This is a genomic window from Mesorhizobium sp. M0862, assembly GCF_040319795.1.
In the GTDB taxonomy this organism is placed as follows: domain Bacteria; phylum Pseudomonadota; class Alphaproteobacteria; order Rhizobiales; family Rhizobiaceae; genus Mesorhizobium.
This window is the reverse complement of sequence record NZ_JAMYOJ010000003.1, coordinates 56,781-172,123: the sequence shown is the minus strand read 5'-3', so window position 1 is coordinate 172,123 and position 115,343 is coordinate 56,781. Positions and strand designations below refer to the sequence as shown.

The 115,343-nt window shown below is 62.3% G+C and carries 97 protein-coding genes, 3 tRNA genes and 2 pseudogenes (1 of these 102 only partly in view); 52 read left to right on the top strand and 50 right to left on the bottom strand.

Going from position 1 to position 115,343, the window contains the following annotated elements; translation table 11 throughout:
• Nucleotides 1-1,311, bottom strand: the 5' portion of a protein-coding gene (locus NKI15_RS05830; RefSeq protein WP_023703426.1) for a PAS domain-containing hybrid sensor histidine kinase/response regulator. 2,199 nt of this gene lie to the left of the window's left edge; the window shows 1,311 of its 3,510 coding nt (coding positions 1-1,311); its start codon is at nt 1,309-1,311; its stop codon lies beyond the left edge, outside the window.
• A gap of 251 nt (nt 1,312-1,562) precedes the next feature.
• Between NKI15_RS05830 and mscL the strand changes: the two genes are divergently transcribed.
• Nucleotides 1,563-1,982, top strand: coding sequence for a large conductance mechanosensitive channel protein MscL (gene mscL / locus NKI15_RS05825; RefSeq protein ID WP_023681933.1), 420 nt, complete (start codon nt 1,563-1,565; stop codon nt 1,980-1,982).
• 158 nt (nt 1,983-2,140) lie between these two features.
• Complete coding sequence (locus NKI15_RS05820; RefSeq protein ID WP_023746701.1) at nt 2,141-3,307, top strand: pyridoxal phosphate-dependent aminotransferase; 1,167 nt, start codon at nt 2,141-2,143, stop codon at nt 3,305-3,307.
• 18 nt (nt 3,308-3,325) lie between these two features.
• On the opposite strand, the gene hemA is transcribed toward NKI15_RS05820, so the two are convergent.
• Nucleotides 3,326-4,603 carry a 5-aminolevulinate synthase gene (hemA, locus tag NKI15_RS05815; RefSeq protein WP_023746702.1) on the bottom strand — a complete coding sequence of 426 codons (1,278 nt, stop codon included), beginning with the start codon at nt 4,601-4,603 and terminating at the stop codon, nt 3,326-3,328.
• Between the two features lie 279 nt (nt 4,604-4,882).
• Here hemA and galE point away from each other — a divergent pair, with 279 nt between their 5' ends.
• The 3 genes from galE to NKI15_RS05800 all read left to right on the top strand — a co-directional run bounded on the left by galE (nt 4,883) and on the right by NKI15_RS05800 (nt 9,056).
• The gene (gene galE / locus NKI15_RS05810; protein ID WP_023669652.1) at nt 4,883-5,878 is read left to right on the top strand and encodes a UDP-glucose 4-epimerase GalE; all 996 of its coding nucleotides are present in this window, start codon (nt 4,883-4,885) and stop codon (nt 5,876-5,878) included.
• A gap of 97 nt (nt 5,879-5,975) precedes the next feature.
• Entirely contained in the window at nt 5,976-7,226 is a 1,251-nt protein-coding gene (locus NKI15_RS05805; protein WP_023746703.1) for a D-amino acid dehydrogenase, read from the top strand.
• A gap of 3 nt (nt 7,227-7,229) precedes the next feature.
• A complete protein-coding gene (locus NKI15_RS05800) occupies nt 7,230-9,056 on the top strand; it encodes an alanine racemase (RefSeq protein ID WP_023732400.1) in 1,827 nt (608 codons plus the stop codon).
• On the opposite strand, the gene NKI15_RS05795 is transcribed toward NKI15_RS05800, so the two are convergent.
• The 7 genes from NKI15_RS05795 to NKI15_RS05765 form a co-directional block, all read right to left on the bottom strand.
• The gene (locus NKI15_RS05795) at nt 9,057-10,433 is read right to left on the bottom strand and encodes an FGGY-family carbohydrate kinase (protein WP_023732399.1); all 1,377 of its coding nucleotides are present in this window, start codon (nt 10,431-10,433) and stop codon (nt 9,057-9,059) included.
• Nucleotides 10,430-10,747 carry an L-rhamnose mutarotase gene (gene rhaM, locus NKI15_RS05790; protein WP_023681927.1) on the bottom strand — a complete coding sequence of 106 codons (318 nt, stop codon included), beginning with the start codon at nt 10,745-10,747 and terminating at the stop codon, nt 10,430-10,432. The genes NKI15_RS05795 and rhaM overlap by 4 nt, the downstream gene beginning before the upstream one ends.
• The gene (locus NKI15_RS05785) at nt 10,747-11,742 is read right to left on the bottom strand and encodes an ABC transporter permease (RefSeq protein WP_023750005.1); all 996 of its coding nucleotides are present in this window, start codon (nt 11,740-11,742) and stop codon (nt 10,747-10,749) included. Before NKI15_RS05785 ends, rhaM begins: the two co-directional genes overlap by 1 nt.
• The gene (locus NKI15_RS05780) at nt 11,739-12,716 is read right to left on the bottom strand and encodes an ABC transporter permease (protein WP_023681925.1); all 978 of its coding nucleotides are present in this window, start codon (nt 12,714-12,716) and stop codon (nt 11,739-11,741) included. Before NKI15_RS05780 ends, NKI15_RS05785 begins: the two co-directional genes overlap by 4 nt.
• Nucleotides 12,713-14,254, bottom strand: coding sequence for a sugar ABC transporter ATP-binding protein (locus NKI15_RS05775; RefSeq protein ID WP_352885817.1), 1,542 nt, complete (start codon nt 14,252-14,254; stop codon nt 12,713-12,715). The genes NKI15_RS05780 and NKI15_RS05775 overlap by 4 nt, the downstream gene beginning before the upstream one ends.
• A gap of 85 nt (nt 14,255-14,339) precedes the next feature.
• Entirely contained in the window at nt 14,340-15,335 is a 996-nt protein-coding gene (gene rhaS, locus NKI15_RS05770) for a rhamnose ABC transporter substrate-binding protein (RefSeq protein WP_352514537.1), read from the bottom strand.
• Nucleotides 15,336-15,383: 48 nt separating this feature from the next.
• Entirely contained in the window at nt 15,384-16,187 is an 804-nt protein-coding gene (locus tag NKI15_RS05765; protein WP_023750008.1) for a DeoR/GlpR family DNA-binding transcription regulator, read from the bottom strand.
• 183 nt (nt 16,188-16,370) lie between these two features.
• Here NKI15_RS05765 and NKI15_RS05760 point away from each other — a divergent pair, with 183 nt between their 5' ends.
• The 3 genes from NKI15_RS05760 (at nt 16,371) to ggt (ending at nt 21,753) form a co-directional block, all read left to right on the top strand.
• Nucleotides 16,371-18,473 (top strand): bifunctional rhamnulose-1-phosphate aldolase/short-chain dehydrogenase, encoded by a 2,103-nt coding sequence (locus NKI15_RS05760; protein WP_352514538.1) that lies wholly within the window; start codon nt 16,371-16,373, stop codon nt 18,471-18,473.
• 107 nt (nt 18,474-18,580) lie between these two features.
• Nucleotides 18,581-19,873 carry an L-rhamnose catabolism isomerase gene (gene rhaI, locus NKI15_RS05755; protein WP_352514539.1) on the top strand — a complete coding sequence of 431 codons (1,293 nt, stop codon included), beginning with the start codon at nt 18,581-18,583 and terminating at the stop codon, nt 19,871-19,873.
• Nucleotides 19,874-20,013: 140 nt separating this feature from the next.
• The gene (ggt, locus tag NKI15_RS05750) at nt 20,014-21,753 is read left to right on the top strand and encodes a gamma-glutamyltransferase (RefSeq protein ID WP_352514540.1); all 1,740 of its coding nucleotides are present in this window, start codon (nt 20,014-20,016) and stop codon (nt 21,751-21,753) included.
• A gap of 17 nt (nt 21,754-21,770) precedes the next feature.
• Here ggt and NKI15_RS05745 read toward each other — a convergent pair whose 3' ends face one another.
• From NKI15_RS05745 to NKI15_RS05735, 3 genes are all read right to left on the bottom strand, one after another.
• Nucleotides 21,771-22,118 carry a hypothetical protein gene (locus NKI15_RS05745; RefSeq protein WP_032885862.1) on the bottom strand — a complete coding sequence of 116 codons (348 nt, stop codon included), beginning with the start codon at nt 22,116-22,118 and terminating at the stop codon, nt 21,771-21,773.
• A 184-nt stretch (nt 22,119-22,302) separates the two neighbouring features.
• A complete protein-coding gene (locus NKI15_RS05740; protein ID WP_352514541.1) occupies nt 22,303-23,652 on the bottom strand; it encodes a sigma-54-dependent transcriptional regulator in 1,350 nt (449 codons plus the stop codon).
• Nucleotides 23,649-25,508 (bottom strand): sensor histidine kinase, encoded by a 1,860-nt coding sequence (locus NKI15_RS05735; protein WP_023669668.1) that lies wholly within the window; start codon nt 25,506-25,508, stop codon nt 23,649-23,651. Before NKI15_RS05735 ends, NKI15_RS05740 begins: the two co-directional genes overlap by 4 nt.
• Before the next feature lie 232 nt (nt 25,509-25,740).
• Here NKI15_RS05735 and NKI15_RS05730 point away from each other — a divergent pair, with 232 nt between their 5' ends.
• Both NKI15_RS05730 and NKI15_RS05725 read left to right on the top strand, forming a co-directional pair.
• On the top strand, nt 25,741-27,075 hold the full coding sequence (locus NKI15_RS05730) for a dicarboxylate/amino acid:cation symporter (RefSeq protein WP_023669669.1): 1,335 nt from the start codon (nt 25,741-25,743) through the stop codon (nt 27,073-27,075).
• Nucleotides 27,076-27,210: 135 nt separating this feature from the next.
• Nucleotides 27,211-27,792, top strand: coding sequence for a histidine phosphatase family protein (locus NKI15_RS05725; RefSeq protein ID WP_023669670.1), 582 nt, complete (start codon nt 27,211-27,213; stop codon nt 27,790-27,792).
• A 22-nt stretch (nt 27,793-27,814) separates the two neighbouring features.
• On the opposite strand, the gene NKI15_RS05720 is transcribed toward NKI15_RS05725, so the two are convergent.
• Nucleotides 27,815-28,567 carry a pseudouridine synthase gene (locus NKI15_RS05720; RefSeq protein WP_023816204.1) on the bottom strand — a complete coding sequence of 251 codons (753 nt, stop codon included), beginning with the start codon at nt 28,565-28,567 and terminating at the stop codon, nt 27,815-27,817.
• Nucleotides 28,568-28,715: 148 nt separating this feature from the next.
• Here NKI15_RS05720 and NKI15_RS05715 point away from each other — a divergent pair, with 148 nt between their 5' ends.
• Nucleotides 28,716-28,877 carry a hypothetical protein gene (locus NKI15_RS05715; RefSeq protein WP_023669672.1) on the top strand — a complete coding sequence of 54 codons (162 nt, stop codon included), beginning with the start codon at nt 28,716-28,718 and terminating at the stop codon, nt 28,875-28,877.
• Nucleotides 28,878-28,905: 28 nt separating this feature from the next.
• Nucleotides 28,906-29,115, top strand: coding sequence for a DUF768 domain-containing protein (locus tag NKI15_RS05710; protein ID WP_023669673.1), 210 nt, complete (start codon nt 28,906-28,908; stop codon nt 29,113-29,115).
• A gap of 89 nt (nt 29,116-29,204) precedes the next feature.
• On the opposite strand, the gene NKI15_RS05705 is transcribed toward NKI15_RS05710, so the two are convergent.
• Complete coding sequence (locus NKI15_RS05705) at nt 29,205-29,663, bottom strand: hypothetical protein (protein ID WP_352885813.1); 459 nt, start codon at nt 29,661-29,663, stop codon at nt 29,205-29,207.
• A 188-nt stretch (nt 29,664-29,851) separates the two neighbouring features.
• On the opposite strand from NKI15_RS05705, the gene NKI15_RS05700 reads away from it, so the two are divergent.
• Both NKI15_RS05700 and NKI15_RS05695 read left to right on the top strand, forming a co-directional pair.
• A complete protein-coding gene (locus NKI15_RS05700; protein ID WP_023745324.1) occupies nt 29,852-30,115 on the top strand; it encodes a DUF982 domain-containing protein in 264 nt (87 codons plus the stop codon).
• Between the two features lie 60 nt (nt 30,116-30,175).
• Complete coding sequence (locus tag NKI15_RS05695; RefSeq protein WP_352885812.1) at nt 30,176-30,775, top strand: SOS response-associated peptidase family protein; 600 nt, start codon at nt 30,176-30,178, stop codon at nt 30,773-30,775.
• Between the two features lie 69 nt (nt 30,776-30,844).
• Here NKI15_RS05695 and NKI15_RS05690 read toward each other — a convergent pair.
• From NKI15_RS05690 to NKI15_RS05645, 10 genes are all read right to left on the bottom strand, one after another.
• A tRNA-Phe gene (locus NKI15_RS05690) sits at nt 30,845-30,920 on the bottom strand.
• Nucleotides 30,921-31,134: 214 nt separating this feature from the next.
• Complete coding sequence (yacG, locus tag NKI15_RS05685) at nt 31,135-31,326, bottom strand: DNA gyrase inhibitor YacG (RefSeq protein ID WP_023669280.1); 192 nt, start codon at nt 31,324-31,326, stop codon at nt 31,135-31,137.
• Nucleotides 31,323-31,949: a Maf-like protein gene (locus NKI15_RS05680; protein WP_023681911.1), complete on the bottom strand. Its 627-nt coding sequence runs from the start codon at nt 31,947-31,949 to the stop codon at nt 31,323-31,325. Before NKI15_RS05680 ends, yacG begins: the two co-directional genes overlap by 4 nt.
• A 19-nt stretch (nt 31,950-31,968) precedes the next feature.
• Nucleotides 31,969-32,187: a translation initiation factor IF-1 gene (gene infA / locus NKI15_RS05675; RefSeq protein ID WP_006200926.1), complete on the bottom strand. Its 219-nt coding sequence runs from the start codon at nt 32,185-32,187 to the stop codon at nt 31,969-31,971.
• 185 nt (nt 32,188-32,372) lie between these two features.
• The gene (locus NKI15_RS05670; protein ID WP_081725519.1) at nt 32,373-32,837 is read right to left on the bottom strand and encodes an arsenate-mycothiol transferase ArsC; all 465 of its coding nucleotides are present in this window, start codon (nt 32,835-32,837) and stop codon (nt 32,373-32,375) included.
• Entirely contained in the window at nt 32,825-33,310 is a 486-nt protein-coding gene (locus NKI15_RS05665; RefSeq protein ID WP_023669283.1) for a UPF0262 family protein, read from the bottom strand. Before NKI15_RS05665 ends, NKI15_RS05670 begins: the two co-directional genes overlap by 13 nt.
• 6 nt (nt 33,311-33,316) lie before the next feature.
• The gene (hisD, locus tag NKI15_RS05660; protein ID WP_023732390.1) at nt 33,317-34,609 is read right to left on the bottom strand and encodes a histidinol dehydrogenase; all 1,293 of its coding nucleotides are present in this window, start codon (nt 34,607-34,609) and stop codon (nt 33,317-33,319) included.
• Between the two features lie 134 nt (nt 34,610-34,743).
• Complete coding sequence (locus NKI15_RS05655; RefSeq protein ID WP_023818690.1) at nt 34,744-35,178, bottom strand: DUF2948 family protein; 435 nt, start codon at nt 35,176-35,178, stop codon at nt 34,744-34,746.
• 167 nt (nt 35,179-35,345) lie between these two features.
• Complete coding sequence (gene murA / locus NKI15_RS05650; protein ID WP_023732388.1) at nt 35,346-36,638, bottom strand: UDP-N-acetylglucosamine 1-carboxyvinyltransferase; 1,293 nt, start codon at nt 36,636-36,638, stop codon at nt 35,346-35,348.
• A gap of 143 nt (nt 36,639-36,781) precedes the next feature.
• On the bottom strand, nt 36,782-36,976 hold the full coding sequence (locus NKI15_RS05645; protein ID WP_023669287.1) for a hypothetical protein: 195 nt from the start codon (nt 36,974-36,976) through the stop codon (nt 36,782-36,784).
• A 150-nt stretch (nt 36,977-37,126) separates the two neighbouring features.
• Between NKI15_RS05645 and NKI15_RS05640 the strand changes: the two genes are divergently transcribed.
• Both NKI15_RS05640 and NKI15_RS05635 read left to right on the top strand, forming a co-directional pair.
• Nucleotides 37,127-37,201, top strand: a tRNA-Thr gene (locus NKI15_RS05640).
• Nucleotides 37,202-37,281: 80 nt separating this feature from the next.
• Nucleotides 37,282-38,865 (top strand): DUF6538 domain-containing protein, encoded by a 1,584-nt coding sequence (locus NKI15_RS05635; RefSeq protein ID WP_352514694.1) that lies wholly within the window; start codon nt 37,282-37,284, stop codon nt 38,863-38,865.
• 54 nt (nt 38,866-38,919) lie between these two features.
• Here the strand turns inward: NKI15_RS05635 and rnhA are convergent, their stop codons facing one another.
• The 4 genes from rnhA to NKI15_RS05615 form a co-directional block, all read right to left on the bottom strand.
• Nucleotides 38,920-39,402 (bottom strand): ribonuclease HI, encoded by a 483-nt coding sequence (gene rnhA, locus NKI15_RS05630; RefSeq protein WP_352514693.1) that lies wholly within the window; start codon nt 39,400-39,402, stop codon nt 38,920-38,922.
• Between the two features lie 271 nt (nt 39,403-39,673).
• Entirely contained in the window at nt 39,674-40,474 is an 801-nt protein-coding gene (locus tag NKI15_RS05625; protein ID WP_352514692.1) for a ParB/RepB/Spo0J family partition protein, read from the bottom strand.
• Nucleotides 40,475-40,569: 95 nt separating this feature from the next.
• Nucleotides 40,570-40,932: a hypothetical protein gene (locus NKI15_RS05620; RefSeq protein ID WP_352514691.1), complete on the bottom strand. Its 363-nt coding sequence runs from the start codon at nt 40,930-40,932 to the stop codon at nt 40,570-40,572.
• Nucleotides 40,933-41,222: 290 nt separating this feature from the next.
• The gene (locus NKI15_RS05615) at nt 41,223-41,522 is read right to left on the bottom strand and encodes a hypothetical protein (protein ID WP_352514690.1); all 300 of its coding nucleotides are present in this window, start codon (nt 41,520-41,522) and stop codon (nt 41,223-41,225) included.
• Nucleotides 41,523-42,218: 696 nt separating this feature from the next.
• Here NKI15_RS05615 and NKI15_RS05610 point away from each other — a divergent pair.
• Nucleotides 42,219-43,037 carry a DUF429 domain-containing protein gene (locus NKI15_RS05610; protein WP_352514689.1) on the top strand — a complete coding sequence of 273 codons (819 nt, stop codon included), beginning with the start codon at nt 42,219-42,221 and terminating at the stop codon, nt 43,035-43,037.
• A gap of 111 nt (nt 43,038-43,148) precedes the next feature.
• Here the strand turns inward: NKI15_RS05610 and NKI15_RS05605 are convergent, their stop codons facing one another.
• Entirely contained in the window at nt 43,149-43,784 is a 636-nt protein-coding gene (locus NKI15_RS05605) for a recombinase family protein (protein ID WP_352514688.1), read from the bottom strand.
• 704 nt (nt 43,785-44,488) lie between these two features.
• Here NKI15_RS05605 and NKI15_RS05600 point away from each other — a divergent pair.
• The 3 genes from NKI15_RS05600 (at nt 44,489) to NKI15_RS05590 (ending at nt 46,713) form a co-directional block, all read left to right on the top strand.
• Nucleotides 44,489-44,854: a hypothetical protein gene (locus NKI15_RS05600; RefSeq protein ID WP_352514687.1), complete on the top strand. Its 366-nt coding sequence runs from the start codon at nt 44,489-44,491 to the stop codon at nt 44,852-44,854.
• A gap of 135 nt (nt 44,855-44,989) precedes the next feature.
• Nucleotides 44,990-45,490, top strand: a complete 501-nt coding sequence (locus tag NKI15_RS05595) for a hypothetical protein (RefSeq protein ID WP_352514686.1) — start codon at nt 44,990-44,992, stop codon at nt 45,488-45,490.
• Nucleotides 45,491-45,627: 137 nt separating this feature from the next.
• Entirely contained in the window at nt 45,628-46,713 is a 1,086-nt protein-coding gene (locus NKI15_RS05590; RefSeq protein ID WP_352514685.1) for a PIN domain-containing protein, read from the top strand.
• Between the two features lie 213 nt (nt 46,714-46,926).
• Here the strand turns inward: NKI15_RS05590 and NKI15_RS05585 are convergent, their stop codons facing one another.
• Together NKI15_RS05585 and NKI15_RS05580 are read right to left on the bottom strand one after the other, a co-directional pair.
• A complete protein-coding gene (locus NKI15_RS05585) occupies nt 46,927-47,631 on the bottom strand; it encodes a hypothetical protein (RefSeq protein ID WP_352514684.1) in 705 nt (234 codons plus the stop codon).
• Between the two features lie 67 nt (nt 47,632-47,698).
• Complete coding sequence (locus NKI15_RS05580; RefSeq protein ID WP_352514683.1) at nt 47,699-48,556, bottom strand: hypothetical protein; 858 nt, start codon at nt 48,554-48,556, stop codon at nt 47,699-47,701.
• A 94-nt stretch (nt 48,557-48,650) separates the two neighbouring features.
• Between NKI15_RS05580 and NKI15_RS05575 the strand changes: the two genes are divergently transcribed.
• From NKI15_RS05575 to NKI15_RS05525, 11 genes are all read left to right on the top strand, one after another.
• On the top strand, nt 48,651-50,165 hold the full coding sequence (locus tag NKI15_RS05575; RefSeq protein WP_352514682.1) for a type I restriction-modification system subunit M: 1,515 nt from the start codon (nt 48,651-48,653) through the stop codon (nt 50,163-50,165).
• Nucleotides 50,155-51,351 carry a restriction endonuclease subunit S gene (locus NKI15_RS05570; RefSeq protein WP_352514681.1) on the top strand — a complete coding sequence of 399 codons (1,197 nt, stop codon included), beginning with the start codon at nt 50,155-50,157 and terminating at the stop codon, nt 51,349-51,351. The genes NKI15_RS05575 and NKI15_RS05570 overlap by 11 nt, the downstream gene beginning before the upstream one ends.
• Nucleotides 51,348-54,650, top strand: coding sequence for a type I restriction endonuclease subunit R (locus NKI15_RS05565; protein ID WP_352514680.1), 3,303 nt, complete (start codon nt 51,348-51,350; stop codon nt 54,648-54,650). The genes NKI15_RS05570 and NKI15_RS05565 overlap by 4 nt, the downstream gene beginning before the upstream one ends.
• On the top strand, nt 54,637-55,380 hold the full coding sequence (locus tag NKI15_RS05560) for a M48 family metallopeptidase (protein ID WP_352514679.1): 744 nt from the start codon (nt 54,637-54,639) through the stop codon (nt 55,378-55,380). Before NKI15_RS05565 ends, NKI15_RS05560 begins: the two co-directional genes overlap by 14 nt.
• A gap of 211 nt (nt 55,381-55,591) precedes the next feature.
• Nucleotides 55,592-56,662 carry a hypothetical protein gene (locus NKI15_RS05555; RefSeq protein WP_352514678.1) on the top strand — a complete coding sequence of 357 codons (1,071 nt, stop codon included), beginning with the start codon at nt 55,592-55,594 and terminating at the stop codon, nt 56,660-56,662.
• Between the two features lie 506 nt (nt 56,663-57,168).
• Nucleotides 57,169-61,038 carry a caspase family protein gene (locus tag NKI15_RS05550; RefSeq protein WP_352885810.1) on the top strand — a complete coding sequence of 1,290 codons (3,870 nt, stop codon included), beginning with the start codon at nt 57,169-57,171 and terminating at the stop codon, nt 61,036-61,038.
• A gap of 182 nt (nt 61,039-61,220) precedes the next feature.
• Nucleotides 61,221-62,615: a multicopper oxidase family protein gene (locus tag NKI15_RS05545; protein ID WP_352514676.1), complete on the top strand. Its 1,395-nt coding sequence runs from the start codon at nt 61,221-61,223 to the stop codon at nt 62,613-62,615.
• Nucleotides 62,616-62,767: 152 nt separating this feature from the next.
• Nucleotides 62,768-64,090 carry an NAD(P)H-dependent oxidoreductase gene (locus NKI15_RS05540; RefSeq protein WP_352514675.1) on the top strand — a complete coding sequence of 441 codons (1,323 nt, stop codon included), beginning with the start codon at nt 62,768-62,770 and terminating at the stop codon, nt 64,088-64,090.
• A gap of 71 nt (nt 64,091-64,161) precedes the next feature.
• Nucleotides 64,162-64,404, top strand: a complete 243-nt coding sequence (locus NKI15_RS05535) for a type II toxin-antitoxin system VapB family antitoxin (protein WP_023689347.1) — start codon at nt 64,162-64,164, stop codon at nt 64,402-64,404.
• Nucleotides 64,404-64,796 carry a type II toxin-antitoxin system VapC family toxin gene (locus tag NKI15_RS05530; protein ID WP_352514674.1) on the top strand — a complete coding sequence of 131 codons (393 nt, stop codon included), beginning with the start codon at nt 64,404-64,406 and terminating at the stop codon, nt 64,794-64,796. The genes NKI15_RS05535 and NKI15_RS05530 overlap by 1 nt, the downstream gene beginning before the upstream one ends.
• Before the next feature lie 275 nt (nt 64,797-65,071).
• Nucleotides 65,072-65,971 (top strand): MBL fold metallo-hydrolase, encoded by a 900-nt coding sequence (locus NKI15_RS05525; RefSeq protein ID WP_352514737.1) that lies wholly within the window; start codon nt 65,072-65,074, stop codon nt 65,969-65,971.
• A 22-nt stretch (nt 65,972-65,993) separates the two neighbouring features.
• Here NKI15_RS05525 and proC read toward each other — a convergent pair whose 3' ends face one another.
• From proC to NKI15_RS05510, 3 genes are all read right to left on the bottom strand, one after another.
• A complete protein-coding gene (proC, locus tag NKI15_RS05520; RefSeq protein ID WP_023701824.1) occupies nt 65,994-66,809 on the bottom strand; it encodes a pyrroline-5-carboxylate reductase in 816 nt (271 codons plus the stop codon).
• A gap of 87 nt (nt 66,810-66,896) precedes the next feature.
• Nucleotides 66,897-68,216 (bottom strand): O-antigen ligase family protein, encoded by a 1,320-nt coding sequence (locus tag NKI15_RS05515; RefSeq protein WP_352514673.1) that lies wholly within the window; start codon nt 68,214-68,216, stop codon nt 66,897-66,899.
• The gene (locus NKI15_RS05510; RefSeq protein WP_023735748.1) at nt 68,185-69,183 is read right to left on the bottom strand and encodes a glycosyltransferase family 2 protein; all 999 of its coding nucleotides are present in this window, start codon (nt 69,181-69,183) and stop codon (nt 68,185-68,187) included. The genes NKI15_RS05515 and NKI15_RS05510 overlap by 32 nt, the downstream gene beginning before the upstream one ends.
• Nucleotides 69,184-69,356: 173 nt before the next feature.
• Here NKI15_RS05510 and NKI15_RS05505 point away from each other — a divergent pair, with 173 nt between their 5' ends.
• From NKI15_RS05505 to NKI15_RS05495, 3 genes are read left to right on the top strand one after another with little or no spacing between them, the layout of a single operon-like run.
• Nucleotides 69,357-70,529, top strand: coding sequence for a glycosyltransferase family 4 protein (locus tag NKI15_RS05505; RefSeq protein WP_352514672.1), 1,173 nt, complete (start codon nt 69,357-69,359; stop codon nt 70,527-70,529).
• The gene (locus NKI15_RS05500; protein ID WP_023715617.1) at nt 70,526-71,320 is read left to right on the top strand and encodes a WecB/TagA/CpsF family glycosyltransferase; all 795 of its coding nucleotides are present in this window, start codon (nt 70,526-70,528) and stop codon (nt 71,318-71,320) included. Before NKI15_RS05505 ends, NKI15_RS05500 begins: the two co-directional genes overlap by 4 nt.
• On the top strand, nt 71,317-72,240 hold the full coding sequence (locus tag NKI15_RS05495; protein WP_352885809.1) for a DUF6492 family protein: 924 nt from the start codon (nt 71,317-71,319) through the stop codon (nt 72,238-72,240). Before NKI15_RS05500 ends, NKI15_RS05495 begins: the two co-directional genes overlap by 4 nt.
• Here NKI15_RS05495 and NKI15_RS05490 read toward each other — a convergent pair.
• Nucleotides 72,237-73,532 carry a lipopolysaccharide biosynthesis protein gene (locus NKI15_RS05490; protein WP_352514670.1) on the bottom strand — a complete coding sequence of 432 codons (1,296 nt, stop codon included), beginning with the start codon at nt 73,530-73,532 and terminating at the stop codon, nt 72,237-72,239. The two genes, NKI15_RS05495 and NKI15_RS05490, sit on opposite strands and share 4 nt — an antisense overlap.
• Nucleotides 73,533-73,730: 198 nt before the next feature.
• Here NKI15_RS05490 and NKI15_RS05485 point away from each other — a divergent pair, with 198 nt between their 5' ends.
• The 4 genes from NKI15_RS05485 (at nt 73,731) to NKI15_RS05470 (ending at nt 80,169) form a co-directional block, all read left to right on the top strand.
• Nucleotides 73,731-76,019, top strand: a complete 2,289-nt coding sequence (locus NKI15_RS05485; protein ID WP_352514669.1) for a GumC family protein — start codon at nt 73,731-73,733, stop codon at nt 76,017-76,019.
• Nucleotides 76,020-76,359: 340 nt separating this feature from the next.
• Entirely contained in the window at nt 76,360-77,259 is a 900-nt protein-coding gene (folD, locus tag NKI15_RS05480) for a bifunctional methylenetetrahydrofolate dehydrogenase/methenyltetrahydrofolate cyclohydrolase FolD (protein ID WP_352514668.1), read from the top strand.
• Between the two features lie 17 nt (nt 77,260-77,276).
• On the top strand, nt 77,277-78,275 hold the full coding sequence (locus NKI15_RS05475) for a GlxA family transcriptional regulator (protein ID WP_032891834.1): 999 nt from the start codon (nt 77,277-77,279) through the stop codon (nt 78,273-78,275).
• Between the two features lie 235 nt (nt 78,276-78,510).
• Nucleotides 78,511-80,169 carry a vWA domain-containing protein gene (locus NKI15_RS05470; protein WP_352514667.1) on the top strand — a complete coding sequence of 553 codons (1,659 nt, stop codon included), beginning with the start codon at nt 78,511-78,513 and terminating at the stop codon, nt 80,167-80,169.
• Between the two features lie 77 nt (nt 80,170-80,246).
• On the opposite strand, the gene edd is transcribed toward NKI15_RS05470, so the two are convergent.
• The 3 genes from edd to zwf all read right to left on the bottom strand — a co-directional run bounded on the left by edd (nt 80,247) and on the right by zwf (nt 84,302).
• A complete protein-coding gene (gene edd / locus NKI15_RS05465) occupies nt 80,247-82,070 on the bottom strand; it encodes a phosphogluconate dehydratase (protein WP_023704509.1) in 1,824 nt (607 codons plus the stop codon).
• 64 nt (nt 82,071-82,134) lie between these two features.
• Nucleotides 82,135-82,851, bottom strand: a complete 717-nt coding sequence (pgl, locus tag NKI15_RS05460) for a 6-phosphogluconolactonase (RefSeq protein ID WP_023707965.1) — start codon at nt 82,849-82,851, stop codon at nt 82,135-82,137.
• Nucleotides 82,833-84,302: a glucose-6-phosphate dehydrogenase gene (gene zwf, locus NKI15_RS05455; protein ID WP_023669307.1), complete on the bottom strand. Its 1,470-nt coding sequence runs from the start codon at nt 84,300-84,302 to the stop codon at nt 82,833-82,835. The genes pgl and zwf overlap by 19 nt, the downstream gene beginning before the upstream one ends.
• A gap of 322 nt (nt 84,303-84,624) precedes the next feature.
• Here zwf and NKI15_RS05450 point away from each other — a divergent pair, with 322 nt between their 5' ends.
• From NKI15_RS05450 to NKI15_RS05440, 3 genes are all read left to right on the top strand, one after another.
• Nucleotides 84,625-85,371 carry an SDR family oxidoreductase gene (locus NKI15_RS05450; protein WP_027049416.1) on the top strand — a complete coding sequence of 249 codons (747 nt, stop codon included), beginning with the start codon at nt 84,625-84,627 and terminating at the stop codon, nt 85,369-85,371.
• A gap of 179 nt (nt 85,372-85,550) precedes the next feature.
• Nucleotides 85,551-86,846 (top strand): Mur ligase family protein, encoded by a 1,296-nt coding sequence (locus NKI15_RS05445; protein ID WP_023704507.1) that lies wholly within the window; start codon nt 85,551-85,553, stop codon nt 86,844-86,846.
• Nucleotides 86,847-86,931: 85 nt separating this feature from the next.
• Nucleotides 86,932-88,227, top strand: a complete 1,296-nt coding sequence (locus tag NKI15_RS05440) for a Mur ligase family protein (RefSeq protein WP_023707964.1) — start codon at nt 86,932-86,934, stop codon at nt 88,225-88,227.
• 21 nt (nt 88,228-88,248) lie between these two features.
• Here NKI15_RS05440 and NKI15_RS05435 read toward each other — a convergent pair whose 3' ends face one another.
• The 3 genes from NKI15_RS05435 to NKI15_RS05425 all read right to left on the bottom strand — a co-directional run bounded on the left by NKI15_RS05435 (nt 88,249) and on the right by NKI15_RS05425 (nt 92,220).
• Nucleotides 88,249-89,094, bottom strand: coding sequence for an SH3 domain-containing protein (locus tag NKI15_RS05435; protein ID WP_023704505.1), 846 nt, complete (start codon nt 89,092-89,094; stop codon nt 88,249-88,251).
• Nucleotides 89,095-89,369: 275 nt separating this feature from the next.
• Entirely contained in the window at nt 89,370-90,656 is a 1,287-nt protein-coding gene (locus NKI15_RS05430; protein WP_352514666.1) for an NAD(P)/FAD-dependent oxidoreductase, read from the bottom strand.
• 127 nt (nt 90,657-90,783) lie between these two features.
• Entirely contained in the window at nt 90,784-92,220 is a 1,437-nt protein-coding gene (locus tag NKI15_RS05425) for a glutamine synthetase family protein (RefSeq protein WP_023669313.1), read from the bottom strand.
• 147 nt (nt 92,221-92,367) lie between these two features.
• On the opposite strand from NKI15_RS05425, the gene NKI15_RS05420 reads away from it, so the two are divergent.
• Nucleotides 92,368-93,075, top strand: coding sequence for an HAD family hydrolase (locus tag NKI15_RS05420; RefSeq protein WP_352514665.1), 708 nt, complete (start codon nt 92,368-92,370; stop codon nt 93,073-93,075).
• A 30-nt stretch (nt 93,076-93,105) separates the two neighbouring features.
• On the opposite strand, the gene NKI15_RS05415 is transcribed toward NKI15_RS05420, so the two are convergent.
• The 3 genes from NKI15_RS05415 to aceA form a co-directional block, all read right to left on the bottom strand.
• Nucleotides 93,106-93,567, bottom strand: a complete 462-nt coding sequence (locus tag NKI15_RS05415) for a response regulator (protein WP_023669317.1) — start codon at nt 93,565-93,567, stop codon at nt 93,106-93,108.
• A 276-nt stretch (nt 93,568-93,843) separates the two neighbouring features.
• Nucleotides 93,844-94,086, bottom strand: a complete 243-nt coding sequence (locus NKI15_RS05410; protein ID WP_023669318.1) for an SMc00767 family acetate metabolism repressor — start codon at nt 94,084-94,086, stop codon at nt 93,844-93,846.
• 52 nt (nt 94,087-94,138) lie between these two features.
• A complete protein-coding gene (aceA, locus tag NKI15_RS05405; RefSeq protein ID WP_023704503.1) occupies nt 94,139-95,428 on the bottom strand; it encodes an isocitrate lyase in 1,290 nt (429 codons plus the stop codon).
• A gap of 249 nt (nt 95,429-95,677) precedes the next feature.
• Between aceA and NKI15_RS05400 the strand changes: the two genes are divergently transcribed.
• The 7 genes from NKI15_RS05400 (at nt 95,678) to NKI15_RS05370 (ending at nt 103,803) form a co-directional block, all read left to right on the top strand.
• Complete coding sequence (locus NKI15_RS05400) at nt 95,678-97,105, top strand: helix-turn-helix domain-containing protein (RefSeq protein ID WP_023692381.1); 1,428 nt, start codon at nt 95,678-95,680, stop codon at nt 97,103-97,105.
• Nucleotides 97,106-97,252: 147 nt separating this feature from the next.
• Entirely contained in the window at nt 97,253-98,152 is a 900-nt protein-coding gene (locus NKI15_RS05395) for a DUF2167 domain-containing protein (protein ID WP_031196137.1), read from the top strand.
• Between the two features lie 161 nt (nt 98,153-98,313).
• Nucleotides 98,314-99,267 carry a DMT family transporter gene (locus NKI15_RS05390; protein ID WP_023704502.1) on the top strand — a complete coding sequence of 318 codons (954 nt, stop codon included), beginning with the start codon at nt 98,314-98,316 and terminating at the stop codon, nt 99,265-99,267.
• 426 nt (nt 99,268-99,693) lie between these two features.
• On the top strand, nt 99,694-100,791 hold the full coding sequence (locus NKI15_RS05385; protein ID WP_023681872.1) for a polyamine ABC transporter substrate-binding protein: 1,098 nt from the start codon (nt 99,694-99,696) through the stop codon (nt 100,789-100,791).
• An 82-nt stretch (nt 100,792-100,873) separates the two neighbouring features.
• Nucleotides 100,874-102,013 carry an ABC transporter ATP-binding protein gene (locus tag NKI15_RS05380; RefSeq protein ID WP_023707962.1) on the top strand — a complete coding sequence of 380 codons (1,140 nt, stop codon included), beginning with the start codon at nt 100,874-100,876 and terminating at the stop codon, nt 102,011-102,013.
• A 9-nt stretch (nt 102,014-102,022) separates the two neighbouring features.
• Nucleotides 102,023-102,988 carry an ABC transporter permease subunit gene (locus NKI15_RS05375; protein ID WP_031196135.1) on the top strand — a complete coding sequence of 322 codons (966 nt, stop codon included), beginning with the start codon at nt 102,023-102,025 and terminating at the stop codon, nt 102,986-102,988.
• Complete coding sequence (locus tag NKI15_RS05370) at nt 102,985-103,803, top strand: ABC transporter permease (protein ID WP_023669326.1); 819 nt, start codon at nt 102,985-102,987, stop codon at nt 103,801-103,803. Before NKI15_RS05375 ends, NKI15_RS05370 begins: the two co-directional genes overlap by 4 nt.
• 42 nt (nt 103,804-103,845) lie before the next feature.
• Here the strand turns inward: NKI15_RS05370 and NKI15_RS05365 are convergent, their stop codons facing one another.
• Nucleotides 103,846-105,699: an AsmA family protein gene (locus NKI15_RS05365; RefSeq protein WP_023707961.1), complete on the bottom strand. Its 1,854-nt coding sequence runs from the start codon at nt 105,697-105,699 to the stop codon at nt 103,846-103,848.
• 366 nt (nt 105,700-106,065) lie between these two features.
• On the opposite strand from NKI15_RS05365, the gene NKI15_RS05360 reads away from it, so the two are divergent.
• Nucleotides 106,066-108,036: an acetoacetate--CoA ligase gene (locus tag NKI15_RS05360; protein ID WP_023704498.1), complete on the top strand. Its 1,971-nt coding sequence runs from the start codon at nt 106,066-106,068 to the stop codon at nt 108,034-108,036.
• 265 nt (nt 108,037-108,301) lie between these two features.
• Here the strand turns inward: NKI15_RS05360 and NKI15_RS05355 are convergent, their stop codons facing one another.
• Nucleotides 108,302-112,306, bottom strand: coding sequence for a PAS domain S-box protein (locus NKI15_RS05355; protein WP_023697295.1), 4,005 nt, complete (start codon nt 112,304-112,306; stop codon nt 108,302-108,304).
• Nucleotides 112,307-112,630: 324 nt separating this feature from the next.
• Between NKI15_RS05355 and NKI15_RS05350 the strand changes: the two genes are divergently transcribed.
• Nucleotides 112,631-113,089, top strand: coding sequence for a phasin (locus tag NKI15_RS05350; RefSeq protein WP_023669330.1), 459 nt, complete (start codon nt 112,631-112,633; stop codon nt 113,087-113,089).
• Between the two features lie 346 nt (nt 113,090-113,435).
• Nucleotides 113,436-113,512: transfer RNA gene (locus NKI15_RS05345), tRNA-His, on the top strand.
• 146 nt (nt 113,513-113,658) lie between these two features.
• Here the strand turns inward: NKI15_RS05345 and NKI15_RS05340 are convergent.
• From NKI15_RS05340 to NKI15_RS05325, 4 genes and pseudogenes are all read right to left on the bottom strand, one after another.
• Complete coding sequence (locus tag NKI15_RS05340) at nt 113,659-113,913, bottom strand: hypothetical protein (protein WP_023704496.1); 255 nt, start codon at nt 113,911-113,913, stop codon at nt 113,659-113,661.
• A 67-nt stretch (nt 113,914-113,980) separates the two neighbouring features.
• Nucleotides 113,981-114,100: pseudogene (locus NKI15_RS05335) on the bottom strand (zinc-binding dehydrogenase); the annotation flags it as partial.
• Between the two features lie 192 nt (nt 114,101-114,292).
• A pseudogene (locus NKI15_RS05330) lies at nt 114,293-114,394 on the bottom strand (SDR family NAD(P)-dependent oxidoreductase); the annotation flags it as partial.
• Nucleotides 114,395-114,462: 68 nt separating this feature from the next.
• Nucleotides 114,463-114,780, bottom strand: coding sequence for a hypothetical protein (locus tag NKI15_RS05325; RefSeq protein ID WP_023704493.1), 318 nt, complete (start codon nt 114,778-114,780; stop codon nt 114,463-114,465).
• Between the last annotated feature and the right edge of the window lie 563 nt (nt 114,781-115,343).

Here is a 115,343-nt window from a genome sequence, read left to right as displayed (position 1 = left end):
CCAGATCAGCCCGCCGATCAGCGCCGGCGCGAATTGGGCGATTGCCGCGAACGACATCAGGCCGATCGACGACAGCCGCGCCGAGTTGGTGCTTTCGCGGTAGTAGAGGAAGGCGATGAACAATAGGATGAAGATGGCGCCGCGCCGCACGTTGAGGATCAGCGTCGACCAATCCTCATTCTCAGAGGTCGTGGTCTTGAGCAGGCGGCGCACGAACAGCGGGATGACGAGGTCGTTGGAGATCATGATCGACAGCGCCACGCTTTCGACGATCACCATGGCGGTCGCCGCCGACAGCCCACCGATGAAGGCGGCCATGGCGAGGAAGTCATGGCCGCCGAACAAGGGCAGCGCCAGCACATAGAGGTCACTGGTGGTTTTGGCGCCGACCAGCGCCAGGCCGGCGAAGGCGATCGGCAGCACGAACAGGTTTATCGCCACGAGATAGAGCGGAAACACCCAGGTCGCGGTGCGCAGTTCGGCCTCGCCGCGGTTCTCGACGATGGTGACGTAGAACTGGCGCGGCAGCATGATGATGGCAAAGCCGCTCAGGCAAGTCAGCACCAGCCAGGTGGCGAGCGAGGTGTTGTAGCCCATGGCTTGCCGCACCTGGCTGTTTTCGGCCAGCTTGTCGATCATGTCGCCCGGGCCACCGAAGATCAGGAAGGTGACCATCAGGCCGATCGCCAGGAAGGCGGCGAGCTTGACCACGGTTTCGACCGCCACCGCCAGCACCAGCCCGTCCTGGTGCTCGGTGGCGTCGGCATGGCGGGTGCCGAACAGCACCGCAAACAGCGCCAAGAGCATGGCCACCACCAGCGAGATGTCGCTGACGAAGGGATCGAAGGAGGGCGGCGATCCCGTATAATGCTCGACCATCAGGCCGACCGAACCGGAGATCGCCTTCAATTGCAGTGCGATATAGGGCACCGCGCCGATGGTGGCGATCAGCGTGGCGATCGCCGAGACGGCAAAGCTCTTGCCGTAGCGCGCGCCGAGGAAGTCGGCGATCGAGGTGATCTTCTCGCTCTTGGCCAGCCGCACGATGCGATTGAGCAGCGGAAAGCCGAACACGAACACCAGCACCGGCCCGGTGTAGATGCCCAAAAATTCGAGGCCGCGCTCGGACGACAGGCCGACCGAGCCGAAGAAGGTCCAGGAGGTGCAGTAGATGGCGAGGCTGAGCGCATAGATGAAGGGCCGGGCGCGGCCGGGTCCCAACGCCGTTGAACGCCGGTCGCCGAGGCTGGCGATGACGAACAGCAGCGTTACATAGGCGACCGCAATGATGACGATGAACCAGCCCTGCACGGCCCGAAAATCCTCCTCGGCCAGCTTTCACCCCGGCCTGCCCAGAGGCAATCACAGCTCTAAGGTCAAGTCCATCGCGGCTTTCGGCGCATGGCCGCGACGCCGCCCTGTCGAACCGTGACCTAAGGTAAGGAGAAAGCGGTGTTTTCCAGCTTTTGCTTCTGTTGCAACCGCAGGTTTTTGTTATGGTGCGCACGGGCCGACGCCGGAGGGACGGCGGCAGCGCGGTCCGTCATGACAAGGAGGGTCGAATGCTGAAAGAATTCCAGGAATTCATTTCCAAAGGAAATGTGATGGACCTTGCGGTCGGCGTCATCATCGGCGCGGCCTTCAGCAAGATCGTCGATTCTCTTGTCAATGACATCATCATGCCTTTCATCGGCGCACTTGGTGGCGTCGACTTTTCCAACTACTTCATAGGCCTCTCATCAACAGTGCATTCGACCAATCTTGCCGACGCGCGTAAGGAAGGCGCGGTGTTCGCCTACGGCAATTTTATCACCGTGGCGCTGAATTTCGTCATCCTGGCTTTCATCATCTTCCTGATGGTCAAGGCCGTGAACAACATGCGCAAGCGGCTCGAGCGGGAGAAGCCGGCCGCACCTGCGGCTCCGCCACCGGCCGACGTCGCTTTGCTCACCGAAATTCGCGATCTCCTCGCCAGGAAATAGACAAGGCCAGATTTCTGGACCAAAACCCCGGTCGTTCGCGGCCGGGGTTTTCTGTTGCCGCATCTGCTAAGAGCATCCGCCAATGCATGTCGCCCATAAGTGCGCAGCGGTTCTGGATAATGACATGCATCAAAGCAGACATCAAAACGGACCTGTTCATGACCCTGATCGATAGCTTGCGCGCCGAAGCGGTGGCCGCCCCCGAAAGCGGCATTGTCGCCGTCGTCAATTACGGCCGTACGCGCGAGGGCATGATCCCGCTCTGGGCCGGTGAAGGCGATTTGCCGACGCCTGCCTTCATTTCGGAAGCCGCCGCCAAGGGGCTCGCCAATGGCGAGACCTTCTACACCTGGCAGAAAGGCATTCCGGAGCTGAGGCAAGCGCTTTCCCGCTACTATGCCAGGCATTTCGGCAAGAGCTTCGCCGAAGAGGAATTCATCGCCACCGGTTCCGGCATGCATGCCATTCAGTTGGCATTAGCCGCGGTCGCCGGCAGCGGCGACGAGGTGGTCTATCTCTCCCCGGCCTGGCCGAATTTCGCCGCCGCCGCCGGTATTTCCGGCGCTACCCCGGTTGCGGTCACGCTCGACCAGTCGGGCAATGGCTGGTCCTGCGATGTCGACAAGATTGCGGCTGCGGTGACGCCGCGCACCAAGGCGCTGTTCGTCAACACGCCATCGAACCCCACCGGCTGGACGGCCGATAAGGAAACGCTGCAGGCGATCCTGAATCTCGCCCGCCAAAAGGGCCTGTGGATCATCGCCGACGAGATCTATTCGCTGTTCCACTACGGCCACGGCCGTGCGCCGTCCTTCCTCGACATTTCGACCGCGGAAGACCGCATCCTGTTCGTCAACTCCTTTTCCAAGAACTGGGCGATGACCGGCTGGCGCGTCGGCTGGATCAAGACCCATCCCGAGCTGCAGCAGGTGTTCGAGAACCTGATCCAGTATTCGACCTCAGGCGTCGCCCAGTTCATGCAGCGCGGCGCCGTCGCGGCGCTGGACCACGGTGATGCCTTCATCGTCGAGCAGGTGGAGCGCGCCAGGAAAGCGCGCGACCTGGTCTGCGATATTCTCGGCGCAACCGGCAAAGCGCGCTTCACCGTGCCGCAAGGCGCGTTCTATTTGTTTTTCACGGTCGACGGCATCACCGATCCGCACCGGGCTGCTTTCGACATCGTCGACAAGGCCAATGTCGGCCTGGCGCCGGGCACCGCCTTCGGCCCTGGCGGAGAGGCGTTTTTGCGCCTGTGCTTCCACCGCCGCCTCGACCAGCTCGAGGAAGCGGCACATCGCTTGGCGGGATGGATGAGGACGGTTTGAGATAAATGGCCGGCGGCTTCAGCCGCCCGACTTCGGCACCAGCAGCGGCACAATCCGGTCGCTCTTGGCGACAGTGGGCCGTCCGGCGGAGCCGTAGGGAATGCCGAGCGCATCCCATGTCTCGATCAGCGCGTCCTGAAGTCCCGCAATCAGCGCATCGGTATGGAACGGCGTCGGGGTGATGCGCAGCCGCTCGGTGCCGCGCGGCACGGTCGGATAGTTGATCGGCTGGATGTAGATGCCGTGTACGCCGAGCAGACGGTCGCTGGCCATCTTGCAGAGTTCGGGGTCACCGACCAGCACCGGCACGATGTGTGTCGGCGATTCCATCACCGGCAGGCCGGCTGCAGACAGAACCTCCTTGGTCCGCGACGCCTGGCGCTGTTGCGCATCGCGCTCGGCTTGCGACCGCTTGAGGTGGCGGATGGACGTGGTGGCGGCGGCGGCGATCGCCGGCGGCAGCGCCGTGGTGAAGATGAAGCCCGGCGCATAGGAGCGCACCGCGTCGATGATGGCGCTGTTGCCGGCGATATAGCCGCCCAGCGTGCCGAACGCCTTGGCCAACGTGCCTTCGATGATATCGATGCGGTCGGCAAGCCCCTCGCGCTCGGTGATGCCGCCGCCGCGCGGTCCGTACATGCCGACGGCATGGACCTCGTCAATATAGGTCATGGCGTTGTAGCGTTCGGCCAGTTCGACGATCTGCTTGATTGGCGCAATGTCGCCGTCCATCGAATAGACGCTCTCGAACACGATCAGCTTGGCGCGTTCGCGGCCCGCCGCCTGTAGCAGGCTTTCGAGATGCGCGACGTCATTGTGACGGAAGATCTTCTTTTCGGCGCCCGAGCGCCGCACGCCTTCGATCATCGAGGCATGGTTGAGCTCGTCCGAAATGATCAGGCAGTTGGGCAAAAGCCGCGCAATGGTCGAGATCGACGCTTCGTTGGAGACGAAGCCGGAGGTGAAGACCAGCGCCGCTTCCTTGTCGTGCAGGTCGGCCAGTTCCAGCTCGAGCTCGACCAACGCGTTCGAGGTGCCGGAAATGTTGCGGGTGCCGCCGGCGCCCGAACCCATCTTGCCGGCCGCGTTCTGGAAAGCGGCGATGACATCGGGGTTCTGGCCCATGCCGAGATAGTCGTTGGAGCACCAGACGGTGATTTCCTCGGCGCGGCCGTTGGAACGCCAGATAGCGCGCGGAAACTTGCCGACAATGCGCTCGAGATCGGCGAAAACCCGGTAGCGCCGCTCGGCGTGGAGCTGGTCGATCGCTTCCTCAAAGAACCGCTGATAGTTCATGTCGCCTTCCCAGTTTTGCGCGGGATCATAATCGTTGGCCCATTCGTCGTCCACCGGGCCGTTTTGGTCAAAATGCCACGCCCCAAGCCTGTTCCTAACGACCCCGGATCGTGGCCTATTCCCTTGATGTGGATCAATTTTGTTTCCGTACGATGCCACAGGCCGGTGAGACTGTTACGGATTTAACATTCAGGCGTTTCTAATGGCCTTGCCGCAGGCTTTCCAGTAAGGCGGTGATTGAGACAGTTTCCGATAAATCATGAGTAAAAGAGGACACGGATGACGGTTTTGGTAACGGGCGGCGCCGGTTATATCGGCAGCCACATGGTCTGGGAACTGCTGGATGCCGGCGAGAGCGTCGTCGTTCTCGACCGCCTTTCCACGGGCTTCGAATGGGCGGTGGCGCCGGAGGCCAAGCTGGTCGTCGGCGATGTCGCCGATAGGGAATTGGTCGGCCAGATCATCCGGGATAACAAGGTCGACGCGATCATCCACTTCGCCGGTTCCATCGTGGTGCCGGAATCGGTTGCCGATCCGCTCGCCTATTACGAGAACAACACCTCCAAGACCCGCACGCTGATCGAAACCGCCGTGCGCGAGGGCGTGCCGCATTTCATCTTCTCCTCGACCGCCGCCGTCTATGGCGGCGCCGGCCTGGAGCCGGTGCGTGAGGATGCCCGCCTGGCGCCGGAATCGCCCTACGGCCTGTCCAAGCTGATGAGCGAATGGATGCTGCGCGATGCAGCGCTTGCGCATCCTTTGCGCTACACGGCGCTGCGCTACTTCAACGTCGCCGGCGCCGATCCCAGGGGCCGGACGGGGCAGTCGACGCCTGGCGCCACGCATCTGATCAAGGTCGCCTGCGAGACCGCGCTCGGCAAACGCCCCTTCATGCAGGTGTTCGGCACCGATTATCCGACGCCGGACGGCACCTGCATGCGCGATTATATCCATGTCAGCGACCTGGCTGCGGCGCACCGGCTGGCGCTGCAGCGCCTGCGCGCCGGCGGCGGCAGCCTCGTCGCCAATTGCGGCTACAGCCACGGCTATTCGGTGCTCGAGGTCATCGACAGCGTGCGGCGCGCCTTCGGCCGGGATTTCGAGGTCAAGATGGGCGACCGGCGCCCCGGCGACGCCGCCGCCGTGGTTGCCAATTCGGACCTTGCACGCGCCGAACTCGGCTGGACCCCGCAACGCGACGACCTCGACCAGATCGTCGCCGATGCACTCGCCTGGGAGCGTATCCTCACCGGCAAGAACTCCGCGCGGGGCTGAGCCGGGCACTTCCGAGGGCTCGCAAGGCGCGCGGCGAAGCGCTATTGAAGCAATGGCGGTGCGGCGTGGAGGCGCTGTGCCGCGAAGAGGGGGTGGCATGAAGATAACGGTGCTTGGAGCCGGCGTTGTCGGTACCGCGGCCGCCTATTATCTGGCCGCCGACGGCCATGAGGTCACCGTGATCGAGCGCCATCCGGCGCCGGCGCGCGGCACCAGCCAGTCCAATGCCGGTCTGGTGTCGCCGGGCGACGCCACCGCCTGGGCCTCGCCGGCGGCGCTGAAGACCTTCCTGCGCGCTCTCTGGAACCATGATCTCGGCATCAAGGTCAGGCTGCGCTTCGACCCCTATTTCCTCGCCTGGAGCCTGCGCTTCCTGCGCCAGTGCACGGTGGAGCGCCTGCGCGCCAACAGCCAGGTCAAACTGCGCCTGGCGCTCTATTCGCGCGACTGCATCAACGCGCTCTCCGACGCCACCGGCATCCACTATGACGAGCGCAAGAAGGGCATTCTTTATTTCTTCCGCTCGCAGCACAGCCTCGACACCGGCACCGACAACTACCAGTTTCTGGCGAAGCATGGCCTGCCGATCGAGATAGTGGGCCGCGACCGGCTGGTCGAACTTGAGCCCGGGCTCGCGGGCGTGAAGGAAAAGATCGCCGGCGGCGTTTATTCGCCGATCGACCAGACCGGGGATTCCAGGATATTCGTCGACGGGCTCGCCGCCTATGCGGCCGAAAAGCTTGGCGTCAGATTCCTGTTCGACACCACGATCGAGGGGCTCGACATAGAGGGCGACTGGGTGCGTGCGGTCATGACATCGGCCGGCCCGGTGACGGGCGACGCCGTCGTCATCGCCATGGGCCCCGAGAGCGGCCTGATCGGTCGCCGCTACGGTATCGACCTGCCCGTCTATCCGGTTAAAGGCTATAGCGCGACCATCCCGCTGGAGGACGAGAGCAAGGGACCGACCATGGGCGGCGCCGACGAGGACCGGCTGGTTGGCTACTCCAGGCTCGGAAACCGCCTGCGCATGTCCTCGACAGCCGAGTTCACCGGCTTCGACCGCAGCTTCAAGCCCAGCGACTTCAAGTCCATGCTGAGCACCGGCAAAGACCTTTTCCCCGGCGCTTTCGACGAGAAGAAGGCGCTGTTGTGGGCAGGTCTGCGGCCGATGATGCCCAACTCGGTGCCGGTCATCGGCAAGGCGAAATACAAGAACCTTTACCTCGACACCGGCCACGGCCATGTCGGCTGGACCATGGCCTGCGGCTCGGGCAAGTTCCTGGCCGACCTCGTCGCCGGCCGCAAGCCGGAGATCGACCCCCAAGGGCTGGTCTACGGGAGCTGAGCGATGTCGGGACCGCAAGTCGCTATCGACCTTGGCCGCATCGAGCGCAACGCCCGCACCATCGTCGAACGCTGCGCATTGTCTGATATCAAGGTATTCGGTGTCACCAAGGGCACATGCGGCATGCCGCAGGTGGCGCGGGCCATGCTGCGCGGCGGTGTTGCCGGCATCGCGGAATCGCGTTTTGAGAACATTCGGCGGCTGCGCGACAGCGGCATCAATGCGCCGGTCATGCTGCTGCGCAGCCCGCCCATGGCGCGCGTCGAGGAGGTCGTGCGCACCGTCGACATCAGCCTGCAGTCGGAACTGACCACCATCCGCGAGATATCGCGCATTGCCGAGCGCATGGGCCGCGTCCACGATATCATGCTGATGATCGATCTCGGCGATCTCCGCGAAGGCATCTGGCCAAGCGACCTGATCCCCACCGTCGAGCAGATCCTGGAATTCAAGGGCGTGCGCATCGCCGGCATCGGCACCAATCTCGGCTGCTTCGGCGCCATAATGCCGACGCCGGAGAACCTTGGCCAACTCGTCGCCCATGCCTACAAGACCGAGCGCCTGTCCGGCAAAAGCCTCGACTTCATTTCCGGCGGCGCCTCGTCGTCGCTGACGCTGCTGCTCGAAGGCAAGCTGCCGCCCGGCATCAACAATCTGCGCGTGGGCGAGGCGATCCTGCAAGGCGGTGTCGAAACCTTTCGCGACGTGCCGTGGCCCGAACTCGAACCCGATGCCTGCCGGCTGACCAGCGACATCATCGAGGTCAAACTCAAGCCTTCGCGGCCGATCGGCACATCCGGCTACGACGCCTTCGGCAACCAGCCGGTCTTCGCCGACGAGGGCGACCGGCTGCGCGCCATCGCCAATATAGGCCGCGAGGACGTGCTGGTCGAAGGGCTGACGCCGATCGCCAAGGGAGTGAGGGTGCTCGGCGCTTCCAGCGACCATCTGCTGCTCGATGTGCAGGATGCCGATCCGCGACCTACCGTCGGCGACCGTGTCGCCTTCCGCATGAAGTATGGCGCCATGCTTCTGGCGATGACCTCGGAATATGTCGAGAAGGCGCCGATGCACGACGTCGCGGATTTCTCCGGCCGCAAGATGGTGTCGATCTCGGCCGAACCGGAAGCCGGCGGGATTATCGCCCGCGAGGGAACCGGCGCGCGTCTGGAGGCGATGAATTTCGACGTGGTCGAACTCGCCGACGTCGAGCGGCCGCCCTCGGGCTTGATCCGGCTCGCTGCCGGCGCCGATCGCCGTATCGCCCACAAGGCGCTGACCGCAACGGCGCGCGCGACGCATTCCTTCGGCCTGATCTGGATCGATTCCATCGCCGCCCTGATGCCCGAGGACGAGGAGGCCAAAGACATGCCTGAAGTCTCGGTGCTGGCCCGCGCGCTCGGCCTCGATCACAAGCCCTGCGCACTGCAGCCGCAGCTGTCGCCGGAAAATGTCGTCATCGTCGGCCTGCGCCATGCCGATCCGGCGGAGGCAAGGGTGCTCAAGGATTCGCGTGTCTCGGCCTTCACCATGACCGACATCGACGCCATGGGCATGCGCGACCTCATGCACGAGGCGATCCGCATCGCCACCTCGGGCACGCAAGGCTTCCATCTCAGCTATTCGCCGACGGCGACCGAATTTACCGGCTGGGCTGCGGGCTCGGGCGGGCTGACGGTGCGCGAGACGCATCAGGCAATGGAGGCGATCTCGCTGTCCGGCGGTCTGCTGTCGATGGATGTTTCCGGGCTGACCGCCGGTCTGGAGCCGCGGATCGGCGCCGACGCCGTCAACTTCGTCATGTCGGCCTTTGGCAAGCGGATTTTGTGATCAGCCTTGCGCGTCGACTGCCGCGCGCCACGCGGTGACATAGGCCGCCCAGACCGGGTCGGTCTGCGGCTCAATTCTTTCGCCCTTGCCGTGCGTCACTGACTGATGGGATGCGAGCAGTGCCGCGCCGATGCTGGTGCCGGTGGCCGCCTCGGAGGCGATGACGATGCGCGCGGTCGCTGCCGCCAGCATGCCGACAAAGAGCCGGTTGCGGGCAAACGGTCCTTCCACGGTGGTCGGGCCGTCGGCGCCGATCAGCTCAAGGCAGGTCGCCGTCATCAGCGCCAGATAGAAGGAGATGGCGGCGAACCGCTCGCCTTTGCTGATGCCCTCGGCACCAAGCCATGCCGCGGCATGGTGCGGGAACGGTCCCGATCCCTGCTGGGTAGAAGGCAAAAGCAGCATCTTTTTTGTCAGAACGGCCAGCACCTCGCTGCCGCTGCAGTCCTGCGGCTTGTCCTTGGTCAGCTGGGAAAACTCACGGCCACCCATGAAACGCGCCGAGGGCACGGGGTCGCCCAGCGCGCTGACATTGACCAGCGTGTCGCGCGCAGCATCGAGCGCAATCTCTCTGCCGCCGACCGCCATCGATACCACCCAGGTGCCGGTCGAGACGACCGAGAAGGGCGGCTCGTCGGACAGAAGATGCGGCAATAGGGAGGCGTTGGAATCGTGCAGTCCGCAGAAAACCGGGGTCTGCGGATCGAGCCCGGTGCGCGCGGCAAGCGCCGGCAGGATCGGGCCGAGCTGGTCCCTGGCCGGCCGCACGGGCGCCATCAGCCTGCGCCAATCCAGTCTGTCGACCATCGAGGAAAAGTCCGCCTCCCAAGGGCTCCACAGATCGGTGTGGCAGCCGAGCGAGGTCACCTCGTTGGCGGCAACGCCGGTCAGGCGCAAGGCCCAGTATTGCGGATACATCAGCATCGCGGCGACCCTGGCGAACTCGACCGTAAAACGCTTCTGCTGCCAGAATAACTGCGCGCCGAGATTGAGACCGACCGGCAGGCGCGGTGTACCGGTTTCGGCGAAGGGCGGACGAACAGCATCATACTCAGCCGCCAACCTGTCGGGGCCATCGAACTCATAGTCTAGGACAGGCAGCACCAGCTCGCCCGAGGCGTCGACCAGCACGCCGGTCGCACCATGCGTGGTGATCGAAATCGCGTCGATACGCTGTTCGCGGTCGAGGCTGGCAAGGCTGTTGAGGATAAACGTCCACAGCGCCTCGACATCGTGATGCGGATAGGGCGCTTGTCGCAGCGGCGCGTTCGCCATGCGGCGCAACCCCACCTCGCTCAGCGTGACGAGATCGACCAGCGCCACCTTGGCGTTGGTCTTGCCGATGTCGATGACGGCGATGTGGCGCAGCGCACTCATGCCATATGGAACATTGTTTCCAGGGGGATGGCCACCGGTTGGTTGTCCGGCCTGGTCTCCATGATGTCGGCCATGTGCGCCCACCAGCGCTGCATCACCGGGTGCTTCGGCAGGTCGGCCATGCCATGGTCGTCGCGCCGCCACAGCACGCCGAACAGGATGTTGGTGTCTTCATCGAGATGGATCGAATAATCGGCGACGCCGGCCTCTCTCAGCAGCGCCACCAGCGACGGCCAGATCTCATCGTGGCGCTTTTTGTACTCGGCTTTCATGCCGGGTTTGAGCTGCATCTTGAAGGCGTATTTCTCAGGCATCAGCCGTTACCACGCAGCCGCCGCCAGACGATCGGCAGCGCGATGACGACGATCAAGAGCAGGCCGATGAAGATCGACATGACGATGCCGGGCACGTTGAGCAGGCCGAGGCCGAAGGTCACCAGCCCCATGATGAAGGCGGCGAGCACGACGCCTAAAATGCTGCCGGAGCCGCCCAGAATGCTGACGCCGCCGAGCACCACCATGGTGATGACTTCGAGCTCGTAACCCTGCGCGATGGACGGTCGCGTCGAGCCGAGCCGCGAGGTGATCAGCACCGAGGCGATGCCGGCCATCAGCCCTGTCAGGCAAAACAGGATGAATTTGATGCGGCCGACACGAACGCCGGAAAACTGTGCCGCGACCGGATTGTTGCCGATGGCAAAGACACGGCGGCCGAAGCTGGTGCGATGCAGCAGGAACCAGTAGGCGACGGCCGCGATGAGGAAGAGCACCAGTTCGAACGACACCACCCACCAGACATAGCCCTGGCCGAAGAAAGCAAAACTCTCGGGATAGCCCTTGTAGGCCTGGTCACCGAGGATGATGAAGGCAATGCCGCGAAACAGGCTCATCGTGCCGATGGTAACGACGATGGACGGCAGGCCGAGCCTCGTCACCAACAGGCCGTTGAAGGCGCCGCAACCGAGCCCGACGACGATGCCGATAGCCACCAGCACCGGCGTGTCGGCGCCGGCCTGTACCGCCATGCCCATCATGGTCGAGGCGAGCGCGATGATGGCGGCGACCGACAGGTCGATCTCGCCCGAAATGATCAGCAGCGCCATGGCGAAGGCGATCAGGCCTTTCTCGGTGAAATTGAAGGTCAGGTCCGACAGCGAATAGGCATCGAGGAAATAGGGCGATGCGAAACTGTTGATGGCGAAGATGGCGACCGCCACGACGACCAGCAGCGCTTCCCAGGAAAAGATCGCTGAAGAGAGCGGCTTGTCGAGCCGGTCTGGAATGTGGCGCGGGGCGGGGGTGTCGGTCATGCCGCCTCCGCCTTCCTCAGAATGATCCGCCCCTGCTGGCGTTCGCCGCGCGCGTTGAGCACGACGGCCAGGATGATGGCGCTGCCTGAAATCGCCATCTGCCAGAAGGGCGAGATGTTGATCACCGGCAGTGCGTTGGAGATGATGCCGAGGAACAGCGCCCCTAACACCGCGCCCCCGACCGAGCCGATGCCGCCGGCAATCGAAATGCCGCCGATGACGCAGGCGGCGATGATATTGAGTTCATAGCCATTGGCGACCTCGACCGAGGCGATGACATAACGAGAAATCCAGAGATAACCGGCGAGCCCGCCGATCATGCCGGAAATGCAGAAGACGATGAATTTGGTTCGGCCGACATCGATGCCGGCATAGACCGACGCCGTCGGGTTGACGCCGATGGCATAGATCGAACGGCCAAGCGCGGTTCGCGTCATCACCACGAAGAACAGCGCGATGACCAGTATGGCGATCCAGGACAGAACCGGAATGCCCAGGAAAGCTGCGCGCTGGAAGCCGATGAAGTCCGGGCTCATCTTGTCGGCATTGACCCAGGCGCCGCCGGAGAGGACGAAGGTGGCGCCGCGATAGATGGTGAGCGTGCCCAATGTCACCACGATCGAAGGGATGTTCAGCCGCCACACCAGCAGGCCGTTGATGGCGCCGAGCACCAGTCCGACGGCCAGCGCAATGACGATCAGCAGCGGGATCGGGATCGCCGGATGCGCGGCGTTCAGCATCGCCACCACCATGCCGGTGAAGCACAGGTTGGAGGCCATCGACAGGTCGATCGAGCGGGTCAGGATGACGACCATCTGTCCCAGCGCCAGGATCATCAGGATCGAGGTGTCGTTGAACACCTGGGCGAGATTGCCGGGGTCGGCAAAGGCCGGGAAGCGCGTCGAGATCAGAGCAATCAAAACGACGATCGCCGCTGCCAGCCAGATCTCGCGGAATTTCAGGAGAGCCTTCATGCCGCGATCCCCGCTGCCGTCCGGACCAGCGTTTCGGCGTCCAGCCCCTTATTATCGTAGACCGCCGCAACCAGCCCTTCGCGCATGACGACGACGCGGTCGGACATGCCCAGAATCTCCGGCAGTTCCGACGACACCATGATCACCGACAGGCCCTGCGCGACGAGCTCCGCCATGAAGCCGTGCACGGCGGCCTTGGAGCCGATGTCGATGCCCTTGGTCGGCTCGTCCAGGATGATCACCTTGGGCGCTGTCGCCAGCCATTTGGCGATGACGATCTTCTGCTGGTTGCCGCCCGACAGCGTGCCGACATCCTGGCTCAGCGACGAGGCGCGCAGGTCTAGCCGCTCGGTGTAGGAGCGGGCGAGCGCGAATTCTTCCGACAATCGCAGCAGGCCGGATTTGGAGGTGCGCTTGAGCGAGGGAAGCGAGACGTTTTGGAAGATCGGCAGGCCGATCACCACGCCCTGCTTGCCGCGTTCCTCCGGCACGTAGACGATGCCGGCTTCGATGGAATCCGCCGCCGATTTCGGCGTGATCACCTTACCTTCCAGCGTTATCGTGCCGCCCGATATGCGGGTGATGCCTGAAACCGCCTGCATCACCTCTGACCGCCCGGCGCCGACAAGGCCGTAGAAACCGAGGATCTCGCCCTTGTGCAGTTCGAAGCCGATGTCGTTGAATTCGGTCGGGTGCGAAAGGCGAGCGACCGACAGCACCGGCGCGCCGATCTCGGCCTTGCGTTGCGGAAAGATGTGATCGACCGAGCGGCCGACCATCATGCGCACGATCTGGCTCTGGCCGGTATCCTTGATAAGGCCCTCGCCAACCATCTCGCCGTCGCGGAACACGGTGTAGCGATCGGCGATCCGATAGATCTCGTCGAACTTGTGGCTGATGAACAGGATCGCCTTGCCTTCCTCCTTGAGGAATTCGATCAGCAGGAAAAGCTCCTCGATCTCCTTCATCGAAAGGGCTGCGGTCGGCTCATCCATGATGACGATCTGCGCATCGATCGACATCGCGCGAGCAACCGCTACCAGATGCTTGTTGGCGATGCCGAGGTCTTTCAGCCGCGCATCGGCGTCGATATGGCCGGCATGCATGGTGTCGAGCACTTCGCGCGCGTGTTTTCGCATGGTGCGCCAGTCGATGGTGCCTAGCCGCGTGCGCGGCGCATGGCCGAGAAAAATGTTTTCGGCGACGCTCAGATCGTCGAACAGCACGGTTTCCTGATGAATGGCAGTGACGCCGTGGCCGAAGGCGGCATCCGCGCTGGGCAGGGTGACGGCCTGGCCGTCAATGCTGATCGTGCCGGCGTCGGGCTGGTAGATGCCGGTCATGATCTTGACCAGCGTCGACTTGCCGGCACCGTTTTCACCGATCAGCGCCGTAACCTGGCCGGGGTAAAGCGACAGGCTGACATTGTGCAGCGCGCGCACGCCGGGAAAGCTTTTGGAAACGCCGGACAGCGTCAGGCGCGGGGCAGGACCCGTGGGCTCCTCCTTCGCAATGCCGTGCTGGGCTGTCGTGTCCATATCCGTATCAAGCCCTGAAACAAGGTCCGTTTAAAGTCGCGGCGGGATTTTGGGTCCCGCCGCGCTTGGTCCGAGACGTCCGAGATCAATAGATCTTGGAGAACTTTTCGATGTTGGACTTGTCGAACTGGAAGGGCGGAGCCATCGCAGCCGAGTTGCTGTCATCGAGCGTGACCTTGCCGACGCGGCCGATCGACAGCGTTGCGCCCGGCTTTGCCTCTTCCTTCTTCACCGCCAGATCATGAGCGAGGTAGACGGCGGAGTAGCCGAGGTCGATCGGATTCCAGAGGGCAACCGCATGGCTGGAACCGTTGTCGATGAACTTCTTGAACTCCGACGGCAGCGCCAGACCCGTGACATTGACCTTGCCGATCAGATTCGCGTCGGTGACGACCTGGGCAGCGGCAACGACGCCGACGGTGGTCGGCGCGATGATCGCCTTGAGGTTCGGATAGGATTTCAGCAGGCCCTTGGCTTCGTCGGTGCTCTTGGCCGAATCGTCATCGCCATAGACGGTGGCGACGAGTTTGATCTTGGGGAATTTCTCCGGCAGGATCTTCTTGGCCGCGTCGATCCAGGCGTTCTGGTTGGTCGCGGTCGACGAAGCCGACAGAATGGCGACTTCGCCGCCTTCCGGCAGATAGTCGGCGGCCAGCTTGATGATGGTCTCGCCGATCAGGCCGGTGTCGGACGGGTTGAGATGCAGCTGGCGGCCTTCCTTGGCGACGCCCGAATCCCACGAGATGACGGTGATGCCGCGCTCCATGGCCTTCTTCAGCACCGGCACCAGCGCGTCAGCGTCATTGGCCGAAATCGCAATCGCGTTGACCTTCTGCGCGATCAGCGAATTGACCACTTCGATCTGCGCTTCGGCGGTCGCCTTGGTCGGGCCGGTGTAGATGATGTCGACATCGCCGAGTTCCTTGGCCGCCTCTTCGGCGCCCTTGTTGGCGGCGTCGAAGAAGCCGTTGCCGAGCGACTTCACCACCAGCGCGATCTTGACGTTCTCGGCATAAGCGGCATTCACGAACATGGCGGCCGAGAACGCGGCCGTCACCATCAATTTCTTCAGAAAGCTCATCGTATTTCCTCCCTTGAGCGTTGCATTCCATCGTCGCTGCGGTTGGCCTCAGGCCTGCAGCGAGGATTCTTCCTTTGCCGACTTGCGGGCGACGATCAGCGTCACACCCGCGGCCTCCAGCATGTTGGCTTCGCGATCCTCGATGCCGTCATCGGTAATGACGGCGGCGATGCGCTTCAGCCCGCACAGGATCAGGCTCGAGCGCTGGCGGAATTTCGATGAGTCGACCAGCACCACCAGTTCGTCGGCCTGGTCGATCAGTTTCTGCTCCGCCTGGATCAGCAGCGGGTCGCCTTCCATCAGGCCAAGTGGCCCCAGCCCTTGAGCGCCCATGAACATGCGGCGCGCGTAGAAATTGCGCGTCACGTCATTGTCGAAGGGCGAGAGGATGATGTTCTGCTCGCGGTAGATGGTGCCGCCCGACAGCATGACGGTGTTCTTCGAATGCTTGAGCAGGTGCTCGGCGATGGGGAACGAATTGGTGAAGATCGGCATGCGGCGTCCGGTCAGGAAATGCACCATCTGGAAGGTGGTGGTGCCGCCATTGATGATGATCGGCTCGCCGTCCTTGCACAACTCCACCGCTTCGCGCGCAATCGCGCGCTTCTGCGAAGCATTGAGCGTTTCGTTGACGGAAAAGGGCCGGCCGGCGAGGCCGATGAACTGCGGTGGCGAGATCGCTTCGGCGCCGCCCCGCACGCGGCGCAGGCGCTTTTGCACATGAAGAGCCGCGATATCGCGCCGGATCGTCGCCTCGGAGGAGTCCGTCAGGTCGACCATCTCCTGCACCGTCACCACAGGCTTTTCCTGGACGGCGGACAGAATGATCCTGTGGCGCTCTTTTTCGTGCATGGTTCCTCCCTGCATGGTCATGAGGCACTAGAAAACCACCAGTGTCAATCATTTCCGCTCATATAATTTCATTGTGCAGTGCAATATGATCGATCTTGATCGTTTATGATTGACAACCGAGATGCTTGCGTAGACATTTCCGGCAAAATGGACCGCGCCTTTTGCGTCCCAGGGAGGATAATCATGCTCGACAAGCGCTCCGGCTCGCGCCTTGCCAACCTTTGGGACGATGCGAAAGCCAAGGGGCTGAGCGAGCCTGAGCTTCTGGTCTATCGCTCCAACACGCTCGGCTCCGACAAGCGTGTCACCAATTATGGCGGCGGCAACACCTCGTCCAAGATCCGGCAGAAGGACCCGCTCTCCGGCGCCGAAGTCGAAGTGCTATGGGTCAAGGGCTCGGGCGGCGACAGCGCCTCGATCAAGCTGGACGGTTTCGCCACGCTTTACATGGACAAACTGCAGGCGCTGAAAGGCCTTTATCGCGGCGTCGCGCATGAGGACGAGATGGTGGGCTATCTTCCCCACTGCACCTTCAACCTTAATCCACGCGCGGCCTCGATCGACACGCCGCTGCACGCCTATGTGCCGAAGGCGTTCGTCGATCACATGCATCCCGATGCCATTATCGCGATTGCCGCGGCCAAGGATTCCAAGGCGCTGACCAAGGAAATCTTCGGCGACGCCATCGGCTGGCTGCCATGGAAGCGGCCGGGCTTCGAACTTGGCCTGTGGCTTGAGAAATTCTGCGTCGAACACCCCGAGGCCAAGGGCGTCATCCTCGAAAGCCACGGCTTGTTCACCTGGGGCGACACACCCAAGGAGTGCTACGAAACGACCATTTCGGTCATCAACCAGGCGATCGAATGGTTCGAGCGCCGCTCCGAGGGTTTCGCCATCTTCGGCGGCGAAGTCGTCAAATCGCTAGACGCCGCTGAGCGCCGCGCCATCGCGGCGAGACTGATGCCGAGGATCCGCGGCCTGATTTCGGAGAAGAGCCACAAGCTCGGCCATTTCGACGATTCCGCCGCCGTGCTCGAATTCGTCAACTCCAGGGATTTGCGCCCGCTGGCGGCACTCGGTACCTCATGCCCGGATCATTTCCTGCGCACAAAAATCCGCCCGCTGGTTATCGAGTTCGACCCAGCGAAGCCCGACGTCGAAGCCGTGATTGCGCGCCTCGCCGACGATATCGCTGAGTACCGTGTCGGCTACCAGGCCTATTACGACAGCTGCAAGCATCCGGACTCGCCCCCGATCCGCGATCCCAACGCCGTGGTCTACCTGATGCCCGGCGTCGGCATGTTCACCTTCGCCGGCGACAAGGCCACCGCCCGCATCTCTGGCGAATTCTACGTCAACGCCATCAACGTCATGCGCGGCGCCTCGACCGTTTCGTCCTATGTCGGCCTGCCGGCGCAGGAGGCCTTCGACATCGAATACTGGCTGCTCGAGGATTTGAAGCTGCAGCGCATGCCGAAGCCGAAGTCGCTCGCCGGCCAAATCGCGCTGGTCACCGGCGGCGCCGGCGGCATCGGCCGCGCCACCGCCAGCCGGCTGCTGCGCGAAGGCGCCTGCGTCGTGCTGGCCGATATCGACGAGGCCGCACTTGCCAGCGCCAATGACGAACTGGCGAAAGCCTATGGCAAGGACTTCGTCCGGCCGGTGCTGATCAACGTCACCGCGGAGGAGCAGGTGATTTCCGGCTTCGCCCAGACAGCCGTCGAGTTCGGCGGCATTGATATTCTCGTCTCCAACGCAGGCCTCGCCTCCTCGGCGCCGATCGAGGAGACGACGCTGGCGCTGTGGAACAAGAACATGGACATATTGTCGACCGGCTATTTCCTGGTCTCGCGCGAAGCCTTCCGGCTGTTTCGCGCCCAGAAGATCGGCGGCAATGTCGTCTTCGTCGCCTCCAAGAACGGCCTTGCCGCGTCACCCAACGCCGCCGCCTATTGCACCGCCAAGGCGGCCGAAATCCATCTCGCCCGCTGCCTGGCGCTGGAAGGCGCGGAAGCCCAGATCCGCGTCAACGTCGTCAATCCGGACGCCGTGTTGCGCGGTTCGAAGATCTGGACCGGCGAGTGGAAGGAACAGCGCGCCGCCGCCTACAAGATGTCGACCGACGATCTGGAAGAACACTACCGCTCGCGCTCGATGCTGAAGCGCTCGGTGTTTCCGGAAGACATTGCCGAAGCGATTTATTTCCTGGCGTCCGACATGTCGGCCAAATCCACCGGCAACATCATCAACGTCGACGCCGGCAACGCGCAGAGCTTTACGCGCTGAGTTAAGGGCGGAGCGCTTCTCTTCTCCCCGTCACTATACGGGGAGAAGGTGGCCCGAAGGGCCGGATGAGGGGCAGCGCTGACTGAACGCATTGGGAGGAATAGCACTTGTCCGGAACCATCATCGCCGCCGATCTCGTCTCCAGCCACAACGCCCAGCGCAAACCCGACCTCGAACGCGACTACGCCTCGCTCGGGGAACGCCTCGACCGTCGCGGCATCGCCATCGACGCCATCCGCGGCAAGGTCGAGAAATTCGCCGTCGCCATTCCGTCCTGGGGCGTCGGCACCGGCGGCACACGCTTTGCCCGCTTTCCCGGCGCCGGCGAGCCGCGCGACATTTTCGACAAGATCGAGGACTGCGCCGTCATCAGCCAACTGACGCAGGCGACACCGACGGTCTCGTTGCACATCCCGTGGGACAAGGCCGATCCGAACCGGCTGAAGCAGGCCGCCTCGCGCTTCGGCCTCGGCTTCGACGCCATGAACTCCAACACCTTTTCGGATGCCAGGGATCAGACGCTCTCCTACAAATTCGGCTCGCTTTCGCATGCCGATGCCGGCACGCGCCGCCAGGCCGTCGAGCATAATCTCGAATGCATCGAGATCGGCAAGACGCTGGGGTCCAGGGCGCTGACAGTGTGGATCGGCGACGGCTCGAATTTCCCCGGCCAGGTCAATTTCGCCAAAGCCTTCGAGCGCTATCTCGACGCCATGAAGGAGATCTATGCCGGACTGCCCGCCGACTGGAAACTGTTCACCGAACACAAAATGTACGAGCCGGCTTTCTACTCCACGGTCGTGCAGGACTGGGGCACCAATTACATGATCGCCAAGGAGCTGGGCGACAAGGCGTTCTGCCTGGTCGACCTGGGCCACCATGCGCCCAATGTCAACATCGAGATGATCGTGTCGCGGCTGATCCAGTTCAAGAAACTGGGCGGCTTCCATTTCAACGATTCGAAGTATGGCGACGACGATCTCGATGCCGGCTCGATCGATCCCTATCGGCTGTTCCTGGTCTTCAACGAACTGGTTGATGCAGAGCTTTCCGGCGCCGAGGGTTTCGATCCCGCCCACATGCTCGACCAGAGCCACAACGTCACCGACCCGATCGAAAGCCTGATGCTGTCGGCCCTCGAGGTGCAGCGCGCCTATGCGCAGGCGCTGCTGGTCGACCGCAAGGCGCTCGAGGGTTTCCAGGACGGCAATGATGCGCTGATGGCGACGCAGACGCTGAAAGCTGCCTACCGCACCGATGTCGAGCCGATCCTTGCCATGGCGCGGCTGAACACAGGCGGCGCCATCGATCCAGTCGCCGCATATCGCGCGGCGGGCTACCGGGCGAAGGTCGCGACGGAACGGCCGGCGGTTGTGGGCGGTTCAGGCGGGATTGTTTGAGATTGGCTAATCTCCACCACAGGGGGGAGATCAGCTTGCCTCCGCCGGCAGGCGAACACCAATATGTGTTCGCTCATATTGATGATGGACTCGGCCGCTCCATGTAGCTCTTCTAGGCACACCGCACTTGGAGCACCGCCATGCCCTTGACCCGCCGGACGCTGATTGGCGTCACCCTTTCGCTCGCAATTGCGCTCGCGCCATCCGGCGCGCTCCATGCCGCCTCGCCTCAACCGGCGAAGGGCGAGCACGGCATGGTCGTCACCGCCCAGCATCTGGCGTCGGAAGCCGGCGTCGAGGTGCTGAAGAAGGGCGGCAATGCCGTCGATGCGGCGGTCGCCGTCGGCTATGCGCTCGCCGTCGTCTACCCTAATGCCGGCAATATCGGCGGTGGCGGGTTCATGACCATCCGCTTCAAGGACGGCAAATCGACCTTCCTCGATTTCCGCGAGCGCGCGCCGCTGGCGGCAACCAAGATCATGTATCTCGACAAGGACGGCAATCCGGTGAAGGGCGCCAGCCTTGATGGCTACCTTGCGGTCGGCGTACCGGGTTCCGTGGCAGGGTTCGAGATGGCTCGTGAAAAATATGGCACGCTGCCACGCCAGGATTTGATGGCGCCGGCAATTGCCTATGCCAAGGATGGCTTCATCCTCGACCAGGGCGACGCTGCTTCATTCGCAAGCAATGCCGCACGGCTGGCGAAGGACCCCGCCGCCGCCGCCATCTTCCTGAAGCCGGACGGCAAACCCTATGGCGCCGGCGAGCGTCTCCTCCAGCCCGATCTTGCAGCCTCGCTCGCCGCCATCTCCGAAAAAGGCGCCGACGCCTTCTACAAAGGCGCCATCGCCGACGCCATCGTCAAGGCGAGCGGCGCCAGGGGCGGCATTCTGGCCAAGGCAGACTTCGAGCAATATAAGGTACGCGAGCTGCAACCGGTGAGCTGCACCTATCGCGGCTATGAGATCACGTCCTCGCCGCCGCCAAGCTCCGGCGGCGTTATCATCTGCGAAATCCTCAACGTGCTGGAGGGCTACCCGCTGTCCTATCTCGGCGCCGGCTCGGCCGAGACGGTACATGTCATGGTCGAGGCGATGCGTTACGCCTATGTGGACCGCAACTCGGCGCTCGGCGATCCCGATTTCGTCGACAATCCGGTCTCGAAACTGCTCGACAAGGGTTACGCCAAGGAGATCCGCGACAAGATCGACCCGTTCCGCGCCGGCGTCTCGCAGGATTTGATGCCGAAGGGCTTCGGCGAGTCGAAGGAAACGACGCACTATTCAATCATCGACGATGACGGCAATGCGGTCGCGGTCACCTATACGCTGAACGGTTCGTTCGGCGCCGGCGTGGTCGCCGACGGCACCGGCATCCTGCTCAACAACGAGATGGATGATTTCACCCAGAAGCCCGGCGTGCCCAACCTCTACGGTCTCGTCCAGGGAGAGGCGAATGCCATCCAGCCGAAGAAGACGCCGCTGTCTTCGATGAGCCCGACCATCGTCGCCAAGGACGGCAAGCCGTTCATGGTTATCGGCAGCCCCGGCGGCTCGCGCATCATCACCATCACGCTGGAAGCCATCGTCAACGTCATCGACCACGGCATGAACATCCAGGAGGCGATCGACGCATCGCGCATCCACCATCAATGGCTGCCCGACACGATCTATGTCGAACCGTTCGGCCTGTCGCCCGACACTGAAAAACTGCTGGCCGGCATGGGCTACCACCTCGATCTCGCGGATTCTACCTGGGGTCAGGCGGCCGGCATTCTTGTCGGCGGCAAGAGCCTGGCGGAAATCGAGAAGGGCGGCGGCGCCCGCTACAACGGCGCCATCGACAGCCGCGCCGCATCCGGCGAGGCGATTGGCTACTGATCAAAACAAGAGATTGATCAGAGGACGAGCGTAAGCGTCGACCCGACGAGCATCAGCGCCGCGATCACGACGAACGCCGCGTAGATGCGGGGACGGTCGAGGAGCAGCGCATTGCCCGATATCCAGGCCGCGGTTGCGCCGCCAAGCGCAAACAGGAAGCCGTTCCGGTGACCAAAGGTCATGGAAGCGGCCATCAGCCCGCCAATGATCAGCGCGCCGAAGACGATGATCACGGCAACGGCGTATTTCTCGAAGTCGTTGCCGCCGCCCATGGCCGGGCCGATCGCGTTCAAATTCGTCAGATCGTCCGGATCGAACGGGTTGGTCGATCCATATTCATCTTGACCGACAGGTTCTCGCATCATTCATTCTCCGCTGACCGGCAACAAATCATCAACATCCGCCAAGCGCAACCGGATCGCGCCTTGCCGAAGGCCACCGATGCGGTCTTCAACACTTTCTGATGCCGACTTGCCACGGTTTTTTTGCGCCGGTTCACAAAATCTACCCTGCTTTGGTTCCACACGCCTGAATTGCCTGGAAAATGAATTACCTGGAAAAATCGCTGCGCACGATGCCGTGCCGCTGCAGCTTGTCGTAGAAGGTCTTGCGCGGAATGCCGAGCGCTTCGATCGTGCGCCGGACATCGCCGTCATTGCGGCCAAGTGCCTCGCGGATGACATCGGCCTCATAGCGTTCCAGCCGTTCCGGCAATGAACTGGCGTCATCCGGCTCCGCCGATGCGGAAGGTGGCGCTTGCGCCGCTTCCTCCAGTCCAAGCACGAAACGCTCGGCGAAATGCGCGAGTTCACGCACATTGCCCGGCCAGTCGTGCTGGCTCAGGTGGCGGTGCACTGAGGCAGGCACGGCTGGCATTTGCCGGCGGAAGCGGGCGGCTGCACGCTCGGCGAAGTAGAAGAACAGCAGGGCGACGTCGTCGCGGCGTTCGCGCAGCGGCGGGATCGAGATCGTCACCACATTGAGCCGGTAGTAGAGATCCTCGCGGAAGGCGCCGCGCCGGCTGGCATCGCCGAGATCGACCTTGGCGGCGGCGACGACGCGCAGGTCGACCGGCCGGATTTCATTGGTGCCGAGCGGCGTCACCTCGCGCATTTCCAGCACCCGCAGCATCTGCACCTGGGTCGAGGCCGGCATGCTTTCGATCTCGTCGAGAAACAGCGTGCCGCCGCTCGAATGCTCGATGCGGCCGATGCGCTTCTTCTGTGCGCCGGTGAAGGCGCCGGCCTCATGGCCGAACAGTTCGCTTTCGATCACCGTATCCGGCAGCGTGCCGCAATTCAGCGCCACGAAATTGCCCTTGGCGCGGCGGCTCCAGCGATGCAGCAGGCCCGCCACCACCTCCTTGCCTGAGCCGGTCTCGCCGGTCACCAGAACGTCGACATCGGTATCGGCGATTTGCCGCAGCGTCCGGCGCAATCGCTCCATCGCCAGCGTCTGCCCGATCAGCGGCAGGCCGTCCTGCGCCTGTTCGGCGCTTTCGCGCAAGGCGCGGTTCTCCATCACCAGCCGGCGCTTTTCCGCCGCCCGTGCCACACTTTGCGCCAGCCGGTCGGCGGCGAAAGGCTTGGTGATGAAGTCGTAGGCGCCATCCTTGATCGCCTTGACCGCAACCGCGATGTCGCCATGCCCGGTGACCAGGATTACCGGAATGTCGGCATCAAGCTGCAAGACGCGGTCGAAGAGCTGCAGGCCGTCAATGCCGGGCATGCGGATGTCGGACACCACCACGCCGGGAAAATTGGCGTCGAGCCCGGCCAGCGCCTCGTTCGCCACCGCAAAGGCCGAGACGGAAAAACCAGCGAGTTCCAGCGTCTGCCGCGTGGCCCTCCGCAATTCGCTATCGTCGTCGATCAATACGACCGGTGCGGTGTCCATCATGCTGCCCTGGCGAGGTGAATGGTAAAGCGCGTGCCGGCCTGGTCGCTCGCCACCTCGATGCGTCCGCCATAGTCGGCGACGATGTCCTGCGAGATGACGAGGCCGAGCCCGAGGCCTTTTTCCTTCGAGGTGTTGAACGGCGTGAACAATGACTTGAGGATGGCAGGCGAAATGCCCGGCCCATTGTCGGCGACGGCAAGCGCCACGCCGTCGGCCGTCTCCTGGGCCGACACCTGCACCCTGGCGCCGTCGCGCCCGTCCAGCGCTTCCAGCGCATTCTGGAACAGGTTGATCAGCACCTGTTCGAGCCGCAGCCGGTTGCCCATCACCTTGAGCGTTACCGGCGGAAGCGTGATATCGAGTGCGTCCAGCCGACCGGCAAAGCGGCTTCTGAGCAGCACCACGGCGCCCTCGATGACGCCGCGCAATTCGACCGGTTCGGCTGCCGTGCGCCCCTTGCGGGCAAAGACCTTCAACTCTTCGGTGATGCCGCCGATGCGCTCGGTCAGCGCGGCAATCGCGCCAAGGTTCTCCTCGGCCGAGGCGGTCTGCTTGCGCTCCAGGAACACACGCGCATTGTCGGCATAGGCGCGGATCGTCGCCACCGGCTGGTTGATCTCATGCGCGACCCCGGCGGCAACCTGGCCGAGGGTAGCAAGACGGTTGGCCTGCACCAATTCCTGCTGCATGACCTGCAGCTTGGCTTCGGTGCTGCGGTGATCGGTGATCTCGGCCTGCAGCCGGTCGCGCGCCAGGCTGAGGTCATGCGTACGCTCGACGACGCGGCGCTCAAGCTCGATGCGCGCTGCCTGTTCGGCAGCGATGCGCATCTGCGCCGACTGACGGCGCCACAGGAGATAGCCGGCCAGCGCCAGCAACGGCACCACGACGCCCAGCGCCAGCAGCCGCATCTCACGCACCGCAGCCGCGATCGGCGCTTCGACCGGCACGAGATAATCGAGCCGCCATGGCGTCGATTGGACCAGTGTCGAAAGCCTGAGATATTCGGCATCGCTGCCGCCCGGTGTTATCGCATGCACCATCGACACGTCAGGGCTCAATGCCTCGGGGCGTGTGATCGGCAAGGGGATCAGCGGCGCGTTGCCGAATTGCTGGCTGCTCCGGATGGCGGCAGCCACCGGGCCGGTCAGCGGCGCGGTGGTCATGAAGCGCCAGGACGGCACGCTGGTGATCAGCACGACGCCGTGGTCGTCGCTGACATAGGCCGGCCGGTTGGCCTCATGCCAGTCGGCTTCAAGCTGGTCGAATTCCATCTTAACGACGACGACGCCGAGCGGTGCCGCCGCATTGCCGACGCGACGCGAAATATAGAGGCCCGGGCGCTTGCTGATGTTGCCCAGCGCAAAATATTCGGCCGTTCTCGATTGCATGGCGCCGGAGAAATAGGCGCGGAAACCATAGTCGTTGCCGACGAAGCTGGTTGTTTCGCGCCAGTTGCTGGAGGCGATCGCAAACCCGTCGACGCCGGTGACGTAAAGCACCGAAGCCTTGGTGCCGGAGACCAGCCCTTCGAGCTTGCGGTTGAGCACGTCGATCGTGACAGCGCCCTTGTTCTGCAGGGCGTCATGCACCTGCTGGTCCTCGGACAAGAGCAGCGGCAGCGCCCGCGGGCTTTCCAGCACGGCGCGCAGCAACGCAACCTTCAGATTGGCATCGGTGCGGCCTTGCGCCGCCAGTGCCGCGACCTCGGCGCGGCGCGAGTAGAGGCCGGCGCCGGTGAGCGCCGTGGCAACGATCACCAGCGCGATCGCCGCAAACAGCAGCCAGGCGCGACGCGCGCGTTTGCCGAGTTGCTCGGGCGTCGGCGACAGGACCGCGGCAGGGCGTTGCAGCATTCCCTATTTGTGCATGATTTCGCACAAAGCACAATTCAGTCATGCGGATGTCCGCACTTGCGGTTGCGGCGCACCAGCTCGGTCGACAAAGATCTCCAACAAAATCAATGGATACGGTAATGCCGCTCAGTCTGGCACGGCAGTTGCAGTGACCAGTACAGCAGTCGCGAGGCTGCGGAAACAACTTGCCCCGGGAGGTCGAGCTTTCGATCGGGGCGCCATGGAGGACGTCATGCAGCCAGCATTCGCTGCCGCCGAACCGCGCGGCAAGCTACCCTTTTACCGTCATCTCTACGTGCAGGTCCTGACGGCGATCGCCGCCGGCATCCTGCTCGGTCATTTCTATCCCGAACTCGGTGCTTCGCTGAAGCCGCTCGGCGATGCCTTCATCAAGCTGGTCAAGATGGTGATCGCGCCGGTCATCTTCCTGACGGTGACCACAGGCATTGCCGGCGTCTCCGACCTGAAAAAGGTTGGCCGCGTCGCCGGCAAGGCGATGATCTATTTCCTGGTCTTTTCGACCCTGGCGCTGGTCGTCGGCATGGTCGTCTCCAACGTCGTCCAACCGGGCGCCGGCATGCACATCAATGCGGCGACGCTCGACCCCTCGAAGGTCGCCACCTTCACCGAGAAGGCGCATGACACGACCATCGTCGGCTTCCTGCTCAACATCATCCCCGACACCATCACCGGCGCCTTCGCGCAAGGCGACATCCTGCAGGTGCTGTTCTTCTCGGTGCTGTTCGGCATCTCTCTCGCTCTGGTCGGCGAGCGCGGCCGCCCGGTCGTCGATTTCCTGCAGGCGCTGACCTCGCCTATCTTCCGCCTGGTCGCCATCCTGATGAAGGCCGCCCCCATCGGCGCCTTCGGCGCCATGGCCTTCACCGTCGGCAAATACGGCATCGGCGCGATTGCCAACCTCGCCTTTCTGATCGGCACCTTCTACCTGACGTCGCTGCTCTTCGTGCTGGTCGTGCTCGGCGCTGTCGCTTGGTACAACGGCTTCTCGATCCTCGCCTTGATCCGCTACATCAAGGAAGAGCTGCTGCTGGTGCTCGGCACCTCGTCCTCGGAAGCCGCTCTTCCCGGCCTGATGGCCAAGATGGAGCGCGCCGGCTGCAACCGCTCGGTGGTCGGCCTGGTCATCCCGACCGGCTATTCCTTCAACCTCGACGGCACCAACATCTACATGACGCTGGCGGCGCTGTTCATCGCCCAGGCGACCGATACGCCGCTCACCTATGGCGACCAGATTCTGCTGCTGCTGGTTGCCATGCTGAGCTCCAAGGGTGCCGCCGGCATCACCGGCGCCGGCTTTATCACGCTGGCCGCCACGCTCTCTGTCGTGCCTACGGTACCCGTTGCCGGCATGGCGCTGATCCTAGGGGTCGACCGCTTCATGTCGGAATGCCGGGCGCTGACCAACTTCGTCGGCAATGCAGTGGCGACGATCGTTGTGGCGCGCTGGGAAGGCGAACTCGACCAGACCAAGTTCGCCGCCGCCATGGCCGGCACATTGTCCGAGGAAGCCGACCTGGCGCTGTCGGGCGATCTGCAGCCCGCTTGACCGCTCCGGGCACTGACGTTTGAGCACAAGGCCGCAGCCGATTCGGTTGCGGCCTTTCCTTTTCCGCCTGCACGTGGCTGGCGCTGGCCGGGCCCTCCCGGGTAGGGTGCGGACGTAAAACCGAAAGGCCGGCGCATGAGCAATCCGTACCCCGAAATCTACCTCGTCCGTCACGGCGAGACGGAGTGGAGCGCTTCGGGAAAACACACCGGCCGCACCGACATACCGTTGACGGCAAAGGGCGAGGCGGCAGCTCGCGGCGTGGCAGACCGGCTCAAGGATCTGTCCTTCCAGGCGGTGTGGTCGAGCCCGTCGCAGCGCGCCTTCAGCACCTGCACGCTTGCCGGCTTCGGCGCTGCTGCCGTCAAGAAGGACGACCTGCAGGAATGGGACTATGGCGCCTATGAGGGCGTTAAGACCAAGGAGATTGTTGTGCAGCGCCCCGGCTGGCAATTGTTCCGTGACGGCTGTCCCGACGGCGAGTCGGTAGCGGATGTTGGCGCCAGGGCCGACAGGATCATCGCCGGGCTGCGGGCAATCGAGGGCAATGTGCTGGTGTTTTCAAGCTCGCATTTCCTGCGCGTGCTGGCCGCGCGCTGGCTCGGTCTGCCACCCGAAGGCGGTGCGCACTTCGTACTTGATACCGCGAGCCTCAGCATCCTCGGCTATGAGCACGATCTGAGCGAGCCGGTGATACGCAGGTGGAACCAGAAGTAGGGTTTCGCGGCAAGCCTGCCTCTTAACGCGCGAGCACCGCCAATTCCTCCGATGTCAGATGCCGCGCCTTGCCCTTGGCGAGTTCGCCGAGCTGCAAACCGCCGATCGCCACCCGAACCAGCCTCAGCACCTCGATATCGAATGCCCCGAGCAGGCGGCGGATCTGGCGGTTGCGGCCCTCGTCGAGCACGATTTCCAGCCAGGCAGTGCGGCCGCCGCTGCGCAGCAGTTCGATCGAACTTGCGGTCAGCAGTTCGCCGTCGACGATCGCTCCGTCGCGAAAGCGCGCCAGCATCGCTTCGTCGGGCGCGGTGCCGATCTGGACATGATAGGTCTTGGCGACATGCGAGGCCGGATCGAGCAGGCGGTTGGCCCAGCGCGTGTCGTTGGTCATCAGCAACAGGCCTTCGCTGGCCTTGTCGAGGCGGCCGACCGGCGACACGAAAGGCAACTCCAGTTCCACCAGGCAGTTATAGACGGTGCCACGATCCTGCGGGTCATCGCGCGTGGTGACCTGTCCGCGCGGCTTATTGATCATCAGGTAGACTTTTGCCTCGCCGACGATCTGCTCGCCGTCGACAGCGATGCGGTCGCGGCCGAGATCGACACGCAGCGACGGATCGCGCACCACCTTGCCGCCAACCCGCACGCGCCCTTCGGCTATCAGCAGCTCGGCCTGCTTGCGCGAACACAGGCCGAGTTTGGAAAGCGCCCGGTTCAGGCTAACGCCTGCCTTGGCGGCCTGGTGTCGGGCGATGTCTGGTGGCCGTGCCATGTCCTGCTTGCCATCCCAATGATCGGCATCGACAAATGCCACGCCCCGCATTGGCTTCGCAACCTGCCGCGGCATCAACATCACGGGTCGCGGGAGCGGGGCTGTTCTCAAATACGATGTGTCAGGGGGTCGGGCTCAACAGCCCGCCATGGAACGCTGCCCCGCGACGGACGTTGTTGCCGACGAGCGATTTGTCGCGAAAGGCACCGCCATGAAGAAAATCTACCAAAAGCCGACGCTCGTGAAGCGAGGCAGGCTCACCAGCCTGACGGCTCAGATCGTCGCTTCTGGGGTCATTCTGGGGGAATGATCCCCCAGATAAGGGAAGGGATAAATCGATGAGCGAGCGCGGCGTTGATTTCCTGCAGGGCTGGATCCACGAGCACCTGCCGGGCGAACTGCCTGCCGACAAGGCAACGGCTCGAACCCTAACCACGCGAGCTGCCCTGGATGCTCGGCATTTAGGCCTTGAGGTCAGCGAGATCGAAGAGGATCTCGGTCCGCTGGAACGGGTGATTTTCGAGGCGCTGGATCAGCCCGATATCTGAGCCCCCGATATGAGCCCATTGCAGGCGATATTGGCCCATCGCCATCCTGGCGGGGGCTTTTCCGTGATGGCATCCGTGGGTGCGCAGCCCTAGGCAGCCCGCGCAGCTGACGCGGCCCGTGCCGGCGGCAGTTCGAACACAGTGGCGCCGTTCTCCCGGCCGCGTTCGACATAACCGATGACGCGGAACCATTTGCCGACGTCCGCCCGCTGCAGCCAACTGCGCGAGTGGATGGGAAGGTTGCCGGCCAGCGCCTGAATGTGGCGGATGTGGCGCCTGCAGAAGCGGACCGTCGCGGCGCTGAAGAAACCCTCCTGCGCGGCAAACAGCGTGTCGGCGGCGTCGCTGTTCTCGTGCCAGGCGACGATCGCCACCGTCTTGTCGCCCTCGACCAGCGCGTGCGCCCGGCCTTCCTTCAAATTCATCATCAAATTGTCGTAGGCAACCTTGCTGTCCTTGCCGGCGGCCACATACTCGTCCGACATCCGCGTGGACAAATCCCGGAAAACACTTTCGAGGTCGCCGATCGTAGCTGCGCGTGCTCGCATTTCTCCTCCTGCAGCCCCGGCAGGCAGTTTGCCCCAGGGAAAGGGGATCACCAAGCAAATCAAATCCGCCATTTGGCCGATGCGCGCAAAGTGATTTCAGAAGGCGGGTTTATTGCGTTGGCAAATCGCTCCCGTGGAACCGAACTTGCCTCCCCCGAATTGACTCGCGATCGCGTTCGGAGGGAAGCATGCAAGATCAGCATTTCGATGAGCCGGTTCGCGTGGCGCTCGGCAGGTCCAGAAACATGATCTACAAGGTGGAGCGTGTCGCGCAGGCCGCTGACATCCTCATGAACCGATGGCCCGTGAAGACAGGCGGCTATCACGTCGCCGCCCGCAAAGCCTGCCTTGGCGTTCTGGAAGGCCTTCAAGAGGCGCGCTATGCCCGCGCCGCCTTCGTCAACGCGGCGATCGAGGCCGATATACTGGTCGAGCGCGACCGCGAGGGTTGAGCGGTCCATCGCCTCTTTGTTTGGCGTGAGGTAAACTGGCAGACCGGTCGGGAGCCTTCCATGTGCAACGACTATGAGCAGCATATTCTCTGGGCTGAATATTGCCGGATGCTGGAGTCGCTGGCACTCGAGATCCCGACCCATCAGACCGAACTTGACCTGCCGCGGGTTGATGACATCCATATCAACGATCCAGCCCCGATCATGCGCGCCGCCGGCGACACTGGCGTTGTTGAACTGACGTCGATGACGTTTGGATTTCCGCTGGCCGGCCCGAAAGGCGGACCAGTGTTCAACTTCCGCTCCGAAGGCCGGCAATTCGCCGGCAGCAAACGCTGCCTCGTGACGGCATCCGCCTTCTTCGAGTTCACGGGCACGAAGTATCCGAAGGCAAAGCATCGCTTCACGCTCAACGGCTCGCCGTTCATGGCCATCGCAGGGCTTTGGCGTGAAGCTGCCGGCAACAAGCCGCCAACCTTCACCATGCTGACAACCGAGCCTGGACCGGATATTGCGCCCTATCACAGTCGGCAGGTCGTGGTGCTTCGGCCCGGCGATTGGGCGGCTTGGCTCAGTCTGACGAAGCCGGAAGCCGAACTGCTGCAGCCGCTTCCAGCCGGCTCGCTGCGCGTGGAGACCGTGCGCCCCGAAAGTTCATAACTCGGTTGCGCAGGCTTGCCGGCACAGCCGGCAGGCCGAGATCAAGCATTTGATGTCTTCAAAGAAAACTGGTGCCCAGAGGCGGATTCGAACCACCGACACGCGGATTTTCAGTCCGCTGCTCTACCAACTGAGCTATCTGGGCCTCGCCGGCAAACGAGACATCGCCTGACCGGATTTCAGGAAAGCGCCGTGGGGCACCCCTTGAAAGCGCGTGGGTTATAGCACGGGAATCCGGCCTGTCCAGCGCCTAAGCGCTGATTTTCCGGGGCAATTGTCGCAGACAATACCGACGCCGGCAAAGCAGCAATTGCGTAAGGTCGGCGAAGTGGAATTGCGCGGCCGGCACCGCCCAAACCCTACTTCGGCTCGTCGCTCTCGTCCTCGTCATCCCGCGCGGTGATGACATAGGCGCCCTTCAGCCAGCGGTTGAGGTCGATGTCCTTGCAGCGCTTCGAGCAGAACGGATAGGTCTCGCGCGCCGACGGCTTGCCGCATTCGGGGCAGGGGCGCTTCGGGCGCAGTGGTGTGACCTTATCGTCCAGGCTCATGGCCGCGCGGTATGCCAGCTGGTGTGGACCTTGAAGCCTTCGCCCGAAAGCAGCGCCACCGTCTCGTAGAGCGGCAGGCCGACAATGTTGGTGTAGGAGCCGACCAGCTTGACGACGAACGAACCGGCGAGACCCTGGACGGCATAGCCGCCGGCCTTGCCGCGCCATTCGCCGGAGGCGACATAGGCGTCGATCTCCTCGCGTGGAAGCCGCTTGAAGCGTACCCTGGATTCAACCAGCCTTTGGCGCAGCTTGCCGCCCGGCGTAATCAGGCAGATGCCGGAATAGACCCGGTGCGAACGGCCCGAAAGCAGTCCAAGGCAATTGGCGGCGTCGTCCAGCGTCTCGGCCTTGGGCAGGATGCGGCGTCCGACCGCGACCACCGTATCGGCGGCCAGCACGAAACTTGGCGCATAGTCTTCCTCGCTTTTCAGCGAGGCCAGCGCCTTCTCGGCCTTTTCCTTCGACAGCCGCTTGGCCAGCGAGCGCGGATGTTCGGCGCGCAGCGGCGTTTCGTCGACATCGGCTGGCAGCACGCGGTCCGGCTCGATGCCGGCCTGTTGCAACAGTTCGATCCGGCGCGGCGAACCAGAGGCAAGCACGAGCTTCTGCAGGATGCTCATCGCGGTTCGCGCCGGACTGTTACTTGAAACGGTAGGTGATGCGGCCCTTGGTCAGGTCATAGGGCGTCATCTCGACCAGGACCTTGTCGCCGGTCAGCACACGGATGCGGTTCTTGCGCATGCGGCCAGCCGTATGGGCGATGATCTCGTGTTCGTTTTCGAGCTTCACCCGGAACATCGCGTTGGGCAACAATTCCGTCACGACACCCGGAAACTCGAGGACTTCTTCCTTCGGCATTCGATACCTTTGCTTGGATTGCAGTTCCGGCGCCCTGGAGCGCCCAGGCCGGAATTTCGGCGGAACCTATATGATAATCGTGCGCTTGTGAACACGCTTAGATCGCGTCATATGCGACGCGCTCCAAGGTTTCGTTTTATGCATGTCGTTGTCTCAAAACCGGGACCGCTTTTGAGCGACATGCATCAATCCGCCGCGTTTTTTACCTCCGGAAGCAGAAAACGTCGGCTGATGCGCGCTTTCAGCCGTTCTCTCACGTCGCGATAGCTGGCCATGATCTGCTCGCGCCTGCCGCCGACATCGGTCGGATCCGGCATCGGCCAGTATTCGACGTCGACGGCAAGCGAGCGGGTGAGTTCGAGCGCGGCGTGGTGGGCTTCCGGCGCCAGGGTGACGATCAGGTCGAAATAATCGTCCTCGAGATCGTCCATCGAGCGCGGCTGGCGCTCGCCCAGCGTCAGGCCCTCTTCGGCCAGCACCGCGTCGACGAACGGATCGCGCTCGCCCCTGTGCACGCCGGCAGAGGCGACGAAAGTGGCCGGCGGCAGCATGCGCCGCGCCAGCTGCTCGGCCATCGGTGAGCGCACGGCGTTCATGCCGCACAAGAACAGGATCGAGCGGGGCGCCCCAGTCAGGTCTAACCCCGCCAGTGCAGCACGCAGACCAGCGTGAACAGCCGCCGCGCCGTGTCGAAGTCGATGTCGATCTTGCCGGCCAGCCGGTCCATCAACGTCTGCGAGCCTTCATTGTGCAGGCCGCGCCGGCCCATGTCGATCGCCTCGATATGGCTCGGTGTCGAAGAGCGGATGGCGTCGTAATAGCTTTCGCAGATCAGGTAGTAGTCCTTGACGATGCGCCTGAGCGGCGTCAGCGACAGGATATGGGTGACGACATCAGCACCATCCTCGCGGGCGACCGCAAACACCAGCCGGGATTCGGCCAGCGAGAGCTTCAGCCGATAAGGCCCGGCGCCGTCATCATTGACCGGCTGAAAGCTGTTTTCTTCGATCAGGTCGAAGATCGCCACCGCGCGCTCATGTTCGACATCGGGCGTCGAACGGCCGATCGACTCGTCGAGCTCGACATCGATCAGCCTTGCGCGGGTTTGATCGCCGTCCGCCATCGCCGCCTACATGTTCAGCCGGATGGCGACGGAGCGGCCATGCGCGTCGAGGCCTTCCGCCTTGGCCAGCGCAATCGCCGCCGGCGCAAGTGCTCTCAGCTGCTCCGGCCCGAGCTTCAGGATCGAGGTGCGCTTGACGAAATCGAGCACCGACAGGCCCGAAGAGAAGCGCGCCGAACGCGCCGTCGGCAGCACGTGGTTGGAGCCGCCGACATAGTCGCCGATGACTTCGGGCGTATGGCGTCCCAGAAACACAGCACCTGCATTGCGCATCCTGGCCAGGAAGCCTTCGGCATCGTCGATAGCAAGCTCGACATGTTCCGCGGCGATGCGGTCGACCAGCGGCAGCGCGGCCTCGATGGTCTCCACCAGGATCACCGCACCGAAATCGCGCCAGCTGGCAGCCGCCGTCTCGGCGCGCGACAGGTTCTGCAGCTGCCGCTCGACCGCCTGTTCGACGGCCTTGCCGAAGGCCGGATCGTCGGTGATGAGGATCGACTGCGCCGACACGTCGTGCTCGGCCTGCGCCAGAAGATCGGCGGCGATCCAGTCGGGATCGTTGCTGCCGTCGGCCACCACCAGCACTTCAGACGGTCCGGCAATCATGTCGATGCCGACCGTGCCGAACACCTGGCGCTTGGCGGCGGCGACATAGGCATTGCCCGGTCCGACGATCTTGGCGACCGGCCGGATCGTCTGCGTGCCATAGGCAAGGGCGGCAATCGCCTGCGCGCCGCCGACGCGGTAAATCTCCGAAACGCCTGATATATCGGCTGCCACCAGCACCAGCGGATTGATGATGCCGCCCGGCGCCGGCACGACGATGACGATGCGCTCGACGCCCGCCACCCTGGCCGGCACGGCGTTCATCAGCACCGAGCTTGGATAGCTTGCCGTGCCGCCCGGCACATAGAGCCCGACCGCCTCGATCGCCGTCCAGCGCGAACCCAACTCGACCCCGGCGGCATCGGTATAGCGATCGTCCTTGGGCATTTGTCGCTCGTGATGGGATCGGATGCGGTCGCGCGCGAACTTGAGCGCATCGACCGTCTGCGGATCGGCGTCTTTGTAGGCCTGCGCGATGTCGTCCTTCGACACGGCAATGCCGAGGCTATTGAGGTCGGCCTTGTCGAATTTCAGCGTGTAGTCGACCAGGGCAGCGTCGCCCTCGGCACGAACCCGCGCAATGATGGCGCGCACGGCAGTGTCAACGTCTTCCGATACCTCCCGCTTGGTGGTCAGGAAGGCGGCGAAACGCTGCTCGAAACCGGCATCGGACTGGATAAGCGTAATGGCCATCGGCTGCGTCTAGATCGTGATGAGACTTGGTTGAAATCTCATCACGATCTAACCCTTTGTTGGAGCAAGATCTCTGGACAAACGATTCCCGTTTTGTCCAACAAAAACCGGCACCCACTTTTTGGGATCATGCTCTAGACCCTGTGCACCGGACGCGAGGTGGCTTCCCAGGCGCCGCCTATGTCGGCAAGCCGCGCCTCGATGCATTCGACGTCGAGCATGATCGCGCCGCCGCCGGAAAAGACCAATTCGACGATGCCGGCCGGCTTGCTGATTTCGATAAAGCTGATTGCCAGAAGCGACAGCACCTCGGTCGGCCGATCGCGGGCAATGCCGCTGGTCTTGGCGCCGAGCACGCGGTCGAAATGCAACACCGCCTGGCGCCGCTCATTGTGCTGGCTGAACAGCCCGGACTTCGCCTCCCAGACGAAGCGGTTCATGGTCAATATGAAACGCTTGGCCGAAGGCAGGTATTCGAGATCCGAGACCTTCATCACGGCGTCCTGGACGTGAGCCGAGACGATGCTCAGATCCTGATCGTCGAGCGCAATGAGTTTGAGGGCTGCCATGCCGAATGCACACCTGAAAGTTGGTTTCAGCCTTCTGTTAGGCGGTCTTTCCGGTCCGTGCAACCGCGACACAAACTCAACCCGAGGCTAGGGCCTCGGGTTTGAAGTGTTGGTAGCGAATGAAGGCAGCACCAGACGCCTGTCTGTCTGAAGCAACTGCCGTGCGGTCAAGCCGAAATCCGCTCGATCACCGCGCCGCAATTGGAGAGCTTTTCTTCCAGCCGCTCAAAACCGCGGTCGAGGTGGTAGACGCGGTTGACCGTCGTTTCGCCTTCGGCCGCCAGACCGGCGATGACCAGCGACACCGAGGCGCGCAGATCGGTCGCCATCACGGGCGCGCCCTTCAGCTTGGAGACGCCGTCGACGATCGCCGTTTGGCCGGACAGCGTGATGTGGGCGCCGAGCCGGGCCAGTTCCTGCACATGCATGAAGCGGTTTTCAAAGATGGTCTCGGTGATGCGCGACTTGCCTTTGGCCATGGTCATCAGGCCCATGAACTGCGCCTGCAGATCGGTCGGGAAGGCCGGGAACGGCGCCGTCGTTACGTCGACCGGCGAAATGCCGGCGCCGTTGCGCCGGACGCGAATGCCGGAATTGGTCGGCGTGATCTCGGTACCGGTCTGGGCAATCACATCCAACGCGGTCTGTAGCAGCTCGGGGCGGGCGCCTTCGAGCACGACATCGCCGCCGGTCATGGCCACAGCCATGGCATAGGTCCCGGTCTCGATGCGGTCGGGGATGACGCGCACTCGCGCGCCCGACAGCGATTCGACGCCATCGATGGTGATGGTTGGAGTGCCGGCGCCGGAAATTTTTGCGCCCATGGCGTTGAGGCATTCGGCGAGGTTGACGATTTCGGGCTCGCAGGCGGCGTTTTCCAGCACCGTCTCGCCCTTGGCGAGCGCCGCCGCCATCATCAGCACATGGGTGGCGCCGACGGAGACTTTCGGGAACACATAGCGATTGCCGACGAGGCGGCCGTTCCTGGTCTTGGCCAGCACATAGCCAGTGTCGACATCGATGTCGGCGCCCAGCGCCTGCAGGCCTTCAAGGAACAGGTCGACCGGCCGCGTGCCGATGGCGCAACCGCCGGGAAGCGACACTTTCGCCTCGCCCATGCGGGCCAGCAGCGGGCCGATCACCCAGAACGATGCCCGCATCTTCGACACCAGCTCGTAAGGCGCGGTCGTGTCGACGATGTTGCGGGCCGAGAAGTTGATGGTGCGCGAATAGCCCTCATTCTGCTTCTCGCGGCGGCCGTTGACCGAATAGTCGACGCCGTGATTGCCGAGAATGCGGATCAGCTGCTCGACATCGGCCAGATGCGGCACGTTTTCCAGCGTCAGCGTGTCGTCGGTGAGCAGCGAGGCGATCATCAGCGGCAAAGCAGCGTTTTTCGCGCCCGAAATCGGAATGCTTCCGGCGAGCTTGTTGCCGCCGACAATTCTGATGCGATCCATGAGAGAAATGTCCCCTCGGCCCGAAAGGCCGGTTTTCGTCAGTTTGAGTATCGGCCCGTCTAGACCATTGGCCGGCTTGGTTCAAGAAATAGGATTTCTGAGCCCCTTTGGCCAAGGTGACCGGCCAGTGTGGCTGATATCGGTCAGTCCTTGTGCATTTTTTCAGCAGCCGGCAGTCCTTCGGGCCGCTGGTCAGGATCACCGGTGCGCCGCGAGCGCGCTTGCGTCTTGCGCTTCATGAGATTGGCGCGCAGCTGCTCGGCCAGACGGTCCTTGCGGTCAGTCCCGTCCTTTTTTTCCGGATCAGCCTTTTTCGGTGGAATTGTCTTCTCGTCCATCGTTCCGTCCCGCCCGCAACTGGCAGGGCCTGCCGTTCAAGGGATAGCTAGCATTGTGGCGCCGCCGTGTCAGCGAAACTTGTCTGGCAAAGCCGTTCACAGACGCCTTGCGCTTGCCGGTTCTATATGGCAGAAGCCCCGCCATCAGCGGCTGCGGTAGCTCAGTGGTAGAGCACTCCCTTGGTAAGGGAGAGGTCGAGAGTTCAATCCTCTCTCGCAGCACCAGCCTATCCCATTGATTGGGAACAACTAACTGAATTTGCTATGGTATCGGCCGTCTCCAGTGGTACACAGGAGCGATACACATGGGCCTATTGATGCCGACGCCAGTCCGAAACCCAAAGACCTCCATTTATGAACTTCGTGTCCGCGTTCCCGCCGACCTAGTGGAAATTGCTCGCGGGAAGGTCGTCGGCCTTCCAGTCGGGGATAGGGTCAGGCAAGTCACGAGCGGGGACGCGGTAAAGGTATCGCTCGGAACCAGAGAGCCTAATGAAGCCAAAACCAGACACGCCGCAGCCTATGCGGCGCTGACATCTTTCTGGGCTGCGCTCCGGAATGGTCCGGCAGCTCTGTCGCAAAAGCAGACTTTCGCACTCGCTGGTGAGGCTTATGCCGCATTTCTGGCCGCGTTTGACGAAAACCCGGGGTCCGCTGAACGTTGGCAGAGGGTGTTACGGGTAAACAGCGCGGCGAAGGCGGGCAAGCTCAATCCGCTCGCCATTCCCGACCAAACCCAACGGCTAAAAGACATCGAAGCGCGATTTGGTGATTTGGTCTCCGGCCTGATTGCCAACAAGGGCCTTGTCATTGACGACCAGAGCCGCCGCAACGTCCTGATGACAGTGGCCGATGCCCTTGACCGGGCGGCGGCGATCAATCTCGCCAAGGCCGATGGAGACTACTCCGGCGCTGGAATTACTGCTGTTTACCCGGCGTTTGAAAAACCCGGCGCGAGGCCGACAGCTGGGAATGCTGCGTCCAAGATTTCTTTGGTCTCCATTATCGATGAAGAAAAGCGACGCCGATCGCTAGGAAAAGATGCAGTCGGGCTTAATGCCAAAACGGAGCAGAAATTTCGTCGGCACACCGCCAGTTTCACCGCATTCGCGAAAACAGACGACGCATCCACAATCACGACAAAGCTCGTCCGCGATTGGATGGAAGACGTGCTCGCAAACGCCCAGGTGAGCAACCGCACCGTCAAGGATATGCTGTCGAGCCTACGGACGGTCGTACAGTGGGGCAGGGAACATCATCCGGACGTGTTTCACCCGCTCGCCAACCCGGTTTCCGGCGTCACCCCACCCGAGACAAGATCCCGGCCCAGCAGCGATCTTACATACACCCTTGAAGAAGCGAAGCGCGTCCTGGCGGGGGCTCGCAAATCCACCAACCACAACACCCGTTGGCTGCCTTGGTTGTGCGCCTACTCCGGGGCGAGGGTGGAGGAAATAGCCGGGTTGCGAAGGGAAGATTTTTTCAAATCGGGTGATGACTGGTTCTACCACGTGAGAGCGAAACCGAACCGGTCGATCAAGAACAGCAACAGCGAGCGGCGTGTTCCTGTTCACCCGGCACTTGTCGATGAAGGCTTGATCGGCTTTCTAGGCAAAGCGAAGCTTGGCGTCCGGCTTTTTACCAGATCGCCATCGCAAGACATCTCTCGCTTTGTGAGGGGCACAATCAAGATTGAGCGAGACGTTCCCCCCAGTCACGGATGGCGGCATCTGTTTGAAGACCTCTGCACGGCCGCAGGTGTATCGGACGATGCACGGGCTTACATCACGGGGCGAGGAACGGGCACCTCACGGGACCGGTATGGTCGCAGTGACGCGATGTTGCCGGGGCTGGCACGAGAGATGAAGAAGTTGAAGCGGTTTTTCTGATCTCACCGAAGGGCGGAAGCGGGGATTGGTCTCCCCGCTCGCAAGGCCCGACGATTAGGCTGGGATCGCTGCCATCGTCGCAAGCCGGTCCACCTCATCATTGTAGGGATCGCCGCTATGCCCCCGGACCCACTCCCATACAATGTCGCGTCCCTCCGCCAGCGCGTCGAGTGCCTGCCAAAGGTCAGTGTTCTCGACCGGTTTCTTGTCGCTCTTACGCCACCCCCGCTCCTTCCAGCCCGGGAGGTAGACCCTGATCCCATCGATCAGATAGCGGCTGTCGCTCACGAGCACTATGGGGTCCGGCTCGTCGGCCTTCAGAAACTCAAGGGCGCGAATGGCCGCCGTTAGCTCCATTCGATTGTTGGTCGTCTCTAGCTCGCTTCCCCTGAGCCGTTTTACCCTAATCTCTGTTGAACCTTCGATCCTGCGAAGGACAACGGCCCAGCCGCCTTTTCCGGGGTTTGGGCTGCATCCACCGTCTGTATGGATGAGAATATGGCGGCCCGATGGTCGAATTTGCGTGCTTGTGTTCATGTTTTCCTTTTCTGTGTGGGCGGTGCCTCCGGGACGAAAACCGCTTGTTCATCCCCTGACGACCAGTTCATTGTCTTAGAAAGATCGCGACCGGGTGCCATCGTCTTCGGAAGGGCTCCGATAATTCTGCTCAATTCCATTCGGACGTTGGTTGTCGTCGCCGACTCGCAGCCAACGACTTTCGATTTAGGTGTTTTCTGTCGTGTGTGGCGGGCTGTCCCGCCTGTGCAAATTGCACACCTGAAGGATGCATAGCTGTCGCGGTGCGAAGTCAGAAGTCGGTGTCGTCCTCGTTGTAGCCGACCGGCGCCAGCCACGACGCCATTGCTTCCGCGAACTGACTACCGCCCCACTTGGCCACCGCTTCCCCGAACTCCTCGGGATACGTGGGTTTGCGAGGCCCAAACGCTTTTACAAGCCCCCGAACATAGCGGTCTATCAGAGCTTCCCGCATGGCGTCCGTGTACTCAAAATCGCTATCTCCTTCCATCGCTCGTAGCGTTTCCGCATAGCTCCCCACGTCAACCGTCTGTTCCTCCACTTTCCTGTAGAGTGACCGCATGTTGGCTACGGTCCGTTCACTCACGCCCGCCGCTTCCGCCGTCTTCCGCTTGGAATGGGCGCCCAGGATCACGAGACGCCACGCGGCCTCTAGGCGCTCCGACTGGGTCATTGGAAGCTTCACCTTCTGGTTTCGCTTCGCAGCCTCCGCTATGGCCTCGGCAAGCGTCCCCTCAAACCACTCGACGGGCACCGAACCTTCGACCTTCGCTGCCCTATACGCGGCCAAGCGGTGGTGCCCGTCGATGCAGTAGGCGCTCTTACCGACGGCGTAGACCGTGACCGGATCAAGCACCTGCTCACCCTCGCGCTTCGCCTCCAGTGCTCGCTGCAAAGCCTGGACGTGGAAAGGCTCGGTAACTCCGCTGGTTGCTGCTCCGGTACGCACTTGGAATACCGCAGGGGCAACGAGAACGTGACCAAGTATGAGCCGGCGTGGCCTCGTAGTCGGCACATCCCGTCCGGCTTCGGCCTTTAGCCACGCTACGGCCTCGCGAAACGTTTCAGGCATCACTGGCGCCCGAGTGTGCGCCGCTCCCTCCAAGGTCGTCGTCAGCACGGCGGCGCGAGGGCGTTGCTTTGGTGATATGGCTTCGGGGCTTGGCGTCACACGAGCTCCCTAAGTGCTTGGCTGATTTCATTGGTCATTGCTTGTGTCCTTTCTTGATCACGTTTTTCGAGTTCGGCGAGTTGAAGTCCGGCGCCCCCAAAGGCGGCGGCTAGGTCACGAGCGACAATCATTCCCGCCTTGGGACTAAGCTCCCGGTAGACCCGTTCCTGCTCGCCCGTTCGGTGGTCGAAGCGAAGGCCCGAGTGTCTGCTGGAGAGTGCCCGCACCCGCTTCACTAGCTGGAGGCGAAAGGCGGCATCGGATAGAAACCGCTCCGGCCTCTCGCTCCAGAACATGAACATCGCCATTGCAGCGACGGCTATGTCCCTTGCGGAGCATTCGGCATCGAGGTTCACCACCTCATGCGCCGCTTGGCGCTGGTATCGGCTTTGAACCCGATTGCTCGCCGTGTCCTTTGCCGAACTTGCCAGAGCGGCCCAGCGGGCATCCAAGTGGCCCCAAAGTGGACTATGGGCGTTCTTGGCGATACGCTCGCGGACGCGGGCAACGTAGGGCGCAAGCTCGCTCCGCCTGATGGCAGTCTGCTCGACATCGCCCTGGCGCCGTAGTCGGCTCTTGTGTCGCTTACAGTGCGGACTGAAGCGAGAAGACGTGGGTGCGCCGCAGTGTCGGACACGGCACGCTGCGCTCATCGGCTGCCCGTCTTTACCAAGCAGAATGCGGATCGCATCTCTTGGACTGCGATGTCGAGGCAACTTGAGACGGCGGCGTCCGTCACCGGCTTGCCGGCCGCGATTTCGAAAGCGGCTTCGTAAAGGCCCGCTGCGGCATTCACGGACGCAAACAGCACCGACCTTTCCGTCGCTGTCAGTGGTTGGGCACGGCCCGCTTGCATTTCCTCAATGGACTGCTCCATCTCCGCTATCGCTTCGATGAACACGTCCTCGTAAAGCTCGTTGGGGTAGTTGTTGTCGTTTACGTGGTTCATTGATTGTCCTTTTTTGTACCCGCCCCCAGAGGGACGGGAATGATTGATGTGAAAGGAGACCGGGGGTGCCGGTCCCGCAAAGGAATTCATTTTTCCATTCTTTTGATGTGCCGCCGGTTGGTCGTGCTGACCGAAACCGGTTCGCGGTGCCCCGTGCGCAAAACTGCCCACTCTCCGCTTCCCTCGCCGGCACTACCCGGCTTGGCGGCTATGCGAGGTCCAGATTTCCGGCGCACGTAGCAAGGTCACCCTTGCTGCCCGCAACCGGTCCCGTATCCGGACCCGCTCCATTTTATGGTTCGATTGGGGGACATCGTCTTCCCCCATCACGGTCTCGCTCACGGCCCCTTTCGGGAACCGCTTGGCATGGATGCAATCAACCGGGCCGCAGCCAACTGTTTTGAGTTTTTCGCTTCGATGGACGAGCGACCGTGGCTGGCCTTGGCTCCCTTTCGGGGCCCCGATGCAGCCACTAACGCAATATGGGTTGTCCGCGCCCGGCCGTCAACAGAAAAAGTTATAAATTACAATAGGTTAGCAGGAATTGGTGCACACTTTTGGAACCTAATCCAGTGCCGGCCCAGCGGTTTCAACGGCTTGGACAGGCGCTGTGCCCGGGTTGTGCCCGAAAGTGTGCCCGAAAAAAGTTGCTGCGGGCGACCCTGTTAATCATAGTCGCCTTCGAGGGAGGACGATTTGCGAGCGGTCTTGGGAATAGATGCGGCCTGGACGTCGACCCAGCCGAGCGGCGTTGCACTGGCGGTTGAGGTCCCCGGCGGCTGGCACCTACGAGCAACAGCATCCTCTTACGGCGCCTTCTGTGCGCTTCCAGAGAGCACGACGACGCGACCCGGCTTGATCGGAGGTGCTTCCGAGGCGTTAGAGGCAGCCCATGCCTTGGCGGGAAGTCCGGTCGATCTGGTCGCGGTCGACATGCCGCTTTCGCGAAAGCCTATCATAGCTCGCCGCGCCAGCGACGATGCTGTCTCTCGGGCGTACGGAGGGCGATGGGCCGGAACGCATACGCCGAGCGCCGTCCGCCCCGGCGCCGTAAGCGACACTCTGCGGGCCGCCTTTGAGCAGAAAGGCTACAAGCTGCGCACCTCCGGGCACGTCTCTCACGGCCTAATTGAGGTCTATCCCCACCCAGCTCTGATCGAGTTCGCTTCTGCCGAACGGCGACTTCCGTACAAGTTCGGCAACCGACGCAGCTACTGGCCCGACGAGCCCACGACGATCCGCAGTCTCAACATTTTTCGCGAGATGAAGGGCATTGCGTCCCTGATGGAAAACGAAATCTCGGGCGTGGAAGCGGCGATGCCGGAACTCGACTATGCGAAAGCGAGCGGTCGAGAGTGGAAAGCCTATGAAGACATGCTTGACGCAGTCGTCTGTGCGGCGGTGGGCATTTGCGTGTTGGAAGGTCGAGCGGTGCCTTTCGGGGACGACCAGTCGGCGATCTGGATACCAAAGCCGGGCTCTGCGAAATCGGGGGTGGAATGGCCCCTCCTGTGACGTCTGCCGGAGACTACCGACCGACGATCATTCTCACGACTGCCACCGCTCCGCATATGCCGTAGAGCGCGATGAAGGTCATTGCCAACGTGTAAGCCATCTCGATGCCCCCTACCTGCCCCAGGCCGCAAGCGCCTTCTCGGCCGCCGCAGGGTCTTCCTTGATCCGCAGCACAGTCTGGCGCGTGAGCCCTGACGTCTTGGCTATGGCGGACGTTCCTTGCCCCTGCGCAAGCATGTCTGTGACGGCCCGTAGCACGGCCCTGTCATAGCTGGGCTTGCGGCCCCGGTAGCGGTCCTCCTGCGCACGAGCCGCCTCTATGCCTGCCCGCTGGGCCTCTTTCGTGGCCTCGGCCTGCGCCTGTGCGGTTGCCGCCATGAAGGCTATGAGCGCGTCCCTTACGGCCTGCTGCATGGGGTCTCTCGTTGCCCCGTCGAAGGTCATGTTGTTAATGACGGTTCGGACCACTACGCCCTTGCGCATCAGCTCCCGAATGGTGTCGCAGACGTCCTGATAGTTGCGGCCCAGCCGGTCCACCCAGCGCACCACAAGCGTATCCCCCCGGCGCAGCGTGTCTCGAAGCCTGCGGCCCTCGGGGCGCTCGGCAAGCGTCGTGCTCACTCCGGAGACCCCGTGGTCGGCCACTATGTCGTCAATGGTGAACCCTGCGGCCTCCGCGTGGGTCCGCTGGTGGTCGAGCGTCTGGTCAACAGTCGAAACGCGGGCATAGAGAATGGTCTTGGACATAGGCTTCCTCGGTGTCCGTTAGCGTGATGTACGCTGACTAACCTGTCCGTTGGGCTATGTCAACCCTAACGGACACTCGTTCGGACACGGCGAACTCTGTACGCTGGGCTATACCCTAACGGTCGAGTGGGAGTATTTCGAGATAGGAGCGATGACGGTACCTACGGTATGGAGGAACACGAGAATCCAAAACCTCCTGACGCCCCGAATCCCACACCACCCAGTGCCACTCTCCATCCTGCTTGACGTTGGTCTTTAGGATCGCATCGAACGGCAACTCGGCCGGCGTTTGGTTCTTCTTCAATCGAACAAGTCTCGGCCCGGTTTGAATGCCCAGTGAGGCAAGCGCTTGCCGTAGGTGGCCAGTGTTGGTGTATCCTCCCGGCCAGTCTCCAAACATATGCTTTCGGGCTTGCGAGTAGGTGATATCTGCGATCATTGCGACGCACGCCACGCCACAACCGTTCTCATCGCTCTGTTTCACGAGCCGCATGGTTACCCCTCGTCCGAAGCCTAGACGGTACGGGGGGTATCGCGCGGCTGCAACTGTCCAGTTCGACCCCTCGGATTTTTCGCTTATTTTCGACCGTGGCCCGCCTCCCTACGTGCCGGGCATCTCTCGATGTCGCACAGGTTGCCACCAAACCGACGAAGTATTAGGCGTCGCGGTGAGCAGATTCCCCCCGGTGAAGGACGAGGCGTAAATGGTTGTCGGTAAAGCGTTGTTGCAGGCCTTAGTCCCTGTGTGCCTCGGCGTCATAGCGATTCCAGCGGCCGCAAACGACATGGAGTTGCTGGGAAGAGCGATGAACGAAAAGCCATTCACAATCGCGGTGGACATGAGTGTCAAATTGGCGTCGTGTAAGCTCTCCGCTCACGAGAGATCGCGGACCGACATTATTCGCCGAGCGGCGCTCGATGTGGCTGCCGAACGGCTGAAAGTGAGCCTTGGCAAAGTCCGCTCATTGGCGTCCGACTTTGCTGCCGAGGCTGCGCAGCTCCAAGTCAAAGAGGGCTCGGCAGAAGCTTCTTGTGCTTACCACAGAGCATGGTTGTTGGGCCGATCTTAATTGCTGGCCAATCCTTGGGCCAAGACGCGGAACTTGGCCTTGCGGGAGCTTCCTGTCCGGTCTCGGCGAGAGATCGACCTGTCATTCCACCTCCGGCCCTGTTATGAGCCAATCGACTGATTTAGGGGGCGCCCAATGCATGAAAAGAACTATCGTGAGCTCGCGGTTCGGACTGCCCAAGGGGCAACCCCCGTGCTGAGCGACGCGCTTCAGGCTTGGACGCTGAAGCTCCTCGACATTCGCAACTCGGACCTGCCTGCACACGTGAAAGCGAAGCATGCTATCGCCGCAACGATCTCAAGCAAAGTCATCTGGCCGATCGTGAAAATCGTCGCCTTACAGACCAAGAGCCAGGGCTGGGACAACCGGACAACTGCCCAACGGTTGGGCCTTGGTGCCGCTGCTGTCGGCGTTGCACTGTTCGGCGGCCAGAGTGCCGGGATTGCCGCACTTGGCGGGGCCGTGGGAGTACCTCTTTGGGTGGTGCTTGGCGCGGGTTCGATGTTTGCTCGCTACCTTTACGAGGAACTCGGATCGCGTTCGCCGACAGGCCAAAACGGCGCGAGCTCAGTGATCGACGCGGAAAAGAATGACGACCGGGAACCGCCACGTCGCAAGTCACCCAGGCGGAGTTGACCCAAGACTTTCTGCATTGTGTCCGACACCTTGCAGAACGGCCGAATACCGTTGTCGGCAGCCCATCGGCATTTGTCGGTGTCAGCGAGAGCGCTTCTTGCTGTAAAGAAGCAATAGTTGAGCTTCACGATTCGCGCGTGCGCATCGATACATTGCAGGGGGTCGGCATGCCAAAAGAGAGCGACGAAACGCGCAAAGTCTTTCTCGATGCCAACGTTGTCATAGCGGCCGGCAAACCTCCGGGCGGCCCCGTATTGGCACGAGTTCGGGACCTCGTCGAAGCGGGCCTAATCACGGTGCTCACGACAGATCTGACAGTCACAGAGGTGGCAAAGAAGCACGCCGAGAACGACTTCAAAGTCATTGCTGAGGTCGGCCGCCCCCACTTTCGCAAGTTGGTCGAGGACGTGCTCGGAACGAAACTGCCTACGACGACCAAGGCAGAGATCAAGGCGAAGCTCATTGCCGCTTATGAGGTGGCAACGAAGGCAATGTTCGACGAGATAGGCGCGAAGACGCTAACGATCGATGACGTGAAGCCCTCGATTGTTTTCGAGGCGTACGCCAACTCTAATGGCTTCTTCAATGGTGAGGGGAAGAAAGATCAGTTCCCCGACGCGTTCATCTTTGAGTGCCTGAAGGCTGAAACTGACAAGGCTAATCCGGTCATCATCGTTTCGTCAGACGTCGATTTTGACAAACCGATCGTGGCGGAGGCCGATATTGCGCTGGTGAAGTCGATACCTGACCTCTTCAGCGAACTCGGGTTGCAGGTAAAGGCTCCAGAGATCGATAATTTTCTCGAACAGCATAAGGATGAACTGATTGCGGTCGCCAATTTGGAATTGGCCAATGCCGGATTAATCGGAGATGTTGAGGATTCCGAAATCGACGAGGTCTCAGTAATTGAAGTCGACGTTGGAGTGCTGAGAAGTTTCGGCTCGATTGAGAAAGACGGCCCTATCCTAGTCGTCGGTCAACTCATGATAACAGCGAACCTGTCCTACACCCACCCGGACTGGGACAGCGCCGCTTACGACTCCGAAGACAAAGTGCTTATCCCATTTGATGATGTAGCTGGCGAGACGGAGGTTCAATTTAAAGTCGACGTCTCGATGTCAATCTTAGTCGACGACAACGGTGATCCGGAAGAAATCGAAGAACTACGATTCCGACAGCGCGACTTTTACTTCGAGCTGCACCCGTTTGAGGACTACAAATAACTGGTTGGCCTAAACGTCCCATTGTCTTGCACTGCACGGTCCATCGAGTGGCATTTGCAAAAGGAGACCCCACCCCCGGCCTCGTTGTCGAGCTGCAGTGGCAGACTTCAGATGATCCGGGGAGCCGCGCTATCAAGTAGTTAATCACGGGCTACCCGAGGGGGGATGTCTGGGGTCCCTAACGTCTAACCCTTCGGATTTCTATTCCTAATCCTAACCAGGTCCGGGTTCGGCTATCTCATAAGCAGGAGCCTTGGTGAGGATTCCATCAGCGCCGGGATTGTTCGGTGCGATGTCAGGGGCAGGAAGCTTGAGAGGTCGTGTGGGGGCTGACCATGAGCGAGGGTCTATTGGCACATGATCGCCAGCGCTGTCGCCTCCAACCTGACGAAGCGAGCCGGCCATCTCATTCTGCAGAAGGATCACAAACCGGCGCCGCGCTTCCCACACTTGCCCTCTGAGTTTCAGACCATCCTCATTCCCGTAGACCACCAGGTGCCTTGCGACGTAGCAGGCCCGTAGCACCTGGTCCAAGACACGGACGCGGATACCTTCATCGCTGACGGCTGCTCGATTTTCAAATTGTACATTCGGGAAAAATAGCCGGCCTCGATCAACAAGAGCACTGGCGCGATGGCTGAGTGCCTCTATCGCCGCTGGGCCGTATACGTTTTCCGTCGTCAGAGGTGCGCAGGCGGTTTCGATTTCCGCCATGACGTCGATAACCTCTCCGCCCCATCTCGTCATCTCTGTATCGCGCTGACGTTCCCGATTTCTTTTTTCATCCTCCCTGTAGCGCTTTTCATCTTCGCGGTAGCGTTTGTCGGTGCTCCAAGCCAGGTACGATTGAATGAGCGTTGTGATCCCGAACAATACAGCGGCCAACGCGGCAACAGATTCCCAACCCATCTCGCCCATCCCAAGTTCGATTGGTCTTGCGACCTCTGCGGATCAAACTAGACTAGACCCCACGTGTCCCGCCAGCCTATGCCCCTAACTCGCTTACTGTGGTATTCCAACCGGCAGAGACCTCTGTCGATGGAAGCGCGATGCGTTCCCCAACCGTCCGATGAGCGTGAAAATGATGGAGTAGCGCTTGCTCAGCATAGTACGCTGTTTGTGCATCCTTGAACCACACGCGTCGTACAATCTCCCACTCCTCATTTAACACCTCCGCCGGGACATGAGAATTAATTTCGTCCAGTCGGCGATCGGGATCGACGCTCATACCGGCCTTCCAGATATCGCGAGCGCCGAATCTCAAAAGATAGGTAAAACAGGGGCCGTCACAGCTTTTGACGACCAACGCCTCATAACTCGTTGGAGGTGGTCCCTTGGAGTTTCGCTTTGTAGTACGTCGTTTGACTCGTCGCGGCGTGCTTTGAGGAAATACGACCGGCCTCGCCAGTGGAACGTCAAAATGTCCGAGCCTCAGTACCTTTGAAGCAAGACGCTTGGGTAGCAGCCAAGGACTGTTCCTAGCGCTCACTGGAACATGGCCAAGCACCTCCCTCGTCACAGGGTAGGGCTGTTCGAACTCCCACGCTCTGAGCGTTCGGACTGCCCAAGGCCATCGGAATTCTCCGTGTTCCCTAATGTTAGCTGCGATAACCGCCTCTGAAAAATACTGCTCAACTCTCCCCCTCTCATCGGCAAATTCCATCATTCCCACGATCCTTCCGCGCATGGCGTCAACGGGAGCCCTCTTGGTTGCCAGAAAAACCATCCTGCTCCCGGGCTCAAAATCTTTGAGAAGGGATCGAGCGGCGGATTCCGAACTGAAAGTCACAGCCGGCCAACCGATCGGATCGAATCCGTGGAAGTACTTTGCATATACCTTCATTGACTTGCCCTCCCTGCCGCAGAATGCCTTGTGCGTTTGAGATTGCAAAGGGTGATGCAGGCTGGTGTATTCGAGCCGATTCGAAGGGGGCATCATGGCAACTGGTCGCGTAACACAAGCCGAGATCAACAAGGCTGCATGGGCTGCGTGTGACACCTTCAGGGGCACGGTCGACGCATCGGTCTACAAGGACTATGTGCTCACCATGTTGTTCCTGAAATACATCTCCGATGTGTGGAAGGATCACTACGAGACCTACCACAAAGAGCACGGCGACCATCCAGACCTCATCGAGGCGCTGATGAAGAACGAGCAGTTCGTGCTGCCGAAAGGCGCGAGTTTTTATGATCTCCATCGCGACCGCCACAAGGCCGGCAATGGCGAGCGCATCGACAAGGCGCTTCATGCCATCGAAGAGGCGAACGGCAACAAGCTCCGTGACGTGTTCCAAGACATATCCTTCAACGCAAACAAGCTCGGCGACGAAGAGCAGAAGAACGACATCTTGCGTATGCTCCTAGAGGACTTCGCCAAGGACAGCCTGGACCTCAGGCCAAGCCGGGTCGGCAGTCTCGACATTATCGGCGGCGCTTACGAATACCTCATCTCCCGTTTCGCGGCGTCGGCAGGCAAGAAGGCTGGCGAGTTCTACACCCCTGCCGAAGTCTCCACGTTGATGGCGCGGCTAGTCGAGCCCCAGGAAGGCGATGATATCTGCGATCCTACATGCGGCTCGGGGTCACTGCTGATGAAATGCGGCCAGGAGATCACCCGGCACACCGGCTCCCGCAAATATGCGCTCTACGGCCAGGAAGCGATCGGCTCGACCTGGGCGCTGGCCAAGATGAACATGTTCCTACACGGCGAGACCAACCACCAGATCGAATGGGGCGACACCATCGGCAACCCCAAGTTGCGCACAGCGGAAGACCGGCTACGCCATTTTGATGTCGTCGTCGCCAACCCGCCGTTCAGCCTCGACAAATGGGGATCGGAGAAAGCAGCCACCGACCGCTTCGGCCGCTTTCGTCGGGGTCTCCCGCCGCAGACCAAGGGCGACTATGCCTTCATCCTACACATGATCGAGACCATGAAGCCTCGCACCGGCCGAATGGCCGTGGTGGTACCCAACGGCGTCCTCTTCCGGGGTTCAACGGAAGGGGTGATCCGCCGGAAGCTCATCGAGGAGAACTTGTTGGATACGGTCATCGGCCTACCCGAAAAGCTGTTCTTTGGTACCGGCATTCCAGCGGCTATCCTCTTCTTCCGTAAGAAGAAGCCTGACGACACCGTCCTTTTTATCGACGCCAGCCGCGACTACGAAGAGGGCACCAACCAGAACCGACTGGGCGAAGAACAGCTGCATAGGATTTTCGTGGCTTTCGATGACCGCGTCTCCATCGACAAATATGCCCATCTGGCAACAGCCAAGCAGATCGCTGACAGCGGCTTCAACCTCAACATCCCTCGCTATGTCGACACTTTCGAGAACGAGGAAGAGATCGACCTTATGGTGGTGCGGGCGGAACGATTGAAGCTGAAGGCGGAGATGACCGAGCTTGAGACGAAGATGGAAGGGTACCTGAAGGAACTTGGCTATGATTCCTGAGGGGTGGGAGCGTCAGCCGCTGGGGGCAGTCTGCGAATTGGTAAATGGTCGGGGCTTTAAGCCGCACGAGTGGGGCGACACCGGCTATCCGATAATTCGCATTCAGAACTTGAATGGCGGTTCTGATTTCAACTTCTACGATGGCGATTTCAATCCAAAGATCCTGGTGAGACCGGGACAACTACTCTTTGCATGGTCTGGTAGCCGAGGCACGTCGTTTGGACCGCATATTTGGAACGGTCCAGACGCGGTATTGAACTATCATACGTGGAAAGTGCTTCCGACTAGCGAGACAGACCAACGCTTCTTGCACCAAATGTTGCGGCACATCACGGGTCAGATAGAGGCGTCAGCTCACGGTGCTTCTGCATTGGTGCATACTCAAAAGGGCGATATGGAGAAATGGCCTATCGCCGTGCCTCCGCTCTGCGAACAACAGAAAATCGCCGACATCCTGTCGACCTGGGATGCAGCTATTGGGACAATCGAGAAGCTGCTCGCAAATGCCGAAGCACTGAAGCGTGCCCTCATGCAGCAACTAGTCGCAGGAAAGCGGCGAGTGAATGGGTTTCAGGGTACGGAATGGCAGGTCGGGCAGCTCTCTGATGTCGCCTCGATCATCGTATCGAATGTCGATAAGAAAACCGTTGCTGGTGAAAAGCCCGTTCGCCTTTGCAACTACACTGATGTCTATACGAACAACGAAATTTATCCCGAAATGGCTTTCATGGCTGCAACAGCCACAGATGCACAGATCAAGAAATTTGCCCTCAAGAAGGATGATGTGGTTATCACAAAGGACAGCGAGACGCCGGCAGACATTGCGATACCGGCTTATGTTGGAAAGAGTGCTCCTGATCTTGTTTGCGGATATCATCTCGCTATTATTAGACCCAACAAGAGGAGCAGCGGGCGGTTCCTGAAGTACTATTTCGAGCACCCGATAACCCGACATCATTTCGCCTCTCGAGCGAACGGGGCTACTCGGTTCGGCTTGACGGTCGGCTCCATCGAAGAGGCTGTGATCCGTTACCCTGCACTGGAGGAGCAGGAGCGAATTGCCGATTACCTTTCAACGGTTGAAGACGAGATAGCGCATCTTCAAGCAGACGACGAACATCTCCGAACCGAAAAACGTGCACTCATGCAGCAACTCCTAACCGGCAAGAGGCGGGTCGCAGTGTGAACGCCCCCGAGCGCCCAAGCACCGACGAGGAAGCCCAGGCTAAGGTCCCGGCGCTCGCTTTGCTGCTGAAGCTCGGCTGGTCCTACCTGTTGCCGCAAGAGTGCCTGAGGCTTCGCGGCAGTGAGCGGGCTGTATTGCTGGAATCTGTGATCCGCGACCATCTCTCAGCTTGGCGCTTTGCCTATCGTGGCGCGAACCATGCGCTCTCCGCCAATGGCATCGCGCAGGTCTTGAAGGCGCTCAACGACACCGGCCTCAATGAAGGCCTGATCCCGGCCAATGAACGGGTCTGGAAACATCTCGCCCTTGGCGTCACAGTCTCAGAGTTTATGCCGGACGGGCACAAGCATTCCGTCACCGTGCCGCTGCTCGACTTCGCGGACCCTTCGAGAAACCGCCTCCACGCCACCGAGGAGCTTTCCGTCGAGCGAGAGGGCGGGCATGGCCGCTTCCGGCCTGACATCGTTCTCTATGTTAACGGCATCCCGTTGGCCGTCATCGAAGCCAAGCGCCCGAGCGGCAGCCATGCTGAAAAGCTGATGCTGGCCGAGGGCGTTTCGCAGCATCTCCGCAACCAGAAGCCCGACGGGATTCCCACACTCTATTCCTATGCCCAGCTCCTCCTCTCCATTTCCGGGCAGGAAGGCAGATACGCCACCATCGAGACGCCGGCCAAATTCTGGTCGCTGTGGCGCGAGGAGGAGATTCCCGCAGCTGACATCGACGCGAGGGTTAACGTCAGGCTCACTGCGCAGCAGCATTTCGCCCTGTTCGCCGAGCGCCCGCCTCATGTCGGCGCCTTCTTTGATGGCCTCTGGTCGAAGCCTGTCGCCCCGACGGGACAGGATCGGCTCATCGTCTCGCTTTTGCGTCCGGATCGTCTCCTGGAGTTCGTCCGCTACTTCCTCCTCTTCGACCGTAAGCTCGGCAAGATTGCTGCCCGCTATCCCCAGGTCTTTGGCATCAAGTCGATGCTGGCGCGGATGGAAAAGCGCAGCCTCGACGGCGGGCGTGAGGGTGGCGTCATCTGGCACACCACTGGCTCGGGCAAGTCCTTCACCATGGTCTTCCTACTGAAGGCGCTGCTGATCCACGACACCCTTGCCCGCTGCCGCATCATTGTCATCACCGACCGGGTCGACCTGGAGCGCCAGTTGTCGACCACCTTCATGGCGGGCGGTGCTTTCGGCTCTGCGGTGGCGACGAAGAAGGATGGTGAGAACGCCAAGGCGTCGTCAGGTCGCGACTTAGCGCAACGCATAGGCTCCGGCACGGAACGTATTATGTTCACGTTGCTGCAAAAGTTTAATTCGGCGACACGCTTCAAGGAATGCCACAACGCATCCGATGACCTCATCGTGCTGGTCGACGAAGGGCACCGCAGCCATGGCGGCGAGAACCATGAGCGGATGCGCAAAGCGCTGCCCAACGCCGCATTCATCGCCTTCACCGGCACGCCGCTGCTGAAGGAGAACAAGACGGAGAACAAGTTCGGGCCGATCCTTCACGCGTACACCATGCAGCGGGCGGTCGAGGACGGGACGGTGACCCCGCTGCTCTATGAGGAGCGCCGGCCGGTGGTCGACGTGAATGCCGAAGCGATCGACAAATGGTTCGACAAGATCACCACGGGCCTTTCCGACAAGCAGCAATCCGATCTGAAGAAGAAGTTCGCCACTCGTGGCAGCGTCTACCGCGCTGGCAACCGCATCGACCTCATCGCCTGGGACATCGCCACGCATTTCTCGCAAAACTTCAAGGAGCTTGGCGCCGGACTGAAGGCGCAACTGGCGACCGACAGCAAGCTCTCCGCGATCCGCTATAAGCATGCGCTGGACGCTACGAGCCTCGTCACCAGCGCCGTCATTATCTCGCCGCCCGACACCCGCGAGGGTCACGAGGACACCGACGAGTCGAAGACTCCGGAAGTCCAGAAATGGTGGGCCGCCAATGTAGGGTACGATGCCGAAGGATACGAGCGTCGCGTCATCCAGGATTTCGCCACGCCCGGTAAGCCCGACATCCTCATCGTTGTCGACAAGCTGCTGACGGGCTTTGACGAGCCGCGCAACGCGGTGCTCTATATCGACAAATATCTGAAGGAGCATAATTTGCTCCAAGCCATCGCACGGGTGAACCGGCTGCATGAAGCCAAGCAGTTCGGCTTTCTGATCGACTATCGCGGCATCCTGATGGAACTCGATACTTCGCTGCAAGACTATCAGGACCTCGCCGAGCGCACCCAAGGCGGCTACGACATCGAGGACATCGAAGGTACCTTCGCCGGTGTTGCGACCGAGTACAAACGCCTGCCTGGCCTCCATGCCGGGCTGTGGGCAATCTTCGGCAGCGTCAAGAACAAGGGCGACCGCGAGCAGTTCCGCCTGGTGTTGACCCCGGATTCGGTTCTTGGCGAAGACGGCGCAAGCTACGATCGCAATCAGAAGGTACGCGAGGATTTCTATGCCGCGCTGACCGAGTTCGGCATGTGCCTGAAGCTGGCGCTTTCATCCCGCGCCTTCTTCGAGGACGGCTCCTTCAGCGATGCGACGATCGCCGGCTACAAGAAGGACCTGAAGTTCTTCACCGAGCTGCGCATCCAGGCCAAGCAGGATGCCATGGAGACGGTCGATTTTTCGGCCTACGAGGAGCAGATACGCAAGCTGGTCGACAAGCAGGTCGTCGGCGTCGAGATCAAGGAATCGGAAGGCGTCATCGACCTCACGGGCTTCACCGACCACACGCAGGCCGGCTATGACGCGTCAGGGTGGAGCGACGACAAGGCCCGCGCCGAGACCGATGTCATCAAGACCCGGCTGACCAAAACCATAGAACAGACATTGGCCGATGACCCCTATGCCCAGGCGGTCTTTTCCGACCTGCTGCGCCAAGCGATCAAGGAGGCGGAATCCCTTTTCGATCATCCGCACAAGCAATACATTCTGTTCAAGGACCTGGAGGAAAAAGCGCGAATGCGGGCCAATCCCCATGTCCCCGACCGCTTTCCGGACAATCCCCATGCGCAGGCCTATTTCGGTCTGTTCCCGATCGTCGTGGGCGAGGTCGCCGCGCGGGATCGAGGCGAGGACTGGCTTGTCGCCGAGGCCTTCCACATCGACGGGATCGTGAGCAACTCGGTAGCGACATTCTCGATCAACCCGGCCAACATCGAGGCCGACATCAGGAACAGGCTCCTGCCGCGCTATTTCAAGGCGCTGGGAGGGCTGGACAAGGCCCAGGCGCTGGTAGACCGCATCGTCGAAATCGTTCGCCTGGGGGCATCCCGTGGCACTCTCTGAGCGCAACCTGTCGACGCTCCGCTATGGCGACGAGAACATCGCCTATGCCCTACGGGTCAACCCTTCCCGGCGCGAGCGCATCGCCATCCATGTTCATCCGGATGGAGCCGTCGAGGTCGAGGCCCCCGAGGACGCCAGCGAGGAGGCCATCCGCAAGGCCGTGATGAAACGCGCCCGCTGGGTCCTCCGGCACGTCACCGACGCCCGAAAGCGCTTCGAACATGTTCTGACACGGCAATATGTCAGCGGCGAGCAGGCACTCTATCTCGGACGCCGCTATGTCCTGAAGGTCATCCAGGTGTCCAAGGCCGAGCGGTCCATCAAGCTGAAGCGCGGCCTGCTTGTCGTCGCGACCGATAATACCGATAGGGCGGCGCTCCGGGCTCGCCTGCGGGCCTGGTATCGCGTCAAGGCGCGGGACTATTTCGCCGGCCGCATCGAGACCATTTCCAAGGCGCTGCCCTGGGTCCAGGAGCCGCCGCCGTTCCGGCTGCTCGACATGAAACGGCAATGGGGAAGTTGCGCGACGGGCGGCTCAGTCACGCTCAATCCGTTCCTGGTCAAGGCTCCACGCGAGGCGGTGGACTACGTTATCACCCACGAGCTTTGCCACCTCAGGGAACACAACCACAGCGCCGAGTTCTTCCGTCTTCTTACGCGCTCCATGCCGGGCTGGGAGACTATCAAGTCCCGGCTGGATCACAGCGCCGAGATTATTCTTAACGATTGACCCGGCTTGCACGGGTAAGAGCGACTTCTCTGCAAATCGGCGGAATTCGCGTCCGAGGTCGACGCGTTGCTAGAGGACGGACGCCGAGGGGGGCTGAGCGATGCAGCGAACGCTATCAGTTAACTTGCGGAGAAGCACCTGGCGGCGCGGAAAAGCTCCGCCATCCAGCTTGCTTCCTGCGACAAAGCAGTTGTCAGTCGATATTTTGGACATGATGGTCCGGATCGGCTCACTGGCGATACCCGCGACGTCGATGGAACTTTCGATCAACGCATGGTGGGCTTGGCTTCGATACGCATCAGCTTTCACCGATGGGCCAGGATTTCTGCTCAAATCAACTTATGCCGATTTGGACGCCCATCAAAAGACAGTCCTGAGCGACGATTTCGGGATGGGAGTGGCACTTTCCTACTTAGTGTCGGCGCTAGATCTCCAGACCGTTTTCGACGGCCGCTACTTCGTCCAATTCCTCGCGCCAGCCGTGGGAGCGAAGGCACTGCAGATTGCGAAGAATGGGCAATTCAAATCACCCGATTTCATAGGTCAGGACGGCTCAGGTCGTTGGCATGCGATCGAGTGTAAGGGAACTCAATCCTCCTCCCAGACTAGGCAGGATCAAATGAAAGCCGGGCGGCTGCAGAAGACGAATGTCGTGTTTCCGCCGGCCGTGCGAGGGCAAAAGCTCATATCTGCGCTCCTTGTTGGACGGGCAGGCGGAGGGTTCAATTCGTCTCTGCTAATCGAGGACCCCGAAGGCGACACTAAGTTCCGTGTACGGAAGGCCACGTTGCCCGGCGCCGAAGAAGCCAGTCGCCGGGCTACTTTGGCGCGGGCGTTAGGGCTGATTGGTTATCCGGCTATGGCAGCCAATATAGCAGCCCCTTACGGTCAATATGCCTATGATCGGGAGACATCCGGCAAGGAAGAGCAACTTCGGCTTGAGGCCGTGCAGCGGAAGCGTGCAGCCCTCGGCCTAGAGCTCGAAAGGGTGGTCGAACGCGGCTCCGACCGTTTCACTACCGCAGGTCATGTTGGGCGAGAGATAATTCTCTCCGCACCCGATCCTATAAATACTCCAGAAGGCAGATTCTCGAGGATACGTGCGCGACTCGCCATGCCGCTCCCCATTTTCACCTCGCTGCGCGAGAGCCTACAGAATTCCGAGCCGGCCGGTCAGCTGGACGGCGTCGCTGTTGCAGGGATCAAAGGGGTATCTGCCGAGACTACCGCCAAGCTAACGATCGGTTCAATTTTTGAGGCTGAGGTCGAACTTCTCCGTTAACAACGACTTGGAGGGGTCGCTGAGGGCTGGACGTAAGTACATCCAGGTGGTACACAGACTGCAGTCGACGGCGACCGAAAACCGTGGTTTTTCAGACTGTTAATGGCGGGTTAAGCGAGTTCAATCCTCTCTCGCAGCACCAGTTCATTCCCTTTGATTTAAAAGATGCAGTCGCGAAGTCGGGGTCTCGTTGCGGACCAAAAAAGCCGGCTGACGCAAAAGTGCCAATCCCGCGCATCCAACCGTGGCCCCCTCGCCCGGAAACATTGAGAGAAAGAGGCTTTACGGGGCCGGACGACTGCTCAACAAGTCCGGACCTGTCAACTCATGAACAGGCCGGACTGGCCGTATCCGGCATGCTGAACGCTACCGCTCGCACGCTGAAAGCCAGCCGCCTCGTACGCATATCCACGACAAGAACACAGCTCGCCCAAGGACTTGCCATCGGCCAGCCATCATGATGCCATCTCGCTTGCGGAAGATAGCGTTGGGTTTTGGGGTAGAGAATGCTCTTTGGGCGAACGGCAGGTGCGACAGGGCGCATGTGCGCGGCACTTGCCGCAGCACTGGTGTGCCTATGCGCGTTTGGCCCCGCTTTGGCTGAAGAGCCGAAGGCGCTGAAAGGCGTCGCGCTCATCATCGGTCAGTCCGACTACCAGCATGTCGGCAAACTGCCCAATCCGGAAAACGACGCCCGCGCCATCGAGGAGATGTTCGACAAGCTCGGCTTCGAGACAAATGTCGCCACCAATCGCGACACACGCAAATTGCGGCGCGATCTCGAAGGCTTCGTCGACGATGCCGAGGGCGCCGATGTCGCCATCATCTACTATTCCGGCCACGGCATCGAAGCCGGCGGCGAGAATTATCTGGTCCCTGTCGATGCCGATATTTCGGCGCTCGACAATGCCGGCGAAAAGTTGGTGCCGCTGTCGTCCATCGTCGCCGAACTGAAGGCCAAGGTGCCGGTCACCATCGTTCTGCTGGACGCCTGCCGCAACGATCCGTTCCCGCCGGGCACGCTCTTGAAGCTGGCGCCGGGCGACGAAGGCAAGCCGATCGGCGCCGGCGGTCTCGGCGAAACGCGCGGCGTGGTTTCCCTGAAAGGTGGCGCCGAGGCCAAGGGCTCGGTCGACGACAGCCTCGGCCAGGTCATCGCCTTTGCCGCCGAGCCCGGCAAGGTTGCGCTGGACGGTCCGGCCGATGGCAACAGCCCCTATGCGGCAGCGATCCTGCGCCACATCGACACGGTGGCCGGCGAGGAATTCGGCACCGTTCTGCGCATGATCGGCGAGGAGGTCTATCTCAAGACCAATGGCCAGCAGCGGCCCTGGGTCAATGAGAGCCTGCGCCGGCTGCTCTATTTCGGTACCCCCGCCGAGGCGCCGAAAGGTGATGAGGGCGAAATCCTCAGGGAGCGGCGCCAGCTCCTGCTGACCATCTCGACGCTACCCGAGCCGGAGCGCCGCCAGATCGAAACCATATCGCGTGACGGCAAGGTGCCGATGGATGGGCTCTACGCCATGCTGAAGGCGCTCGGGGTCGACATACCCAAGGATCCGGCTGAGCTCGACAAGCTGCTGCGTGGCCAGACCGAACGGCTGAAACACGTGTTGGCTGAACGCGAGACTTTGAAAAACCCGGACCCCGAAATTGCCAGGCTATCGAAACTCGCCGAACAGGCGGTTCAGGAAGGCGCGCTCGAAGCGGCGCAGAAATTCAACGAGCAGGCCAAGGCCCGCATCGGCGAACTTTCGTCTACGGTCGACCAGGCCGAGGCCGAGCTGAAGGCAAAGCGGCTGGAATTCGCAAAGGTCTTCGCCAGCAGTGCCAGGACTTATGAAATCTCCTTCAACTTCAAGGAGGCGGCGCAGGATTACGCCAAGGCCTTCGAGCAGGCTGCCAAATGGAGCGACGAAGACGCGTTCTACTACAAGGCGGCAGAGGCCAACGCTCTGTCGGAACAAGGGGACTTCTCCGGCGACAATGCGTATCTCGCCCAGGCCCTGACAGCCCATGAACAGGCATTGACCTATGTCACCCGCGAAAAGTTGCCGCTACTTTGGGCGGCCACCCAGAACAATATGGGCGCCACGCTTGCTACGTTGGGCGAACGGGAAGCCGGCCGCGAAAACCTCGACAAGGCAGCTGCCGCCTATGAGCAGGCGCTGACCGTCTATACGCATGACGCCTACCCCGACGACTGGGCATCGACCTATGGCAATCTGGGCACGGTCTACTGGCGGCTCGGCCAGCGCGAGAACGGGACGGCACTGCTTGAGCGGGCAGTCGGGGCCTTCCGCTCGGCGCTCGAGGTACAGTCGTCGAAAAAACTGCCGCTTGAATGGGCGGCGACGCAGAACAATCTCGGCATCGTGCTGTCCGAGATCGGCGAACGCCAGACCACATCGGACAGTTTTCGCGCCGCAATCGAAGCGCATCGTGCGGCATTGACGGAATACAACAGAGAGCGCGTGCCGCTCGACTGGGCGCTGAGCCAGGTCAATCTGGGTGCTGCGCTCTACCGCCTCGGTGAGCGCGAAAAGGATATCGCGACCATGCAGCAGGCGGTTGCTGCCTATCAGGCGGCGACCGGCGAAATGACCAGGGAACGCGCGCCGGCGCAATGGGCGACAATCCAGAATAATCTGAGCACGGCGCTGGAATCGATCGGAACCATTAACGGCGATGTCGCCACGCTTGAGCAGGCGCGCGACGCCGCCCTGGCATCGCTTACGGTTTGGACGCGCGAGCACGCCGCGGCGAGCTGGGCCAACGGCCAGCTGACGCTCGGCAACGCCTTGCAGCGCCTCGGCGCCAAGCAGAAGAACAAGGAACTGCTGATGCAGGCAGCCACCGCGTACCAGGCCGCTCTGTCCGAATATCCGCGTGAGAAACTGCCGCTTGACTGGGCTTCGCTGCAGCAGAATCTGGGATCGGTCAACGACACGCTCGGCGATCTCGATACGGGAACCGATTACTACATTCAGGCGGTGACCGCGTATCATCAGGCATGGGAGGTCTATACCGCAACCGCCGCGCCGCGCGAGTTCGCTTCGATCGGCTACAGCCTTGCAGGCACGCTGTCGAACTGGGGCGAACGCGCGGGGGACATCTCGATCCTGCGGCAGGCGATCGATGTCTACGGTCAGGTGCTCAGGGTTCGCACCCGCGACAAGGACCCAGCCAATTGGGCCAAGACGGAATTCCGCCTCGGCTGCGCATTGATGATGTCAGGCAAGCTGGCCTCTGACGATCTACTGCTGCAGCAATCGGTCGACGCGCTGCGGGCGGCGCTCGACGGGCAGACGAAAGGCGGTGATGTCACGGAGATCGGCCAGACGCGCCGCGTGCTCGGCCAGACCCTGTCGATCCTGGGCGACAATACATCCAACCTGGACTTGCTGGCGCAAGCAGCCGACATGCTGGAAGCCGCGCTCCCCGCCTACTCCAAGGACGCCGACCCGGAGGAGTGGGCCAATATCAACTACGAGCTCGGCTTTGCCCGCTACAGCCAGGGCCGGATTGGTGGCGACGCCACGTTCTACGCCAAGGCCGTGGAGAGCTTCGAGACGGCAGCGCGGATCTACGACGGTTTTCCCGACCGCATGCAATGGGCGCGCACCAAGGGCGATATCGGCAATGCCTTGCTGATGGCCGCGGACGGCAAGGACGTCGAGTTGCTCACCCGCGCGATTGCCGCCTATGACGCAGCGCTCAGCGTGGTAACGCGCGAGAATGCGCTGGCTGTCTGGGAGAACAATCAGAACAATCTCGCCGGCGGGCTGTCGAGTCTTGGTTACTGGGCGAACGATGTCGGCAAGCTGAAACGAGCCGCTCAGATCTACCGCGACCTCGCCACGGTGCGAACGATCGCCCGCGATCCCGATCTCTGGATCACCAACCAGACCAGTCTCGCGCAGACGCTGAGCATGATCGCGGCCCGCGAGCCTTCGGCTGAATTGTACGAGGAGGCGATTGTCGTCAACCGGGCGCTTGCCGAGCAGCTCGGTCGCGACCGCGATCCCGAACGTTGGGCCAATGCGCGCAACGAGATGGGCTATGCCTTGACCATGGCCGGCCGCGCCGAAAACAATGTCGCGCATTTCGAGGAGGCGGTGTTGGTCCTGCGCGAGGCGATCGTGGTGCAAAAGAAGATCAATTCGGTGCCGGCTGTCGCCTTCACGCAGGACAGCCTGTGCGACGTGCTGGTCGATCTAGGCGCCGCCCACAAGGACAAGGCGATGGCACAGGAAGCGATCGCCGCATGCCAGGACGCGCTCGTCATCTTCCGTGACAAGAAGGTGGACGATCTCGCCGCCGGTTCCGAAAAGAACCTCGCCGAGGCACAGGCGTTGCTGGCCGAGTTGCATTAATCCGAGCCCGCGCTCCCGGATGCGGGCGAATGGTGGGCACGCCAGCGTTCACGCTGTTGCGCAAGCAGATGTCACCGGCTCGCCATGGCATGACAGAGATGCGATGTGGCAGTATCGGCTTGTGCGCCGGTCGCCACCCGTCATTCAGGACGACAGGTAATCATATTCCGTTGGAGCGCCAGATGACCCTATTCACCCGCCGCGGGCTTCTGAAAACGGCTGCGGTTGCCGGCGGTGGCGGCGTCGGGCTGGCAGCAATGACCAGGCTCAGCGGTTGGGCAGCTGTCACACCTGAGCCGGTGGTGCTCAAGACGGCAAAGATCCAGGCCAGGTTCATGGATATCGGCCAGACCCGCGATGTGCTGACTTATGGAGAGGCCGGAATGCCGCCGGTGCTCAGGATGAAAAAGGGCGAGCCTTTCGCCGCCCGCCTCGTCAACGGCATCGACGATCCGACGACGATCCACTGGCACGGCATTCGCGTTCCAAACAAGATGGACGGCGTCCCCTTCCTGGTTCAGCCCTACGTCTACACCGGCGATCATTTCGACTACGCCTTCACCCCGCCCGACGCCGGCACCTTCTGGTATCACCCGCATTGCAACACGCTGGAGCAGATGGGCCATGGCCTCACCGGCGTGATCGTGGTCGAGAACCCCAACGATCCAAAATTCGACGCCGAAGCCGTCGCCAACCTGCGCGACTGGCGCCTCGGCGACGACGCGCAGTTCATCCAGCAATTCCGGCCGCGCGATGCCGCAAAAACCGGAACCTATGGCACGGTGCGCACCGCCAACTGGCTCAACCAGCCGCAATTCGACGCGCCGGCCGGCGGGTTGGTGCGGATGCGGGTCGCCATCACCGATGTCACCCGCATCTACGCTTTTCGCGTCGAGGGTGCGGAGGCCGCGGTCATCGCGCTCGACGGCAATCCGGTGCCGCAGCGTTTTGCGCCCGATGCCTTGCTGCTCGGACCGGGGCAGCGCATGGAGCTCGCCATCCGCATGCCTGACCAGGAGGGCGCGATCGTCAGCCTGGGCGACATCAGGGGCACCAAACCCAAGGTCCTCGCCACCTTGCGCGCTACCGGAAGCTCGCTTAAGCGCGATCTGCGCGACCTCGCACCGCTGGAAGCGAACCCGGTGCCAGAGGTGGATCTCGCCAGCGCGAAACACATCGCGCTCTCGCTCAGCGCCACCGCGGAAAACGTGCCGAGCGACAGCATATGTGGCACGCTCGGCTACTCCTTCTGGGCCATCAACAAGGTGCCGTGGCCCGGCGACACGCCGGACCCGACCGCGCCTTTGGCCGAGCTGAAGCTCGGCCAAAGCTATGTCATCGACCTGGAAAACCTGACGCCGCAATCGCATCCCATGCATCTGCACGGCATGAGCTTCAAGGTGCTGTCGTCTTCGACGCGCCAGGTTCAGCCGGTCATCTCCGACACCTATCTCATGCAGCCCAACGAGAAGGTTCAGCTTGGTTTCGTCGCTGACAATCCCGGCGACTGGCTGCTGCACTGCCACATCATCGAACATCAGAAAACCGGCATGACGAGCTATATCAGGGTGGTTTGACGCCGAGGCGGGTCAATCAGCCTCTACCGGGGTTGGCCTCACCTTCCGGGCCTGTTGTCGGAGAAATTGCCGCCGTCCGCTGGTTTCGTTGGCAAAGCGGGGCCGTTCCCTGCTATTCCCGCCTGCAATCAAGAAGCCGTGGACACGCTTGCATGACCAATGTCGCCCTGACCGGACTGGCCCGCGATCTCGCCAGGCGCGCCGCCGAGGGCCGCCCGGTGCGCATCGGCGTCATCGGCTCCGGCGAAATGGGCACCGACCTGGTCACGCAAGGCATGCTGATGCCCGGCATCTCGGTCGCGGCCATCTCGACACGCCGCCCGCACACCGCCCGTGACGCCATCCGCATCGCCTATGGCGATGAGGCGATGGCGGTCGAGGCGGACAGGGGCTCGAAAGTCACCGCGGCGATCGAGGCGGGCAAAATCGCCATTACCACGAACGAGATGCTGGTCACCAATCCGCTGATCGACGTCGTCATAGACGCCACCGGCAAGCCTGGTGTCGCCGCCGATTTCGACTTGAAGGCGATGGAGCACGGCAAGCACCTGGTGATGATGAATGTCGAGGCCGACGTCACGATCGGCTGCTACCTCAAGCAGCAGGCAGACCGGCTCGGCGTCGTCTATTCGGTCGGCGCCGGCGACGAGCCGTCGAGCTGCATGGAGCTGATCGAGTTCGCCTCCGCGCTCGGCTACACCATCGTCTCGGCCGGCAAGGGCAAGAACAACCCGCTCAACCACGATGCCGTTCCGGATGACTATCGCGAGGAAGCCCTTCGCCGCAACATGAACCCGCGCATGCTGGTCGAGTTCGTCGACGGCTCGAAAACCATGGTCGAGATGTGCGCCATCGCCAACGCCACCGGGCTGGTCCCAGACGTTCCCGGCATGCACGGCCCAAAGGCCGACCGCGATCAGCTGGCCAAGGTGCTCATCCCGAAGGCGGATGGCGGCATCCTGTCGAAGAAGGGCGTTGTCGACTACACCATCGGCAAGGGCGTGGCGCCCGGCGTGTTCGTCATCGTCGAGGCGACGCATCCGCGCATCGTCGAGCGCATGGACGACCTGCACATAGGCCACGGCCCCTACTACAGCTTCTTCCGGCCGTATCATCTGACCTCGCTGGAAGTGCCGCTGACGGCGGCCCGTATCATGCTCTACGGCCGCCCCGACATGGTGCCGCTGCCGAAGCCGGTGGCCGAAGTCTGCGCGGTGGCCAAGCGCGATCTCGCCACGGGCGAGACCTTCGATGCCATCGGCGAGACTTGCTACCGCTCCTGGACCATGACCGTCGAAGAGGCGCGCGCCAATCTGGCAGTGCCGGTCGGCCTGCTCGAAGGCGGCAAGGTGCTGAAACCGGTGAGGAAGGGCGAACTGCTCACTGCCGACAATGCTACGCCCGACCGCACGACCAGGCTGTTCGCTTTGCGGAAGCTGCAGGATGATATGCTCTACGGGGCTGAGATGGCATGAACAGGCCAGCTCTCTGGCTTTGTCATGACAAGATCACTATATTGTAGTGACAGCGAACGGAGGCTTCCAGAATGAATCTCCAGATCAGAGACCCGCGCGCCCGTGACCTCGCCCGGCAGCTTGCCGAAAAGCGAAAGATTTCCTTGACCGAAGCGGTGATCGAAGCGCTCGAATCCGAGCTTCAGCGCGAACGTGAACGAGTTCCGCTGGCTGAGCGGCTGGCCGCCATATCGAACGATCTGAAGGCCAAGGCGGGAAGCGGTGGCAGGGATTTGACTAAGGATGAGATCGACGAGATGTGGGGACATTCCTGATGTTCATCGAAACCTCGATGGTGATCGCTGTCCTCGCCGGAGAGGAAGACGCCGCCGATTGGAGCCGCCGGATCGGGCAGGCCTCGATACGGATCACATCTCCGCTGGTCGTGCTCGAAGCGGCGATGCGGCTTTCATCGAAGTTGGTGGTGGAGCCGCTCTTCGCCGAAAAGGCGATAGAGGAGTTCCTGCGTGAGGCCGAGATCGAGGTGGTTCCGATCGAAATCGGTGATGCCAAGCTCGCGATCCAGGCTTTTTCGAACTATGGCAAAGGTCGCGGCCACCCGGCTCAGCTCAATCTCGCTGACTGCCTGTCATATGCCTCGGCAAAAAGCCGTGGGATGCCCTTGCTCTACAAAGGGAAAGACTTTTCCCACACCGATCTGGCCTGATCCTACTCCCCCAGTTCACGGTTCGGTCAGCAGCATCGTCAGCCACTCCCGCCCAGCAGGCCAAATGCTGCCGCGGTCGCGCCATGGGGCTTTTGACCTGCTCGCGCAACATGCCTGGTCATTGCGCTCGTGCTGACGGCGCAGACCCATCGGCTGCCATTGTATGATCCATTAATACAGTCTGTCTCTTTGATCCGGGTTTTTCAAACGATGCCGAGATGCCAATCTCCGAACGATCAGTTGAACCCCCATTGAGGATTGAAATCTTGCAAACCATTTGGACAAGACGCGAGACGATGAAAACCCTTCTGGCAACGGGCATGGTTGCCATGCTTCAGCCTCTGGCTTTTGCAGCCAGGGCCGCCGCCAAGCTGGAATGGACCTATTTTCAGGCTGACGAGAATGGTTTCCGCCGCACGCCGGTGCTGCTGACCGGGGAAAAAGAAGCCATCCTCCTCGACGGCGGATTTACCCTGTCCGATGGCCGTGCGGTCGCGGATGCGATCAAGGCGACGGGCAAGACCCTGACGACGATCTATGTCGGTTGCAGCGACCCTGACTATTATTTTGGACTGCGTCCCGTCGCGGATGCTTTCCCCGGCGCCAAGATCATCGCGGCCGCTGCGACGGTGGCGGCCATCAAAGCCAATGTGCAAGCCAAGCTGGATGTCTGGGGCCCGCAGCTCAAGGACAATGGACCGAAGGTCCTGGCGGATGTCGTCATTCCCGAGGCATCCGATATCACCTCACTTGAAATCGAAGGAAACAAGATCGAGATCGTCACCGTCGCCGATCTGAAAGACCGGCGGTATCTCTGGGTGCCCAGCCTTGAAGCGGTGTTCGGCGGCGTGCTGATCTCGTCCGGCGTACATGTCTGGGTTGCCGACGAGCCAACCGTAGACGACCGCAAGAAATGGATTGCCGCGCTCAACGAAATCGCGTCCCGCAAACCCAACATCGTGGTGCCGTCCCATCAGGTAGCCGGTGCACCGGACGGTCTGGCGGCCGTGGAATTCACCCGCGCCTACCTCGAAGCTTTCAATAAGGAAGCCGAAAAAGCGAAATCCAGCGTCGAGCTGATTGCAGCGATGAAGCGGCGCTATCCCGATCTTCTTGACGTCTCGTCCCTGGAACTGGGCGCAAAGGTCGCCAAGGGTGAGATGAAGTGGGGCTGATACGGCCCCGCGAGCGTCTCGGCTACTTCCCCAATTCCACCGACCGCAGCCGCGCGGCTTCCACCGCCTCGGTCAGCAGCTTCGTCAGCCGGTCTTCGCCCATCAGCACGGCAAGGGCGGCTGCCGTGGTTCCGTTGGGGCTGGTCACCTGCTGGCGCAGGACGCCGGGCTCCTCGCCGCTTTCGGCAGCGAGTGCAGCAGCGCCATAGACGGTCTGCATGGCAAGCAGCCTGGCGGTCTCGGTCGGCAGCCCGGCCTTCTCGGCTGCAACCGTAAGCGCCTCGATGAAATGGAAGATGTAGGCCGGACCGGACCCCGAAACCGCCGTCACCGCGTCCATCAGGCCTTCGTCGTCGATCGTCGTCACCACACCGCTCGCCGACAGCAGCTCGGCAACGAAACGCCTGATGTCGTCGGTCACCAGCGGGTTGGAATAGACCACCATCATGCCCTTGCCGATCGCGGCCGGCGTGTTGGGCATGCAGCGGATAACAGGCGCGAGATGGCCGAGGATGTGCTCGAAGGTGGCGACCGGCGTGCCCGCGGCGATGCTGACGAAGGTGGTCCTGCCGTCGCCGAAGCGCTTGTAGGCGGCGGTGACGTCGCGGATCACCTGCGGCTTGACGGCGATGACGACGAGGTCGGGCTCTGCGTCGGCGGGGATCCCGTTCGCGCCCGCGGCGACACTGCAACCGAGGTGCTCGGCGCGCTTGCGCAATTCGGCATTGGGCTCGACCACGAACACGGCTTGCGGGGCAAGCTTGCCGGATTTCAGCCAGCCCGCAAGCATGGCGTAACCCATATTGCCGCAACCGGCGAGAACAAGCCTGATCGTCATTGAGAGCCCTCCGAGACAAGGGTTCTCCTTAGACGCTAGCGGGCAGACGGGAAAGCCCCTCAAGGGGTGCTGGATCAGGCCAGCCGGTCAAGGTCGCCGGCGTACCGCGATCGGCCGCAGCGACACTTGCCGCAAGCCAAGCACGCCGAGCACGAAGAACAGCCACACCGGGTCGCCGCGATGGAAGAAGAAGCTTTCCAGGAACGCGTTCAGCGCCGTGAACAGCACCACCATCATGAAGAAGTCACCGAGATAGATGTTCTCCTTGCGCGGCGGGATGCGCATGTAGTCGCGCAGCGGCGCGATCACGAAAGTGTAGACGGCAACGCACAGCGCCGGGATGCCCATCAGCACCGCAATGTCGAGATAGCCGTCATGGCCATGCACGATGGTCCGGATGTCCCAGGCCCGGTCGAAAGGCTGGTCCTGGCTCAGCAGCAGCGGCGTGCCCCAGAAGCTTTCATAGCCGTAGCCGGTCCAAGGCTTCTTCGCCAGCATCTCGCCGGAGAACTCCCACAGCGTCGTGCGCCCGGTATAGGTGAGGCCGGGGAAATAGGTGGCTGCCAGCTCTTTCACCGGCGGGATGAAGACGATGCCTAAGGTACCGATGGCCGTCGCAATGATCGCCAGTGCAAACAGGATCGGCGTGCCGAACCGCATGCCGATCAGGCCCGGCAGCACGACGATCAGGATCGAGAACGGCACCAGGCCGGCCGTCGTCTTGGATCCGGTGTGCAGCATGAAGATCATCGCCGCGCCGAAGATCGCCACGCCCCAGAATTTCTGGCCGCGCCGGAAGAGATAGAGGCCGGCGAAGCTGAAGCAGGCCATGATTGGTCCGGCAATGTTCTTGTGGGCGAACACACCACGCCACAGGCCGGCATGTTCGGGCTCCTGCGAATCGGCCGTATGCAGGGCCTCATGCGGAAAGACGATGAGGCCGATATAGGACAGGCCGATAACGACGATCGCGCAGAATATGATGACTTTCGAAAAACTGTCGGCATCGCGCGGCAGCACCAGGACCGTCGCTATCGTCAGAACGCCAAGCAGCGTGAAGAAGGCCGCGCGCATGGCCGAGGACGGGTCGGTCGCGTTGATGACCGAAAGCATAAAAAAGCCGAGCATCAGAATCCAGGACGGGCTGAGCAGCGAGCGCACCACCTTGGGGTCGGCGAACGTCAGCAGTGAGAAGATCGAAATGGCGCCGAGCGAACTGAAGCCGAGCTGGTTGACGATGTCGCCGCCGTCGCCGGTCAGTTCCGCGCCTGCCGGCTGAAACGGCCGGAACGACACGATGACGACGGCAAACAACAGCGCGGCAATCGCCGTCGCCACGCCGTCGCGGGTGACGATGCCGCCCAGCAGCAGCTCGTCAGTTCTTCTCAGGCTGCCTGTATTGCTCATTGGCGTATCCGAATTCGGCAAGCACGCGGCCGAGCGAGACATAGACGGGGTAAAGCGCCGTCGACAGCGATCCTGTCCGCGCCAATTTGATTGCGCCGCGCACGGGCGAGGCTATCAGCAGCGCCAGGCTTTTTGCAAACACCTTGGCGCCGGCGAATGGCGTGCCGGCGCGCTTCTTCTTTTCGACCAGCGTCGAGATTACACCGTTGCGTAAGGATCGGGCGCGGATCCAGTCAGCCTCGACGCGCCGGGCCGGAACGCCTTCGCGCACCTTTGCCTCGGCGCACCAGCCAAGCACGAAACCTTTCTGCGCCGAGCGGCTGAGGAAGTCGGAATCGCCGCCGCCCATGAAGTTGAACCGCAGGTCGAGGAAGGGTGGCCCCATGATGGTGAGCACATTGCGCCCGACCAGAAGGTTGCCAGAGGAATAGAGTGCGGCCACGCGCCCAGTCTGGCGATAGGGCGGCGCAAACACGGGGTGCTCGGCCCATTTGGCGTGAGCAGGATCGGTAAACACTGGCACTTGCGGGCCACCGACAATGTCGGCGCCAAGCGTCTCCGCCGTCTTGCACATGCGCTCCAGCCAGTCCGCGTCGGCGATCTCGTCATCGTCGATGACCAGCAGGTGGCGGAAATCCGGAAAATGCAGGATCGCCGTCTGCCAGCCGGCATTGTAGGCACTGCAATTGCCCCGCTCGTGCGCGATGATGACCATGCCTTTCATATCGTCGCGTTCGAACAGCGGCACGGCCGCCTTGGCGCCCTCACGCGCCTTGGCTTCGTTTTCGATGACGATGACGGCGAAGCGCCGGCTGGTTTGCTGTGCCTTCAGCGACGCCAGCGTTTCCAGCAGCAGTTGTGGCCGCATGAAGGTCGGCAGCGTGACGACGGCTTCGATCGTCTCTGCGGCGAGCCCCGGAGAGCGTCCCGCAATCGATACCGAACCGTCCGATGGCAAAGGGATCATCCGCTCCAGCCGCATGTTTTAAATCTGGCTTTTTGATAACACCGCGACGATAACGTTTCGTTAATCACCTTTCGCAGCGGCGCCTGCCGGTCCGCGCCTTTCAGCCGTTGCGTCGCATGATTTAATCAAGGGTTCACCCAGCTTTGCTAGTGGCTGACGCTTGGATAGGTGAGATGCATCTGCTGTTCGCCACATCGATCGTGCCCGACGGCGCTCTCGCTTCGGGCTATGAGATCGCCAACGCTGCGATCATCGCCGCCTTGCGGCGCGCCGGCGTGCGCCTCACCGTCATCGGCTTCATCTGGCCGGGCAAGGCGCCCAGCGACCCCGAAAACACCATCGTGCTCGGCGCCGTCGACGTGCGCACGGAAAGCGCCTCGGCGCGGCAGAAGCTCGCCTGGCTTGGCAAGGCGGTGCTGTCAGGGCTCACCTTCGCTTCCGTGAAGCTGCGCGCGGTTTCCGACAGCGAAGTCAGTGCCGCGATCGAGCGCGCCGGTCCCTTCGACGGCTATGTCCTGAATTCGGTGCAGTTCGCCGGCGCCTTTGAAAAACTGTTCGCCGACCGTCCCTCGATTTTCGTCGCCCACAATGTCGAACATGGTTCGGCCAAAGAGAATGCGGCAGCAGCAAACAGTCGCTTCCAGCGCCTGCTGTTTGCCCGCGAGGCCAGGCTGCTCAAGACCATGGAGGAGCGGCTCTGCCGCCGGGCTCGCTTCGTCTTCACGCTGGCCGAGGAAGACCGCGCCGCACTCGGCGTTGCCAGCGACGACCGCTCGGCGGTGCTGCCGCTGGTGACCACTGCCACGGCGCCAAAGCCGGTCAAGCCGCGCCGCATCGATTGCGACGCGGCGCTGATCGGCACTTGGACCTGGCAGCCGAACCGCATCGGCCTCGACTGGTTCCTGGAAAAAGTCGTGCCGCATCTTCGCCGGAGTTTTCGCATCAGGGTCGCCGGCAACATGCCGTCGGATATCACCTCTGCCCATCCCGGTGTCGAATTTGTCGGCCGTGTGCCCGACGCCCAGGATTTCGTGCGCGGCGCCGCCGTCATTCCACTGATCAGCACCGCGGGCAGCGGCGTTCAGCTCAAGACCATCGAAACCTTCGAACTCGGCCTGCCGTCGGTCGCCACCAGCCGTTCGCTGCGCGGCATCGATCATCGCCCGGCAAATTGTTTCATCACCGACGATCCGGCCGCCTTCGCCGGCGCGCTGGAGGCAGCTGCGGCCGATGTCAGGGATGTCGATGGCAGCGCCTTCCATCGCAGGCAGATTAAGGCACTGGATGCCGCCATCAGGCTCGGACTGGAAAAGCTTGGGCCGGTGGGGAAGGAGGTGTTTGCATGAACATGCACACCGCCCGCGCCGCCTTCGGGCTCGATACGCTGAAGACGATCCTTGGCATTTCGGTCCTTGCCATCGGCTGGGATGACGCGATCGCGCTGCTCACTCGTCTGATCGCCGAGCGGCGCTTCACCAAGGTCAGTTTTCTCAACGCTCACAACGCCAACATCGCCTCTACCGATCCGGTCTTTGCCGAGGCGCTCGACGATTTCCTCATCCTGCCTGACGGCGTTGGCGTCGATCTGGCGGCAAAGCTGCTCTACGGCGCGCCGTTCCCGGACAATCTCAACGGCACTGATCTCATTCCGGCCTTTCTGCAGGCATCGGCGAGGCCGCTGACCGTCGGGTTGCTTGGCGCCACCCGCGCCAACGCCGAGGCGGCGTCGGTCAGGCTGGCCGCGCTGGCGGTGCAGCACGAATTCGTCGTCATCCATGACGGCTATTTCTCCCCCGCCGAAGAGCAGGCGATCGTCGATCGCATCGAGGCATTGCGGCCCGACGTGCTGCTTGTGGCCATGGGCGTGCCGCGCCAGGAATTGTGGATCGCCCGTCATATCGATGCCCGCCACTGCACGCTGCCGATCGCCGTCGGTGCGCTGCTCGATTTTCTCTCCGGCACGGTGCCGCGGGCGCCTCTGTGGATGCGCCAGCTGAGGCTCGAATGGTTGTTCCGTCTGTGCATCGAGCCCGGCCGGCTGTGGCGCCGCTACGTCGTCGGCAATCCGGTGTTCCTGCTGCGTGTCGTCAGGCAGAAATTCTCGCGTCGGCCCGAGCCCGCCGGAGAGTTGCGGTGAACAGCCGCGTCGTGCCGAGCCCTGCAGCCGAGACCGGTGCCCTGCCGCAAACGCCGACGGCGGCAGTGGTGACCGCCAGCTATGCGCCGGATTTCGAACGCTGCCGCCTGTTGTGCGAGACCCTCGACCGCCATGTCTCCGGCGTGGCGCATCATTACGTTCTGGTCGAGCACCGCGACGTGGCGCTGTTTCGCCAGTTGGAAAACGACCGCCGCAGCGTTGTCGACGAGCGCGACCTGCTACCGCGCTGGTTGCGTGTGTTCGACGATCCGATTAACCTCTTTCGCCGTCGCATCTGGCTCAGTTTCAAGACCCAGCCGCTGCGCGGCTGGCATGTGCAGCAGCTGCGCCGCATCGCCATCGCTGCGCATGCTGGAGAAGACGTGCTGGTCTTCTGTGATTCCGACGTCGCCTTCCTCAAGCCATTCGATCTGAGCGCCTTCTGGCGCGACGGCAAGGTGCGGCTGTTCCGGCGCGACGGCGTGCTGTCGAGCGACGGTCACGACGAGCATCGCATCTGGTCGCGCAATGCGGCCTCGGCGATTGGTGTCGATGCATCCGAAGTTTCGAACCACGACTATATTTCGACGCTGATCGCCTGGCGCCGTCAGACCGTGACGGCGATGTGCGCCGAGATCGAGAAGGTGCACGCGCGCGGCTGGGTCGAGGTCATCGCTTCAGTGCGCCGGTTCTCCGAATGCATGATCTATGGCCGCTATGTCGACGATGTGCTGGGGGGCGCCGGCCATTTCCACGGCTCGGAGGAATTCTGCCGCGTGCATTGGACCGGGGAGGCGCTGTCGGATGACGAATTCCGCAGCTTCGTCGCCGCTATGGCACCGGGGCAGGTGGCGATCGGCATGCAATCCTTCATCGGCACCGATATCGGCCGCATCCGCCGCCTGGTCGGATTGGCTTAGATTGCCTTGGCGGGCTTGCGCAGCGCCGAATAGGTCAGCAGCGCCGAGGCGAGATAGAGCAGCAGGAAGACGACATTGAGCGATACGACAAGCCTGGGCGTGTCGGCAATCGTGGTCAGCACATAGGTCAACAGCACCGCCTTCAGCCCCGCCAGCAGGCCGAGGTTGAGCGCCCTGAGCGCGGTCTGGCCGCGCGCGAACAGCAGCTCGGCCTGGTATTCGACCAGGTTGCGCAGTCCCGGCACGCCGATTGCCAATGCCACCAAGGGCGCCGCCTCGGCGACATTCCGGCCAAGTGCATTGGGGAAGAAATGCAGCACGATGCCGAGTGCGGCCAGCGCCAATGTCGATACCAGGAACACGCCGGCTTCGATACCGCTCTTGACCCGCAGTCGCGACAACAGCTCCGGCGACCGCATCATCTTCTGCACCAGCATCATCGAGAAGGTGCGGATCGGTATTGCCGTCAGGTCGACCAGCCGCATGATGATGGCATAGATGCCGGCCAGATGCGGCCCGCCGATCGCCAGGACGAGCAGCTTGTCGAATTCCGACTGCAGGTAGAACAGCACTTCGGCGCCGGCAACATAGATCGAATCGGCAAGCCGCCTGAGATAGAGGTCGGTGCGCAGCCTCAGCCGCTGGCGTGGATAATAGAAGCCGAAGGCCAGCAGCAGCGAGGCGGCGTTGGCGCCGATGTAGAACAACGACCAGATCCAGACGCTGTGCTGGCCCGACAGCATGAACAGCACGGCGCCCAGCGCACGGAACGCCGTGGTCACGATCGACAGCACCGCGGCGCGGCCGAATTTGCCGAGCCCGTTGTTGACGATCAGCACCACCTCGACCGACCGCCACAAAAGCGCCTCTGCAAAGACGATTGCGGCAAAGACGGCCAGCGGAACGGTGCTGGCGAAGAAGATCAGGTAGACGCCCCACGAGGCGGCCGCCAGCAGTGGTAAGGACACGGCGCCAAGCAAAAGGAAGCCGGCGGTGAAGGTGCCGATCAGATTGGGGCGGATGGTGGCTGTGCGGTAAAGCGCCGAGATGAAGCCGAAAGCGAGGATGCGCGACAGCATGACGCCGGCCGCCGAGGCGGTGGCGAACATGCCGAACTCGGCAATCGACAGCGTGTTGGCAAGTGCGATGAAATAGGCAAGCGAGAACACCAGCCGCCCGCCGGCGCCGCTGATGGCTGAAAGATAGTCGCGAACCAGCCCCCGTCTTTCGGCAAGGAAGGTGCCGATGCGGGCGAGTGTCCGCCTTTGCGGTATGTCGCTGGCCTGCGTCATATCGAGGAAAGCCGTAAGCCGGAAAGCTTAACGTGCGGTTCTGACGCCATTTTACAGATCCCGGCAATGCGTGGCGAAGCGAGAAACTTTCACTTGCAGACTTCGGAAATTAACCTTTTGTTTCCCATGCCTGTTTAGCGTGACTTAACGATTGGCCGACCGCCGCTCCCGCGCCGTCGAAGGTAAAGTTTCGAGACAATGGTCGACAGGGAAAACCGTGAAGACTGGAGGCGCGAGCGCTCCCTCCTGGCGCTCGGCAAAGCCGTGCGCGGCGATGAGGCGGCGGATGCGTCGGCGGTCTCGATCGGTGACCGGGCGGATCCGTCATGGCGCGAGGATGCCGCCACGCGTCACCGCATAGCCCGCTCGCAACGCGAGGCGCGGTCGAATCCGGCGCCAACGTCACCGCCCGAGCCGCCGCAGTTCCAAGCCGACGGCGAATCCGTTTCGGCCGCCAGCGCGCGTGAGGAGCCTGTTTCCGGCCGGCGTCAGCAGCACGCCGCCTATGAGCCCCGCTCTTTCCACGAGCAGCGACCGGACCGCGACGACGATGACGGACAGGAATGGAAACCGCTGATCGATCCGCTCCAGGTCGTCCGCGGCATTAGTCGTTCCAAGTTGCTGATCGTCTCGACGACGATATTGGGGACGGTGCTCGGCGTCGCCGTCGCCGTTTCGACACCGAAGAAATACGAAGCCACCACACAGATGGTCATCGAGCCAGGCGACCTGAAGCTTTCCGACAACGATCTCACCCAACCGGTCGGGCAGCCCGATGCGGCGCTGGCTGTTGTCGAAACCCGCATCAAGATGGTGACATCCGGCAAGGTCCTCGACAAGGTCGTGGCCGATCTCAATCTCGTCGACGATCCGGAATTCAACGGACAGGGCTCTGGCGGCCTTGGCGTCCTGTCGCTCATTCGCTCGATACTGTCGCGCCAGGATGGCCTTGGCGGCGGCGGTGAAGTGCGCCGCCAGGCGCTGGCGGTCGGCAATCTGGCCAAGAGCCTGTCGGTTGAGCGCAGCGGCAAGAGCTTTGTCGTTTCCATCAGCGCCACCACTCAAAGCGCCGACAAATCGGCGGAGATAGCCAATACGACCAGGGACGTTTTCCAACAGGAGGCGGCCCAATACCAGTTCGGGATGGCCGGGCGCGCGACGGACCAGCTGACGGCCAAGCTCGATGACCTGCGCAAGAATGTCGAGACAGCGGAGCGCAAGGTCGAGGATTTCAGGGCCACGCATGATCTCGTCGACGCGCAGGGCCATCTGATCAGCGACGACCAGATGCTGAAGCTCAACGAGCAGCTCTCAGTCACCCGGGCCCGTACGCTGGAACTCAATGCCCGGGCCGCGTCGGCGCGTTCGCTGGACGTCAATTCGGTCATCAACGGCACCTTGCCGGAAGAAATCAATTCCAACACGATGAGCGAACTGCGCGCGCAATATGCAGTTTTGAAGCAGGAGGCCGACCGCGCCGCCGTGCGTCTGGGACCGCGTCATCCCGAATACCAGGCGCTCAGTGCCCAGCTCGACGGCTCGCGCGAGCGCATCGCAGGCGAACTGCGCCGCATCGCCTCGTCGCTGCAGGTCGACTTGAAGCGCTCGGTCCAGCTTGAGCAGGATCTCGCTTCCCGCCTGGCTCAGGCAAAGGTCCAGAGCGGCGACGTCAACAGCGATCTGGTCAGCCTGCGCGAACTGGAGCGCGATGCCACCGCCAAACGCTCCGTCTACGAACAGTACCTTCTGCGCGCCAAGGAGACCGGCGAACAGCAAAACATCAACACCACCAACATCAATCTGATGACCCCCGCGCAACCGCCGCTCGAACCCAACGGACCGTCGCGGGCTGTAATAGCGATGGCCGGCCTGCTGCTCGGGCTTGCTTCGGGCATCGGTGTCGGCGCCATGCGCGGCGCCTTTGCCAGCCTGCGCGGCGCTGCCAATTCGCGTTCGCGCGGCAGAATGGACGAGCGCCGCCCTCCGGTCGAGGACAAGGTCTATCGCGCGCCGCTGCCTGTGGCGCCGCCACCGGCAGCACCTCCGGTGTTGCCGACCGCGGCCGTTCCCGCCCGGAGCCCAGGTCTGTTCGACGGACTGTTCTCGGCGATGCGCAAAGCCGCGCCGGGTAGCGGGACGTCAGGCGAACCTGTCGAGGCCTACCGCGCCCAACCAGCCGCCGAATATACAAGGCCGGTGCAGGAGCCTGTGGGCTATCGCCAGCCGGACTTCCGGAACGAGGTTCCGCACGCCAAATCCCCTGCGCAGCAGCCTGGCTACGCGCGGCCTCGTCAGCCGGCTGACTATGCCTATTCGCAGGCTCAGCCGATGCCCGCGGCGTCCGGGCAGTGGTCTTCTCCGCAGCCCGCTGGGGCGGTGCCGGAAGACCAGCAGGCGCAAATCGACGATATCCGTGCCGGCCTGCGCGAATTTCGCGAAGCGGTGCGCGAACTCACCGAAAGCCGTTCGCACCGCCGCTATTTCTGAGCAATTCCAGGAAAAGTGTGAAAAGCGCGTAGCGCGCTTTCCCTTGGGAATTGCGTCAAAACAAGAAATAGAGCGGTTCAGCCTTTCCGTGAAAGGATGAGTCGCTCTAGCCCGTCAGAACAGAATAAAAGCTGCCGGTTTCGAGTTTACGGCATTTGACGGCGCTTTGACGGGATTGCTTAGGCCAAATTTCGTGAAAATGCCGCGCAGCATGGCGCCCAAAAAAGCGCTGCCGTCGGGCTTTTACCCGAATGGGCGGAACGTTTGGAACAATGACATGCACGAAGCAACGTTCAAGGCGCGCGCCGCGCCTTGGCTGGAATGATGTCGAGGATGGTTCATGGCCGAAGTGATTGACGGAAAGATCGTCGCCGCAGACGTGGTTCAGAAGGTCAAGGCCTTGACCGAGGACCTAGTCGCCAAGGGAAAGGCCCAGCCCGGCTTGGCGGTGGTCATCGTCGGCGAGGATCCGGCAAGCCAGGTCTATGTCGCGTCGAAGTCGCGCACCGCCAAGGAATGCGGCTTTTATTCGCTGCAGCACACGCTGCCAGCCGACACGTCCGAAGCGGCACTGCTGAAGATCATCGGCGAACTCAACGCCGATCCGGCCATCAACGGCATTCTGGTGCAGCTGCCGCTTCCCGCCCATATCGATGCCGGCAAGATCATCCAGGCCATCGCGCCACAAAAGGATGTCGACGGCTTTCATTTCATCAATGTCGGCAAGCTCGGCACCGGCGAACTCGAAACAGCCTTCGTGCCCTGCACGCCGGCCGGCTCCATGCTTTTGATCGAACGCGTGCGCGGCAAGGATCTTTCCGGCCTCAACGCGGTCGTCGTCGGCCGCTCCAACATCGTCGGCAAGCCGATGGCAAATCTGTTGCTTGCCGCCAACTGCACCGTCACCATAGCCCACAGCCGCACCAAGGATCTGCCGGCGCTGGCCCGCACAGCCGACATTCTGGTTGCCGCCGTCGGCCGGCCCGAAATGATCAAGGGCGACTGGGTCAAGCCCGGCGCCACCGTGATCGATGTCGGGATCAACCGCATTGCCGCACCCGAGAAGGGCGAAGGCAAAACCCGCCTCGTCGGCGATGTAGCCTATGCCGAAGCGGCCAAGGCCGCCGGCGCCATCACCCCCGTGCCCGGCGGTGTCGGACCGATGACCATTGCCATGCTGATGGCCAATACGTTAGCCTCAGCCTACCTTGCGGCCGGCTTGAAGCGGCCTTCCTTCTGACCCAGAAAGCAGCTTCTTTGCCGAACCTTACTGTACCCTCTGAACGGCCGGTCGTGGATGATCCCGTTCAAGGGGGCCGGCAATTCGCGTTCCTGCTGGTCGACAAGTTTTCGATGTTTTCGCTGGCAGCGGCGATCGATACCTTCCGCTCGGCCAACCGCCTGCTCGGCCGCGATTTCTATGGCTGGACGACGGTCTCGGCCGACGGCGATCCCGTCATGGCCTCCAACGGCCTGCCGCTCAAGATCGACTATGCCGTCGCCGATTTGCCGCCCGTCGATATCCTATTCGTGTCGGTGGGCCTGTCGGTCGAGTTCCCCGGCAAGAGCAAGGTGCTGGCGGCGCTGCGCAGCTGGGGCCGGCGCGGCAATGCGCTCGGCGCGTTGTCGGTCGGCTCTTACCTCCTGGCCGAAGCCGGTCAGCTCGAAGGTTATCGCTGCACCATCCATTGGGAAAACCGCGCCGGCTTCGTCGAGCGCTTTCCCGACATCAATTGCACCGGCAACGTCTTCGAGATCGACCGCAAGCGCTACACCTGCGCCGGCGGCACCACCTCGATCGACCTGATGCTGGAGATCGTGCGTGGCGACTTCGGCTCGAACCTCGCCAACGGCGTTGCCAACCAGTTCCAGCATGAGCGCATCCGCTCCGCCGGCGACCGCCAGCGCGTCGGGCCGGAGCGCGACCTGACCGGCAAGTCGGAGAAGCTAAGGCGCATCGTCGAACTGATGGCCGACCATCTCGACGAGCCGCTATCAGCCGTGCAGCTTGCCAAATCGGCGGGCCTGTCGGTGCGCCAGGTCGAGCGCTTGTTCCTGCGCCATTTGAGCGTCACGCCCGGTCGTTACTACATGCGGCTCAGGCTTGAGCGGGCGCGCGAACTGCTGCGCCAGACCAACATGCCGATCCTCGACGTGGCCATTGCCACCGGCTTTACCTCGCACTCCTATTTCGCGCAGAGCTATCGGCTGCAGTTTGGCCGTCCGCCTTCCGAAGAGCGGCGCACCACCTACTGATTTCGTGTTACCAGCTCTGCCGGCGCCGATCCTGTTACACTGCAACCGTTAGAAGCATGATCCCAAAAAGTGGGTGCCGGTTTTTGGAAAAGATCGTGCTCCAACAAAGGGTTAGATCATGATGAGATTTCATCCAAATCTCATCATGATCTAGTAACCCGCTCCAGGCTTGTGTCCGGACGCGCTGTCAAATAGCTTCCGGCGCGGATCAGAGGGCGGCCTCAAGGAGATTTCGATGGCGGGACTTTTGCGGAGCGTCGCTGCGGCGCTGCTCCTTTTGTCGATGACTTCGCTCGGCTTTGCCGCCAATAAGGTTATCATCATTCTTGACGCTTCAGGCTCGATGTGGGCCCAGATCGACGGCAAGCCGAAGCTCGAGATCGCGCGCGAATCGCTGAGGACCGTACTGCAGTCGGTCCCGGGCGACGACGAGATCGGCTTAATGGCCTATGGCCACCGCGAAAAGGGCAGCTGCGACGACATCGAGCTGATCGTGCCGCCGCAAGCCGGCTCGGCTAGCGCCATTTCGGCCGCTGCCGACAGCCTGAAATTCCTCGGCAAGACGCCGCTGACCGCAGCCGTCAAGCAGGCGGCCGAAGCTCTGAAATACACCGAGGACAAGGCGACCGTGGTTCTCATCACCGATGGGCTTGAAACCTGTGAAGGTGACCCGTGCGCGCTGGGCAAGGAACTGGAGGCCTCAGGCGTCGATTTCACCGTCGACGTCGTCGGCTTCGGCCTGACCGCTGACGAGGGCAAGCAGATCGCCTGCCTTGCCGACAACACCGGCGGCAAATATATCCAGGCCTCGGACGAGAAGGCGCTGCAGGAAGCACTGGTCGAAACCGTCGCCGCGCCGGCTCCGGCGCCGGCACCCGAACCCGCTCCGGCGCCTGCCCCTGAACCGGCAAAGCCCGAATTCAATTTCATCCCGACCGTGGTCATGGCGGAAGGCGGCGATCCGATCACCGACGGCAATGCCTGGGAGGTCTACAAGGCCAAGGCCGATGGCACGCGCGGCGAGGCCGTCACCACCCAGTACAACAACTACGAGGCCAATCTCGAGCCGGGCGACTATGTCGTCGTCGCGCGCGCCGACGAAGCTCGGGCGGAACAGAAGGTCAAGATCGAGGCGGGCCAGGTCTACAAGCCGCTCTTCACCTTGAACGCCGGCACCATGCTCATCCATCCGAAGCCAAGCCAGGGCGCCGAGATCAGTGACGAAGCCCATCTCGACTTCGCCTTCCCGGGCGGCAGCACCACCCACTATGGCGACACCAGGATCATCGTGCCGGCTGGTGAGCAGAAGGTGACGGTTGCGATCGGCAGCGGCTCGGTGACCGAGAACATCCAGCTCGCCGCCGGGCAGACTGTGGAAAAAGACATAGTCGTCGGCGTCGGCCATGCCGCCGTCAACGCCTACTACACTGCAGGCGGCGACAAGGCCGACTCCTCGGGCATCAGCGTCCAGATCGTCAAGGCCAAGAAAAAGATCGACGGCTCGCGTGACGATGTCGCCCACTCCTATGGGCCCGACAGCAAGTTCTGGCTGCCGCCGGACGACTATGTCGCGGTCACCTCGCTTGAGCTCGCAACCGTCGAGCAGCCTTTCAGCGTCAAGGTTGGCGACGTCAAGGACGTCAAGGTGACGCTCGATGCCGGCGTGCTGGTGATGTCGGCGCCGGGTGCCTATTCGATCGAGGTGCTGTCGTCGAAGAAGGATATCCAGGGCAACCGCAAGGCGCTCGGCCTGAACTATGGCGACACCTGGCAGCAGACTATCCCGGCCGGCGACTATGTCGTCCTCCGCCACATGTCCGATCAAGGCCATGACAAGGAAATGCCGGTGACGGTCAAGGCCGGCGAACGGAGCGAGATTACGGTTCAGCCGTAATCGCCATCCATCCCTCACCAAAGGGCGGCCTCAAACCGAGCTCGAGCCGCCCTTTTTACAAAATAGGCAATGATGCCTCAGGCCGTGCCGAAAGCACTGGCGCCATGGTCGGCGCGGCCGACCAGCTGGCGGAAACCGGCGAACAGCTCGCGGCCGAAACCGAACTCGTTGCCGATGAGATCGATGTCGGCCGTGCGGCGCAGCGCGAGCTCTGGCCCCGGCACCAGCACTTCCAGCGTGCCGGCATCGGCGTCGAGCCGGATGATGTCGCCGTCATGGATCCTGGCGATCGGCCCTTCCTCGACCGCTTCCGGCGTTACATGGATCGCCGCCGGCACCTTGCCGGAAGCGCCAGACATGCGCCCGTCCGTGACCAGCGCGACGCGCTGGCCACGATCCTGCAGGATGCCGAGCACGGTGGTCAGCTTGTGCAGTTCCGGCATGCCGTTTGCCTTCGGGCCCTGGAAGCGGATGACGGCGATGAAGTCGCCGGTCAGCGTGCCGGCCTTGAAGGCTTCGTTCAGTCCCTGCTGGCTGTCGAACACCTTGGCCGGCGCCTCGATGACGCGGCGTTCCGGCTTCACGGCGGACGTCTTGATGACGGCGTGGCCGAGATTGCCGGCGAGCACTTTCAGGCCGCCGGTCGGCTGGAAGGCCTTCTTGAACGGCGCCAGCACCTTCTCGTCGCCGCTCTGCAGCGGCGAGGCTTCACGCACGACGCTGCCGTCTTCGCCGAGCCGGGCTTCGACCGCATAGGGCCTGAGACCTTCGCCCCATACCGTCTGCACATCCTCATGCAGGATGCCTTCGTCAAGCAATTCGCGGATCAGGAAGCCGAGCCCGCCGGCGGCATGGAAATGGTTCACGTCGGCAAGCCCGTTCGGATAGACGCGCGCGAGAAGCGGCACCGCTTCCGACAGGTCGGAAATGTCCTGCCAGGTAAGCGTGATGCCGGCGGCCGCCGCCATGGCGATGAGGTGGATGGTGTGGTTGGTAGAGCCGCCGGTGGCGTGCAGGCCGACGACGCCATTGACGAAAGAGCGCTCGTCGATCATGCGGCCGACCGGCGTGTAGGCGTTGCCGAGCGCGGTGATGGCGAGCGCCCGCTTCGTCGCCTCACGCGTCAGCGCGTCGCGCAGCGGCGTGCCCGGATTGACGAACGAGGCGCCGGGCGTATGCAGGCCCATGATCTCCATCAGCATCTGGTTGGAGTTGGCGGTGCCGTAGAAGGTGCAGGTGCCCGGCCCGTGATAGGATTTGGACTCCGCTTCGAGTAGTTCTGCGCGCCCAGCCTTGCCCTCGGCATAGAGCTGGCGAACCTTGGCCTTCTCGTCATTGGGCAGGCCCGTCGTCATCGGCCCTGCCGGCACGAACACCGCCGGCAGATGGCCAAAGGTGAGGGCTGCAATCACCAGCCCGGGCACGATCTTGTCGCAGACGCCGAGATAGACGGCGGCGTCGAACATGTTGTGCGACAGGCCGATCGCCGCCGACATGGCGATGACGTCGCGCGAAAACAGCGACAGCTCCATGCCGGGCTGTCCCTGGGTCACGCCGTCGCACATGGCGGGCACGCCGCCGGCCACTTGCGCGATGCCGCCAACTTCCTTCGCGGCTTCCTTGATCAGCGCCGGGAAGGTTTCGAAGGGCTGATGCGCCGACAGCATGTCATTGTAGGAGGTGATGATGCCGAGGTTCGGCACCTTGTCGGCGCCGAGCGCCAGCTTTTCAGACGGGCTGCAGACGGCAAAGCCATGCGCGAGGTTGCCGCAAGACAGAACCCCCCGGTTGGCGGCGCGGCTGGAGGTCTCGGCGATGCGGCCGAGATAGCGCTCGCGGCCGGCTTTCGAGCGTTGGCGGATGCGTTCCGTGATGGCTTCGATGTCGCGTCTGGCTGTCATGGTCGGTCCTTTCGAGCCCCGGAAGAACGTCCTCCACCGTCTGCCGGGACTGCTTTGCGTGAAATCAGGGTGCCCAGAACACCTCTACCGGGATGGGTGCCGCTTCGAGCACTTTGCGGATGGGCTTTTTCGCACCCGGTCCCATCGCACCATCGAAGGCGGTGCGCTTGTCCTCGCCTTCTATATGCAGCGCGATGAAGCCGGCGTCGACGATCCGCGCCAGCGGCAGCGTCAACCGGGGTTCGCCGGCGCTTGCCGCGTGAACCGGCAGCACGATCCTTGATGAGGCGGGGTCGAGCAAATCGCCGAGATTCTCGGCGTCGGGAAAGAACGAGGCGGTGTGGCCGTCGCCGCCCATGCCGAGCACGACGACATCGAGGGGCCAGGGCAGAGCCTTCAGCGCCGCATCGTCGGCCGCCGCGGCGGTCTCGATGCTTGCCGCCTCATGGTAAAGCGGCACGAAGTGCGCGGCAGCCGCCTTGTTCTGCAGCAGGTTGGCCGCGACCAGCCCCGCATTCGAGCGCGGCGAGGAGGCCGGCACGAACCGTTCGTCGACCAGCGTCACCGTCACCTTGTTCCAGGCGATCGGAATGGCCGAAAGTGCTGCAAAGAACTTTGCCGGCGTGGTGCCGCCGGAAACGGCAAGCAGGGCCGTGCCGCGCTCGTTGATGGCCTTGGTCAGGCGCGCCGCGACATTGCCGGCAAGGGCTGCCGCCAGATCCTGGCGCCCGGCAAAGCCGTTCCAGTTATAGACGGGCTCGCTCAATTGCTTTCGTGCCATGTCCGCCCGTCGCGTTCGATCAGCGCAATCGAGGCCGAGGGACCCCATGTGCCGGCCGTATAGCCTTGCGCCTCCTGCCTGGCGCTTTCCCAGGCGTTCTGGATCGGGTCGATCCACTTCCATGCCGCCTCGACCTCGTCGCGGCGCATGAACAGCGTCTGGTTGCCGCGGATAACATCCATGATCAGCCGTTCATAGGCGTCCGGCGCACGGCCGTCGAAAGATGTTGCAAAGCTCATGTCGAGCGGAATCTGGCGCAGCCGCATGCCGCCTGGGCCTGGATCCTTGATCATGATGAACTGCTTGACGCCTTCGTCGGGCTGCAGCCGGATCACCAGTTGGTTGGCTGAGATCGGCCCGGCGCTGTCGCCGAAGATCGAATGCGGGATCGGCTTGAACTCGATGACGATTTCCGAAACGCGGGTCGCCAGCCTTTTGCCGGTCCTGAGATAGAACGGCACGCCGGCCCAGCGCCAATTGCCGATCTCAGCCTTGATGGCGACGAAAGTCTCGGTGGAGCTGTCTTTGCCAAGTTCCTCGACATAGCCTTTCACCGCGCCGCCTGCAGAGGCGCCGGCGCGGTACTGCCCGCGCACGGTGTGCTTGGGTGCCTCATTGCCGTTGATGCGCTTCAGCGCCCGCAGCACCTTCAGCTTCTCGTCGCGCACGGCATCGGCATCCATCGACGATGGCGCCTCCATGGCAACCAGGCAGAGCAGCTGCAGCATGTGGTTCTGCACCATGTCGCGCAGCGCGCCGGCCTTGTCGTAGTAGGTGACGCGGTCTTCAAGACCGACGGTCTCGGCCACCGTGATCTGCACATGGTCGATATGGGCAGAATTCCAAAGCGGCTCATAGAGCGCGTTGGCAAAGCGCAGCGCCATCAGATTCTGCACCGTCTCCTTTCCGAGATAGTGGTCGATGCGGAAGATCTGGCTTTCGTGGAAGTCGTCTCCAACCACGTCGTTGAGCTTGCGCGCCGAATCGAGGTCGCGGCCGATCGGCTTCTCCAGCACGATGCGCGAATTCGGCGTGATGAGATTGTGGGCTTTCAGCTGGTGCGAGATGTCGCCGAACAGCGCCGGCGCAACCGCCAGATAGAAAGCGCGAATGCGGTCGCTTTCGCCGATCGCCTTTTTCAGCTTGTCGAAGCCGGCACCCGTCGTCGCGTCGGCCGATACGTAGGACAGCCGGGCAAGAAATGTCTTGAGTTCCTCGGCGTCGATGTCGGCCGGCTTCACATGCTGGGAAATCGCCTGCTTGGCGAAAGCCTGGAATTCCTCGTCGCTCATCTTGGAGCGCGAGGTGCCGATGATGCGGGTCGGCTCGGAAAACTGGTGGTCGCGCTGGCGGTGGTAGAGCGAGGGCAGCAGCTTGCGTTCCGACAGGTCGCCGGTGCCGCCGAAAATGATGAAGTCGAAAGGCTCGACGGGAATGATCTGGCTGGTCATGGTCTGTCCGCTTTGACGCCGCTCGCTGTGACGCGGCAGGATATAATCTAATCGATTTAAACTATCCAGTGCCATGGTGTCACATCAAGGCCAAATCACTGCATATTGATTCGCTCCAAATGTGCCTTGACACTGGCTCCCACCCGGAGGCTTTTCGTCAAGCGATGGTCCCGGGGCTTTCGCGCCTGCAACATAAAGCGGGAATGTGACGAAAGCTAATGCGTGTCGCCCAGAAGTGCGAAGCGGTTCTGGGAGACAGACACGCATCAAACAAAAAGGAAAAATGCGCTTGCGAGGTGGGTCTTCAATGAGCGGAAAAAGCATGCGTCTGGAAAACAAGGTTGCCGTCATCACGGGTGCTGCGTCAGGTTTCGGCGAAGGCATGGCCAGGCGCTTTGCCGAAGAGGGCGCCAAGGTCGTCGTCGCCGACCTCAACGCCAAGGGCGCGGAGCGCGTTGCAGCAGAGATCGGCCAGGCCGCGATCTGGACCCAGACCGATGTTTCGCAGCGTTCCGAATTCGACGAGATGGTCTATGCCGCAAAAAGCGCCTTCGGCCGCATCGATATCATGGTCAACAATGCCGGCTACACCCATCGCAATGGCGACATGCTCGACGTCGACGAGGCGACCTTCGACCTGATCACTTCAGTCAACATGAAGGCGATCTATCACGCCGCACTTGCCGTGGTGCCGATCATGGAGCGGCAGGGCGGCGGCGTCATCCTGACCACGGCTTCGACCGCCGGTCTGCGGCCGCGGCCGGGGCTCACCTGGTACAATGCTTCGAAGGGCTGGGCGATCACCGCGACCAAGTCGATGGCGGTTGAACTCGCGCCCAAGAACATCCGCGTGAACTGCCTTTGCCCGGTCGCCGGCGAGACCGGCATGCTGGAGAAATTCATGGGCACTGACACGCCGGAGATCCGCGAGAAATTCCGTGCCTCGATACCGCTCGGCCGTCTGTCGACGCCGCTCGATATCGCCAACGCTGCGCTTTGGCTTGCGTCGGACGAAGCCGCCTTCATCACCGGTGTGGCGCTGGAGGTCGACGGCGGCCGCTGCATTTGAGCAATTCGGGAAGTACCTCGCTGTTCGCAATGCATGGCAGACAGAGCAATGTCGGCAAGAGTTCGCATCGGTGCGCCGGCCGGCCGAGGAACGAACAGTTGACGTCGTCACGCCGGACCCCAGTTTGACTTCTCGATCCCCCGAAAGGCATAACGGATCGTGGATAGTGTTGGCGGGTGATGAAGATCAGGCAGCAGAAAAGTCGCTACGATCTGGGATGGCGGCTGCGGCTTTACCTGGCCAAGCGTGCGCGGGCGCGAAGCAAGGCAATTTTCATCGGTGTTACCGGAAGCTCCGGCAAGACGACGGCGGGAAGCCTGCTTGGACACATCCTGGCTGGCCAGGGTTCGGTCCACACACAGGTTCTGGCCAACACTATGAAACTGTTGGTCTCGACCCTATCCAGGCGAATGGGAAAGGGCGGCAAAACCGACTACGTCGTCTTCGAGGCTGCTGCATTCGGCCCGGATACAATGAAGCCCATGGCCGAGTTGCTTCGCCCCGACGTGGCTGTTGTCACAATGGTCCGGCTGGAGCATCGGGCCAGTTTCAAGACTGTGGAAAACGTCGCTCGAGAAAAGAGCGCCCTGGTCGCGGCGCTGGAGCCGGGCGGCTTCGCGATGCTCAATGCCGATGACCCTCTTGTGATGGGCATGGCCTCGGCGAGCTATTGCCGTTCCGTCACATTCGGCACATCGGAGCAGGCGGATTATCGCGTCAGCGATATCGAGGCAGCCTATCCCAAGCCGTTGCGGTTCTCGCTCCACTGGCGCGGCGGTGTGCTCGATATCGAGACGTCGTTCCCCGGCCAGCATTTCTGGCTGCCGACGTCAGCGGCGGTTGCAACCGCTCTTGAGCTGGGCGTGCCTGCGCAGATGGTCAAGGACAGAACCGCGACGTTCCAGCCTCTGGAAAATCGCGGCCAGGTGCTCGTCCCCGCGGGCGGCCCCCACTTCATCGTGGATGCCGCAAAGGCGCCCTGGCATTCGCTGAGCCTTGCCTTCGACATGGTAGCCGGATCGACATTCGGGCGAAAACGTATCGTTCTTGGCCAGCTATCGGATTTTTCCGGCTCGAATAACAGATATGCCCAAGCCTACAGCAGCGCGCGCGAGATTGCAGACCAGGTGATTTATGCCGGCGATCATGCCCATCGCTCCAAGGCGAACCAGGCAGATCGCGACAGCGGCCGCTTCATCGAATTGCGCACGGCCAGGGAAGTGTCGGACTACATCGCCCAAACCGCGCAGCCTGACGAGTTGATCCTGCTCAAGAGCTCGTCCAATCTGCACCTCGAGCGTGTCGCTCTTGCCTGGACCCACGACGTCCAGTGCTGGGTTTCGGTATGCGGCAAGACCGAGGGATGCGAGCAATGCGGCCTCTATGAAGTGCCGTTTGAGCAGCACCGTGAGTTTGTGGCGCAGAGAAAATCGAAGCGCCGCAAGCACAGACTGCTGCGGCTCCTCGGCCGCTAGAATCTTTGGCTGAAGCACGCCAGCGCCCGTTTGACTCTGGAACTTGGCACGACGCATATTAGGCTGGGCTAAAAGCTGGCGGGGTGTGAAACTGGAATTGCTGAAAATTCGCAAGGACTTGGGCTGGGCGCTGCGACGGCTGCAGGCGCGCTGGGTGCGGGCGCGTAACAAGGCGACGTTCATCGGCATTACCGGCAGCTCCGGCAAATCCACATCCACCAGCCTGCTTGCACACATACTGGCCGCCCAAGGCAAGGTGCATCTACAGGCCCAGGCCAATACAATGCCTGCGCTCATCCGAACGCTTTACAAGCGCCTGAGGAAGGCCGGCAAAGTCGATTACGTCGTTTTCGAAGCCGGCGCTTCCGACTTCGGCACGATCAGCGCCATGGCGCAGATGCTGAAGCCGAGTGTGGCGGTGGTTACGATGATCCGTCTGGAGCATTTCGGCAAGTTCAAGACTCTGGAAGCTGTGGCGGGAGAGAAGCGGGCGCTGGTCGGGGCACTTCAACCTGATGGACTTGCGGTTCTCAATTGCGATGACCCACTGGTGATCGGCATGGCGTCTGGCGCGAAATGCCGGATTGCGACCTTCGGCCAGTCCGGCGAGGCAGACTACCGCGTGAGTGACGTGCATGCCGCGTATCCGGAATTGCTGCGGTTCACCCTTCATTGGCGCGGTGGCAGCCTGAATATTCAAGCGCCTTTTCCCGGCGAGCAATTCTGGCTGCCGACTGCAGCGGCTGTTGCCGCCGCCTTGGAACTTGGCGTCCCGCCAGAGCAAGTCGTAGCGAGAACGGCATCGTTTGCACCACTGCCCAACCGCTCTACGGTGCAAGAGGTATCCGCGGGTCCGAAATTCCTGGTCGATACGGCCAAAGCGCCCTGGCATTCGCTCAACATTGCCCTGGAGATGATTGCAAAGGCCAAGGGTGCTCGCAAGCGCATTGTGCTGGGGCAGATATCCGACTACGCCGGCTCGTCGAGGAAATACGGCGCCGCCTACAACATCGCGCGCGAAATCGCCGATGAGGTCATTTATACCGGCGACAATGCGCATCGCTCGCGCGCCAGCCAGGCCGACCGCGACAGCGGCCGTTTCATTGAGCTTCGCACTGCCAAGGAAGTTTCGGATCATATCAAACGGACGGCAGTCCCAGGAGAACTGATTCTGCTGAAAAGTTCGTCCAACCTTCATCTGGAAAGGATCGCGCTCGCCTGGACACACGACGTCAAATGCTGGGTCCCGATATGCCGCAAGTCGGAAAGCTGCCAAATGTGCGGCCTCTACGAAGTGCCGTTCGAGGAACACCGGGATTTCCTGGCGAAGCGCAAACTTGCTCGCAGGAGACACCGTTTCAGGTGGTTGTTCGGCGGCTGACCAGATCTGGCGGCTTGCGTCTCAAGCCCCGGTCTTGATGTAGCTCTTGTAGATCCAGCCGCGCTTGCCGTTGTAGACGATCTGGCACCATTTCTTGCAACTCATCACCTGCACCGACGACTTGGCGGGCACGGTCCCCATGGCGGCGGCGTTTTTCTGCGGACCGCTACGCATTGTCACCGCCCTGAGGATGCGTCCGGTGCCGGCGGCAGCAGCCACCTTCTGTGGCTTGGCCTTGGCCTGGGTATCGTCCGTTGCGGCGGAAGATTGCTCGTCTGGAAGTTGCGGTTTTGGCGTCGGTATGGCGGCGGTCTCGGCGTCGTCGTCATTGGCGGGAGCAGCGACCTTTGACAGCTGCGTCGTGGCGTCGCTCTGCGCCGCCGGTTCTTCGAATGCCGCGGCATCGGACGGTTTGGCGGCAGCCTGCTCGGCAGGCGCCTGATCGGATGGCGTCGCGGCAGGGTCGCTGTTGGATTGCGCCGCAGTCCAGCGCGGATCGTTCGCCGACAGCGGCGGCATGGCAGCCCCACCGGCAGCGACCGTCGATGAAACTGCATCGCCCTTGCGCGCGGCTTGTGGCGCCGCTACCGCGGCGGACGTGGCCGCGACCGGGGCAATCTTGGTCGTCTTGACCGGAAAAGTCGGAACGTTCTGCTGTGTGCTGGCGATCGCTTGCCGGTCGCTGGCCGGCAACGCCAGCCAAAGCGCTATGCCCGCCACGCCAAGCAGCGCTGCGGTGCCGACCGCGGCGATCACCAGATGCGAATTCGTGCGCACCCCCTGCCAGAAGGAGGGCCGCATGTCATAACCGAATTGCATGGCGAAGCGCCGACGTTCCGGCGCGCCGAAACTGAAGGGCTCGTTCACTCTTGCCACCTCCAAAAGATGAGCCGGTGTTCTTTCGATCGGCGCCGGCAGCCCGGCATTCGATCGGCATCGGTCCCAACAACAAAGCGGGCAGGCCCGCAGAAATCCCCGTTCGATCGCCCAGAACCGGCATCCTTTGCCCTTGATTGTGGCATCAGTGCGCCGTCAGGGGAATTGTGCGCTCTTGTTAAGGATTCTGCAACGTCTCGCTGCGGCAACCAACAGCTCAATAGAATCAGCTCAGTACCAGCCACGGCTGATATGAGATACTTTCCCTATATTCGGTCCCTCAGGGCAAACCAGTTCAGTGCCAAGAACAATAATGGCGTTCTAAATCGCCGGCCGCCGGGGAAAGCCGGGATGTTCAGGTCCTCGATCAGCTTCAGTCTGTCGCGGTTGCCGGCGACGGTCTGGGCATAGAGCTTGCCGAAGAAGTTCGACAGCATCACGCCGTGGCCGGAATAGCCTCCGGCCGAGATCACATTGGGCATCACCTCGCGCACGAACGGTTTCCTGGGCATGGTGATGCCGACATAGCCGCCCCAGCCATGGGTGATCTCGACATCGCTCAGTTCCGGATAAAGCTCGGCTATCTGCCGGCGGATATGGACATGGATGTCCTTCGGATCGTTGACGCCATAGACCTCGCGCCCGCCGAACAGCAGCCTTCCATCCCTGGATTTGCGGAAATAACGCACGACGAAACGCGAATCGTCGACCGCCTCGCCGCCCGGCAGCACTTTCGAATGGACGCCCAGCGGCACCGTCGCGCCGATGAAGGAACCGATGGGCATGATGTGCGCGGCACTCACCGGCTCGAGCGTGCCGCCATAGGCATTTACACCGATCAGGCATTTCTGGGCGGTGATGGTTCCTCTCGAAGTCGTCACCCTGACCTTGCCGCCGCTGGAGGTAACACCGGTCGATAGTGTCTGCTCGAACAGGTGCGCGCCGGCCGCTGCCGCGACCTTTGCCGTGCCGATCACCAGCTTCATCGGGTGGATGTGTCCGGTGCCGGTGTCGCGGGTGCCGCCGAAGTAGCGTGTGGAGCCCAGCCGTTCGGCCGTTTCCCTGGCATCCATGAAGGCGATGTGCGGATAATTGAAGCGGCCCGCCATGATCTCGGCATGCGCCTTGTAGTCGTCGAGATAACGCGGCTTGTGCGCCACGGACAACTGGCCGGGCATATAGTCGACGTCGATCTGGTTGACGGCGGCGAATTCGAGCAGGTGCGCTTTCGCCTCCTCGGCAAGGTCGAACAACGCCTTGGCGCGGGAGAAGCCGTATTCGGCCTCCATCTCTTCGGCCCAGGCGCGCTGGCCCGTGCCGAGCTGGCCGCCATTGCGCCCTGAAGCGCCGTCGCCGAAGCGATGCGCCTCGATCAGAACGACGTCGGCTCCCGCCTTCGCCAAATGAGCGGCCGCCGACAGCCCGGTGAAGCCACCGCCGACGACGACGACGTCGCAGCTGCGGTCGCCGTCCAGGGCAGGGTACTCAGGGCGTGGTCCGGCTGTGTCTTCGTACCAGGAGCGACCGGGGGAGATAGGTGATTGGTAAGGCATGGGGACACCAGCCAATGGTGAATGGTGAATGGTGAATGGCTGCGAGACGCACGACGTCTGCGCTCATCCATCCAATATGAAACTACTCACCATTCACTATTCACCATTCACACGACGAAGTCGCCGCTCACACGTTGAGCAACAGATACTCCCGCTCCCACGGGCTGATCACTTCCATGAAGGTCTCGAACTCCGCCCGCTTGATCGCTGCATAGGTTGCGGCGAAGGACTTGCCCAGAAGAGCGCATAGTTCCTCGTCGCCTTCGAAAAGGTCGACGGCTTCGAGCAGGCCGCGTGGCAGGTCGATCTCATCGGCGTTTGCGGTGGTCAGCACCGGAGGTTCGGCCTTGATCTTGTTGGTGATGCCGATCAGCCCGCAGGCAAGTGAGGCCGCCAGCGCCAGATAGGGGTTGGCGTCGGAAGACGGGATGCGGTTTTCGACACGCCGCGCCGCCGGATCCGAGCGCGGCACGCGGAACGCCGTGGTGCGGTTGTCATAGCCCCATTTGTTGTTGACCGGCGCCGAGGCCGACTGCGTCAGCCGGCGGTAGGAATTGACGTAGGGAGCAAACATCACCAGTGCGTTCGGCACATGCTTCTGCATGCCGCCGATGAAATGGAAGAAGTCGTCGGTTTCCGAGCCGTCCTTCGCCGAAAAGATATTCAGCCCGGTCTTCTTGTCGATGATCGACTGGTGGATGTGCATGGCAGAACCTGGCTGGCCCTGGATCGGCTTGGCCATGAAGGTGGCATAGATCTCATGCTTCAGCGCTGCCTCGCGGATGGTGCGTTTGAACATGAACACCTGGTCGGCGAGCTCGACCGGATCGCCGTGACGCAGATTGATCTCGAGCTGGCCGGCGCCTTCCTCGTGGATCAGCGTGTCGATCTCCAGGCCCTGGCTTTCGGAGAAATGGTAGATGTCGTCGATCAGTTCGTCGAACTCGTTGACGCCGGCGATCGAATAGCCGGCGCCGCCGCCGATTGCCCGTCCGGAACGCCCGACGGGTGGGGTCAGCGGATAATCGGGGTCGGGGTTCTTGCGCACCAGATAGAATTCGATCTCGGGCGCCACCACCGGCTTCAGCCCGCGCTTGTCGTAGGCTGCTACCACGCGCTTCAGGACGTTGCGCGGCGTGAACTCGACCGAACGGCCATCCTGATGGACGAGGTCGCAGATGACGGCGGCCGTCGGGTCTTCTTCCCACGGCACGACGGTCAACGTCGACAGATCCGGCATCAGCTTTAGGTCGCCATCATCCTCCGGATAGTGGAAACCGTTGCCATCCTCGGGATAGCCGCCCGAAATCGTCGTCATGAACACTGCCGATGGCAGCGCCAGCGAGGTGTTGGAAGTGAATTTCTTCGACGGCATCATCTTGCCGCGCGCGACGCCAGCCTGATCAGGCGTGATGCATTCTATGTCTTCGATGCCGCGCCATTCCAGCCAAGCGCTGACTTCCTTCCAGTTCTTCACGCCGCGTTGATTTTTCACGAAGGCAGGCGTTCGGACGCGTCCTCCGCGGGTCGACGGACGGACTTCCTTTTTCGCAGGCGGCATCATTCACCAGTTTGGGTTGCAATTATCACAGTATAGCTGTTGCCGGTGATGGAAGGGAAGGGGAGCTGCCTGTCTTCGGCTTCCTGGTTGAAAATCGCGCCACGCAGATTAGGGTCAACCTCCCGCAGATCGAGCAGCAGAAGACACCGTATGCCTGGCAAATTGACCACGATCGGCTTCGACGCCGACGATACCCTATGGCAGAACGAACAGTTCTTCCGCCTGACCGAGAAGCATTTCGCAACCCTACTCGCCGACCACGGCGAGGCCGAGCACATTTCGGCACGGCTGCTGGAGGCCGAGAAGCGCAACCTTGCCGTCTACGGCTTCGGCATCAAGGGCTTTACCTTGTCGATGATCGAGACGGCAATAGAAGTGACCGAGGGCCGTGTGCCGGGGTCGACCATCGCCGAAATCCTTGCCGCCGGCCGCGACATGCTGGGACATCCGGTCGAGGCTTTGCCGCATGCGCGTGAGACCGTGGAAAGGCTCGCCGGCGCCTACCATCTGGTGCTGATCACCAAGGGCGATCTGTTCGACCAGGAGCGCAAGCTGGCGGCGTCCGGCTTTGGCGACCTGTTCGATGCAGTCGAGATCGTCAGCGACAAGAGCGCCGCCACCTATGCCAGGATCTTTGGCCGTCACGGCAGCCCGCAGACCAGCATGATGGTCGGCAATTCGCTCAAGTCGGACGTGGTGCCGGCCATCGAGGCCGGCAGCTGGGGTGTGTATGTGCCGCACGAGCTGACCTGGGTGCTCGAACACGTCGAGCCGCCGGTCGAGGCACCGCGTTTTCGTCAGCTTGTCGATCTTGGCGAACTGCCGGCTTTGATCGAGAGCATCGGCAAGGAACGCTGACCGCCCCGCACGTGTTCGGGCGGATTGCGATCAGCCGCGCCCGAGGCTGATCAGCCGGTCGACCACCGGCTGCAGCCTTTCGGTGGTGATCGGCTTGGTTACCACCACATCGACCACGCTCGACAGGCCCAGGCTGTCGGGCGTGCCGGTCTTGGTTGAAAGCAGGATCACCTTGGGGAGCGACCGCCCAGATGTCCGCCGCAAGGCGTCGATGGCCGCCATTAGCGCGCGGCAGTCCTCGTTGTCGGGGCCGCCATCGAGAACGACGGCGCCCGGAATGAGGGTTCGCAATGTCTTGGCCGCCATTTCGGGCGACTCGGAGATCGGCTTCAGTCCGGACTTCTCGACGATCTTCGACACCACCACCCGGTTGATCGGCGATTTTCCAACGACCAGCACGTGGGAGAAATCCGTTGATATCTCGGAGTTCGCGTCCCTGCTTGACGAATTCAGATGTTTGGCGGTGTCGGTCTCGCGGTTCACAGGGCACATGGGCGGGGCGGGCACTCGGCGCTGCTTCAATGCAGGGTTGAAATCCGAGAGCCAATTGGCGTGAGATCGCCCGCCATGTCAAGCTGAAATGACGGACCTGCGAAATATAGCCGGAAATATTAAACCTCGGAGACAAGGTCTGTTTTCGAACTGTAGTTAAGTTTACGCTCAAAAGCGAAAGTCACCCGCGCTGAAAACCCGCGGGTGACGTTGAAATCGGCCAGTGAGCGACGGGGCCCATAGGTTCCACAAGCACAAAGCTTCCGTAAGGGAAGATCAGCCGTGACTCTTCTGCGTGACGATCACCGGGATCAGCAGGTCGCCCCAATTGCCGTCGCCGCCATGATGCCGGGCCGAGCGCACCAGTTCCACCGAGACGCCGGCCTCCACTGCCTTCATCACCGATTGATTGAGCCGGTGCAGGTCGTTGGCCAGCATGCGGATGGTCGCCTGTTGGTCGACACTCATCGTGGTGGACTGCTCTTCTGCACGTTCCTTGACGCGGCTTATCGATGCCATTTTCTTCTCCCTTGCCCTTCGGGCGTTTCCTCTGTTGGTTATGTCGATCGGTTCATTCCGCTGCCGGCTTGAACTGGACGTGCTCGGTCGATTCATGCATGGCGGTGGTCGACGACTGGCCGCCGCTGATTGCCATCGACACGGCGTCGAAATAGCCGGTGCCGACCTCGCGCTGGTGCTTGGTCGCGGTGTAGCCGTGGACTTCGGCCGCGAACTCGGCTTCCTGCAACTCGGAATAGGCCGCCATCTGCCGCGCCTTGTAGCCGCGGGCCAGCTCGAACATGCCGAAATTGAGCTGGTGGAAGCCGGCAAGCGTGATGAACTGGAACTTGTAGCCCATGGCGCCGAGTTCGCGCTGGAACTTGGCGATCGTCGCGTCGTCGAGGTTCTTCTTCCAGTTGAACGACGGCGAGCAATTATAGGCGAGAAGCTTGCCGGGATGATGCCTGCGCACGCCCTCGGCGAATTTCTTGGCCTGCGTCAGGTCGGGCTTCGACGTCTCGCACCAGATCAAGTCGGCATGCGGCGCATAGGCAATGGCGCGCGCGATGCACGGTTCGATGCCGTTCCTGACCTGGTAGAAGCCTTCAACCGTGCGGCCGGCATCGTAGTCGACGAAAGGCTGGTCGCGCTCGTCAATGTCGGAGGTCAGAAGCTTTGCCGCTTCCGCATCGGTGCGTGCCACGACTAGCGTCGGCGTGCCCATCACGTCGGCCGCCAGACGCGCCGCGTTGAGGTTGCGGATATGCGCGGCGGTCGGGATCAGCACTTTGCCGCCGAGATGGCCGCACTTCTTCTCAGAGGCCAGCTGGTCCTCATAGTGGACGCCGGCAGCGCCCGCCTCGATGAACGCCTTCATGATCTCGAAGGCGTTGAGCGGTCCGCCGAAGCCGGCCTCGGCATCGGCGACGATCGGCGCGAACCAGGTGTCGACCGACAGGCCGTTGCCTTCCGAGGTCTCGATCTGATCGGCGCGCTGCAGCGTGCGGTTGATGCGCTTGACCAGTTCGGGCGCCGCATTGGCGGGATAGAGCGACTGGTCCGGATACATGGCCGACGCGGTGTTGGCGTCGGCGGCGACCTGCCAGCCCGAGAGATAGATTGCCTTCAGCCCGGCACGCACCTGCTGCATCGCCTGGTTGCCCGACATGGCGCCGAGTGCATTGACGAAGTCTTCCTCGTGGATGAGCTTCCACAGCCGGTTGGCGCCCATTTCGGCAAGACTCTGGCGTATCTGGACCGACCCGCGCAGCCGCTTCACATCGTCCGGCGAATAGGCTCGTTCGATGCCGTCGAAGCGGCCTTCGGGCGCGGATGGGACAAGATTGTAAAAATCAGTCATTGGTCACTCCAGATCAATCGATGCCAGTGTCTTGAAACGCCGCGCCCTGGGATGGTGTGCGTCGTCTGTGTGTGACATCATTTACATTGCGCCGCGACGAGAGCGAGGAAAACCGCCATTTTCGGTAGAAAATAAGAGAAAACCTGTGTTGTGTTTGACTGCTTGCCGCTGTAAATCTGTCATGATTGTAAAAAGATGGTGCGCCGTTCATCGCTCGCAAGTCGTGTAAATTCCTGTCAAGGAAAGCCGATGGCCGACCAGAAGATATTCGCCGGGCCGCGCATCCGCCGCATCCGCATCGCCAAAGGCCTGACCCAGACGGCGATGGCCGAGGGGCTCGGCATCTCGCCGTCCTATCTCAACCTGATCGAGCGCAACCAGCGGCCGCTGACGGTGCAGCTGATCCTGAAGCTGGCCTCTGTCTACAAGGTCGACCCGCATGAATTGCAGGGTGAGGCGAGAGGGTCGATCTCGGCCTTGAAGGAAGTGTTCGGCGACCCGCTGCTTGCCGGTGAGCTGCCGGGCGACCAGGAACTGATCGAACTGGCCGAGGCCGCCCCCAATGCATCGGCTGCGATGATAAAACTGTTTCGCGCTTACCGCGAGCAGGCCGAGCGGCTGTCCGATCTCAACGAGCTTCTGGCGCGCGAGGGCCGCGCCACGGCGCTGTCCGGTGCGCGGCTGCCGATCGACGAAGTGCACGAGATTTTCGAGCGCCGGCCGAACCATTTTGCAGCACTGGAGGAGGAGGCCGAGGCCTTCACCTCGATGCTCGACCCCGGCGACGATCTGTTCGGCGCGCTGAAGGCGTGGCTGAAGCGCGAGTATGGCATCGTCGTCAAGGTGCTGCCGGTCGCCACCATGCCGAACTGGCGCCGCCGTTATGACCGTCATTCGCAGCGTCTTTTTCTATCGGAGCGGCTGTCGCCGTTCGACCAGTTGCGCGAAGTCGCCATGGAGGCCTGCCTGATCCGCATGACGGTCGCTGTCGCCGGCGAAATTCAGACGCTGAAGCTCGGTACGGACGAAGCCCGTCGGCTCGCCCGCTTCGAGTTCGGCCGCTACGCCGCCAATGCCTTGATGATGCCCTATCAGGCATTTCATGCCGCCGCCGTGCGGGCTCGTTACGACATCGATGTGCTGCGCTCGCGTTTCGGCGTCTCCTTCGAACAGGCGGCGAACCGCCTGACCATGCTGCAGCGTCCTGGCTTGTCCGGAGTGCCGTTCTTCATGCTCGAGGTCGACAATGCCGGCAACCGCTTCCGCAAGGCCGGCGGCCAGGGCTTTCCGCAAAGCCGCTTTGGCGGCGGCTGCCCGAAACTGCCGGTCCATGCCGCTTTCGCTTCGCCTGGCCAGATCCTGGTCGAGGCGGTGGAAATGCCCGACGGCGCCGAGTTCCTCTGCATCGCACGCACGCTCGAGGGGCCGCAGGGTTCGTTCTCCGAGCGTCCGCGCCGCACCGCGCTGCTGTTGGGCTGTGATATCGGCTTTCGCGACGAGACCGTCTATGGCGCCGGGCTGCCGGCAAAGGCCGGACAGGGCGCCGCCACGCCGGTCGGTCCCGCTTGCCGGCTGTGCGAACGCATCGGCTGCCTCGCCCGCGCCGAGCCGCCGGTGACCCGTCCGCTGGGCCTGGACGAGATGGTGACGGGCCTGAGCGCCTTCGATTTCCAGTGATGCTTCTCGGGCTGGAGGTCGCGGAAGACTGCAGCTGTTTGCTAAGCAATAGAGCGCGGCCCGAACCATCGCCGAACCAAATATTGATTAAGCATCGGCGCTGCGCTATCGAAGGTGAGCTGCAGGGCAGCCAAGGGGGGACGGCTTATGAACAGGAAAGCTTTGTGGCTTGGCGTGGCGCTTGCCCTTTTGGCGGGGCCTGTTCTGGCAGAAAAATCCTCGGAATTCTTCAAGGACTATCAACAGTATAGTGACGACGGCAAGGCATTCCTGGACAAGATCGATCCAAAGACCGGCGCGGTCGACCTTCCCGAAGGCATCCATCTCGATCTCAAGGACAAGTTCTATTTTCTGGGCAAGAAGGACGCGACGTCCGTCCTGACCGAGGCCTGGGGCAATCCGCCTGATACCGCGTCCGAAGCAATCGGCATGATCTTCCCGGCCAAGTACGAGCCCATCGCCGGCAACGGTTGGGGCATCGAATTGCGCTATGAAAAGATCGGCCATGTCGATGACGCCGACGCGGCATCCATCGACTACACCGAACTGCTGAGCAGCATGCAGGCGGACACATTGTCGGCCAACGATCAGCGGGTAAAGGACGGCTTTCCCCCGATCAAGCTGATCGGCTGGGCCTCGCCGCCGGTCTATGATTTCGTCCACAAGCGGCTGCACTGGGCCAAGGAACTGCAGTTCGGAGACGATACCGTCCACACGCTCAATTACGACGTCCGTTTCCTCGGCCGGGAAGGCGTCTTCGTGATGAGCTACATCGCTACGGTTGAACAATTGCCGGAGATCAAGCAGAGCCTGGACGAAGTGCTGGGCGTGGCGGACTTCAGCACCGGCAAGAAATACACCGATTTTCTGCCCGGCACCGACACGGTCGCCGCGGTTGGCATTGGCGGCCTCATCGCCGGAAAACTCGCGGCAAAGGCCGGCCTGATTGCGGTCGCGGTCATCGCCCTGAAAAAGTTCGGCATTCTGCTGCTGGTACCGTTGGCCGGTCTTTGGCGCTTTATCCGCGGCAACAAGGGCACGTCCTAGAAACGGCGGTGTTTGCCCGTATGGCTGCCGGTTGGCGGTGCGCCAAAGGGAATGCCGGGCTGGATCACGTCCGGCGGTAGCCTATGCGCTAGGCGAATACGGCACGTTTCTGTCGTCCATTGTGCATCATGCCGCCCCGAGATAGCCGACAGTGGCACCCCATGACCGATACCGCATCTTCTCCAATCGCCGCACCGCCGATCGTCTCGCCTCGCGAAGAGCGGGTCGGCTTGCTGCTGGTGTTCCTGTCGGCGCTGATGTGGAGCTTTGGCGGCACCATCGCCCGCTTCATCGACACCGCTGACAGTTGGACCGTGGTGTTCTGGCGATCGCTGTGGGCGGCTGTGTTCCTGATTTGCTTCATGGCCTGGCGCGACGGCTGGCGCGGCATGTTGCGGCTGTTTCGCGACATGGGCCTGCCCGGCCTTGCCGTGGCCGTCTGTTTCGCCACGGCGTCGACGTGCTTCGTTGTCGCGCTCGCCTACACCACCGTTGCCAATATCCTGTTGATGCAGGCCGGTGTGCCGCTGCTGGCGGCATTGCTTGCCTGGGTGCTGTTTCGCGAACGCGTCGCCATCGCGACCTGGGTGGCGATCGCCGCCGTCATCGCCGGCGTCGCCATCATGGTGTCGGAATCGCTCGACGGCGCCGTATCGCCCATCGGCGACGGGCTGTCGCTGCTGATCGCCGTCATGTTCTCGATCGCCACTGTCATCACCCGGCGCTTCGCCCATGTGCGCATGACGCCGGCGACGTGCCTCGGCACGATGCTGGCAGCGGCTTTCGCCGCATCGCAAGCCACGCAGTTTGCCACGTCGGCCCACGACATGGCTTTCCTGTTTGCCTTCGGCGTCATCAATCTCGGGCTGGGCCTTGCCTTCTTCGCCACCGGCGCGAGGCTGGTTCCGGCGGCGATCGCAGCACTCCTCGGCACGTTCGAGCCGATCCTCGGACCGATCTGGGTCTGGCTCGTTCATGGCGAGGTGCCCTCGGTGCGCACCATCATCGGCGGCGCGGTGGTGGTCGCCGCGCTGCTCGTCCATATCGCGCTTGAATTCAAGCGCCAGGCGAGGCCTGCACGGCCGGGGACCACCGGCCTGCCATCCCCTAATTGACCCGCCTTTCCCTTGGTTGAGCCCGTCTTCCCTAATTACGCCCGTCTTTCCCCAATTAGCGAAGCCGCACGCCCTATTGACCGAGCTTCCCCGCGCGGGCCATTGACAACCTTGCTGCGGCACGGGCAGGCTGGGGGCACGGCAACAACAAGACAGGCTTATCTTGCCAAGTGTCCCCGCCGGTCGGACCAAGACCGGACCACAGCGTCGTATCCCTGCCCGCGCCGCGGCGAAAGCCTCTGACTGCGTCAGCGCGCCCGCCATGCGGGCACACAGAGCCATGATCTGCCGCTTGTCGAACCGCCCGGATGGCGCCGGCAGTTCACGCTTATGGCTGCCCGGAAAGCTCAATACTCTGAAGCAAATGCCCAATCGCGCTCGAACAGCGACGACTTGGCGAAGGAACACTCATCAAAGGAGAACAGCATGATCCGCAAAGCGCTCTGGCTTTCGGCAACCTCGGCATTTCTGACGCTTTTCGCCGTCGGCGGCCATGCCGAGGATCGCGTCGTCAACGTCTTCAACTGGTCGGATTACATCGACAGTTCGATCATTGACGACTTCACCAAGGAGACCGGCATCAAGGTCGTCTACGACACCTTCGATTCCAATGAAATCCTCGAAACCAAGCTGCTTGCCGGCGGCAGCGGCTATGACGTCGTCGTGCCCAGCGGCAACTTCCTGGCCCGCCAGATCCAGGCCGGCGTGTTCCAGAAGCTCGACAAGTCGAAGCTGCCCAACATTTCCAACATGTGGGACACGGTTTCGGAGCGCACCGCCAAATACGATCCGGGCAACGAATATTCGATCAACTACATGTGGGGCACGGTCGGCATCGGCTACAACATCAAGAAGGTGAAGGCAGCACTCGGCACCGACAAGATCGACAGCTGGGATGTGTTCTTCAATCCCGACAGCCTGGCCAAGCTGAAGGACTGCGGCGTCTATGTGCTGGACTCGCCGGCCGACATCATCCCGGCGGCGCTCAAATATCTCGGCCTCGATCCGAACAGCACCTCACCTGACGACATCGCCAAGGCCGAGGAGACGTTGCTGAAGGTGCGGCCGTATATCCGCAAATTCCATTCGTCCGAATACATCAACGCGCTCGCCAACGGCGATATTTGCCTGGCGGTCGGCTGGTCGGGTGACGTCTTCCAGGCGCGCAACCGCGCGGTCGAGGCCAAGCAAGGCGTCGAGATCGGCTATTCCGTTCCCAAGGAAGGCGCCCAGATGTGGTTCGACCAGATGGCGATTCCCGCCGATGCGCCGCATGCCGCCGAGGCACTCGAATTTCTCAACTACATGATGAAGCCGGAAGTGATCGCCAAGTCGTCCAACTATGTGCTGTACGCCAACGGCAACAAGGCTTCGCAGCAGTTCGTCGACAAGGCGCTGCTGGATGATCCGGCGGTCTATCCGGACGCCGAGACCTTGAAAAAGCTCTATACGGTCCAGCCCTACGATCCCAAGACCCAGCGCCTGATCACGCGCAGCTGGACCAAGATCGTCACCGGCCAGTAAGCAATGCGACATGGTCCCGGCAGCCACCTGCCGGGACCATTCTTCTCTGGGCAAGAAGCAAAAAAATAGGACGGAGTGGGACATGAAATCGCTTGGCAGCATCCGCAGGGATTTCGCGCCATGGAACGACCCGAACGCCAAGCCATATATCCAATTCGAGAACGTCACCAAGAAGTTCGGTGACTTCACCGCCGTCAACAATCTGTCGCTGACCATTTTCGAGCGCGAGTTCTTCGCCCTGCTCGGCGCGTCGGGCTGCGGAAAGTCGACGTTGCTGCGGATGCTTGCCGGCTTCGAGGAGCCGACCGCCGGCCGTATCCTTCTCGACGGCCAGGACTTGCGCGGCATCCCGCCCTACCGCCGCCCGGTCAACATGATGTTCCAGTCCTATGCGCTGTTCCCGCATATGAGCGTGGAAAAGAACATTGCCTTCGGCCTCAAGCAGGAAGGCATGCCGGGACCGGATATCGAAAAGCGCGTCGCCGAGATGCTGAAGCTGGTGAAGCTAGAGCAGTTCGCCAAGCGCAAGCCGCACCAATTGTCGGGCGGCCAGCGCCAGCGCGTCGCGCTCGCCCGCTCGGTTGCCAAGCGGCCAAAAGTCTTGCTGCTCGATGAGCCGCTCGGCGCGCTTGACAAGAAGCTGCGCGAGGAAACGCAGTTCGAGCTGATGGACCTGCAGCAAAATCTCGGCCTTACCTTCGTCGTCGTTACCCACGACCAGGAAGAGGCGATGACCATGGCCGACCGCATCGCCATCATCGACAAGGGCGAGGTGATGCAGGTGGCGACGCCGGCGGAAGTCTATGAAGCCCCCAGTTCGCGCTTCGTTGCCCACTTCGTCGGCAATGTGAACATGTTCGAGGGCAAGGTCGCCGAGCGTGCGGCAAACACCACGCGCATCACCGGCGCGACAGGGGCCCAGATCGTCGTCGAAAACAGCACCGATACAAAGGCCGGTTCCGACATCGTCTTCGCCATCAGGCCGGAGAAGATCAAGGTGTCGTCGACGAAACCGGCCGACGCCGTCAATGCGCTTGAGGGCGAGGTCTACGACGTTGCCTATCTCGGCGACATGACCGTCTACCACATCAGGCTGGATGACGGGCAGATCATCAGGGCAAGCGCGCTCAACGCTGCACGCGTCACCGATGATCCGCTGACCTGGAACGACCGCGCCTGGGTCTCCTTCCGGCCGGATGCCGGCGTCGTGCTGACACGGTAGGGGGAGGCCATGTCCAACATCGCCATCACCGGCACCGGCCCATCGACAGCGGCCAAACCGTTTCTGACACGGCTCGGCGCCGGCTTCGTCAGCCGGCTCGTCATCATCGTGCCTTATCTCTGGCTGCTGTTCTTCTTCTTCATCCCGTTCATCATCGTCTTCAAGATTTCGCTGTCGCAGTCGGCGATCGCCATGCCGCCCTACACGCCGGCGCTCGATTTCAGGGACGGCATGTCCGGGTTCTTTGTCCGCTTCCGCGAACTCAGCTTCGACAATTATGTCTGGCTAACGCAGGACGCGCTTTACTTCAAAGCCTACGTGACCAGCGTTATCATCGCTGCAGTCTCGACGATCCTGACCTTGCTCGTCGGCTTCCCGATCGCCTACGGCATGGCCCGCGCGCCGGCGACGATCCGTCCGACCTTGCTGATGCTGGTAATCCTGCCGTTCTGGACGTCGTTCCTGATCCGCGTCTATGCCTGGATCGGCATCCTCAAGCCCGAGGGTCTGCTCAATCAGCTGCTGTTGTCGCTGCACATCATCAATCAGCCACTGATCATCCTCAACACTTACACGGCGATCTTCATCGGCATCGTCTATTCCTACCTGCCATTCATGGTGCTGCCGCTCTATTCCTCGCTGGAAAAGATGGATTATTCGCTGATCGAGGCGGCAAAGGATCTCGGCTGCCCGCCGACATCAGCCTTCTGGAAGATCACCTTCCCGCTGTCGCTGCCCGGGGTCATCGCCGGCTGCCTGCTGGTGTTCATTCCAGCGGTTGGCGAGTTCGTCATTCCCGATCTGCTCGGCGGCTCGCAGACGCTGATGATCGGCAAGACCTTGTGGAATGAATTCTTCGCCAACCGTGACTGGCCGGTGTCGTCGGCCGTCGCCGTCATCCTGCTGCTGCTCCTGATCGTGCCGATCATGCTCTTCCAGCAGGCCCAGGCACGCGCCCAGGAGCAGGACAAATGAACGCCACCTGGAGCCGCTTCAACGTCACCTCGGTCGTGCTGGGCTTTGCCTTTCTCTATCTGCCGATCGTGCTGCTCATCGTCTTCTCCTTCAACGAGTCGAAGCTGGTCACCGTCTGGGGCGGCTTCTCGACCAAATGGTATGCCTCGCTGTTCCACAATCAGGGGCTGATGGACGCCACCTGGGTGACCGCGCGTGTGGGTGTCATCTCCGCCACTGTGGCAACCGTGCTCGGCACGCTGGCGGCACTGACCTTGACCCGCTACACCCGCTTCCGCGGCCGCATCCTGTTTTCCGGCATGGTGTTTGCGCCGCTGGTCATGCCGGAAGTCATCACCGGCCTGTCGCTGCTGCTGCTGTTCGTTGCCGTCGGTCTCGACCGTGGCTTCCTGACCGTGACGCTTGCTCACATCACCTTGACCATGTGCTTCGTGGCCGTCGTCGTGCAGTCGCGCCTGGTGTCGTTCGATCGTTCGCTGGAAGAAGCTGCCTTGGACCTCGGCGCAACGCCGGTAAAGACCTTCTTTCAGATCACGCTGCCGGTCATCATGCCGGCCATCGTCTCCGGCTGGATGCTGGCCTTCACCCTGTCGCTTGACGACCTGGTCATCGCCTCCTTCACCTCCGGGCCTGGCGCCACCACGCTGCCGATGAAGATCTACAGCCAGGTGCGGCTCGGCGTGACGCCGGAAATCAACGCCGCCTGCACCATCCTGATCGCCGTCGTGGCGGTAGGCGTCATCATCGCTTCGGTCGCCAACAAGCGGCGTGAGGTGCAACGCCAGCTCGACGAACAGGCCGCGCAGCGCGGTTGATTGCGTCAAACGAGGGATAGGGCGATCCCGGTAAGGGTCCGCCTATTCGCCTGAGACGCCGCGGCTGATCGGCGAGATGAACGGCGTGCTCCAGGTGCCGCCGACGAAGAATGACGACTGGTTGGATCCCTGCTGGCCATTGACCGGTGCCGCTGCCGGGTCGGCCTGAGTGACACCCCCCGAAAGCGCCAATCCGCGTCCGCCGTAAGAGGCGATGCCGGACAGCCAGACCTTGTATTTCGCCGAATTGGCCTCGGCCTTGTCCAGCCTTGCCACACCCTTCGAGATGGTGGCCTTGAGCTCGGCGCCGTCCATCGGCAGTGTCCCGTCCGAGACGTCGTCGAGCGCGAAGAAGCCGCCCTGTTCCGTGTGCTTCAGAAATGCCGGCAAATTGAGCCCGCTCAGCGCGCCCGGCCCGAACGTCGCAGAGACCGAGCCGTCCGCGTTCTCGAAGATCGAGTCCCAGGATTTGCCCGGCCCTTTGAGAATGACCGAGACAGTGCCGGTGCTGGCCGGCACCAGCCGCGTCATTCCGGCCGCGGTGCCGAAAGCGGCGCCGTCAATGTCGGAGGCGAGCAGCCGGATCTCGACCTGCGAGCCCTCCGGTTTGCGGTCGAAACGCAGGCTACTTTGCACGTTGCCGCCAAAGGCCGACGCATCGGAGATATCGAAGACGGCAAGCCCGTTCTTCACCTGCGCCGTAGCGGCGACGTCGGCAAGCTGGATTGCGCCGGCCGAGGCATGTGCCGCTGACAGCCTCAGATCGAGATTGATCCGGTCGGCGAAGCTGGTGTCGATTTCGCCGGGACCGGTCTCGCCGGTCGGCGCCAGCGGCGTGAAGGCCGAAAACAGCGACCTGAGGTCGAGCGTATCGAAGGCGAGTGTGCCTGATATCACCGGCAAGGCGTCGCCGAACGAAAAATCCAGCGCCCCCATTCCCGGGTTGTTGTCGAGCGTCACCGCGGTGTTTTCGAATTTGACGCGGCCGGCGGTCGCCGTGATCTTGCTCGAAACCGAGACCGAACCGATCGCCGTACCAGGAGCAATGCCGGCCTGCGACCATTCCAGCACGCGCCGCAGCGAGGGCGCGGCGAATTTCGCCTGGCCATCGAAATAGGCGTTTTGCGACATGCTGGCCGTGCCGTCGAACGAGAAGCTGGCCGGCGCTGCCTTGAACGAAAACGTGACCGGTGCGGCGCCGCCGGCAAACAGCACCAGCGGCTTGGGCGAGGCGGCATCGACGGTGATGCTCTCGCCGCGCCAGATTCCGGTCGCCGACAAGGTCGCGTTGCTGTTCATCGCTGCCCAGCTCGCCTGGCCGGACAGGCTGGTCAGCAATTCGACGTCCTTGCCGCCGACGGAGGCGACCATACGGCCGTCCCTGAATTCCACGGTGCCGAACGGATCGGCGGGCAGCTTGCTCAGATCCGGCTTCGTCGGATCGGCGTTGACCACGCCGCGCGCCGTGTCGATGGAGCGGGTGATGCGTCCGCCCGTTGGTATGGCGGGCAGGAATATGCCGTTTGCGGCGCGCTGGACCCGGATCGTCGGCCGCACCAGCCGCGCCGTCGAAAACACCACATCGCCCTGCAGCGCCGCCATGGCCGAAAGGTCGACCTCGACCCGTTCGGCCTCGATCACCGGCGGCGCGTCGGTCTCGGTCCACTGCGACAGCGTGACGTCGCTCAATATGGCGCGGAACTTCGGCCACACCTCGATGCGCGGCGAACCGGCGATGGTGACCCTGAATCCGCTCCACGCGCTCATCTCCCAGGCAATGCGATCGCGCACGATCCGGGTCGAGGCAATCAGCGGCAGAGCGGCGACGACCAGCGCGATGACGAGCACGGCAACGCCGATCGCCCATATTCCGCGCCGGATCAAAGGTGATGGCATATTGCCCCGGTTGCTTTCATTCCGATAAAAATCGCCTGACGGGTGTAACCGCCAGTTGTCACCACGCCTTCCAGTCGTCACTACGACTTAGGGCTGAGGCATTTCAAGTCTTTATGGCCCGGCGATGGCAATTGCGCACACATGGCCGAGTTTAGCGGAACAAAATCTTGCTCTGCCGCACGGTGGTAGGCATAAGCGATGCAGCTTCAGCCTGCTACGAGGCGCGGCGTTTTTGGGACAGCGCGCCTGTAAAGCTGAGGCTAGTGCATGTCGCCCGGAAGAGTGCAGCGGTTCCGGGACAACGACGTGCATCAAAACAAAAGCATATCTATCTTGCGACGCGACGGGCTTCAAGGAGGATCGATAATGGCTGCCGAAGCACCGCTCTGGACCCCGACGCAAGACCAGATCGACGCAGCACCACTGACCGCGTTCATGAAGGCAGCAGCGGCCAAAAGCGGCACATCCTTCGCCTCCTACGCCGAACTGCACCGCTGGTCGGTCGAGGATCGCGAGGGCTTCTGGAGCCTGCTGTGGGACTTTTGCGGCATTGTCGGCGACAAAGGGACCGATGCGGGCGAGCCCGTGCTCGTCGATGGCGACAAGATGCCCGGCGCATCGTTCTTTCCCGAAGCGACACTGAACTTCGCCGAGAACCTGCTGAAGAAGACCGGTTCCGGTGACGCGATCGTCTTTCGCGGCGAGGACAAGATCGAGCGGCGGCTGTCGTGGAGCGAACTGCACCAGCTGACCTCGCGCTTTCAGCAGCTTTTCCTGTCGCTCAAGGTGAAAAAGGGCGACCGCATCGCGGCGATGATGCCCAACATGCCGGAAACCGTCGCCGCCATGCTGGCGGCCGCCTCCATCGGCGCGGTCTGGTCGTCCTGTTCCCCCGATTTCGGCGAGCAGGGCGTGCTCGACCGTTTCGGCCAGATCGAGCCGGTCATATTCATTGCGCCGGACGGCTATTGGTACAATGGCAAGGCAATCGAGGTAGCCGACAAGATCGCTGCCGTTGCGGCGAAGCTCGAAACCGTCCGCAAGGTCCTGATCGTCGACTATCTCGGTACCTCGCGCGATATCGCAGCGATCATCGACAAGGCCGTGGCGCTCGAAGAGGCGCTGTTACCCTTTACCGCCAAAGCGGTCACGTTCGAGCGGCTGCCGTTCGCGCATCCGCTCTACATCCTGTTCTCGTCAGGTACCACCGGCATTCCCAAATGCATCGTCCATTCGGCCGGCGGCACGCTGGTCCAGCATGTCAAGGAACACCGGCTGCATGCCGGACTCATCGAAGGCGACCGCTTCTTCTACTTCACCACCTGCGGCTGGATGATGTGGAACTGGCTGGTGTCGGGCCTGGCCTCGGGCGCCACGCTGCTGCTCTATGACGGCTCGCCCTTCCACACCGACGGCAATGTGCTGTTCAGCTTCGCAGATGCCGAGAAGATGACCTTTTTCGGCACCTCGGCCAAATTCATCGATTCCGTACGCAAGGCCGGGCTCAAGCCGATCCGCAGCCATGATCTGTCGAGTGTGCGGGCTATTTCCTCCACCGGCTCACCGTTGTCGCCGGAGGATTTCCGCTTCGTCTATGACGGCATCAAGAAGGACGTACATCTCGCCTCGGTTTCCGGCGGCACCGACATCGTCTCCTGTTTCGTGCTCGGCGTACCGACGCAACCGGTCTGGACCGGCGAGATCCAGGGTCCCGGCCTCGGCCTTGCCGTCGATGTATGGGACGATGACGGCAAGCCGATCCGCGAGCAAAAGGGTGAGCTGGTCTGCACAAAAGCGTTCCCGTCGATGCCGATCGGCTTCTGGAACGATCCTGAGGGCAAGAAATACCAGGCCGCCTATTTCGAGCGCTTCGACAATGTTTGGTGCCACGGCGACTTCGCCGAATGGACCGCGCATGGCGGCATGATCATCCACGGCCGTTCCGACGCGACGCTCAATCCGGGCGGTGTGCGCATCGGCACGGCGGAGATCTACAATCAGGTCGAACAGATGCCGGAGATCCTTGAGGCGCTGTGCATCGGTCAGGATTTCGACAATGACGTCCGCGTCGTGCTGTTCGTGCGGCTGGCCGCCGGCGTGACGCTGGACGAGGATCTGGAAAAGCGCATTCGTTCCAAGATCCGCAGCGGCGCCAGCCCGCGCCACGTGCCGGCAAGGATCGTCGCCGTCAGCGACATTCCGCGCACCAAATCGGGCAAGATCACCGAGCTTGCAGTGCGCGACGTGGTGCATGGCCGCGCCATCAAGAACAAGGAAGCGTTGGCCAATCCAGAGGCGCTGGAGCTGTTCAGGAACCTGCCGCAGCTGGCTGAGTGACGCGGCCGGGATGGTTAACCAGATATGTCGGTCGAATTTACCTAGATTTCATGAGTGGTACACATTCGTAAATTTTTTGGACGGCCGGTAAGGAGTTGTTAAGGCCCGGCGTCGATAGTCGCACGTAACTTGAGGGAGAAATCCCGTTCCTCGTCCCCTGAGGATCAGATTCGCTCAAGCCCCCGTTGTGACAGCAAATCCCATTTAAGGCGTCCTGTTGGACGCCTTTTCTTTGTCCGGGATTCTCGCCCGGGAATGGCCGGCCCTATTCGGCCAGCACCCGCGTCGACGGGAAGGCGACCTCGACCAGCGTCCCTTCGCCCGGCGTCGAGGTGATGGTGAAGCGGGCGCGGTTGGCTTCCACCATCGCCTTGGTCAGCGGCAGGCCGAGACCGGTGCCGTCGCCACGCCCGCGCTTCAGCGCATTGATCTGCTTGAACGGCTTCAGCGCCTGCTCGATCTCGGCATGGCTCATGCCAATGCCGGTATCGCGCACCCGCATGACAACGTCGCCGGAGGTTTCATAGGCGGTCGACACGATCACCTGTCCGCCGGCTTGCGTATAGCGAATGGCATTGGACAGGATGTTGAGCGCGATCTGGCGCACGCTTCTGAGGTCGGCGACCACTTCGGGCAGTCGCGAGGCGAAGCTGGAGCGAATGATGACACGCTCGCGGTTGGCCTGCGGCTGCATCATCGCCACCGTCTCGGCCAGCGTATCGTTGAGCGACACCGCCTCGTAGTCCATTTCCTGCTGGCCGGCCTCGATCTTCGAAATGTCGAGGAGGTCATTGACGAGATCGAGCACATGGTTGCCCGAGCGGTTGATGTCTCTGAGATAGTCGCGGTAGCGGTCATTGGCTACCGGGCCGAACTTCTCGTCCACCATCAGCTCGGAAAAGCCGATAATGGCGTTGAGCGGCGTGCGGATCTCGTGGCTGATGCGGGCGAGGAAATCGGTCTTCTGCGAGGAGGCGCGCTCGGCCACCGCGCGCGCCTGGGTCAGATCCTCTTCGGCCCGCTTCCACTGCGTGATGTCGCGCACCACGGCGCAGAAGCCGCTGTCATTGGGCAGCCTGCCGATGGTCATGAACAGCGGGATGAAGCGCCCTTGCGCCTCGCGCCCGATCACCTCGCGGCCATCGTTCATCACACTCGCCACGCCGGGCTCGGACAGGCCGTTCAGATAGTCGCGCGCCGCGCGCTGGCTTTCGATGGCAAACAGCGAGGCGAACGGTTTACCGGTGACGTCGTCGCTGTCGAAGCCGAACAGCGCCTCGGCCGGCCGGCTGATCGAGCGGATGTCGCCGTCGCGGCCGATCAACACCACACCATCGGTCGCGGTGTCGATGATGGTGCGCATCTCGGCAATGCGCGCTTTGAGTTCGGAGACATCGGGCTGCGTCTGCTCCTCGGCTGCGAGATGCGCAACCATCGGCGGCTCGTTATCGCCGGTACGTCGCACCACCAGCATCAGCGCCTTGCCGGCGCGCCACGGCACCGAACGCAAAATGGCTTCGATCGGAAATTCCTGGCCCTCGCGCGTCTTCAGTTTGAGTGTGTGGTCGCTTTCGCCGGCCATTTCTGAATAGGGATCGGCAAACAGCGCGTCGAGCCCGCCGGCGTCGCTCAGGTCCTCAAGCGTGTCATAGCCGGTCAGGCCGAGGAATTCCTCATTGGCGTAATGAAGCTCGTCGCCCGAATGGATGAGCAGCGGCACCGGCAGCTTGCCGAGGATCGACGTGTCAGGGGCCTTGTGTTCATCTCCGGCCGAGAATGCCGAAGGCATGAACCCCTCAAGCTTGAGCGGCGGCACTTTCAGGCGCTGTGGTTCTGCCGGCACTGTGTCCGCATCGCCGGCCTTGTCCCCGTCTTCCACGGCGGAATCGGTCGCCTCGTCGGACGGCGCCCAATCCTCATTGTCCTCGGCATCGCGGAAGTCGGCCGACGTCATGCTGTCGTCTTCACCGGCATTGGCCGGCGTCTCGGCAACAACCGGCTGTGGCTCTGCGGCCTCGACGATCTCTTGGGCTTGCGTATCATCCGGTTCGGAAGCCGGCGCAAGTTCGTCGTTGGACGACGTTGCTTCCGTACTGTCTTCGGTGACGGAGCCTGGTTCGGGATCGGCATAGTCGAGCAGGGAGCGCGACACTGTCGGCGCCTTCGCCTCGCCTGCTTCGCTGTCCGCAAGGCCGTCGTCCGGCTGCTCGCCGTCAAGCCGCGTCAGGTCCTTTTCGTCCTCGGCATCGCTTTCCGGCGGTTCGGCCTCAGCCGTTTCGCTTTCGGGTGCGGCTGCCGATGGTTCAGCCACGGCAGCCGGGCCGGCTTCGTCCGGACTCGAGACCTCGGCGGGTTGTCGGGCTGGCGCGGCTGTTTCAGGCTGGTCCGCCTCGACATGATCCGGCTTGGGCTCATCTGCCTTGGCCTGGTCTGGCATTACCTGATCCGGATTGGCCGGTTCGGCCTGCTTGGCAGTCTCCGGCTGCTCCGGCGGGGGATTGTCCTTCTTCAGCCGCTCGCCGATTTCGCGGAAAGCGCTGCGCTCCAGCGTCGACAGGCCCCTCTCGCTTGTCGGCTGCTTGTCGTTGGCGGGCTGCCGATGCTCGGCCAGCCGGATGACCTTGTCGGCAAAACGACGTTCCTGCTTCGGCACGATGGTCAGTGCCGGCACTTCGCCCTCGAACGGATCGGCCGCCTTGGGAGCTTCCGCCACGGGCTGTTCCGGGGCCGGCTCGGCTGCTGCCGCTGGCGCGCCATTGGGGACCAGCGCCATGCCGATTGCTTCCGGATCGACCACCGCATCGCCGGCGCGGGCGACGCCGAAACCACGAAAACCTTCGAAGGCGCGGCTGCGGCCATAGACAGGCAGTGCTGCCAGATCGACCGGTATCTTCAGGTCGGAGCCGGCAACCGGCCACAGTACCGAGCGGCCCGACCAGGTGTCGCGCCGTTCAAGCAGGCCCGCGATCTCGCCCGAGGCGTCGAGGCCGAAAGTTGTCGCGACGTCCTTGAAGCGGCGGCCGATCACGTCGGCGGCGGCTTTGCCGACAATGTCGCCGAATTCCGGCGACAGCGCGCTGAACTTGCCCTCGGCGTCGGTGCGCCAGACGAAGCGCAGCGGCGGCGCCGAGCGGTCGACCTCACGTTTGGCGGGAGGCGCAGCCGGTGGGGCTGCGTCGGACGGCAGGGCGGGCGCAGCGGCACTGCTGTCCAACTGCGCACTCTCGGCCGGGGAAACAGAGTCCGGCTCGGCCTGCGCCGGGCTGTCCGGCTCGCCCGCCTGCGGCTCTTCGCCGGCATGGAAGTACCAATGATCATGTTGCGCCGGCGCGCTGTCATTCGCCGCCTGCTCGCGGCCGGTCGTCTGCTCGCGATGGTCCGCCTTTGTATCGGTTGACGCCGAAGCATCATGCTCGGTGGCAGCCGGACCTGTCTCCCCGACATCAGGCGCGGCCGCGAGTGGGGCGCCCTGATTCCCGCTTGCGGTGGGGTGGTCAGCCACCGCATCCACCGTTACCGCGTTCTCCGCGGCGGCTTGCGCCGGGCCATCGTCGACCTGCGCTGCAGCAGGTTCGGCATCCAGCTCGCCGACAGGATTTTCCTCACCGAGCTGATCCTCGTCGATGACCACCAGCAGATGCCTGGACTCGGTCAGGCGCGCGAAGCCGGCCGGATAGGACGTGGCGCCGCCGGGGACCAGCCGCTTGACGATGCGGTCGTCCTGGCTCGCCACGTCGGCGACAAGCGCGGCCAGCGTCTCAGGCCGGATGGCGAGCGCGCCAAAGCCATCCGAAGCCGCCTCGACAGTGCCGGCGGCGTCGACAAAGGCGATGAAATGGCCGTCTTCGGTAAAGCCGCTGATGGCGCGGGTCCCAATGTCGGCAGCACTGCGCGAGCCGGCCTGCGCTGCCGGCACCACCAGCATAATGGCGCTTTCGCCGTCCGGCATAGTCACCGCACTGGCCAGGAAGCCGACGGCGCGGCTGGTGATGCCGGTCGCCAGCCGTACCGTAATGGCGCGGTCGCTGCCGATCTGCGGGAAGCCCGCGGTCGCCATGATCTGGCGCCTGGCGATCAGCGGCAGCTGAGCCGAGGCGCCGATGATGGCCTCGATATCGGGATAGCCGAACACCGCAGCGCCCGGGCCGTTGGCCCAGATCACCTGTTCGAGGTCGGCCGACAGAATCGCGATCGCGTCGCCGGCGGCGAAGCGCTGGCGAACCGCATCAAGCACGGCGACATCGAGGAAAGAGTAGTTCTCGGAAGGCATGCGCTTGGCGGACCCTTTCGGTGAAACCTCTTGGCGAACCCCTCTTGGCGAACCTACAAGGCGGGCAATTTGCAGTTAACGCTTTGTTAATAAAAGCCCGCGCGGCGAAGGTCCACAAGCCATGGCGGGAAGCAGGTGGAATCTCTGGCCACTTGGTTAACAGCGTCTCGGAATGTCCCTGGATAACCTCTTGGGTGACGCATGGGAAGAAATTTATGGTGCACTGCAACAAAGATATTGCATCGCACAAAAAAACCGCTATATTGCCATCATACATGAACGAGACGGCTTTTTGTCAAAGCCGCTACCCCGAAAGGATGGAAAATGACCAAGGCCAAGACCGCTGAGACCATCGAAAACGTCGAATTCCCGAGCTTCGACGCTTCCAAGGCAACCGACCAGATCCGCGCTTTCGCCGAAAAGGGCGTCGAGCAGTCGAAGGAAGCCTACTCCAAGCTGAAGACCGGCGCCGAAGAGACCCAGAAAGTCCTGGAATCGACCTTCGAGACTGCCAAGACCGTTTCCAGCGACCTGTCGCTCAAGACGATCGCCGCTCTGCGCGCCAATGCCGAAGCCGGCTTCTCGCATCTCGAGGCCCTCATCGGCGCCAAGTCGCTGTCGGAAGTAGTCGAACTGCAGACCGCCTTCCTGCGCAAGCGCGTCGAGACCACGGTCGAGCAGGCCAAGGACTTCCAGGCTGTTGCTTCGAAGGCTGCCGAAGACGTCTCCAAGCCGGTCAAGACCGCTTTCGAGAAGGCCCTGAAAGACATCAAGGCCGCCTAATAATTGCGCACAACTCTGCGATGCATCAAAACGTCGCATTTCGTCAGACAAATAGGTGTGCAATAGAGTTGTCCAAATGAATACCCGGCGAGTGGAACCTCCTCCCTCTGCTCTCCGGGGTGACCAGCCAGCACCTCCTCCCGCTGGCTCGTAACAGGAAAAGGCCGGCACCTCCTCCCGCCGGCCTTTTTCTTTTGCCGAAGAAACCGGCGCCTGTTGGCAGAACCGGCTTTGCCTTATCAAAGGCCTTGAATTAGTCTCTGATAGACCGTATTGGACGCATCGCCGAACGACAGAGCGGATCTCGGAGAATGAATTTTCACCACGATCTGGCTCAGGCGAACGTGCCGTTGTAGCTCAGATGGTTAGAGCGCCGGATTGTGGATCCGGAGGTCGCTGGTTCGATCCCAGCCAACGGTACCATCGAATTTCCCGCTAAAGTATTGATTGCCGATCCCGACGATCCACGAGAGATCAAGACCTGTATGGCCCTGTCGGCAGGGCAGGAAGACCCTGACTGCGCACACACACCGCGGTGCGGATACCCGCGCCGCAGCTTAGGTTTCATTTTACTCCAGCGGTTCGTCGGTCGGCCGAGGCGTCGTGCCTGCCTGACGAGGACGGCCGGCATTGCGATTTGCAATGCGGCTGTCGAGCGGCGATCTGGACGCTTGCTGGGCGCCAGCGGTCTTGGGCGCCGTCGGCTTGGCGCCGGAATCGCTGTTTTCAGCGTCGCGACGGGGATGTGGCAGGCCGGCGGCATCAGGCGATCTGACCGGAGGTGTGGCGGCCGGGTTTGTCGATACGGGTTTGTCCTTGGCCATTTTCAACTCTCGCCTTTTCAGCATGCAGACGGCCGGACAACAAAGTCGGGCCACTGGGGCAGAACGGTCAGCCGTGCGGGCGCATCACGACTTTGATGCAGCCGTCCTCCTTGTCGCGGAAGGTTTTGTAAAGTTCGGGCCCGGCCTTGAGGCCAGCGCGATGGAATGACGGGTCGATATCGCCGTTCTGAACTTTCTGCAGCGATGTCGCGTTCATCCTGGATCGTCGGATCGGCCACCTGTTCACAGCGTATCTCGCCTTTGCCGTGCCATGTGAGGGCCTTCATGTGCTGTTCCTTGACGACAAGCTCTGCAAGCCCGAACTTGGCTTGATGTGAAATGTTCCTGCTTCGAACGAGCATCCGGCCTCAACCTTGGCGGCCGAGCCGGGTTCGGCCATGCCGCAATGCTGCTCGGCCAGGGTGCCGGCCGGCGTGCCATGCGCCGCTGCAACCTGCAGCTTGTTTTTCCAGCCGCTGATCGCCTGCTGCGACGACCGCATCCCTGATCGCTTCGCAGGGCAGAGGTTTGGCGCAAGCGCAGGATCTGCTATCGCGCCAGCATCGCGGCGACAACGAACACGACGGCGGCAACGACGACAAGCGCGACAATGGCCAGCACCGGGCCGTTTTTACTCGGGGCCGGGGCGCTCTCGTCGTCCGGCCGCCGCATCGCATTGGCGAAGCTTGCTTGATTAGCGAAAGCCGGCGTGCCCGTCGCTGCGGGAACCGGCACGGCGCCGGTGTCTGCCGCTTCGGCATCGGTTTCCATAGGCGCCGCCGCCGGGTCGAATCCCGGCGTCTTGTCCTCTGTCACCCCAGACTGAATATCGCCTCTGTCTTCGGCCGGGTTACGTTCGACGTTCATGATGATGCTCCTGAGCTGGCCCGGGCTTCCCCAACCGCGAGCGGATCAGGATGTTCCATTGGGCGGAATCGCCGACAACGAGGAGCAAATTTCAGCTAGCCTTCAAACAGATGTCCCTGGTGGCAACGCGGGCCTTGCAACCGGTCAGCACCGGATTGGTGGTCTCGTTGTAGTCGGCCATGGTCGGCAACGCGGCAGATTCGGCAAAGTTCCAGTCTGGCTCGCAATGCCCGCTTACGCACACCGCCGCTCGTTGACCTTGAGCTGGCTCGTTCCAGCGACTCCAACCCAAATTGCCAGTCCGGCTCCCGGCGGCGCGCTGTTTGTATTCCGTGGGAACATCAACAGCGCCAGCGAGTTCGGTATGTGCAGCGAGTTCCCTGTTCGCCGCATGGCCAACGTCCGGAACTCTTGACCGTCTCGCGTCTTCGCTCCTGGAGCGCGGGCCACTCCTCTTAGCCCAAGGTTGCGATCATGAGCAGAAACATTCCGGAAAAGCGGGCCAGGCAGGGTGGCTTGGGGCGACCGGTCCTTGGCGTGCTCTTGGCAGGCCTTGTCTTGGC

Coding starts and splice junctions, on each gene's coding strand:
- NKI15_RS05635 (WP_352514694.1), top strand. CDS start 37,282: ATGGGCCTATTGATGCCGACGCCAGTCCGAAACCCAAAGACCTCCATT.
- NKI15_RS05820 (WP_023746701.1), top strand. CDS start 2,141: ATGACCCTGATCGATAGCTTGCGCGCCGAAGCGGTGGCCGCCCCCGAA.
- galE (WP_023669652.1), top strand. CDS start 4,883: ATGACGGTTTTGGTAACGGGCGGCGCCGGTTATATCGGCAGCCACATG.
- NKI15_RS05410 (WP_023669318.1), bottom strand. CDS start 94,086: ATGGCATCGATAAGCCGCGTCAAGGAACGTGCAGAAGAGCAGTCCACC.
- folD (WP_352514668.1), top strand. CDS start 76,360: ATGGCCGAAGTGATTGACGGAAAGATCGTCGCCGCAGACGTGGTTCAG.
- NKI15_RS05365 (WP_023707961.1), bottom strand. CDS start 105,699: ATGCCATCACCTTTGATCCGGCGCGGAATATGGGCGATCGGCGTTGCC.
- ggt (WP_352514540.1), top strand. CDS start 20,014: ATGCCCTTGACCCGCCGGACGCTGATTGGCGTCACCCTTTCGCTCGCA.
- NKI15_RS05500 (WP_023715617.1), top strand. CDS start 70,526: ATGAACATGCACACCGCCCGCGCCGCCTTCGGGCTCGATACGCTGAAG.
- NKI15_RS05340 (WP_023704496.1), bottom strand. CDS start 113,913: ATGGCCAAGGACAAACCCGTATCGACAAACCCGGCCGCCACACCTCCG.
- NKI15_RS05795 (WP_023732399.1), bottom strand. CDS start 10,433: ATGAGTGCGCTGCGCCACATCGCCGTCATCGACATCGGCAAGACCAAC.
- NKI15_RS05450 (WP_027049416.1), top strand. CDS start 84,625: ATGCGTCTGGAAAACAAGGTTGCCGTCATCACGGGTGCTGCGTCAGGT.
- NKI15_RS05655 (WP_023818690.1), bottom strand. CDS start 35,178: ATGGCAGCCCTCAAACTCATTGCGCTCGACGATCAGGATCTGAGCATC.
- NKI15_RS05760 (WP_352514538.1), top strand. CDS start 16,371: ATGCTCGACAAGCGCTCCGGCTCGCGCCTTGCCAACCTTTGGGACGAT.
- NKI15_RS05645 (WP_023669287.1), bottom strand. CDS start 36,976: ATGGACGAGAAGACAATTCCACCGAAAAAGGCTGATCCGGAAAAAAAG.
- NKI15_RS05395 (WP_031196137.1), top strand. CDS start 97,253: ATGAACAGGAAAGCTTTGTGGCTTGGCGTGGCGCTTGCCCTTTTGGCG.
- NKI15_RS05470 (WP_352514667.1), top strand. CDS start 78,511: ATGGCGGGACTTTTGCGGAGCGTCGCTGCGGCGCTGCTCCTTTTGTCG.
- NKI15_RS05665 (WP_023669283.1), bottom strand. CDS start 33,310: ATGGCGGACGGCGATCAAACCCGCGCAAGGCTGATCGATGTCGAGCTC.
- rnhA (WP_352514693.1), bottom strand. CDS start 39,402: ATGAACACAAGCACGCAAATTCGACCATCGGGCCGCCATATTCTCATC.
- NKI15_RS05415 (WP_023669317.1), bottom strand. CDS start 93,567: ATGTGCCCTGTGAACCGCGAGACCGACACCGCCAAACATCTGAATTCG.
- NKI15_RS05420 (WP_352514665.1), top strand. CDS start 92,368: ATGCCTGGCAAATTGACCACGATCGGCTTCGACGCCGACGATACCCTA.
- NKI15_RS05490 (WP_352514670.1), bottom strand. CDS start 73,532: ATGACGCAGGCCAGCGACATACCGCAAAGGCGGACACTCGCCCGCATC.
- NKI15_RS05485 (WP_352514669.1), top strand. CDS start 73,731: ATGGTCGACAGGGAAAACCGTGAAGACTGGAGGCGCGAGCGCTCCCTC.
- hisD (WP_023732390.1), bottom strand. CDS start 34,609: ATGGCCATTACGCTTATCCAGTCCGATGCCGGTTTCGAGCAGCGTTTC.
- infA (WP_006200926.1), bottom strand. CDS start 32,187: ATGCCGAAGGAAGAAGTCCTCGAGTTTCCGGGTGTCGTGACGGAATTG.
- NKI15_RS05580 (WP_352514683.1), bottom strand. CDS start 48,556: ATGAAGGTATATGCAAAGTACTTCCACGGATTCGATCCGATCGGTTGG.
- NKI15_RS05740 (WP_352514541.1), bottom strand. CDS start 23,652: ATGATGGACACCGCACCGGTCGTATTGATCGACGACGATAGCGAATTG.
- NKI15_RS05515 (WP_352514673.1), bottom strand. CDS start 68,216: ATGAGCAATACAGGCAGCCTGAGAAGAACTGACGAGCTGCTGCTGGGC.
- NKI15_RS05390 (WP_023704502.1), top strand. CDS start 98,314: ATGACCGATACCGCATCTTCTCCAATCGCCGCACCGCCGATCGTCTCG.
- NKI15_RS05710 (WP_023669673.1), top strand. CDS start 28,906: ATGAGCGAGCGCGGCGTTGATTTCCTGCAGGGCTGGATCCACGAGCAC.
- NKI15_RS05325 (WP_023704493.1), bottom strand. CDS start 114,780: ATGAACGTCGAACGTAACCCGGCCGAAGACAGAGGCGATATTCAGTCT.
- NKI15_RS05625 (WP_352514692.1), bottom strand. CDS start 40,474: ATGCCTGAAACGTTTCGCGAGGCCGTAGCGTGGCTAAAGGCCGAAGCC.
- NKI15_RS05785 (WP_023750005.1), bottom strand. CDS start 11,742: ATGACCGACACCCCCGCCCCGCGCCACATTCCAGACCGGCTCGACAAG.
- NKI15_RS05730 (WP_023669669.1), top strand. CDS start 25,741: ATGCAGCCAGCATTCGCTGCCGCCGAACCGCGCGGCAAGCTACCCTTT.
- NKI15_RS05735 (WP_023669668.1), bottom strand. CDS start 25,508: ATGCTGCAACGCCCTGCCGCGGTCCTGTCGCCGACGCCCGAGCAACTC.
- rhaM (WP_023681927.1), bottom strand. CDS start 10,747: ATGCCTGAGAAATACGCCTTCAAGATGCAGCTCAAACCCGGCATGAAA.
- edd (WP_023704509.1), bottom strand. CDS start 82,070: ATGACAGCCAGACGCGACATCGAAGCCATCACGGAACGCATCCGCCAA.
- NKI15_RS05545 (WP_352514676.1), top strand. CDS start 61,221: ATGACCCTATTCACCCGCCGCGGGCTTCTGAAAACGGCTGCGGTTGCC.
- NKI15_RS05385 (WP_023681872.1), top strand. CDS start 99,694: ATGATCCGCAAAGCGCTCTGGCTTTCGGCAACCTCGGCATTTCTGACG.
- NKI15_RS05775 (WP_352885817.1), bottom strand. CDS start 14,254: ATGGACACGACAGCCCAGCACGGCATTGCGAAGGAGGAGCCCACGGGT.
- NKI15_RS05505 (WP_352514672.1), top strand. CDS start 69,357: ATGCATCTGCTGTTCGCCACATCGATCGTGCCCGACGGCGCTCTCGCT.
- NKI15_RS05615 (WP_352514690.1), bottom strand. CDS start 41,522: ATGAACCACGTAAACGACAACAACTACCCCAACGAGCTTTACGAGGAC.
- NKI15_RS05360 (WP_023704498.1), top strand. CDS start 106,066: ATGGCTGCCGAAGCACCGCTCTGGACCCCGACGCAAGACCAGATCGAC.
- NKI15_RS05555 (WP_352514678.1), top strand. CDS start 55,592: ATGATGGTCCGGATCGGCTCACTGGCGATACCCGCGACGTCGATGGAA.
- NKI15_RS05700 (WP_023745324.1), top strand. CDS start 29,852: ATGCAAGATCAGCATTTCGATGAGCCGGTTCGCGTGGCGCTCGGCAGG.
- NKI15_RS05535 (WP_023689347.1), top strand. CDS start 64,162: ATGAATCTCCAGATCAGAGACCCGCGCGCCCGTGACCTCGCCCGGCAG.
- NKI15_RS05585 (WP_352514684.1), bottom strand. CDS start 47,631: ATGGGCGAGATGGGTTGGGAATCTGTTGCCGCGTTGGCCGCTGTATTG.
- NKI15_RS05510 (WP_023735748.1), bottom strand. CDS start 69,183: ATGATCCCTTTGCCATCGGACGGTTCGGTATCGATTGCGGGACGCTCT.
- NKI15_RS05375 (WP_031196135.1), top strand. CDS start 102,023: ATGTCCAACATCGCCATCACCGGCACCGGCCCATCGACAGCGGCCAAA.
- NKI15_RS05575 (WP_352514682.1), top strand. CDS start 48,651: ATGGCAACTGGTCGCGTAACACAAGCCGAGATCAACAAGGCTGCATGG.
- NKI15_RS05530 (WP_352514674.1), top strand. CDS start 64,404: ATGTTCATCGAAACCTCGATGGTGATCGCTGTCCTCGCCGGAGAGGAA.
- NKI15_RS05765 (WP_023750008.1), bottom strand. CDS start 16,187: ATGCACGAAAAAGAGCGCCACAGGATCATTCTGTCCGCCGTCCAGGAA.
- NKI15_RS05705 (WP_352885813.1), bottom strand. CDS start 29,663: ATGCGAGCACGCGCAGCTACGATCGGCGACCTCGAAAGTGTTTTCCGG.
- NKI15_RS05745 (WP_032885862.1), bottom strand. CDS start 22,118: ATGATGCGAGAACCTGTCGGTCAAGATGAATATGGATCGACCAACCCG.
- yacG (WP_023669280.1), bottom strand. CDS start 31,326: ATGAGCCTGGACGATAAGGTCACACCACTGCGCCCGAAGCGCCCCTGC.
- NKI15_RS05570 (WP_352514681.1), top strand. CDS start 50,155: ATGATTCCTGAGGGGTGGGAGCGTCAGCCGCTGGGGGCAGTCTGCGAA.
- NKI15_RS05350 (WP_023669330.1), top strand. CDS start 112,631: ATGACCAAGGCCAAGACCGCTGAGACCATCGAAAACGTCGAATTCCCG.
- NKI15_RS05400 (WP_023692381.1), top strand. CDS start 95,678: ATGGCCGACCAGAAGATATTCGCCGGGCCGCGCATCCGCCGCATCCGC.
- NKI15_RS05715 (WP_023669672.1), top strand. CDS start 28,716: ATGGAACGCTGCCCCGCGACGGACGTTGTTGCCGACGAGCGATTTGTC.
- zwf (WP_023669307.1), bottom strand. CDS start 84,302: ATGACCAGCCAGATCATTCCCGTCGAGCCTTTCGACTTCATCATTTTC.
- NKI15_RS05595 (WP_352514686.1), top strand. CDS start 44,990: ATGCATGAAAAGAACTATCGTGAGCTCGCGGTTCGGACTGCCCAAGGG.
- NKI15_RS05430 (WP_352514666.1), bottom strand. CDS start 90,656: ATGCCTTACCAATCACCTATCTCCCCCGGTCGCTCCTGGTACGAAGAC.
- hemA (WP_023746702.1), bottom strand. CDS start 4,603: ATGAACTATCAGCGGTTCTTTGAGGAAGCGATCGACCAGCTCCACGCC.
- NKI15_RS05605 (WP_352514688.1), bottom strand. CDS start 43,784: ATGTCCAAGACCATTCTCTATGCCCGCGTTTCGACTGTTGACCAGACG.
- proC (WP_023701824.1), bottom strand. CDS start 66,809: ATGACGATCAGGCTTGTTCTCGCCGGTTGCGGCAATATGGGTTACGCC.
- NKI15_RS05370 (WP_023669326.1), top strand. CDS start 102,985: ATGAACGCCACCTGGAGCCGCTTCAACGTCACCTCGGTCGTGCTGGGC.
- NKI15_RS05380 (WP_023707962.1), top strand. CDS start 100,874: ATGAAATCGCTTGGCAGCATCCGCAGGGATTTCGCGCCATGGAACGAC.
- mscL (WP_023681933.1), top strand. CDS start 1,563: ATGCTGAAAGAATTCCAGGAATTCATTTCCAAAGGAAATGTGATGGAC.
- NKI15_RS05445 (WP_023704507.1), top strand. CDS start 85,551: ATGAAGATCAGGCAGCAGAAAAGTCGCTACGATCTGGGATGGCGGCTG.
- murA (WP_023732388.1), bottom strand. CDS start 36,638: ATGGATCGCATCAGAATTGTCGGCGGCAACAAGCTCGCCGGAAGCATT.
- NKI15_RS05680 (WP_023681911.1), bottom strand. CDS start 31,949: ATGAGCATCCTGCAGAAGCTCGTGCTTGCCTCTGGTTCGCCGCGCCGG.
- NKI15_RS05600 (WP_352514687.1), top strand. CDS start 44,489: ATGGTTGTCGGTAAAGCGTTGTTGCAGGCCTTAGTCCCTGTGTGCCTC.
- pgl (WP_023707965.1), bottom strand. CDS start 82,851: ATGGCACGAAAGCAATTGAGCGAGCCCGTCTATAACTGGAACGGCTTT.
- NKI15_RS05800 (WP_023732400.1), top strand. CDS start 7,230: ATGTCGGGACCGCAAGTCGCTATCGACCTTGGCCGCATCGAGCGCAAC.
- NKI15_RS05550 (WP_352885810.1), top strand. CDS start 57,169: ATGCTCTTTGGGCGAACGGCAGGTGCGACAGGGCGCATGTGCGCGGCA.
- NKI15_RS05725 (WP_023669670.1), top strand. CDS start 27,211: ATGAGCAATCCGTACCCCGAAATCTACCTCGTCCGTCACGGCGAGACG.
- NKI15_RS05355 (WP_023697295.1), bottom strand. CDS start 112,306: ATGCCTTCCGAGAACTACTCTTTCCTCGATGTCGCCGTGCTTGATGCG.
- NKI15_RS05780 (WP_023681925.1), bottom strand. CDS start 12,716: ATGAAGGCTCTCCTGAAATTCCGCGAGATCTGGCTGGCAGCGGCGATC.
- NKI15_RS05425 (WP_023669313.1), bottom strand. CDS start 92,220: ATGATGCCGCCTGCGAAAAAGGAAGTCCGTCCGTCGACCCGCGGAGGA.
- NKI15_RS05805 (WP_023746703.1), top strand. CDS start 5,976: ATGAAGATAACGGTGCTTGGAGCCGGCGTTGTCGGTACCGCGGCCGCC.
- aceA (WP_023704503.1), bottom strand. CDS start 95,428: ATGACTGATTTTTACAATCTTGTCCCATCCGCGCCCGAAGGCCGCTTC.
- NKI15_RS05720 (WP_023816204.1), bottom strand. CDS start 28,567: ATGGCACGGCCACCAGACATCGCCCGACACCAGGCCGCCAAGGCAGGC.
- rhaS (WP_352514537.1), bottom strand. CDS start 15,335: ATGAGCTTTCTGAAGAAATTGATGGTGACGGCCGCGTTCTCGGCCGCC.
- NKI15_RS05540 (WP_352514675.1), top strand. CDS start 62,768: ATGACCAATGTCGCCCTGACCGGACTGGCCCGCGATCTCGCCAGGCGC.
- NKI15_RS05695 (WP_352885812.1), top strand. CDS start 30,176: ATGTGCAACGACTATGAGCAGCATATTCTCTGGGCTGAATATTGCCGG.